General features: G+C 44.9%; 95 protein-coding genes and 1 other RNA gene (2 of these 96 running past the window's edge). 11 read left to right on the plus strand and 85 right to left on the minus strand.

All coding sequences use genetic code 11. The annotated features are described in order from the left end of the window. From ACFWMP_RS19880 to ACFWMP_RS19900, 5 genes are all read right to left on the minus strand, one after another. Positions 1–834 carry the 5' portion of an LCP family protein gene (locus ACFWMP_RS19880; protein ID WP_042190896.1) on the minus strand. 264 nt of this gene lie to the left of the window's left edge, so only the first 834 of its 1,098 coding nucleotides appear in the window; the start codon lies at positions 832–834; its stop codon lies beyond the left edge, outside the window. A gap of 83 nt (positions 835–917) precedes the next feature. After that, positions 918–1,214 (minus strand): YlaH-like family protein, encoded by a 297-nt coding sequence (locus ACFWMP_RS19885; protein ID WP_042190898.1) that lies wholly within the window; start codon positions 1,212–1,214, stop codon positions 918–920. A 125-nt stretch (positions 1,215–1,339) separates the two neighbouring features. Continuing rightward, entirely contained in the window at positions 1,340–3,181 is a 1,842-nt protein-coding gene (gene typA / locus ACFWMP_RS19890) for a translational GTPase TypA (RefSeq protein ID WP_042190900.1), read from the minus strand. Positions 3,182–3,387: 206 nt separating this feature from the next. Then, positions 3,388–3,897 carry a hypothetical protein gene (locus tag ACFWMP_RS19895; protein WP_042190902.1) on the minus strand — a complete coding sequence of 170 codons (510 nt, stop codon included), beginning with the start codon at positions 3,895–3,897 and terminating at the stop codon, positions 3,388–3,390. 268 nt (positions 3,898–4,165) lie between these two features. Beyond that, positions 4,166–4,825, minus strand: coding sequence for a TerC family protein (locus ACFWMP_RS19900; RefSeq protein ID WP_042190904.1), 660 nt, complete (start codon positions 4,823–4,825; stop codon positions 4,166–4,168). A 173-nt stretch (positions 4,826–4,998) separates the two neighbouring features. On the opposite strand from ACFWMP_RS19900, the gene ACFWMP_RS19905 reads away from it, so the two are divergent. After that, a complete protein-coding gene (locus ACFWMP_RS19905) occupies positions 4,999–5,691 on the plus strand; it encodes a TerC family protein (RefSeq protein ID WP_042190906.1) in 693 nt (230 codons plus the stop codon). Between the two features lie 37 nt (positions 5,692–5,728). Here ACFWMP_RS19905 and thiI read toward each other — a convergent pair whose 3' ends face one another. The 6 genes from thiI to ACFWMP_RS19935 all read right to left on the minus strand — a co-directional run bounded on the left by thiI (position 5,729) and on the right by ACFWMP_RS19935 (position 10,567). Continuing rightward, positions 5,729–7,015: a tRNA uracil 4-sulfurtransferase ThiI gene (thiI, locus tag ACFWMP_RS19910; RefSeq protein WP_231573334.1), complete on the minus strand. Its 1,287-nt coding sequence runs from the start codon at positions 7,013–7,015 to the stop codon at positions 5,729–5,731. A gap of 3 nt (positions 7,016–7,018) precedes the next feature. Next, complete coding sequence (locus ACFWMP_RS19915) at positions 7,019–8,170, minus strand: cysteine desulfurase family protein (protein ID WP_042190908.1); 1,152 nt, start codon at positions 8,168–8,170, stop codon at positions 7,019–7,021. A 127-nt stretch (positions 8,171–8,297) separates the two neighbouring features. Next, positions 8,298–9,005: a lytic transglycosylase domain-containing protein gene (locus ACFWMP_RS19920; RefSeq protein ID WP_042190910.1), complete on the minus strand. Its 708-nt coding sequence runs from the start codon at positions 9,003–9,005 to the stop codon at positions 8,298–8,300. Between the two features lie 182 nt (positions 9,006–9,187). Then, a complete protein-coding gene (locus tag ACFWMP_RS19925) occupies positions 9,188–9,601 on the minus strand; it encodes a DUF5353 domain-containing protein (RefSeq protein ID WP_231573335.1) in 414 nt (137 codons plus the stop codon). A 12-nt stretch (positions 9,602–9,613) separates the two neighbouring features. Continuing rightward, entirely contained in the window at positions 9,614–9,835 is a 222-nt protein-coding gene (locus ACFWMP_RS19930) for a DUF1540 domain-containing protein (protein ID WP_042190912.1), read from the minus strand. Positions 9,836–10,069: 234 nt separating this feature from the next. Beyond that, entirely contained in the window at positions 10,070–10,567 is a 498-nt protein-coding gene (locus tag ACFWMP_RS19935) for a YpuI family protein (RefSeq protein WP_042190914.1), read from the minus strand. A gap of 309 nt (positions 10,568–10,876) precedes the next feature. On the opposite strand from ACFWMP_RS19935, the gene ACFWMP_RS19940 reads away from it, so the two are divergent. Continuing rightward, positions 10,877–12,817: a S8 family peptidase gene (locus ACFWMP_RS19940; protein WP_379424548.1), complete on the plus strand. Its 1,941-nt coding sequence runs from the start codon at positions 10,877–10,879 to the stop codon at positions 12,815–12,817. A gap of 5 nt (positions 12,818–12,822) precedes the next feature. Here the strand turns inward: ACFWMP_RS19940 and pdxR are convergent, their stop codons facing one another. Continuing rightward, positions 12,823–14,262 (minus strand): MocR-like pyridoxine biosynthesis transcription factor PdxR, encoded by a 1,440-nt coding sequence (gene pdxR / locus ACFWMP_RS19945; protein ID WP_339243155.1) that lies wholly within the window; start codon positions 14,260–14,262, stop codon positions 12,823–12,825. A 93-nt stretch (positions 14,263–14,355) separates the two neighbouring features. On the opposite strand from pdxR, the gene ACFWMP_RS19950 reads away from it, so the two are divergent. After that, entirely contained in the window at positions 14,356–15,576 is a 1,221-nt protein-coding gene (locus tag ACFWMP_RS19950) for an aminotransferase-like domain-containing protein (protein WP_042190920.1), read from the plus strand. A gap of 529 nt (positions 15,577–16,105) precedes the next feature. Here the strand turns inward: ACFWMP_RS19950 and rnpB are convergent. The 30 genes from rnpB to ACFWMP_RS20100 form a co-directional block, all read right to left on the minus strand. Next, positions 16,106–16,521, minus strand: an RNA gene (rnpB, locus tag ACFWMP_RS19955) — RNase P RNA component class A. Positions 16,522–16,585: 64 nt separating this feature from the next. Further along, the gene (locus ACFWMP_RS19960) at positions 16,586–17,701 is read right to left on the minus strand and encodes a Nif3-like dinuclear metal center hexameric protein (RefSeq protein ID WP_042190922.1); all 1,116 of its coding nucleotides are present in this window, start codon (positions 17,699–17,701) and stop codon (positions 16,586–16,588) included. Then, positions 17,677–18,477: a tRNA (adenine(22)-N(1))-methyltransferase gene (locus ACFWMP_RS19965; RefSeq protein WP_379424549.1), complete on the minus strand. Its 801-nt coding sequence runs from the start codon at positions 18,475–18,477 to the stop codon at positions 17,677–17,679. Before ACFWMP_RS19965 ends, ACFWMP_RS19960 begins: the two co-directional genes overlap by 25 nt. Continuing rightward, positions 18,453–19,277 (minus strand): hypothetical protein, encoded by an 825-nt coding sequence (locus tag ACFWMP_RS19970; protein ID WP_339243162.1) that lies wholly within the window; start codon positions 19,275–19,277, stop codon positions 18,453–18,455. Before ACFWMP_RS19970 ends, ACFWMP_RS19965 begins: the two co-directional genes overlap by 25 nt. 106 nt (positions 19,278–19,383) lie before the next feature. After that, the gene (gene rpoD, locus ACFWMP_RS19975; protein WP_042130309.1) at positions 19,384–20,517 is read right to left on the minus strand and encodes an RNA polymerase sigma factor RpoD; all 1,134 of its coding nucleotides are present in this window, start codon (positions 20,515–20,517) and stop codon (positions 19,384–19,386) included. Positions 20,518–20,557: 40 nt separating this feature from the next. Further along, the gene (gene dnaG / locus ACFWMP_RS19980; protein WP_379424550.1) at positions 20,558–22,378 is read right to left on the minus strand and encodes a DNA primase; all 1,821 of its coding nucleotides are present in this window, start codon (positions 22,376–22,378) and stop codon (positions 20,558–20,560) included. Positions 22,379–22,417: 39 nt separating this feature from the next. Next, positions 22,418–22,894, minus strand: a complete 477-nt coding sequence (locus ACFWMP_RS19985) for a YaiI/YqxD family protein (RefSeq protein WP_042194373.1) — start codon at positions 22,892–22,894, stop codon at positions 22,418–22,420. A 239-nt stretch (positions 22,895–23,133) separates the two neighbouring features. Beyond that, positions 23,134–25,209, minus strand: coding sequence for a glycine--tRNA ligase subunit beta (gene glyS / locus ACFWMP_RS19990; protein WP_379424551.1), 2,076 nt, complete (start codon positions 25,207–25,209; stop codon positions 23,134–23,136). Next, positions 25,202–26,089, minus strand: a complete 888-nt coding sequence (glyQ, locus tag ACFWMP_RS19995) for a glycine--tRNA ligase subunit alpha (protein ID WP_042130314.1) — start codon at positions 26,087–26,089, stop codon at positions 25,202–25,204. Before glyQ ends, glyS begins: the two co-directional genes overlap by 8 nt. Before the next feature lie 425 nt (positions 26,090–26,514). Beyond that, the gene (recO, locus tag ACFWMP_RS20000; protein WP_379424552.1) at positions 26,515–27,270 is read right to left on the minus strand and encodes a DNA repair protein RecO; all 756 of its coding nucleotides are present in this window, start codon (positions 27,268–27,270) and stop codon (positions 26,515–26,517) included. A 36-nt stretch (positions 27,271–27,306) separates the two neighbouring features. Continuing rightward, a complete protein-coding gene (locus ACFWMP_RS20005) occupies positions 27,307–27,450 on the minus strand; it encodes a YqzL family protein (protein ID WP_076117313.1) in 144 nt (47 codons plus the stop codon). 112 nt (positions 27,451–27,562) lie between these two features. Beyond that, positions 27,563–28,456, minus strand: a complete 894-nt coding sequence (gene era / locus ACFWMP_RS20010) for a GTPase Era (protein WP_042190933.1) — start codon at positions 28,454–28,456, stop codon at positions 27,563–27,565. Positions 28,457–29,117: 661 nt separating this feature from the next. Further along, positions 29,118–29,537 carry a cytidine deaminase gene (locus ACFWMP_RS20015; RefSeq protein ID WP_042190934.1) on the minus strand — a complete coding sequence of 140 codons (420 nt, stop codon included), beginning with the start codon at positions 29,535–29,537 and terminating at the stop codon, positions 29,118–29,120. A gap of 205 nt (positions 29,538–29,742) precedes the next feature. Next, positions 29,743–30,138, minus strand: coding sequence for a diacylglycerol kinase family protein (locus tag ACFWMP_RS20020; RefSeq protein WP_339243177.1), 396 nt, complete (start codon positions 30,136–30,138; stop codon positions 29,743–29,745). Beyond that, entirely contained in the window at positions 30,138–30,635 is a 498-nt protein-coding gene (gene ybeY, locus ACFWMP_RS20025; protein ID WP_379424553.1) for an rRNA maturation RNase YbeY, read from the minus strand. The genes ACFWMP_RS20020 and ybeY overlap by 1 nt, the downstream gene beginning before the upstream one ends. Next, positions 30,632–32,887 carry an HD family phosphohydrolase gene (locus tag ACFWMP_RS20030; RefSeq protein ID WP_339243181.1) on the minus strand — a complete coding sequence of 752 codons (2,256 nt, stop codon included), beginning with the start codon at positions 32,885–32,887 and terminating at the stop codon, positions 30,632–30,634. The genes ybeY and ACFWMP_RS20030 overlap by 4 nt, the downstream gene beginning before the upstream one ends. Positions 32,888–32,901: 14 nt before the next feature. Further along, positions 32,902–33,873 carry a PhoH family protein gene (locus ACFWMP_RS20035; protein WP_042190944.1) on the minus strand — a complete coding sequence of 324 codons (972 nt, stop codon included), beginning with the start codon at positions 33,871–33,873 and terminating at the stop codon, positions 32,902–32,904. A 15-nt stretch (positions 33,874–33,888) separates the two neighbouring features. Continuing rightward, positions 33,889–35,070 (minus strand): sporulation protein YqfD, encoded by a 1,182-nt coding sequence (gene yqfD / locus ACFWMP_RS20040; protein WP_379424554.1) that lies wholly within the window; start codon positions 35,068–35,070, stop codon positions 33,889–33,891. Next, on the minus strand, positions 35,067–35,360 hold the full coding sequence (gene yqfC, locus ACFWMP_RS20045) for a sporulation protein YqfC (protein ID WP_060621997.1): 294 nt from the start codon (positions 35,358–35,360) through the stop codon (positions 35,067–35,069). Before yqfC ends, yqfD begins: the two co-directional genes overlap by 4 nt. Positions 35,361–35,529: 169 nt before the next feature. Next, a complete protein-coding gene (locus tag ACFWMP_RS20050) occupies positions 35,530–36,081 on the minus strand; it encodes a hypothetical protein (protein ID WP_379424555.1) in 552 nt (183 codons plus the stop codon). A gap of 18 nt (positions 36,082–36,099) precedes the next feature. Then, positions 36,100–37,101, minus strand: coding sequence for a flotillin-like protein FloA (gene floA / locus ACFWMP_RS20055; RefSeq protein ID WP_042190951.1), 1,002 nt, complete (start codon positions 37,099–37,101; stop codon positions 36,100–36,102). 63 nt (positions 37,102–37,164) lie between these two features. Continuing rightward, positions 37,165–38,529: an NfeD family protein gene (locus ACFWMP_RS20060; RefSeq protein WP_042194375.1), complete on the minus strand. Its 1,365-nt coding sequence runs from the start codon at positions 38,527–38,529 to the stop codon at positions 37,165–37,167. Positions 38,530–38,668: 139 nt separating this feature from the next. Further along, positions 38,669–39,112, minus strand: coding sequence for a GatB/YqeY domain-containing protein (locus ACFWMP_RS20065; protein ID WP_042190953.1), 444 nt, complete (start codon positions 39,110–39,112; stop codon positions 38,669–38,671). 15 nt (positions 39,113–39,127) lie between these two features. Further along, entirely contained in the window at positions 39,128–39,301 is a 174-nt protein-coding gene (gene rpsU / locus ACFWMP_RS20070; RefSeq protein WP_036657994.1) for a 30S ribosomal protein S21, read from the minus strand. Positions 39,302–39,440: 139 nt separating this feature from the next. Further along, positions 39,441–39,800: a histidine triad nucleotide-binding protein gene (locus tag ACFWMP_RS20075; RefSeq protein ID WP_379424556.1), complete on the minus strand. Its 360-nt coding sequence runs from the start codon at positions 39,798–39,800 to the stop codon at positions 39,441–39,443. A 366-nt stretch (positions 39,801–40,166) separates the two neighbouring features. Then, the gene (locus ACFWMP_RS20080) at positions 40,167–43,580 is read right to left on the minus strand and encodes an AAA family ATPase (RefSeq protein WP_379424557.1); all 3,414 of its coding nucleotides are present in this window, start codon (positions 43,578–43,580) and stop codon (positions 40,167–40,169) included. A 1-nt stretch (position 43,581) separates the two neighbouring features. Next, a complete protein-coding gene (locus ACFWMP_RS20085; protein ID WP_379424558.1) occupies positions 43,582–44,763 on the minus strand; it encodes an exonuclease SbcCD subunit D in 1,182 nt (393 codons plus the stop codon). Positions 44,764–44,804: 41 nt separating this feature from the next. Then, a complete protein-coding gene (gene addA, locus ACFWMP_RS20090) occupies positions 44,805–48,923 on the minus strand; it encodes a helicase-exonuclease AddAB subunit AddA (protein WP_379424606.1) in 4,119 nt (1,372 codons plus the stop codon). Positions 48,924–48,925: 2 nt separating this feature from the next. Next, entirely contained in the window at positions 48,926–52,438 is a 3,513-nt protein-coding gene (gene addB, locus ACFWMP_RS20095; RefSeq protein ID WP_379424559.1) for a helicase-exonuclease AddAB subunit AddB, read from the minus strand. 504 nt (positions 52,439–52,942) lie between these two features. Beyond that, on the minus strand, positions 52,943–53,737 hold the full coding sequence (locus ACFWMP_RS20100; protein WP_042190961.1) for a MerR family transcriptional regulator: 795 nt from the start codon (positions 53,735–53,737) through the stop codon (positions 52,943–52,945). 248 nt (positions 53,738–53,985) lie between these two features. Between ACFWMP_RS20100 and ACFWMP_RS20105 the strand changes: the two genes are divergently transcribed. Further along, on the plus strand, positions 53,986–54,660 hold the full coding sequence (locus ACFWMP_RS20105) for a DUF4097 family beta strand repeat-containing protein (RefSeq protein WP_379424560.1): 675 nt from the start codon (positions 53,986–53,988) through the stop codon (positions 54,658–54,660). 358 nt (positions 54,661–55,018) lie between these two features. Here the strand turns inward: ACFWMP_RS20105 and ACFWMP_RS20110 are convergent, their stop codons facing one another. Continuing rightward, the gene (locus ACFWMP_RS20110) at positions 55,019–56,443 is read right to left on the minus strand and encodes a class I SAM-dependent rRNA methyltransferase (RefSeq protein WP_379424561.1); all 1,425 of its coding nucleotides are present in this window, start codon (positions 56,441–56,443) and stop codon (positions 55,019–55,021) included. A gap of 99 nt (positions 56,444–56,542) precedes the next feature. Between ACFWMP_RS20110 and ACFWMP_RS20115 the strand changes: the two genes are divergently transcribed. After that, positions 56,543–57,529: a Na/Pi cotransporter family protein gene (locus tag ACFWMP_RS20115; protein ID WP_339243204.1), complete on the plus strand. Its 987-nt coding sequence runs from the start codon at positions 56,543–56,545 to the stop codon at positions 57,527–57,529. A 52-nt stretch (positions 57,530–57,581) separates the two neighbouring features. Here ACFWMP_RS20115 and ACFWMP_RS20120 read toward each other — a convergent pair whose 3' ends face one another. The 4 genes from ACFWMP_RS20120 to ACFWMP_RS20135 all read right to left on the minus strand — a co-directional run bounded on the left by ACFWMP_RS20120 (position 57,582) and on the right by ACFWMP_RS20135 (position 63,173). Then, entirely contained in the window at positions 57,582–58,412 is an 831-nt protein-coding gene (locus ACFWMP_RS20120) for an energy-coupling factor transporter transmembrane component T family protein (protein WP_339243205.1), read from the minus strand. Further along, positions 58,409–60,115, minus strand: coding sequence for an ABC transporter ATP-binding protein (locus ACFWMP_RS20125; protein ID WP_339243207.1), 1,707 nt, complete (start codon positions 60,113–60,115; stop codon positions 58,409–58,411). The genes ACFWMP_RS20120 and ACFWMP_RS20125 overlap by 4 nt, the downstream gene beginning before the upstream one ends. A 110-nt stretch (positions 60,116–60,225) precedes the next feature. Continuing rightward, entirely contained in the window at positions 60,226–60,786 is a 561-nt protein-coding gene (locus ACFWMP_RS20130) for an ECF-type riboflavin transporter substrate-binding protein (RefSeq protein ID WP_042190972.1), read from the minus strand. 158 nt (positions 60,787–60,944) lie between these two features. Beyond that, entirely contained in the window at positions 60,945–63,173 is a 2,229-nt protein-coding gene (locus ACFWMP_RS20135) for a hypothetical protein (protein WP_339243210.1), read from the minus strand. A gap of 211 nt (positions 63,174–63,384) precedes the next feature. Between ACFWMP_RS20135 and ACFWMP_RS20140 the strand changes: the two genes are divergently transcribed. Continuing rightward, positions 63,385–64,119, plus strand: a complete 735-nt coding sequence (locus ACFWMP_RS20140; protein ID WP_076284796.1) for an AzlC family ABC transporter permease — start codon at positions 63,385–63,387, stop codon at positions 64,117–64,119. Then, positions 64,110–64,436, plus strand: a complete 327-nt coding sequence (locus ACFWMP_RS20145; protein ID WP_379424562.1) for an AzlD domain-containing protein — start codon at positions 64,110–64,112, stop codon at positions 64,434–64,436. The genes ACFWMP_RS20140 and ACFWMP_RS20145 overlap by 10 nt, the downstream gene beginning before the upstream one ends. Positions 64,437–65,154: 718 nt before the next feature. Here ACFWMP_RS20145 and mtaB read toward each other — a convergent pair. From mtaB to ACFWMP_RS20200, 11 genes are all read right to left on the minus strand, one after another. Next, complete coding sequence (gene mtaB / locus ACFWMP_RS20150; RefSeq protein ID WP_379424563.1) at positions 65,155–66,498, minus strand: tRNA (N(6)-L-threonylcarbamoyladenosine(37)-C(2))-methylthiotransferase MtaB; 1,344 nt, start codon at positions 66,496–66,498, stop codon at positions 65,155–65,157. 3 nt (positions 66,499–66,501) lie between these two features. Beyond that, positions 66,502–67,266: an RsmE family RNA methyltransferase gene (locus ACFWMP_RS20155; protein WP_042190982.1), complete on the minus strand. Its 765-nt coding sequence runs from the start codon at positions 67,264–67,266 to the stop codon at positions 66,502–66,504. Between the two features lie 278 nt (positions 67,267–67,544). Continuing rightward, positions 67,545–68,228 carry a site-2 protease family protein gene (locus tag ACFWMP_RS20160; RefSeq protein ID WP_379424564.1) on the minus strand — a complete coding sequence of 228 codons (684 nt, stop codon included), beginning with the start codon at positions 68,226–68,228 and terminating at the stop codon, positions 67,545–67,547. A gap of 2 nt (positions 68,229–68,230) precedes the next feature. After that, complete coding sequence (gene prmA / locus ACFWMP_RS20165; RefSeq protein ID WP_341052238.1) at positions 68,231–69,286, minus strand: 50S ribosomal protein L11 methyltransferase; 1,056 nt, start codon at positions 69,284–69,286, stop codon at positions 68,231–68,233. 190 nt (positions 69,287–69,476) lie between these two features. Then, positions 69,477–70,055, minus strand: coding sequence for a DNA-3-methyladenine glycosylase I (locus ACFWMP_RS20170; protein WP_042190988.1), 579 nt, complete (start codon positions 70,053–70,055; stop codon positions 69,477–69,479). Between the two features lie 136 nt (positions 70,056–70,191). Continuing rightward, positions 70,192–71,868, minus strand: coding sequence for a DUF4179 domain-containing protein (locus ACFWMP_RS20175; RefSeq protein ID WP_379424565.1), 1,677 nt, complete (start codon positions 71,866–71,868; stop codon positions 70,192–70,194). Beyond that, positions 71,828–72,388: an RNA polymerase sigma factor gene (locus ACFWMP_RS20180; protein ID WP_379424566.1), complete on the minus strand. Its 561-nt coding sequence runs from the start codon at positions 72,386–72,388 to the stop codon at positions 71,828–71,830. The genes ACFWMP_RS20175 and ACFWMP_RS20180 overlap by 41 nt, the downstream gene beginning before the upstream one ends. A 197-nt stretch (positions 72,389–72,585) precedes the next feature. Continuing rightward, positions 72,586–73,497, minus strand: coding sequence for a methyl-accepting chemotaxis protein (locus ACFWMP_RS20185; protein WP_042190993.1), 912 nt, complete (start codon positions 73,495–73,497; stop codon positions 72,586–72,588). A 520-nt stretch (positions 73,498–74,017) separates the two neighbouring features. Further along, on the minus strand, positions 74,018–74,392 hold the full coding sequence (locus ACFWMP_RS20190) for a hypothetical protein (RefSeq protein WP_076299679.1): 375 nt from the start codon (positions 74,390–74,392) through the stop codon (positions 74,018–74,020). A gap of 93 nt (positions 74,393–74,485) precedes the next feature. Next, a complete protein-coding gene (locus tag ACFWMP_RS20195; protein ID WP_042130382.1) occupies positions 74,486–74,665 on the minus strand; it encodes a YfhD family protein in 180 nt (59 codons plus the stop codon). Positions 74,666–74,704: 39 nt separating this feature from the next. Continuing rightward, positions 74,705–75,064, minus strand: coding sequence for a hypothetical protein (locus tag ACFWMP_RS20200; RefSeq protein WP_042190997.1), 360 nt, complete (start codon positions 75,062–75,064; stop codon positions 74,705–74,707). Between the two features lie 284 nt (positions 75,065–75,348). On the opposite strand from ACFWMP_RS20200, the gene ACFWMP_RS20205 reads away from it, so the two are divergent. Next, positions 75,349–79,824: a S8 family serine peptidase gene (locus ACFWMP_RS20205; protein ID WP_379424567.1), complete on the plus strand. Its 4,476-nt coding sequence runs from the start codon at positions 75,349–75,351 to the stop codon at positions 79,822–79,824. 316 nt (positions 79,825–80,140) lie between these two features. Here the strand turns inward: ACFWMP_RS20205 and dnaJ are convergent, their stop codons facing one another. From dnaJ to gpr, 16 genes are all read right to left on the minus strand, one after another. After that, positions 80,141–81,262, minus strand: a complete 1,122-nt coding sequence (gene dnaJ, locus ACFWMP_RS20210; RefSeq protein WP_042130386.1) for a molecular chaperone DnaJ — start codon at positions 81,260–81,262, stop codon at positions 80,141–80,143. A gap of 257 nt (positions 81,263–81,519) precedes the next feature. After that, complete coding sequence (dnaK, locus tag ACFWMP_RS20215) at positions 81,520–83,367, minus strand: molecular chaperone DnaK (RefSeq protein WP_042190999.1); 1,848 nt, start codon at positions 83,365–83,367, stop codon at positions 81,520–81,522. Between the two features lie 114 nt (positions 83,368–83,481). Beyond that, positions 83,482–84,063, minus strand: a complete 582-nt coding sequence (gene grpE, locus ACFWMP_RS20220; protein ID WP_042191002.1) for a nucleotide exchange factor GrpE — start codon at positions 84,061–84,063, stop codon at positions 83,482–83,484. Between the two features lie 62 nt (positions 84,064–84,125). Then, the gene (gene hrcA / locus ACFWMP_RS20225; RefSeq protein WP_042191003.1) at positions 84,126–85,157 is read right to left on the minus strand and encodes a heat-inducible transcriptional repressor HrcA; all 1,032 of its coding nucleotides are present in this window, start codon (positions 85,155–85,157) and stop codon (positions 84,126–84,128) included. Between the two features lie 104 nt (positions 85,158–85,261). After that, the gene (locus ACFWMP_RS20230; RefSeq protein WP_379424607.1) at positions 85,262–85,753 is read right to left on the minus strand and encodes an N-acetyltransferase; all 492 of its coding nucleotides are present in this window, start codon (positions 85,751–85,753) and stop codon (positions 85,262–85,264) included. Between the two features lie 93 nt (positions 85,754–85,846). Then, positions 85,847–87,019: a radical SAM family heme chaperone HemW gene (gene hemW / locus ACFWMP_RS20235; protein ID WP_042191005.1), complete on the minus strand. Its 1,173-nt coding sequence runs from the start codon at positions 87,017–87,019 to the stop codon at positions 85,847–85,849. 212 nt (positions 87,020–87,231) lie between these two features. Beyond that, the gene (locus ACFWMP_RS20240; protein WP_042191008.1) at positions 87,232–89,481 is read right to left on the minus strand and encodes an FAD-dependent oxidoreductase; all 2,250 of its coding nucleotides are present in this window, start codon (positions 89,479–89,481) and stop codon (positions 87,232–87,234) included. 19 nt (positions 89,482–89,500) lie between these two features. Continuing rightward, on the minus strand, positions 89,501–90,328 hold the full coding sequence (locus tag ACFWMP_RS20245) for a carbohydrate ABC transporter permease (RefSeq protein ID WP_379424568.1): 828 nt from the start codon (positions 90,326–90,328) through the stop codon (positions 89,501–89,503). 63 nt (positions 90,329–90,391) lie between these two features. Continuing rightward, the gene (locus ACFWMP_RS20250) at positions 90,392–91,276 is read right to left on the minus strand and encodes a carbohydrate ABC transporter permease (RefSeq protein WP_231573337.1); all 885 of its coding nucleotides are present in this window, start codon (positions 91,274–91,276) and stop codon (positions 90,392–90,394) included. A 91-nt stretch (positions 91,277–91,367) separates the two neighbouring features. Beyond that, positions 91,368–92,672 (minus strand): ABC transporter substrate-binding protein, encoded by a 1,305-nt coding sequence (locus tag ACFWMP_RS20255; protein ID WP_042191012.1) that lies wholly within the window; start codon positions 92,670–92,672, stop codon positions 91,368–91,370. 95 nt (positions 92,673–92,767) lie between these two features. Continuing rightward, on the minus strand, positions 92,768–93,535 hold the full coding sequence (locus tag ACFWMP_RS20260) for a response regulator transcription factor (RefSeq protein WP_076299684.1): 768 nt from the start codon (positions 93,533–93,535) through the stop codon (positions 92,768–92,770). Continuing rightward, on the minus strand, positions 93,520–95,325 hold the full coding sequence (locus tag ACFWMP_RS20265; protein WP_379424569.1) for a cache domain-containing sensor histidine kinase: 1,806 nt from the start codon (positions 95,323–95,325) through the stop codon (positions 93,520–93,522). Before ACFWMP_RS20265 ends, ACFWMP_RS20260 begins: the two co-directional genes overlap by 16 nt. Before the next feature lie 105 nt (positions 95,326–95,430). Continuing rightward, on the minus strand, positions 95,431–97,245 hold the full coding sequence (lepA, locus tag ACFWMP_RS20270; RefSeq protein WP_036677511.1) for a translation elongation factor 4: 1,815 nt from the start codon (positions 97,243–97,245) through the stop codon (positions 95,431–95,433). 134 nt (positions 97,246–97,379) lie between these two features. Beyond that, entirely contained in the window at positions 97,380–97,865 is a 486-nt protein-coding gene (locus tag ACFWMP_RS20275) for a hypothetical protein (RefSeq protein WP_076299687.1), read from the minus strand. Between the two features lie 64 nt (positions 97,866–97,929). Then, entirely contained in the window at positions 97,930–99,303 is a 1,374-nt protein-coding gene (locus ACFWMP_RS20280) for a stage II sporulation protein P (RefSeq protein WP_339243238.1), read from the minus strand. Positions 99,304–99,459: 156 nt separating this feature from the next. Beyond that, entirely contained in the window at positions 99,460–100,461 is a 1,002-nt protein-coding gene (gene gpr / locus ACFWMP_RS20285) for a GPR endopeptidase (protein ID WP_042191024.1), read from the minus strand. Between the two features lie 310 nt (positions 100,462–100,771). On the opposite strand from gpr, the gene rpsT reads away from it, so the two are divergent. Beyond that, positions 100,772–101,044, plus strand: a complete 273-nt coding sequence (gene rpsT, locus ACFWMP_RS20290; protein WP_042130412.1) for a 30S ribosomal protein S20 — start codon at positions 100,772–100,774, stop codon at positions 101,042–101,044. 249 nt (positions 101,045–101,293) lie between these two features. Here the strand turns inward: rpsT and holA are convergent, their stop codons facing one another. From holA to ACFWMP_RS20315, 5 genes are all read right to left on the minus strand, one after another. Continuing rightward, a complete protein-coding gene (holA, locus tag ACFWMP_RS20295) occupies positions 101,294–102,313 on the minus strand; it encodes a DNA polymerase III subunit delta (RefSeq protein ID WP_339243241.1) in 1,020 nt (339 codons plus the stop codon). 278 nt (positions 102,314–102,591) lie between these two features. Next, positions 102,592–103,842 carry an anti-sigma factor family protein gene (locus ACFWMP_RS20300; protein WP_339243242.1) on the minus strand — a complete coding sequence of 417 codons (1,251 nt, stop codon included), beginning with the start codon at positions 103,840–103,842 and terminating at the stop codon, positions 102,592–102,594. Further along, the gene (locus tag ACFWMP_RS20305) at positions 103,839–104,387 is read right to left on the minus strand and encodes an RNA polymerase sigma factor (RefSeq protein WP_036677530.1); all 549 of its coding nucleotides are present in this window, start codon (positions 104,385–104,387) and stop codon (positions 103,839–103,841) included. Before ACFWMP_RS20305 ends, ACFWMP_RS20300 begins: the two co-directional genes overlap by 4 nt. 384 nt (positions 104,388–104,771) lie before the next feature. Next, positions 104,772–105,008: a hypothetical protein gene (locus tag ACFWMP_RS20310; RefSeq protein ID WP_042191032.1), complete on the minus strand. Its 237-nt coding sequence runs from the start codon at positions 105,006–105,008 to the stop codon at positions 104,772–104,774. Positions 105,009–105,243: 235 nt separating this feature from the next. After that, positions 105,244–105,885 carry a bifunctional 2-keto-4-hydroxyglutarate aldolase/2-keto-3-deoxy-6-phosphogluconate aldolase gene (locus tag ACFWMP_RS20315; RefSeq protein WP_042130419.1) on the minus strand — a complete coding sequence of 214 codons (642 nt, stop codon included), beginning with the start codon at positions 105,883–105,885 and terminating at the stop codon, positions 105,244–105,246. 345 nt (positions 105,886–106,230) lie between these two features. Here ACFWMP_RS20315 and ACFWMP_RS20320 point away from each other — a divergent pair, with 345 nt between their 5' ends. Then, positions 106,231–107,181: a sugar kinase gene (locus ACFWMP_RS20320; RefSeq protein WP_339243245.1), complete on the plus strand. Its 951-nt coding sequence runs from the start codon at positions 106,231–106,233 to the stop codon at positions 107,179–107,181. A 400-nt stretch (positions 107,182–107,581) separates the two neighbouring features. On the opposite strand, the gene ACFWMP_RS20325 is transcribed toward ACFWMP_RS20320, so the two are convergent. The 6 genes from ACFWMP_RS20325 to ACFWMP_RS20350 form a co-directional block, all read right to left on the minus strand. Beyond that, on the minus strand, positions 107,582–108,598 hold the full coding sequence (locus ACFWMP_RS20325; protein ID WP_339243247.1) for a LacI family DNA-binding transcriptional regulator: 1,017 nt from the start codon (positions 108,596–108,598) through the stop codon (positions 107,582–107,584). A 73-nt stretch (positions 108,599–108,671) separates the two neighbouring features. Continuing rightward, on the minus strand, positions 108,672–109,790 hold the full coding sequence (locus ACFWMP_RS20330; RefSeq protein WP_339243249.1) for a hypothetical protein: 1,119 nt from the start codon (positions 109,788–109,790) through the stop codon (positions 108,672–108,674). Beyond that, entirely contained in the window at positions 109,787–110,326 is a 540-nt protein-coding gene (locus ACFWMP_RS20335) for an RNA polymerase sigma factor (protein ID WP_042191039.1), read from the minus strand. The genes ACFWMP_RS20330 and ACFWMP_RS20335 overlap by 4 nt, the downstream gene beginning before the upstream one ends. A gap of 262 nt (positions 110,327–110,588) precedes the next feature. Beyond that, entirely contained in the window at positions 110,589–113,267 is a 2,679-nt protein-coding gene (locus tag ACFWMP_RS20340; RefSeq protein WP_379424570.1) for a ComEC/Rec2 family competence protein, read from the minus strand. A gap of 117 nt (positions 113,268–113,384) precedes the next feature. Further along, positions 113,385–113,903 (minus strand): deoxycytidylate deaminase, encoded by a 519-nt coding sequence (locus ACFWMP_RS20345; protein WP_042191041.1) that lies wholly within the window; start codon positions 113,901–113,903, stop codon positions 113,385–113,387. A gap of 115 nt (positions 113,904–114,018) precedes the next feature. Then, complete coding sequence (locus ACFWMP_RS20350) at positions 114,019–114,657, minus strand: ComEA family DNA-binding protein (protein ID WP_379424571.1); 639 nt, start codon at positions 114,655–114,657, stop codon at positions 114,019–114,021. A gap of 186 nt (positions 114,658–114,843) precedes the next feature. Here ACFWMP_RS20350 and comER point away from each other — a divergent pair, with 186 nt between their 5' ends. Next, positions 114,844–115,343 carry the 5' portion of a late competence protein ComER gene (comER, locus tag ACFWMP_RS20355; RefSeq protein ID WP_379424572.1) on the plus strand. It continues 352 nt past the right edge of the window, so the window shows 500 of its 852 coding nt (coding positions 1–500); its start codon is at positions 114,844–114,846; its stop codon lies beyond the right edge, outside the window.

Here is a 115,343-nt window from a genome sequence, read left to right on the forward strand (position 1 = left end):
ACCAAGCGATTGCATCTGATCCACCAGTGAATGAAGGACCTCATTCTGACGTTTGTTCCGATCAAAATCGTCTGAACCCTTAGTCTTAGGCTTGCAATTAGATTTACGGTATCGCACATAATCTAGCGCTTTATCTCCATCAAGCTCCGCCGGACCTTTTTTCAAATTGATATTCGTACCGTCAACGCTGTCTGTATAACACATATTATCACTAATGTTGACTTTGACTCCACCAAGCTCGTCCACCACATCGCGGAAGCCTTGAAAATCCAGAATCGTTGTATAATCTACGTCAATATCTAGATATTTCCCCATCATTGTCTTCATCTCATCTTCTGCCAAAATACCAGAAGAATCTTCTTTCCCCTTAAAGCGAGCATAGAATTCGTTAATCTTCGTTTGCTTGTATCCATTGAGCTCAACTAAGGTATCGCGTGGAAGAGAGACAATGGTTGCTGATTTTGTCTTAGGATTAAGCGCTGCAACCATAATAACATCTGTCAATCTAGATTGATGTTTTGGTCTATTATCCGTACCCAGGATAAGCATCGTCAGTGGTTTTTCTGTAGCCGAATGTCCTGGGGCAACCGTTCCTTTACTACCTGCATTAAAGACCCCATTTTCAAGCTTCCAATACAGATAGCCCCCGTAGCCCAATACGCCAAGAATCGCAATAATGAGTAAGGTTAACAGGATTCTAACTAATCTGCCAAAAAAGCCTCTCTTTTGCGGTTTCTTCTTTTTTTTCTTAGGAGCACCCTTCACAGGCTGTTTTCTATTATTCGGTTGTTGACCACTTGCTCGTGGAGGTAAACTGCTGTTTCGTGTACTCATAGTAGAATAAAGTCCTCTTCATTTCATTTGGAATTAAAATTGCTACACTTAAATAGACGTTGCATAAGCAGTAAAAGTTTCGATTACTGTCTTTTTGCTGCAGCTGCAGCCTTTCTCTTCTGTCGAGCTTCTACGATATAACGTATCCGTACCATCAGCATTAATCCGACGGCGACCAGCAGACACTGAATGATCGGTAGCTTATCATGTTGAAAAATGAGGAGCATGCCGGAGCCGATTGCCATCATTATGTACAGCATAATCTCTTTGCCAATCGATAACTTTTGATTCACACGAAATACCTGATTATACACAAATGTAAGCAATATAAAAATAACAATATAAGCGACGATTGGATGCTCAGCAAACCAGACTTGCATAGATACCGCACTCCTCCCAAATTTAAGATACGTTTACATTATATCATCAGTAAGGGAAGTTTTTGTTATAAAAAAAACCGCCGAAAGTTAAACCTCCGACGGCTCTTTACTATAATAAGCTGATCTTACGCGTTTGCTTGTGCCATTTTACGTTGCTTCTCTACACGTTCGCGTTCGCCTTTGTTCAGAATCTTTTTGCGCAAGCGAATGGATTTAGGTGTGATTTCACAATATTCATCATCATTCAAATATTCAAGTGCGCCTTCCAAAGAGAAGGTACGTGGTGTCTTCATTTTTACAGTATCGTCCTTACCTGAGGTACGCATGTTGGTAAGTGCTTTTTCTCTACAGATGTTAACGATAATATCGTTATCACGGGTATGCTCGCCTACGATCATACCTTCATAAATTTCTGTACCTGCATCCAAGAAGAGAATACCACGATCCTCAACGCCCACTATTCCATATTGTGTTGTTGATCCAGTCTCACTGGCTACAAGCACACCTTGATGACGTCCGCCAACTTGACCAGCAACCAGTGGAGCGTAGCTGTCAAAAGCATGGTTCATAACGCCGTAACCACGTGTCAAAGTCAAGAAGTAAGTGTTGTAACCAATCAAACCACGTGCAGGAATCAGGAACTCCAGACGTACTTGACCCGTACCGTTGTTAATCATGTTGACCATTTCGGCTTTGCGAGTGCCCAGACTTTCCATAACAGAGCCCATGCTTTCTTCAGGAATGTCAATCATAAGACGCTCAAGTGGCTCCGATTTAACACCATCGATTTCTTTAATGATTACTTGTGGTTTAGAAACTTGCATTTCATAACCTTCACGACGCATATTCTCGATCAGAATACCAAGGTGAAGCTCACCGCGTCCAGAAACGATAAATGCATCAGGACTATCCGTTTCATCCACACGCAAACTCACATCTGTCTCAAGTTCTTTAAAGAGACGCTCACGCAGTTTACGAGAAGTTACCCATTTACCTTCTTTACCAGCAAAAGGACTGTTATTCACAAGGAAAGTCATTTGCATCGTAGGCTCGTCGATCTTAAGAACAGGCAGTGCTTCTGGATTCGCTGGATCAGCAATGGTCTCACCAATGTTAATGTCCTTGATCCCTGCGATAGCAACGATATCCCCTGCGCCCGCTTCTTCTGTTTCAATACGTTTTAAACCTTGGAACCCGAACAATTTCTCAATACGTGCGGTTTTACTCTTACCGTCACGCATAATTACAGTTACAGATTGACCTTGTTTGATCACACCGCGGTTTACACGGCCAATAGCAATACGACCCAAGTATTCGTTATAATCCATCAACGTTACGAGGAATTGAAGCGGGTCTTCTACACTTTCAGTTGGAGCTGGGATATGCTCAACGATTGTTTCGTAAAGTGAAAGCATTGTCTCATCTTGCTTCTCAGGAACCATGCTTGATGTACCATTAAGAGCAGATGCATAGACAACCGGGAATTCCAATTGTTCGTCATTTGCTTCAAGTTCGATGAACAAATCGAGCACTTCATCAATAACTTCCTTAGGACGAGCAGCTGGACGGTCAATCTTGTTCACGACAACGATCGGTGTAAGTTTTTGTTCCAATGCTTTACGCAGAACGAATTTCGTTTGCGGCATGCAGCCTTCATAAGCATCAACAACCAGCAATACACCGTCAACCATTTTCATAATCCGTTCTACTTCGCCACCGAAGTCAGCGTGTCCAGGTGTATCCACAATATTGATCAAAAACTCTTTATAAGTAATTGCTGTATTTTTAGCTAGGATTGTAATTCCGCGTTCCCGCTCGATATCGTTAGAGTCCATAGCGCGTTCTTGTACGTGTTCGTGTGCGCTGAAGATCCCCGATTGCTGAAGAAGCTGATCGACGAGTGTTGTTTTGCCATGGTCAACGTGGGCAATGATCGCAATGTTGCGAATATCTTTTCTTGAATGCATGATTTGTATCCAAATCCTCTCATTTATCAAATTAAAACTGTTAAAATTCTTAGCATGTCACGGCAGTCTCACAAAAGAAGCGCCAGGCAGAAAGCCGACGCTTCAACATAACATTAATATTATAGTGAAAGCACTATGAAAAGCAAGTCTTTTTATGAAAAAAACAGTTGGCAAATTCCGTTTTTTTTCACAAGATCCAACATTAATTAACTTCGATACCATCTATTTCGGCCACGAGTTCTACCCCGACCTGTAATCAGCCAAATTCCTGCCACGATGAATACAATACCAATTAGATAGATCACACCCGTACCCATAAGACTGAAAATACAAAGCGCTATGCTTAGAACGCCTAATATTACAGCAATTGCAGATAGTCCCCCTGACCGTCTTGGAGAATTTATGGAATATTCATACAGACCTACGGCAATGCCGAGCAGAAGCACAGGCCATAAATATTTCATAAGCCCCCATCCCCATATATTGCAAAGACCAAACAATAAACCATATACCGTTAATATTCCCGCGGGAATCAATACTGTTGCCGAAGCGCGGCGGCTAAAAAATAACATATGTAGAACCAATCCTGGAAGTAAAATCACTAGCGGCCAAAGGGCTCGTCCCAAAAATCCGAAGACCCCCAGCTTACCGAATAAAATCAAGACGCCCGCAGCTACAATGAATATACCTAGTCTCATGTCATTCTTGGAAGACATCCTTCACCCATCCCTTCAAATTCACGTCTACCTCATTACCTTGCCGTCTCATACCCAGAAAACGACAGGATTCTTATTCATATATTATCTGAAACATACACAAAATGCCATCACTGACCATGCAAAATATCCCCACAAAGTGGCGCTTTGCTTCGATGCGTACTCAGGTACTTTGCGGGGCCCCAAATATATACTTTCTGATACGCAAAAAAAGGACGATTCCAATTTATGGAGATGTCCTTGTAGTATTGCCTTTTATTGCAATTTATTAACCTACTGATGTTGTTCTTCGTTTAATTGCTCCAGTAACAACTACTAATATTCCTAAAGCGATCGGCAGTATGGAATGCGTGGATGGGAGCAAAAAGGAGAGCATTGTCCCTAATTTTGCATCCTGAAGCATCATATCACCTGCTGTAAAGGCTAAAATATAAGCGCCTATAAATACGAGTATCGGAAATCTATGCAGCCACCCCACAATGAGACCACTTCCCCATACTACAATCGGAATGCTGAGCGCAATCCCGATGACAATTAAAGCCAAATCCCCTTTGGCTAGACCGGCAATTGCCAGGACATTATCAAGACTCATAATAAAATCAGCCACGAGAATCGTTCGGATGGATTTCCATACGGAGGATGTTTCCGCGACTCTAAGGTCCTCCTCTTCTTCCAGCAGCAGCTTGAACGCAATCCATAGCAGCAGAATTCCTCCTCCAGCCTGGATATAAGGGATTTTCAACAGTAATACTGCGACAAAAGTAAGCAAGCAGCGCAGAATAACAGCTCCCGCAGCTCCCCACCATACCGCAATCTTCCGGTGCTTCTCCGGAAGGTCCTTACTGGCCATCGCGATGACCATAGCATTATCTCCACTCAGCACAAGATTGATCATCAATATTTCACCAAGGAGCAATAATGATTCCATTCGCTTTTACCTCCCCGAATCACATGTAACTACATGTATGTTCGGAAGTGACAAGCTATGCTTCCTGTCCAACTTTTTTTTGAGGATGAAAGCATGTATGCCCCTTTTTTTGCGTATACAAAACTAAGCATATCTTCGTGCTCATCTTAACTAACTTTAGGGGTGACTATGCCTTGAATACATCCATATGGGAGTTTGTATTATCACTGCTCAATATTATTTTTCTAGATCTCATTCTGGCGGGAGACAATGCCATAGTCATCGGACTTGCAGCGCGTAATTTGCCGAACAGCACTCAAAAAAAAGCAATTGTGCTTGGAACAGCAGGTGCCGTCGTATTACGGATTTTCGCAACGGTTCTGGTTGTATGGTTATTAAAAATCCCTTGGTTACTGCTGGCAGGCGGGATTTTACTTATTCTAATTGCCTATAAGCTGTTAACAGATGAGAACAATTCAACGAATATCAAGGCTGGTCAAAGCTTAGGGGCCGCTGTGGGTACAATCATTCTAGCCGATGCTGCGATGGGGCTGGATAATGTCATCGCCATTGCGGGAGTCGCTAAGCACAATATCTCTCTAGTTGTTATAGGACTGTTAATCAGCGTTCCAATTGTGGTCTGGGGAAGCACTCTCTTTATTAAATTAATCAACAAATATCCATGGATTATTTATATTGGCTCAGCAGTCCTAGGGTTTACAGCCTCAAGCATGATTACAGATGAGCAGCAGCTATCCCCATTTTTTGAGCAGCATCCACTATTGAGAGCTCTATTTATATTTGTGATCATTGTTGGCATCTTAATTGGAGGACACTGGAGACGCCAATCAAGCCATAATAATTCAAAAAAGCTGCCTCAACCGTAGATGTTGCTACGAATGAGACAGCCTTTTGTTCATAATATTAGAACCATTCTTCCTGTAATCCAGCTTGAGCACTTACTACATCTTTAGGCTTCTCATCTCCATACGGAGTGATCAGCACAGTCTCCGTGGCTTCAATCGCTGCGTCCAGCAATGCAGAATATCCAGGTAGCGTAGCTTCAATCTTATCTACAATCCGTAAATTCGGATTCGTTGTAGGTGATTTAGGTACAAATAATGTACAGCAATCCTCATAAGGAAGAATTGACAGGTCATAGGTGCCGATATTCTTAGACAGCTCTACAATATCACTTTTGTCCATCATTACCAGCGGACGTAAAAGAGGAAGTTCTGTCGCACGACCGATCACATTCATACTTGGTAACGTCTGGCTAGCAACCTGTCCAAGACTTTCACCGGTTACAATCGCGAGGGCACCCTCACGTTCAGCAAGCTGTGTAGTAATTCTCAGCATAGCTCGTCGCATCAACGTAATAATCAGATTATCCTGACCTATTCCGGTAAAAGATGTCTGCACCTCTGTAAAAGGTACTAAGTGTAGCTTGATGACTCCCGCATATCGTGACAATACCCGTGTAAGATCAACCACCTTTTGCCGGGCAAGCTCACTCGTATAAGGATAACTATAGAAATGTACGCACTCCACTTCGAGTCCACGACGCATGGATGACCAACCGGCTACAGGACTATCAATGCCTCCGGACAGCAATAACATCGCTTTTCCATTCGTACCAAGCGGAAATCCACCAACACCAGCAATATTTTCACAAAATATAAAAGTATGACCTTGACGAATTTCGACTTTCAGCTCCAATTGAGGTGACTTTACATCCACAGTAAGTCCGGAATAGCCTTGCAGCAGTGGTGTCGAGACTAGCTTATTCATCTCCATGGAGCCATATGGGAACTCTTTCCACACCCGGCGTGCATTAACTTTAAATGTAGTTCCCGGTGCAGGAGCGATGATCTCCAAAAAATGACGACTGACAGCCACAATATCCTCGAGATCTGACTTGGCCACCTTTACCGGACTGACAGAAGCGATTCCGAATACATTCTTCAATGCTTCTACCAATGGGGCAGCAGTTTCTCCATTCAGTTCCACGTAAATTCTTCCAAATTCTTTGGTTAGAACCACCTTTGGATATGGCTTAATCATTTCTTTCACATGACGTAGTACCGTTTTCTCAAATCTGGCACGGTTTTTGCCCTTTAATGTAAACTCCCCGAAACGCAAAAGCAGCATATCGGCATAATCAATACTATTGGCACTGCCTTTAGCAGATTCTTGATTCATCACACTCATTAGTTACTTCATACCTCCTTCAGCAATCTTTAAAGCTCGTACCGCAGTAATTAGTGCATTCTCAAGCGCCGCGACATCATCTTCAGTGTGACTATCACCGAAACTGATGCGAATGCCACCTGAAGCTACAGAGATATCTTTCCCCATAGACAATAGAACACGACTAGGTTCTGCCAGCCGGGAGGAGCAAGCTGATCGAGTAGAAACAGCCATCCCTAGTTCCTCCAGCTTACGGGCGAACACTTCCCCTTTCATGCCAGGGTATGAGAAATGCACAATATGAGGGGCTCCATCCTCTCTGCTGTTTATAACAAATTCAGGAACGCTGTGCAAGAAGCGTAACAGCCGATCCCGAAGTGGGAGCAATCGGGCATAGAAGGTTTCGCGCTGCTCAACACCCATCCGCACGGCTTTGGAAGAAGCAACAATTGCAGGTACATTCTCAGTTCCAGCACGTAGTCCCTCTTCATGAGAACCACCTGAAAGTAAAGGGAACAGTTGAATTCCTTCTTTAATATAGAGAAGCCCCGCTCCGCGAGGACCTCGAATTTTGTGAGGAGACAAGCTGTAAAGATCCGCTTTCCATCCTTTGAGGTCAACAGCAAGCTTACCATATCCCTGAACGCCATCCACATGAAATAAGGTTCGTGGATTTACGGATTTAATCAGCCTGCCAATCTCCATCAGCGGCTGTACTGTTCCAATTTCATTATTTACATGCATCACACTTACGAGTACGGTATCACGCCGTACTGCAGCAGCCACTCGCTCTGGATCAATCATTCCAGTGCTGTCAGGCGCTACAAAAGTAATCTCCCAGCCATTTTGCTGCAGCTGCAGACAACTTTCATACACAGAGGGATGCTCTATTTCTGTAGTTATCAGATGACGTCCTCTTGATTGATATTGCAAAGCAGCACCTTTAATGGCTAAATTGTTACTCTCCGTAGCCCCAGATGTAAATAGGATCTCCTTTGGTTGTACAGATAACGCAGCTGCACATACTTCTCGTGAACGCCTGATCAGCTTTGCCGCTTCACTACCGGCACGGTGTAAGGAGGACGGGTTAGCATAATGCAGCTTCATAATTTGTTCCATCGTCTTCACCACGTCTTCATAGGGTGGTGTGGCGGCGGCATAATCCCAGTAAAGCATATATCGATTATCTCCTTTACTTCTTTAAAGTACAGAATCATTCTTTTTTAAATTTCGAAAAAGGATCAAACGGTGATCCCAAATACCAACATGTGGTTTAAGGGAAATACCTGTTTGATCCTTTTTATTATACAGCGTATTCCGCGCGAGCGCGTTCTATTTTAGTGAGATAAGACTGCGTCTCTTTAGGGAGCAGTTTAAGTTTCTCCAATAATTCTTGATCATTGCTTACTCCAAGGTTAATTACCCTTGCAGGCCCTGCATTGTAAGCCGCTAATGCCATCTTTTCCTGTCCGTCAAAGCGTTTCAATTGATAAGACAGATAGCGTACACCACCATCAATATTTTGAGCAGGATTGAATGAATCAGAAACCCCTAAACCACGCGCTGTTCCATCCATTAATTGCATTAATCCTTTAGCACCAGCCGAAGAGACAACGTTTGGATTAAAGGAAGATTCTGTATCAATCACAGCTTTTATCAAATCGACTGGCACCCCGTACTTAGCACTCGCCGTTTGAATCAGATCATCATAGCTTGTTGGTTTAGTATCCGTTATTTCCCCGGAAATTACACTATCGATGCTTTCAGCTGTTCCGATCTGTTGCCATAACAAGCTACTAACTGATGAAGCATCCGGAAGTGACGTCAAGAAGCTTGTATCCCCGCCATTAGACGAGTTAGAAGATAAAGCTTGAAGCATTGCTGCAAATTGAGAGGCTGACGCGCCCGATCTTTTAGTTTCATTTGCTGAGCTACTCTTGTCGGTTGCACTCTTTAAGCTTACCCATTTAAGCTGCCCTAACCCATTGGTTACAGCGGGATTAATCTCCATACCGGCGCACTCCTTTGATCCTGTTGAATCATATCTATTGGTCTAACCTTAGATTTCGATGAATTACGGCTTAATATTACATTTTATCCGAGATTATTGCTATATGCTGGAATGAAAAACAGACTTCAGACCCTGATATTTAGGTCTAAAGCCTGTTATAATTCAAACTTACCAGTTCATTTTTAGCGAGCAAAGGGTATCATCACAAAGTAACTAAGTGTGGATACAATCCCTAACCCCATCGCCCATGCCCCAAGCGTTTTTTGCTCCTTGGCATATGCATAATAACCAATCACAACTGAAATGGGCCCAAGTATGATGGACCAGAGAAACAAGGAGGCAATACCCATAGCTAGCCCAGTATAACCTATCGCTTTGCTTCCACTATATTCCTCTTCATGCTCCTTAGCTTCACTCGCCACGCGTGGTGTTGTATCCCGGATCGGCATCGAAACCGGATTCACCTCTGCGGCATATTCCTCTTGATGTTCTCTGTCCCGGCGTGGATAGTCTACTCTGCGCGGACGCAAAATAACTTTTCTCGGACCGGATTGTTCATTTGATGAACCTGATTCATGTTCCTTTTCTCTGTCCATTAGGGCGGCCTCCTAGGAGTTCGGCTTAAATGTTAAACAGCATGTTGCAGACGATGTTGCGACTTGATCGTGGTGACCTTCATTCGTCATTTCTTCAGCATATTCTTCTTTAAATCCACTGCCAGCGTGCTTGTCGATCTCAATAATAATTTCTTCTGCCCGGCATAAATTATGCTCGCCCCAATAATGACAATTGCTTACACTGCATTTGACTAATGGCTTTACACTCGACATATTTATCACCTCGGCTTCATTATGTCCGCACGATTTACCCCCTATTCGACAGGATGGTTTCCAGTTGATGTAACGATGCCCACGCAAAATATCCCCACAAAGTGGGGGGGGTGCTTCGATACGTACTCAGGTACTTTGTGCGGGCTCCAAATATATAAATTCTAATACGTCAAAAAAGGATCAGCCCTCGTCATTATGACGAAGTGCTGATCCTTTACACGAACTAGTGAACTGTTAAACCTGATTTTGCATACGTTTCTCAGTCAAATAGTCGTTCTCATAATAAGTAAGGTCATCGCGTAGCTCTTCATAGGTCTTGGTAATTTCTAGAATGATATCACGCGCCGGACGAACTGGCTTTTTACGGAAACGGATAGCATCCTGTCCAGTATAAGCATAACGTCCATCTTCAGAATAGCTTTCGTTCTTTGGATAGAAGAAGTTATTCACGCCATAGTGATATACATTATAAAGCGCTTTCTGCGCAAAAGATTCATCGAATGTAGCACGACGCAGCGCAACTCCCAGCTTCTCATAAGACATTTCCGAGAACACTAACAGATGACGGACATCGGACAGAAATCCTTGATAAAATTGTACAGTTTCTTCATCATCTTCTGTTACAAGCTGAGGCAATGCATGCTCGTTCAGAAAAATTTCCATTTTATCAATCACATCTTTAAGTTTGTCTCTCGTCGATTCACATAATTTCTGCACATTGGCTGCTGACATGGCGGTTGCTCCCCCTTATTATTCCCTGCTCTTGTAGTCAATAAAGTTAATCTTATGAAGAAATAGTCTTTAGACATATCTCTTTATTCTTGCAATATCAGGATGCAAACACAGAGAAGTCTAACCTTCTGAAAATTAAAAGAACATCTATGGACGTATCTCCTGCAATATCAGGATGCGAACTCAAGATGCTTATTCTCTCTGATATTATCATAAAAAACGTTAGGAAGGTATCCTTTTCTAAGATGCATAAAACATACGCTCTCTTCTAAACCTATAGGCATTACAATGCGTAGAGGAGCGGAAATCATGTCACGTAAAAATCTAACGGTTGCAGGTTTGGTAACAGCTGCGTTCACAGTTGTATTACTTACCTTTGCGCTACGTCCTGCCACTAATGGGACGACGACCAGAGAAGTCGCTAATGTTGCTGTACCAAATCCTGCTCCAACTTCAGCCCTACATTCAGCACCAAACCCTTCACAGGAAAAATCATTGAAGAAAAGCTCCTTATCTCAAGATGTTGATGCGACGGATCATCTGAATAGAGTGGATGTCAGCAGACATTTGACTAAGCTCCTCTCTGAAACGGATGGAATGACTTCGCTTCATGATAAATCAGTGTATGCAAAACGTTTGCAGCAGAACCACGGATTTATCACTATGCTTATGTGGATTGATTTTCGCAAGCATAAAACGGAAACCTTTAAGTCCTCTTCATTTCCTCAAGGAACCGAACAGGAGAATCAGCAGCTGCAAAAATATCTTAAGACGGCGAAATCAGCGATCCATGGTCATCAATCCTATGAATCTCCAACGTTTACAATCGGTAAAGAGAAATATTACTTTATCGCTCAGCGGAACAAAGAAAAAAATGTAGGCATCATTGCACTTATTAACCAAAAGGTGCTTGGTCGTGTGGCAGACCATCAGCTGAAGAACCTGCGTCTCATACCTTATCCGAAGGAAGGTAAGTACCGTGTAGAATCCGTTCATACCGATAATTTAAAAGATATCACCGTTAAGACCGGTCATGATAACGAAAACGCCAGCCATTTTTATGAGAATGAAATTGTCGTACGTTTCCGCAACAACTCACCTACTCCGGGGCAGCTTCAAACGATAACCGCTGATATCAACGGCAAGAAGCCACGTAAGCTTGGGTATGCCTATATTTTCCGTTCGGAGAAGATGACTTATTATGAGCTCAATGACTATTTCACCAATAAATGGCACCCCGAATATACGGAGCCTCACTATATGTATTTAACCAATGATACGATATCTAAAAACGCAGAGGGAACAGTTACTCCAAATGACATGTTATTCTCCACCTATCAATGGAATCTGCCAGCGATCGAAACGGAGCTGGGCTGGAATCTTTCTAAGGGAAGTAAAGAAGTGATCGTAGCCGTAGTGGATACCGGAGTCCAGATCAATCATCCGGATTTGAAGAGTAAGCTTTTGACAGGGTATAACGCGATCACCAATGGCTCCACTCCAGAAGATGATGTTGGACATGGCACACATGTATCTGGAATTATAGGCGCCCTGGTCAATAATGGAGAGGGAGTAGCTGGAATCAGCTGGTACAACAAGATCCTTCCGGTAAAAGCACTCGATAATTCAGGAGCAGGTACCACTTATTCTGTTGCAGAAGGAATCATTTGGGCAGCGGACAACGGTGCGAAAGTCATAAACTTGAGTTTAGGTAACTATGCGGATTCCCAGTTTCTTCATGACGCGATCAAATATGCCTACGACCGAGATATCGTCCTCGTATCTGCTGCAGGCAATGATAATACAGAACGACCAGGTTTTCCTGCTGCGTATCCCGAAGTGATTGCAGTAGCTGCAACAAATGCTTCAGGGGAAAAAGCTTCCTTCTCCAACTACGGCGATTATATTGATGTCGCAGCACCCGGAGAAAGCATAGCAAGCACTTACCCAGACAGCCAGTATGCCGCGTTATCCGGTACATCGATGGCCAGTCCTCATGTCGCTGCGCTGGCGGGTCTGGTGCGTTCACTAAATCCGAATCTAACGAATACGGAAGTTATGGATCTTATGACCAAAAATGCTGTTGATTTAGGCACTCCCGGGCATGACAAATATTTTGGCTGGGGTCAGGTCGATATCTATAAAACATTGCAAGCCGCTAGCGGCAATCAGGTTCCACTACAGCTATGGCCACAGCATGTACAAAAACAAATGAATCAATTGAAACAAAGATTAAGTAACTCTAAGTAACAACCTTAACCACCCATCTTCAAAAATCTACCAAGTAAACGGAGAAATAATCGTAAGCCTTCCTCCATATCCTTTTCATTCATTTGTGAATAACACAAACGGATATGCCGGGAAGGGGTCTCCGCAGAGTAACAAACATCACCCGGTAAAAAAGAAATGCTCTCCTGTTCGGCCAGCTCATGTAGCCTTCCGATATCAGGTGAAGCCGGCAACTCCAGCCAGAGATTAAGACCACCCTCTGGGAGAATATATTTTACTCCAGGCGGCGCGTAAAGCTTCAGAAGCTTCGCCGCCTTTTCCATGCGACCACGGAGTGTAACTCGTAACTGAGCAGCATAGGTTTCATACTTGCCCGCTATGAATGGCAGTACCGCCCTTTGTGTAAGCAGCGGACTCCCTAAATCACTTGCGGACTTGGCAGCGATAAGTCGTGACAGAATATTCCCACTAGCGGCTACACAGGCAATTCTGCAGCCGGGTGCAATAACTTTACTGAAACTCTTCATATATACTACATGCCCTTCGGAATCCATCGATTTGATCGTAGGCGGCGGAGGCGCATGGAAATATAAATCACTAAATGGATCATCCTCAACAATAAGGCAACGGTAACTGCGGGCTAATTCCAGCAGACGTTGTCTTCTTGCTATGCTCATGGTTACTCCACTTGGATTCTGAAAAGTAGGGATTGTATAAATTAGCTTAGGCGGTCTTTGATCACACATTCTTGTGAGAATATCCACCCGCATCCCTTCACCGTCCGTAGGTACAAAAATCATCTCTGCACCTCGTCCTGCAAAAACATCTATAGCTCCTGTATAACTAGGAGCCTCAAGATACACTGTGTCCCCAGGTCCGACAAACGTACGAGCAACCAGATCAATGCCTTGCTGAGTTCCGCTTGTGATCATTACATCAGAGGAAGTAAGTGCAATTCCACGTGTTTTTAAATGATCTCTCATAATTCCTCGCAGCTCCAGATCACCTTGGAAGTTCCCATAGGTTGCCATAAGCTCCGGCTGCTGCGTAACTAATGATGCGAAGGAGTCCCCAATATTTTTTAGAGGAAGTAACTCACTATGAATTGCAGCTATATGAAAGGGATACTTAACTTCAGAGTAATCAAAATTGCGCCAAAGCTGAGCTCGCGGCAAATAATCATCATATACATCCTGCCAGCGACCATCTTCCTGACATCTGGTGTGTTCAGGGTCGGCTACAAAGCAGCCTTTTCCTTGTCTGCAATAAATAAGTCCCCGCTTCTCAAGCACATCGTATGCCTTGCTTACTGTAACCTGGCTTACTCTCAAAGCTGTAGCCAAACTTCTTACGGAGGGCAGCCGGACACCTTGCTGGAGCAATCCTGATGAGATCCGCTGACTTAGGGTTTCACTGATTTGATGAGGCAGAGATTTACTGCTGGTGCGAATCAAATCGATATGCATGAACCCTTCACCTCCACTGTTATATTCAACGCTTTACTGTTATACAGTACTCCTATTATGATAGCACCAAATTGAAAGGTGGAGAACTCATTTATGGATATCAAATACTCGGCCGCAGCCAATCATCTAGGATCGTCAGCCGTTCGTGAGATTCTAAAGGTTACACAGGGCAATGACATTATTTCACTTGCGGGCGGGCTGCCTGGGGAGGATTTGTTTCCCTTAGAGGCAGTACGAGACGCTTATAACCGTGTACTCTCCAGCGATACCTCAGCGCTTCAATACGGACTAACCGAGGGCTTTACTCCACTACGTGACAAAATCGCTGAAAGACTTACTCGGCAAGGAATCCCTGTAACAGCGTCTGAGATGATTCTGACCACAGGTTCCCAGCAAGCCATAGATCTACTATGTAAAATACTACTTGATCCCGGTGATGCTGTACTTGTTGAAGCCCCCACTTATCTAGCAGCTTTACAGGTACTCGGCTCTTACCGAGCTGATATTCATACGATAAATAATGACGAGCAAGGCATTCTGCCAGATCACCTGGAAGATCAAATACAAAAATTACGGCCCAAACTCCTATATGCAGTTCCGACCTTCAACAATCCTTCAGGAGCAACCTGGAGTAAGGAACGCCGTGAAAAAGTGGTGGAAATTTGCCGCCGCTACAATGTTCTTATCTTGGAGGATAATCCCTACGGTGAAATAACCTTTGAGGAGAATAAAGATCTTTATCCACCCTCACTAGCGTCCATCGACAGAAGTTATGGTGGCGATTATTGTGTCGCTTACACTGGAACTTTTTCCAAAATCGTAGCCCCTGCCCTGCGTACCGGCTGGATTATCGGCAATTCCAATCTAATCAAGACCATCGCCAAAGCAAAGCAAGCAGCTGATCTGCATTCTAGCACCATTGACCAGCGCGCTTTAGATGAACTGCTGCTGCATTTCGATATTGAGCAGCATATCCGTGTCATCTCACGAGAATATTATTCTCGAATGAAGCTCTTATCGGCGGAACTCCGATCACAGAACTGGGAAAGAGCTCATTTTCTGGAGCCACGAGGCGGTATGTTCCTATGGCTAACGCTTTCCCAAGAGATCAACACGAAGGAATTACTTCCTCTTGCAGTAGAGAATGGTGTTGCTTTTGTTCCAGGTGAAGTGTTCTATTCATCACAGCCCCTTAAGAATAAGATGCGTCTGAATTTCACACATACGCCACCTGAGCTTGTACCCGTTGCTGTTCAGCGTCTGGAGAAGGCATTGGTACAATGGCGGGAGAGTCAACCCTCCGTTCAATCGTAATCATGCTAAAAAACCCGGCTTCTTCATCCTTTGTGGGATGAGTAAGCCGGGTTTTTTTATTTCTCAGCCATGCTTAAATTTATTTCTTAGATACTTCTATGCTATCTTTATTGAGCCTAAAATATCCATTTTCAACGAAAGACATGATTCGACTGACACTTACCCCTGTTTGAAGGGATATATTTAATACCATCGTGTCGGGTGAAGTCTCTACGATACGCCTGATTCTCTGATACATCTCATCACAACTATTGCACATCCTCTTATTGTTTCGTTCATATAAATGTCCGCAGAACCCGCAAATCTGATAATTACCCATGCTACACGTTTCCCACTTTCTACATATCTTCTTGCCACGAGCATAAACACCTTCGGCGTCTTTATAAGGATGGTAAGCGTTGCGAGAAATATAAGGATAATGTATAAAGTGAAACTTATACTTTCTTATATTTTAAAAAAGCGACGTGATCCGGTTTCCCGAGATACGCCGCCGCTTGTATGGTTGTTGTTGTTATCATAACGTTGCAGTTAGGAAAGTTTGCCGTAAGCCGGGTTCTGTGCTCGTCGTGGTTCAATCGGGAACTACCCTCCCACCATAAGCGACAATCATCTATCTAGGCCGTACATTACTGCACAGCTCCAGCGACCAACCTAGACGCGCCTCAGGCTAAGGCTGCCTATTCCAATAAAGGAATCTGCTGCGTCTCATTAGGTCTTGCTCCAGATGGGGTTTACCAGGAACGAAGTCACCAGCGTTCCTCGGGGTCTCTTACACCTCGGTTCCATCCTTGCCTGTGCCGCCCTAAGGCGGCCATCGGCGGTCCATTTCTGTGGCACTATCCTTCGACTCGCGCCGACTGGACGTTATCCAGCATCCTGCCTTATGGAGCCCGGACTTTCCTCCCGTGACGTCTTCACGTCACCGGCGATTGTCTGTCAAACTTTCCGAACAACATTATATATTATACAGACATCACATGTCTGGCACAAGCATTATTAAATGGCAATTTTATAGGAACTTAAATGGCTCCGTATTCACCTGCGAAGCATGTACAGCTGTATCGTACTTATGCTCCACCAGTTTCCCAGTCATCCACTCTGCTACTTTCTCTTTCATGATCTTCTCTGCATTATGTCCTGGATCAATCAGAGTGATCCCAGCGAGCACGGCATCCTGTGCTGTATGGTAATCAAGATCTCCCGTAACCAACACATCCGCACCGCGGAAAATAGCACTGTTATAATACTTTCCACCCGAACCGCCGAGAACAGCCGCTTTACGAATTGGACGATCCAAATCACCCACAACACGTACATGGTCAACTTTCAGACCTTTTTTTACCGTCTCAACGAATTGCCCAAGTGTGGTAGGCTCTTTGAGCTTTCCAACCCGCCCAAGCCCTAAACTGCGGCCTTTAAGATCCATCGTGTACAAATCATAGGCAACCTCTTCATAAGGATGAGCCTTGAGCATAGCCTGTACCACTTTATTGCGGATACTGTGTGGCACGATTGTCTCAATACGGATCTCCTCAGCACGCTCCAGCTTCCCTTTTTCCCCGATATAAGGATCTGTGCCTTCTCCCGGAATAAAAGTCCCGTATCCCTCGATATTGAAGCTACAATGACTATAGTTTCCGATTGCCCCTGCTCCTGCATTCAAAATGGCATCCAGTACCTTCTGATGATGATCCTTCGGCACAAACACAACCAGCTTTGACAATTGCTCGGAATGAATGTCTTTAATAGGCACTCCGTTCTCTATACCAAGAGCTTCCGCCATCCAATCGTTCATTCCACCTTCGGTAACATCCAGATTAGTATGACTGATGTATACCGCGATGTCATTTTTAATCAATTTTTCATACATTCGGCCCATTGGAGTGTCTGTTTGAATCCCTTGCAGCGGACGAAAAATAATCGCATGGTGGGCAATGATTAGATTACAGCCGAGACGAATTGCCTCTTCGACGACTTCATCATTAACATCCAGTGCAACCAGCACATTGGTTATTTCTTTCTGTAAGGAACCTAGTTGCAGACCGACTTTGTCCCAATCTTCAGCTAAATGCTTTGGAGCCAGCTGCTCCATATATTGAATTACTGTTTGTCCTTTGGCAAGCATTGCAGCACCTCCGTAATCTCCTTGATCTGTTCTCGAATTAATTTCCGTTTATTCTCCGCAGATTCGAGTTCTGAACGTGACAATGATGTCAGGATGCCTTCCAATTTCTGAATCTCTCCCTGCCACTTGGCAAAAAACACTTCATTCGGTGCTTGGATCAGAAAAGGCCCCATCTGCAGCAAGGTATCCTGACCACGAACCATAGCAGAATTACCTAGCGTTACCTCACGATATACATTGGCATTCGTAATTCCAGCATTAGTATCCTCTGGAACAGCTGTTAATACTTCATATAACTTGCCGTCTTCTTCCAGAATACTTTCAGAGGTAAGAACCCATTCATTATTTAACAGCCAGCGGCGCAAAATATCCTCGCCCACATTCGGTTGAAGTACCAGTGTTGTAACATCCTTTAGCTTGCCTTGACTCTGACCACGGTCTAAAATCGAAGCAATTAAAGCCCCTCCCATGCCAGCGATCGTGATACAATTAACTTCACCAGGTTCCAGTACCTCAAGGCCATCTCCTCGACGCACCGAGATTACCTTCCCTAGTCCGGCCTCTGCAACGCCCTTACAAGCAGCATCAAAGGGACCCGGGTTTACCTCACCTGCTACTGCGAATACAGCCTTACCGCTTTCTACAGCAGCCACAGGAAGCAGAGCATGATCAGAGCCGATGTCTGCCAACCTGCTTCCTTGCGGAATTTGTTCCAGCAATTGCTGAAGTCGATCTGATAATTTCACATTGTTCATATTGCCACCCACGTTATCCATTTTTTTCGAAACAAGAACAGCAGGGCCAAGCCTACCGCAATTTTTAGAATTAGCATAAACGAAATCCACTGTGGATAATCCTGCCTCAATAAAAGAGCATCGAGTTCCGGCATCATCCATAGTGATACTCCCACTGCAAAAAAAACACTGGCAACGCCTTTAACTTTGTGATGTAATAGCCAGCTCAGCCACACCATCATTACACAGAGTGGAAGCCATAAGAGCTCAAGCTCTAGCATCGAAGCCTCAGGGCGTTTTCCACCGAAGAATCCCGCATATAATAAGGCCCAAAAAGCATAACCGCAATACTGCAGCAAGCCTATACGGAGCACAAATCCCAGAATACACCATAACAAGCCGCAAGCCCCAATCAGAATCGGTCTCCAGAGCTGAGGATCAAGATCATGCAAAGCAATCAGCCATAGCCCAAAACCAAGCGATAACACACTGCCCAGCCCCGCCAGGATAAGACTAATAACATGATTTCGGGTCCTGTAAACCGCTGAGTATCCATAACAAATAATTAATACGGATAGTGCTGTTGCAAGTTGCAAAGGCCAGGGAAAAACGCTAAAATAAAGACTAATCAAGAAAATCAAGGAAATAATTCCAAAACCAAACAGCCAAATTTTGATGTTTCCCTGCTGTAGATTCTTCAGCGAAATCGGATTTCTATCCTTTGCCGCAGCTTCATCATCATACAGGTTGGTTAAGAAGTCGCAATATTGCTCTGGTAGCAATCTGTTGTTTCTCCAATATTGAATCTCTTTTATAATAATTTCGCGTTTTTCCAAATTCACTGGCTCATCCTTCTTTCCAGATACACAGGGTCAGCACTTTTAGGGTCGTAATTCAAATAAAAGAACCTCCTGCTACTGAGCAGCAGAAGGTCCAGTTCATGAAATACTATTCAAGGAAATCCTTAAGCCGTTTACTGCGGCTAGGGTGACGAAGCTTACGCAATGCTTTAGCTTCAATCTGGCGAATCCGTTCGCGGGTAACACCGAACACTTTGCCCACTTCTTCAAGTGTTCTCGTCCGGCCATCATCTAGGCCAAAACGCAGACGAAGTACATTCTCTTCACGCTCCGTGAGCGTGTCCAGTACATCCTCCAGCTGTTCCTTCAGCAGTTCATAAGCTGCTGCATCCGCAGGAGCCAAGGCTTCCTGATCCTCAATGAAATCTCCCAGATGAGAATCGTCTTCTTCACCGATCGGTGTTTCGAGCGATACTGGCTCTTGGGCAATCTTCATGATTTCTCTAACTTTCTCAACCGTCAGCTCCATCTCAGCCGCAATTTCCTCTGGCGAAGGTTCACGTCCCAGTTCTTGTAGCAATTGACGAGAGACACGAATCAGCTTGTTGATCGTCTCGACCATGTGTACAGGAATACGAATCGTACGTGCCTGATCCGCAATCGCGCGGGTAATGGCCTGACGAATCCACCAAGTTGCATACGTACTAAATTTGAACCCTTTGTTATGGTCAAATTTCTCTACCGCTTTGATCAGACCCATGTTACCTTCCTGAATCAGATCAAGGAACAGCATACCGCGTCCAACATAACGTTTAGCAATACTTACAACGAGACGAAGATTCGCTTCCGCAAGACGACGTTTAGCTTCCTCGTCACCATTCTTAATCCGCATAGCAAGCTCTACTTCATCGTCAGCCGACAACAGCGGAACGCGTCCAATTTCTTTTAGATACATACGGACAGGGTCATTAATCTTAATCCCTGGCGGCAGTGACAAATCATCATCAAAGCTGAACTCATCGCCCTCTTTGTCTTCATTGTCCTCATTTGGCCGGAGGCTGTTAACCTCCTCATCGTTCTCGTTTACAACTTCAATCCCCAAATCACTGAGTTGTTCATAGAACTCCTCCATTTGCTCGGGGTCTTGATCAAACGGCGATAATTTCTCCATAATATCTTTGTATAGCAATGATGATCTTTTCTTGCCTTGCTCAATAAGCTGATCCTTAACCTGATCCAAAGTAAATTCTGCTTCCAATTCAGTATGCTGATCGTTCGCCATAATTCGACTCCCTCCTCCCTAGGTACATCCTGTCAACATTTCATTGTCTCTCTAGGGCTATAATCTCACTTGCTATTTGTGCCGCACGCAAAAAGTCACCTGACTTTTCCGCCTGAATCATCTCTTCACGCTTCTGATCCATCTTGCGCTGCAGTGGGTATTTCCGTACTTCACGGATACAATCATCCAGCACCTGCATATTCCAGTCTGGAGGTGTATCCATCATGGAAATTGATGTAGCAGTTTTCTCTAGACGATCATCCTGAAGCGATGATAGAAACCGACTAATGCCGGGTGGTTTGCCTTGCGCGTAATAGGCATATAGATAAGCGGCAATTGCCGCATGATCATCGATGTTGAAATCTTCTCCGAGGCGTTCGCCCACATACGTGGCGGCTTCCGGGTCCTGAATCATAAAGGACAGTAGACGCCGTTCCGCAACATGATAAGCGGGCAGCAAAGTTGGTGTCTGCACTTGCCCTTTTTTATGCCTACCATTATTCCACCTTTTGTCGTTATTATCCCCTTCAGGGATGTTTTTTTGCATCGATGCCCTAAGTAAATTACAATCCTGCTTCAAACTATCATATGAAAGTTCCAGCTCAGAAGCGATTTCCCTTAGGTAAACCTCTCTCTCAGTCGAGGAATGTAACGAAGCAATGACCTCCAAAGCTTCTTTGACGTAGGCAATTTTGCCATCTTCCTCTAGGAGTATATGGTTTTTTTTCAGATATATAAGCTTAAATTTTATGGATGAAACCGCTGAATCAATAACCTGATCCATAAACCTTTCTCCACCATGCATTGAGATGAATTCATCTGGATCGAGTCCGCTTGGCAGTAAGGCGATCTTTACACGCAAGCCACTGCCTTCAAGCATTGGAATGGACTTCATAGCAGCTGCTTGTCCTGCCCGGTCACCGTCATAAGACAGTACAATTTCATCGGCCAGACTCTTCATCAGTGCTACATGACTTTCAGTTAAAGATGTTCCCATTGTTGCTACACCGTTATGCACACCTGCTTCCCAAGCCGAAATGACATCTCCGTATCCTTCAAAGAGGACGATTTGCCGCGTTTTGCGGATGGATGCTTTGGACTGGTGCAAATTGTATAAAATCCGGCTTTTGTTAAACAATCTACTCTCTGGAGAATTAAGATACTTGGGTTGTCCTTCACCAAAAATTCTTCCGGCAAACGCAATCACCTTGCCTGTGCGGTTCGCAATCGGAAAAATAATCCGACCACGGAAACGGTCTATATAGCCTTTACCCTCACCTCGGGCAGACAAGAGTCCACCTTTCTCCATCTCAGCAAGGTCAAAATTCCGTTTCTCCAAAAATTGTACCAAAGTATCCCAGCGGTCCGGAGCATATCCGATCTGAAACTGGTCAATCATTTTATCGCTGAAGTTCCGGGCTCTTAAATACTCCATTGCGGCTTTGCCGTGTTCCGTATTCTTCAGCAAGTAATGATAAAACTTTGCAGACCATTCATAAGCTTGAATCAACCGATCGCGTTCCGGATCAGGAGGAGACATTAGGCCTCCCTTACCTTCAGGAACGGGAATATCACTTTCTTCAGCCATTATTTTGACGGCTTCGGGGAAGGTTAATCCTTCGATTTCCATCCTAAATTTGATGGCATTTCCACCCATGCCGCAGCCAAAGCAATGAAATACTCCCCGGTCGGGGGTAACTGTAAAGGAAGGGGTTTTCTCCGAATGGAACGGGCAGAGGCCCCATAAATATTTCCCCTGCTTGGACAAATGGACTACCTTACCGACTGTATCGACAATATCATGACGTGCAAGCACGCTTTCGATAACTTCTTCCGGAATATTCCCGTGTCCGCTAGCCACTTCAACCACCTTCAATTCTTAACAAATAAATATAATTCGCTATTGCTCCACATTCTCCTGCAAAAGTATTAAAAGTTTTGTCATTTTATGTTGAAAATATATTTTTTCTTCTGCCGTTATAGGTTTTGGACCCTTAGAATAATGTCCCCGTCTTCGTTCCACGGCCCTGGCATGCCTGCCTTCCAACATAAAATCCATTTTGGAATCGTCATATTCCTGGCCACGAAAAGAAAGAACACTGCAACGTTTCCCTAGTGCAAGTGCTGCGAGACCATAGTCCCCAGTCAATACCACATCTCCAGCAGAAATATGATTGGCAATATATAGATCGGCGCTCTGATCTCCCCGGTCCACCTGCACAACCGTTACACCCTCTTCAGCTTTCAGTGCATGGTCATAAGAAGATACCATCAGTACCGGCACACCAAAGGCGCGGCCAACTTCAGCAATCTCTTTTTTGACCGGACAAGCATCCCCATCCACGACTATAGTTCTAGACCGGGACTTCTTCTCCATGATCATCACCAATTTCCCGTGTAATATATATACGCCCTTACCGCAAGAAATCCTTCTTTCTATGCATAAATACGGAACGGATGTCAAATGACGCATTGGCACCGTTCCGTATATTTATACCCCAAACCAACATTCTATACCATAAGACACAAACTTTTCTTATAGATGTTGTTCAAAAAGCTGTCCTTTAATCAAATGTCGAATCTTGAATTCAGCCGGGAACTTCGGTGCTCAGTCGTTTACCAAACGAGCTTGCCAAAATCAGCAAACGCCTTGGAGTCAGCATCAATACCAGCTAGCAAAGCTAAACGGTTAGCACGTACCTGCTCATCCTCTGCCATAACCATAACTGAATCGAAAAATGCTGTAACAGCATCTTTTAGACCCGAGAGAATACGGAGTGCCTCTTCGGCATTATTCGCGGACATCGCTTCAAGATACGGTGTGTGTAATTCCTGCCATGTATTGTACAGCTTCAGCTCAGCATCTTCTTTAAGTAAAGAAGGATCAATCACTTCACTGGTTGCTTTAGCTGCCAAATTACTGACACGAGTGAGTGAATCTACTGTAATTTTAAAGTCTGCTTGGTCTAACACAGCACCCATAAGCGCACGGCTTCTGCCCACAACATCTACCACGTTGTCAAAGCCAGCTGCTGTAACAGCGTCCACAACATCATAGCGTACATTGTCGGATAAAAGTCGTTTAACACGCAGACCGAAGAACTCGTACAGGTTTATACGTAGTTCATCGTCAGAATGTTTCGAATTCCCTGAATTATTATGAATTTCAATCGCTGCTTCAAAAATCTCGCGCAGCGTAATCGGCAATTTATGCTCCAGCACGATTTGAACAATCCCTGCAGCCTGGCGACGCAGTGCGTAAGGATCCTGAGAGCCTGTTGGGATAATACCGATAGAGAAGCAACCTACAATCGTATCGATCTTGTCCGCAATGCTGACAACTGAACCGGCATCCGTCGATGGTACTGCATCACCCGCGAACCTTGGCTGATAATGCTCGAAGATTGCTTTTGCCACAGTTTCAGGTTCTCCTGCTTTGCGTGCATAATCTTCACCCATGGTGCCTTGAAGTTCTGGGAATTCATAAACCATTTGAGTCACAAGGTCGAATTTGCAAATATCAGCAGTCCGACTTACTTCAGAAAGGGTTATATCAGACAATCCCAACTTTACAGCAAGACGATCGGAGATTTGGCGAATACGACGCACTTTATCTCCAACACTGCCAAGCTCTTCATGGTAGACGATATTCTCCAATTTGGCTAGTGCATCATCAATCTTCATCTTTTGATCTTCTTGATAGAAGAATTTAGCATCTGATAGACGAGCACGGAGTACCTTCTCATTACCTTTAGCAATAACATCCAAAGATACTGCATTCCCGTTACGCACCGTTACGAAGAAAGGCAGAAGTTTGCCCGCTGCATCAAATACCGGGAAATACCGCTGATGCTCACGCATCGAAGTAATCAGCACATCCTGTGGAATGTTCAAGAAAGATGGGTCGAAGGTTCCGAACAACACGGTTGGTGTTTCAACTAGGAACAGTACTTCCTCCAAAAGATCCTCTTTGATCGCAATCGTCCAGCTTTTTTCTTCAGCCAATTGATTGATTTGTTTCAGGATCAATTCTTCCCGTTCCTTCACGTCTACAAGGACATGCTGCGCACGCATGCTCTCAACATATTGTGCAGGCTCCGAAATTACAGTCTCTGTGCCCAGAAAACGATGTCCACGGCTCACATTACCCGCTTTTACATCCGTAATTTCCAAATCAATAATATCTTTCCCGAAAAGAGCAACTAACCAGCGGATCGGACGCACGAATTTAAAATCGTAAGCTCCCCAACGCATGTTTTTCGGAAAAGTCATCGCATTCACAATCCCTAAAAGCCCTTCTGAAAGAAGCGAAGCTGTCTCTACCCCAGCACTATTTCTAGTAGCATATATATACTCTACTCCAGCTAGCTCTTTGAACGTAAATTGCTCCGGAGATACACCCTGACTGCGGGCAAATCCTAAAGCAGCTTTGCTCCAGTCCCCGTTTGCATCCAGTGCGATTTTGCGTGATGGTCCTTTGACTTCTTCGCTGATATCCTCTTGCTTCTCAGCCGCATCCTTAACAAAAACAGCGAGACGACGTGGCGTTGCATAAGCAGTAACTCCAGCATGGGTAATCCGTGCAGAATCCAACCACTTGGATGTTCTATCTTGCAGCTGTTCCATCGCAGCGCGGATAAAACGTGCAGGAATTTCCTCCAGACCGATCTCAAACAGGATATCTTTAGACACGGTCAGCACCTTCTTTCTTCAGCAGCGGAAAGCCAAGCTTCTCGCGTTCCTCAAGATATGTTGCCGCTACAGAGCGGGCAAGATTACGCACTCGGGTAATAAATCCAGTCCGTTCAGTAACGCTGATGGCTCCACGTGCATCCAGCAGATTAAAGCTATGTGAGCATTTCAACACGTAATCATAGGCAGGGAACACAAGATGCTGCTCCATCGCTCTACGCGCTTCTTCTTCGTACATGTTGAACAGTGAAAAAAGCATTTTTACATCAGATACTTCAAAGGTGTAAGTAGAATGTTCAAACTCCGGTTGATGAAAAACATCACCATAAGTCATGCCGCTAACCCATTCAAGATCAAATACATTTTCTTTATCTTGAATGTAGGATGCTAGCCGCTCCATTCCGTAAGTAATTTCTACGGCAACTGGATTGGCCTCAATTCCACCGACCTGTTGGAAGTACGTAAACTGAGTGATTTCCATACCATCTAGCCATACTTCCCATCCTAGACCTGCACAACCCAGTGAAGGGTTCTCCCAGTTATCCTCAACAAAACGGATATCATGCAAGAGCGGATCAATGCCGAGTGCTTTCAAACTATCCAAGTAAATCTCTTGAATGTTATCAGGCGATGGTTTGATAATGACTTGAAATTGATGATGCTGATACAGACGGTTCGGATTCTCCCCATAACGTCCATCGGATGGGCGACGTGAAGGCTCTACGTACGCAACTCTCCATGGTTCAGGACCTAGTGAGCGTAAAAATGTCATAGGGTTCATCGTGCCGGCGCCTTTTTCAGTGTCATAAGGCTGTACGATAATACAGTTCTGTTCAGCCCAGAACTGCTGCAGCGTCAAAATCATCTGCTGAAAGTTCATAATACCGTCTCCTTCGCTTTACAAGTTTTTTAGTTCATCTTGCTTAAAACTTCTTACCATGGAGGCGGCATTTTTCGCTCCTGACAGCAACAAAAAACCCCCGCCCCCATGCCTGATTAACAGACATAGGGACGAGAGCTTAACTTATTCTCCCGCGGTTCCACCCTACTTGATTCCATTCCTTGATTCAGCAATATCACTTGCTAAAGACAAGAACGAAATCCACTTTCATTCGCCATATCCGTACTCCCGGGTGCCATGTTCATGAACATTGTCCCGCCAGGCTCTCACTACCCCCAGCTCGCTGAATCGCGACAATATCGCTCATTACTTTCCCGATCAATGCACGTTCTCCCGAAGTGGAGCAAAACGGCGATAATCTTATAATTAAACTGTTCCTATAGTAACGGAAAAATCAGATTTCGTCAAATCTTGTACTTGTCGAGCTGATCCAGGAAATTCTGTGATTTTAGCTTTAATCCAAGCTGCACATCCATAAAGGCACGCATAATTTTTTTTAGCTCATCACGGCTGCTTTCTTTGACATCCACATTCCCTAATCTAGTTAGATCAAGTCTGGCGAATAAGCGTAGTAATTTCAACGCACGAGCAGAGACCTCCATTGCTGGAGGATCATTATGTTTACAGCTGCGGCAGAGTGCTCCACCAAGGCGAGGGCTTATCAGCAGTTGTTCATCAGGCTTTTCTGCTCCACATATCACACAGGTGTCGAACTCTGGACCATAACCGGCTGCTTGCAAAATCTTCATTTCATAAACATTTATGATAACTCCAGGTTCCTTATCTTCTTCAAGTGCGTTCAAGCAGGCCGTAAGCTGGCGAAACCAGAAGTTCCCCGTCTCCTCATCATGCAGGACTTTATCAAGCAGTTCACAAGCGTATGATGCATATGCTGCTTTAATCAAATCCTCACGCAGAGGGTGGTGAGACTTCGTGATCTCGCCGGAATTCAGCGTTCCAAGACCTCCGTTATTTCTAAAAAAAACAAATTCCCCGACGGTGAACAACTGGATCAGGGCAGCATGGCGGCTCTTAACCTTCTTAGCACCTCGTACCAGAACTCCTACTTTCCCGGCGTTCTCGGTGCAAAGCGTAATAATTGCGTTCCCCTCGCCGTAGTCCATGCTGCGGATGACGATCCCTTCCACCCTGTGTAGCATGCCTCTTCCCCCAACCATTCGGCAAGCAACCAGTCCTTATTGCGCTTCTTCATCACAGACCTTCTCTTCTTCCACTAGCTGTAATCCACTGTCTTCAAGTGGATAGCCAGCTTCCTTGTATAGCAGGTAAGCATCGACGTCTCCTGTCATTGCAAAATACTTCCACGAAAAGTTTCGCATTCGTATTCATCCTTTCTTGGGAAAGACGATGTCTCTTCAAGAATTAGGATGTGCGATGAGCCAGGTTCTATCCTTGCAATTCCTGCCAAACGAGGAATGACAGATAAAGATCTTAAAGGTCTTTATGGAAGCCCAAATCCCGCAGAACGCGGTCCTGATTACGCCAGTCTTTTTTCACTTTTACCCATAGCTCCAGAAAAATCTTCGAACCCAAAAGGTTCTCAATGTCAGTCCGAGCACGTCTGCCAACCTCTTTCAGCAGCGCACCTTGCTTACCGATAATGATCCCCTTCTGAGAATCACGTTCAACAAAAATAACGGCAGACACATGCACAACACCATTCGGCTCAACCCTCATATCTTCGATAGCCACAGCAATGGAATGCGGTACTTCTTCGCGCGTCAAATGCAGAATCTTCTCACGAATTAGTTCTGCGCACACAAATTGCTCAGGGTGATCCGTAATTTGATCTTCTGGGTAGTATTGCGGACCTTCTGGTAAATACTTAGCGACTTGCTCTAATAGCGTGTTAACATTGCTACCCATCTTGGCAGAAATTGGAATGATTTCAGCAAAGTTATGCAGCTTGTTATACTGAGCCATAAGTGGGAGCAATGCTTCCGGCTCTATTTTATCGATCTTGTTCAGTACAAGAATAACTGGCGTCTTAAGTCCGTTTAATTGCTCAGCAATGTATCGGTCTCCACCACCCAAACCATCTGCAGCATCCACAAGGAACAGCACAGCCTCAACTTCACCCAGCGTGCTCATTGCAGTTTGGTTCATGTAGTCGCCTAGCTTGGACTGTCTTTTATGAATACCTGGTGTGTCCAGGAACACGATTTGCGAATTATTCGTTGTATAGACCCCATGGATTTTGTTTCTAGTGGTCTGTGGCTTATCCGACATGATTGCAATCTTCTGTCCAATAACCTGGTTCATGAGTGTCGATTTGCCTACGTTCGGTCTGCCGATAATTGCGACAAAGCCTGATTTGAATTTCATATTATCTTCCTTCCATACTTTCCTTCTAGTTCAATCTTTTTCAATCATTCAATCTTTTTCAAAGCTTTTTCGATCCCCCTAAATCCCCCTTAGCCAAGGGGGACCCCAAGGGCCCCGGCCCTCTGGACACCCGGAAATAGGCGTACCTGCAACGTTCGGCGGGATTAGAAACGGTCGTGCATGAGCGCTTTCGTCCCCTATCGGGGACACGCTTCACTGTCGCTTATTCACACGGTTCGCATTAAGCTCACCATGGATAAAGATTACTGAGATGCAGCTTACAGGCAGGGTTTCAAGTTACGATGTGCAAAGAATCGCTAGCGGCTTCGCCGCGGCGCTCACCTCGTAATGTTACTCTAACAACACATAATTTACATCATTCTAGCTTAATTGATGATGACTGCACAATTTTAATTGTACTTTGTACAACTAATTTGAGTTTGAATTTATGTTTTGGTGTTTTAGTTGTATTCTGTGCAATTAAATCCTGTCTTAAGAGCCAAATATAGACTATATCATAAATTTAGTTGCACTATCTGCAACTAAATTCATTTTTGTGCGAAAGAGTAGCATTTAACTGTACATTGTGCAATTAAAGTAGCAACCTTCGTCTAACTATACCTGATTCGCCTTTAAACAGGCATTAAATCAAACCCTCATTTTATTCTGGAGCTTGTCCTTGCTTCAGATCTACGGGACCAAAAGCGCCGGGAAGTAATTCTCCCACCGTGGTCTCAACAATATCGCCCTTCATGTTTCCAAGGATAACCTTCATGTCTGGTGAACACAACTCAATCAGAACTTGGCGGCATACACCACAAGGAGATACGGGGCCATCGGAATCGGCAACAACGGCAATTGCCTTGAAAGAACCGATAGCATGACCGTCGGCAACGGCACGGAATAACGCAGTCCGCTCTGCACAATTGGTTGGGCCAAAAGCAGCATTTTCTACATTACATCCGTGATGAATATGACCATCCTGATCAAGGAGGGCGGCTCCGACTCCAAATCGGGAGTAGGGAATATATGCCTTAGCACGTGCTTTAATCGCTTCTTGCATAAGAAGAGCGGAATCCATATTTGGGTCCTCCTAAAGTTTTGTTAGCATTACTTCACTGATTTGCTTCGTACAAAACTTGCTTCGAAAGCATCCACTTAGTTTTGTTAGCATTACTTCATTGAATTTTCTTCGTACAAAACTCGCATCCTAAACATCCAGTAACCAAAGAGGCGGAATCGCAAAACGCGGGTCCGCCTCTCCCCTGAATTGAATTGTAACCTGATTATGACATAAGTCCGGTAATCCAGTCCATCACCGGGTGGTAAAAAACATAGACCCCGACTAAGACAGCAAACACCGCCGTAAGAAGCACAGCTCCTGCGGCGGTATCTTTTGCCCTCTTAGCCAGTGGGTGAATCTCCGGCGAGATCAGGTCTACCGTCGCTTCAATTGCTGTATTGAGCAACTCGGCGGTTAAGACAAGCGTGATGGAGAAGAGCAGCAACATCCAACTGACCAGCGGAAGTCTGAACACGGCAGCGGCAACAAGTACAACCACAGCCAAACAGCAATGCACCTTCATGTTAAGCTCGGATTTGAATGCCGACACGATGCCTTGCGATGCAAACCGAAAAGAGTGCCAGAACTTCTTATGTCCTACCGCCGTGTTCTTCACCATTAGCGAGTCAACCCAACCTGAGCTAGTACTTCCTCTTGCTTAGACATCATTTCAGCCTCTGAAGCTTCATCCTGATGATCATATCCTAACAAATGCAGAAATCCGTGCACAAAGAGGAAACCAAGCTCACGCTCCAGCGAATGACCATATTCCTGCGCTTGCTCCTGAGCACGAGTTACGGAAATGATGATATCTCCCAGTACATCCGGAACATCTTCCAGCGCTTTGCCTTCTTCTACTTCGTATATAATGTCCAGCTCGTCCTCTCCGCTTTCATTCATCGCAAAAGAAAGTACGTCCGTCGGACGGTCAATTCCCCGATATTCTAAATTCAACTCATGTATACGAACATTATCGACAAAAGTAAGAGCTACCTCGCCCCGATCGATCCCTTCCGCTTCACCTGCTTTTTGCAAAATATTCTCCAGCAGCGTAATGAGATCGTCCTTTATCTCGTATTCTTCCTGCTCGTTATCCCAAACGATCTCCAAACTCATGGGTTAGCTGCCCCTTCCTCTTTTTTCGGCTTACGCACATCTTCTGGGTATTCGATCCGTGAATGGAAAATCCCCATGACCGTTTCTTTCAGCGTCCGTGCAATAATGTCCAATTCTTTAATCGTTAAATCACATTCATCAAACTGATGATCATCCAGTCGACTTTTAATAATCTTCTCAATCATCGTTTCCACCTGCAGAACAGTTGGCTTACGCAAGGATCGCACCGCAGCTTCAACACTGTCGGCAATTCCTACAACAGCCGATTCCTTCGACTGGGCTTTAGGGCCAGGATAACGGAAATCTTCCTCGGTAAAATCAGGCTCTACACCTTTTTCTTCCGCTAGCTTCAGGGCTTTATGGTAAAAATAATGCAGGAACGTCGTCCCATGATGCTGCTCAGCTATATCACGAATCGGTTTGGGCAGCTTATATTCTCGTTGCATTTCCACCCCATCGCGGGCGTGAGCTACAATGATAGATTTACTAAGCTTCGGTTCAATAGAGTCATGTGGGTTTTCCATATTATTCTGATTTTCAATAAAATAAAACGGACGTTTTGTTTTACCAATATCATGATAATACGATCCTACCCGGCACAATAAGCCATCTGCTCCAATCGCTTCTGCGGCCGCTTCTGACAGGTTACCTACCATTACGCTATGGTGGTAGGTTCCTGGTGTTTCCGTAAGAAGCTTGCGCAATAAGGGATGGTTCGGATTAGACAACTCTACCAGCTTCAGGGCAGATAGAATGCCAAAGGTAGCTTCAAAGAAAGGCATCAGACCAATCACAAGCACTGCAGTCAAAAGCCCACTCGCAAAAGCAAAACCAACAGCATATAGCGTGCTTACATCTTTCCACTCACCACCAGCTAAGAGGGTCAGCATAAAGACGGTCACACAGCCAAAAAGGGATACCATAATCCCGCCTTTTAATAATGTGGAACGCTGGCCTGCACGATGAGTGGCAAAAATAGCTACATAACAAACAACAATTGAAAAGAAGCCAAAGGTAAAATCAAACACCGAATTCTGCTGAACATTCAAAATGATACTGGCGAGTATACTGATCAGAATTGAACAGAAATACGCTAATGTCATATCCAGAAGCATCGTGATCAGCATAGCGCCGATAGCTACCGGTGCCAGATACCCGAGATAGGAATGGACATCCGTCTGCAAAATTGCGGTCAATCGCATGGAGATGATCGTAATAACAAACACAAGCACCAGCATTAATAACTGGGAATTATTATACTTGAAGCCCGCAGTTCCGCCAGAGTAACGGATAAACACCATCAGACCTGCAGATAGCATGGTAGCAAGTAATAACAATCCAACTTGAGGCCAATAGTTGACCTCATTGCTTAGCAAGCCATTCTCATCCAAAAGGGCGTACAGCTCAGGGGTGATTTTTTGCCCTTTAGCGACAAGAACGTCCCCTTGTTCAATAAACACATCAGGTGTGTTCTCACGAGCCTGTACCTTCGCTTCCTTCGTTGCATCTTCGTCATAGAACTTATTGCTTGTAATAACGAGCCGGACTAACTCTTGCACAACCTCACGCGCCGTACGCTGACTCAGAGAGCTGATACTGACCTGCTCCGCCACTTTGGCGCGCGCAGTCTGGGCGTCCGTGATTTGATCGTTCATCAGCCTAGTCACAATATCACGAGCGACAGGCTTCATTTCGATAATGTCCTGAGAGGTCAGTCGCGGAATCTTAATGTAAGTTTCATCTGGAATGACATAGGTCTGCTCTTTTATGACAGATTGCATTTCTTCCAAAAGATGATCGGAATAAGTGCCTCCGCCCCGATTTGAGGCTATGAAATTCAAAATAAAATCACTGGCTCTCTGCGGGATTTCATCACGATAAATTTCAGTTTTATCACTTTGCGAAATCAGGTCATCCTGATTCAGGCGATCAATCCGGTCCAGCAGTGATGTCACAAGATTATCGGCCCGCATCGGGATAATTTTATACTTAGGAGATACACCTTCGGCTGCTTCTTCCGCTGCCTTTAGTGTTGCCTTCTTGTCCAAAATTTGCTTGGGCGCTGTTATCTCCTTCGCGCTGAGCGTATTCTCTTTAATATCGTACCGCTTAGGCAGTAGATCGGGCGACAGACTGAAGTAGAACACAAGTCCGAGTAACAGGAAAAGAGCATAGCGTGTCGCCGCGCTATACTTCCATCCGTTGTTCGTATATACAAATCCGCTTAATTTAGATGGTTGCTTTGAAGCCATGAAGACAATCCCCTTTATTGGAGGTTTTCGGCAGAGCGGTCATAGGCAACGATAATTTTCTGCACCAGGGAATGCCGTACTACATCCTGCTCCGCAAAATAAACAAAACCGAGTTCTTCTATGCCGGATAAAATCGCTTTAGCCTCAATCAAACCGGATTTCTTGCCGCGAGGCAGGTCAATCTGGGTAACGTCACCCGTAATCACCATTTTGGACCCGAAGCCGAGTCGAGTCAAAAACATTTTCATTTGCTCAGGCGTTGTATTCTGGGCTTCATCCAAAATAATAAATGAATCATCCAGCGTACGACCACGCATATAAGCGAGCGGAGCAATTTCAATCAACCCCCGTTCAAGTGCCTTAGCCACCTGATCGGGCCCCATAACGTCGTATAAGGCATCATATAACGGACGGAGGTATGGATCTACCTTTTCTTGCAAATCCCCTGGGAGGAACCCTAGACTCTCTCCTGCTTCTACTGCTGGGCGCGTAAGAATGATACGCTTAACAGAACCTTCTTTAAGTGCCGTAACTGCAAGCACTACCGCCAAGTAGGTCTTACCCGTTCCTGCAGGACCGATTCCGAATACAATATCACGCTTCTTGATCGTTGTCACATAATGCTTCTGGCCAATCGTTTTGACACGGATAGGCTTTCCACGAAAAGTTGTTGTAATTTCTCCCTTGAACAAATCGAGCAATTGATCGACTCGAAAGTCTTTCGCCAGCTCCACAGCGTACTGCACATCACGTTCAGTAAGTATGTAACCGCTCCGAATGAGGGACAGCAACACATTAAACAATTGTCCCAGCATGTCTACTTCCCGCTCCGCACCACGTATCGTTAACTCTGCTTCACGGGAATCAATAATAGCAGGAATTTCACTCTCGATGATTTTTAGGAATCCATCTTGCGGGCCGAACAGCGATTGCGCTTCTCCCGCATTTTGCAAAGTAATACGAATGCTTGCAGTCTGTTCTGACAAGTAGCCTCATTCTCCTCAATTGTTTACTATTGGCAGTTCTTCGGAAATTTTTTCTTCTACTTCAAAGATCACTTTCATATAAACTTTACCATTCTCTTTCTTCTCATGCAAAACTTTTTGACTTTTGATGACGCTATCAACGCCATAACGTGCCAAAATATCATTCTTCGCTCGCTCTATTCCCTTTTCAAATCCAACCTCTGGAGTTAATGTCTCACTTGTTTCACTAATCTCCATTTCTTTCTCAGTCATTAGGCCCAGCGGCAGCTTAATGGACCGCCAGGACAGCGGATCATGCTCAGTAAGTGTTCGTGATTTCTCAAAAGGAGAATCGCCATAACCCCATAGCTGGATAGCCCATTTACCAAGCACCAGATAGGTTCGGTCCTTACGCTCCCCTGTATATGAGCTATTTGTTGTTGTAAGAGGCACCTCTATATTGTATTCATGCCACACTAAACCCTTAACCTCACCTTTAGCCACCACGTACTGTACATTCTCTTCGTCGCCTAAAGCACCCGAGATCAGGATATCCCCTTTTTTAACCCGTGAGTTACGCGCTACAACCGGTCTGCCCTGCTCCGCATATATTTCAGTTACCACCGCATCTGTTCTGCTAATCAAATGCCGCTGACTAAGCAGAGGTTTGATATCCGGCTGTTTAGATTCTACCACCTGAATTTTAATGCTCGTCCCCGTCCGCTGCACCCCTATCCATGAAACGCCGGGTAATTGGGCCAGGAGCCCCTTAGAGAGCTTGTCCGGCTCATCCAGACGCCATATCCATTGAAAAGGATACACCCCCTCCTGGCGAGCAGCTGCCAATATATCCTCGGAGGCAATTTTTTCATTCCCCTCGACTCTAATGCTCCATACCATCGTAGATAACATAAAGAGCATAATCCCGAATATCAATATTCCCATGCCAAAAAATTTACGTTTCCAAAGCCGCGCCATCAAAAAAGGCAGTCCGCTTCTTCCTGTAACGTGCATCCGACAGCCTGTCTTCTTTAAAATCGGACGGAGGACATAAAAATCATTCAGAAGCAGCTTAAGGGAAGCGCCGCCCTCAGCGGGCCTCACATCCCAAATCACTATACCTGCTTCAGAAATGACATTAATGAATCTCTCCACCTGAGGCCCCGTCACATGCAGTGTAACGAATCCCCGCAGTGATGAAAGAGGTGGTTCCTTCATGATTTCCCCTCGCTTTCTTTATATCTGATCTCTCCGATAATGCCTTCTACCGCCAGCTCCTGACCAAGAATATTGCGAATGACAAGATCCTCGCCTGTGATTTCAAGCGATCCTTTAGCTAACGCGAGCTTAAGCTGGCCTGAGGAAAAATGCAGCACGCCGCGATGATTCTCGATATACAGTTCCTTATTGCCGATCAGGGTGATCCGGGGCATTTCCTGTAGTAAGTCCTGTGGTAAATCCAACACCCCGTTTGTCCATCCCCGCAGCCTGCGGCCAATACGGGTCATAAGTAGACGCTCCCCCTTCCTGCCTTCTGTACACCTTATGCGGCAACGCTTTTGTTTATGAGAAGAACTCATAAAGGAGCACCTTTCAGGTATAAAAAACATAAAAAAGCCTCAGCTTTCCTATCGTTAAGATAAGAAAGCTAAGGCTTAATTGTTACTTGACCGAAAATTACGATCTTCGGGAGGAATGCGGCTGGCGAGCACGCGGAGGTCCTAGAATCTCCGCCCAAACCACACCATTACGCAGCTCATCCCTATTCCCTGTTCTATTTGACTGAACATCTGTCTCAGGGGATGAACTCTTCGTCTTCTTCGATCTAGGATCTGCTCCCGCTATTCCATCAAAAGCAGATTGAAGACGCCGCACCTCTTCCTGCATTCTTTGTGTGCGTAACTCAACTCCGTCATCAGCATGCTCCAAAGACATACCTTCTCCAGTAGAATAATCTGGTGTCGGGATGTACGCAGGCTCTGGAAAGGCTGGTGATGCGTCATACTCACGGGAGGATGTAGTAACAGGAGCAGGAAACCCGCTACCAGACTGTTCTGGCTGATCTCTGTTCCCGTCTACATCCTTATTACGGTGGAGAGGATTCCCGTCTCCTCCACCGAAGGTCGGCATCCCTCCGCGTGTAGTACCTTTGGGTTTGTTCTTCGTAGCTTTGTTCACATTGGATACAATCGCGAAGATAATAACCGCAACAATATAGATCCAGCTCATGGAGATTCACATCCCCTTTTATTTATTATTGTTAGGACGGTTATTGTCGTCCTGATCATTCATTTTGCCGAGGGAACCGCGCATTTGGGTATCCGCCTCGATATTTTTGATGTTCATGTAGTCCATCACACCGATTTGACCATTTCTGAGTGCCTCAGCCATCGCCATAGGCACCTGAGATTCAGCTTCCACAACAAGCGCCTTCATCTCAACTACACGCGCTTTCATCTCTTGCTCATGAGCGACAGCCATTGCTCTGCGTTCTTCTGCCTTAGCTTGTGCAATACGTTTATCCGCTTCTGCTTGTTCGGTTTGAAGATACGCACCGATGTTCTTGCCTACATCGATATCCGCAATATCAATAGAGAGTATCTCAAAAGCAGTACCTGAATCCAGACCTTTCGACAATACCGTCCGAGAAATCAAATCCGGGTTTTCCAAGACATCTTTATGTGAATCACTTGAACCTACTGTCGTTACAATCCCTTCACCAACACGGGCAATGATTGTTTCTTCACCCGCACCACCCACGAGACGGTCGATATTAGCACGTACAGTTACACGTGCTTTTACCTTAACTTCAATCCCGTTTTTAGCGACAGCCGCAACAACTGGTGTTTCAATTACACGAGGGTTAACGCTCATTTGTACCGCCTGAAGCACATCGCGTCCTGCAAGATCAATAGCCGCTGCGCGTGTAAATTCCAAAGGAATATCTGCACGTTGTGCTGCAATAAGCGCATTAACCACCCGGTCTACGTTACCACCTGCGAGATAGTGGCTCTCCAGTTGATTAATATTCAGTCCAAGACCTGCCTTAGTCGCTTTAATCATTGGATTAACGATTCGACTTGGCGTTACACGACGCAGTCTCATCGCTACTAGGGTAATAATACTAATCCTAACCCCTGACGCCAATGCAGAAATCCAGAGCATGACCGGGAAGAAGCTTAAAAAGACACTCAACAAAATGACTACGACTACCGCAATCAACAAAAAAGTAATTAAAGATGCTTCCATAACTTTACAACCTCCAGTAAATTATTGTGGAGCTACTATTCGCCATACCTTTTATCTTTTACCTTATTCCTTAATTTCCTTCACTACAATCCGTCCGCCCTCAACTTTTACAACAGAGATCGGTGCATTAACGCTAATAAAGCTGCCTTCAGTAACGACATCTACTCGCTCGCCGCCAATCATAGCCGTTCCGGATGGACGAAGTGGAGTAACACTGTTTCCTATAGCTCCAACTAAGCTTAACTTCTCTTCAACAGGTACAAATCCCTGATCTTTAGAGAGCGTATCCTTTAAAATAAACCTATTCCAAATTCCACGTTCTTTAAATGCGACAGCCACAATCACAATGACTACTGTTGCAGCCGCGAATGCGATACCGAGACTAAACAATGCATGTGTGAAGCTGTATGCTGCGCGTACGACACCTGCCACAAGGCTCACGGAACCAAGTATCCCCAATATCCCAAAGCTCGGCACGAATAGCTCCAGCACAAGCATGACAAGTCCGATTATGAACAAAAGCCAAGTCTCTGATCCGGCAAACCCTGCTACAGAATTTCCGAAAAAATATAAAACAAAGGCTAATGTCCCAATAATCCCAGGTGCACCGAAGCCTGGAACGATCAACTCAATCACAATGCCTGTGATCCCGATGAATAGCAAAATCGTCATAATAATCGGATTCGTCAGAAATTGCGACATTTTCTCGGCACCCGTATGCTCCACACGAAAAATGTCATCTGTAGTATAACCTAACCAAGTAATCGCCTCTTCTGGAGTGGTTGTAATTTGATCAGCATAACCAGCTTTTAAAGCTTCGTCACTAGACAAGGCAATAATTTCACCCTGCGCTTTAGATACGCCAAGATCTGGCTTATCCACAACCAAATTACTATCGACCATTCCCGCAGCAATATCAGGATCACGCTCATTTAGAGCAGCGGCTCCAATCATTTTTGATTTCCAGTAGGAGACCATCTTCGCGTCATCTACTTTCTGGCCGCTACTATCTACTAGAGATGCAGAACCGATCATGCTGCCCGGCTTCATGATGATTGCACCTGCGTTAAGTGCTATGTAACTGCCTGCGGAAGCGGCATCACCTTTAATAAAAGCAGCCGTAGGTATGTCACTATCTCTTACCATCGTCCCAATCTGTTCTGCTGAACTCACCAGTCCACCCGGTGTATCCACCTCCAGTACAATTAGAACCGCTCCATAATTAGCAGCTTCGGCAAAGCCTCTTTCCAAAAAACTTTGCAGACCTCTTTCAATTTTCTGATCAACCGGAATAATAAACACAGGGCCTTTCTTCATCTCACCATTCGCAGCCTTTGGTGCTTTTGGTACCGTTACATCAGCGCTGACATTCGGGATAAACGGCGTTAAGAGCAATAGCAGTAAAACAACTGGAATGCTGGCTAACATAATTTTCCGTAATCTTTTCAATGTTTTTACCTCCTTTCTTCAACTTGACCCGGGACACATAAACTTTATTACGTTGTAAGCGTAATTACGTTTCAAAACAAAGAAAAGCACCCCTTTTACAAGGGGTGCTGGCGCTATATTATTGCAGAAATTGCTGAACCGCTTGGTTCACGAGTTTACCATCGGCGCGACCTTTGACCTTAGGCATCAGTGCGCTCATGACCTTACCCATTTCGCTTTTCGAAGAAGCACCGGTTTCCTGGATGGTCTGCTGTACAATTGCTTTAATTTCTTCTTCGGAAAGTTGCTCGGGAAGATACTTAATAATAATCTCGATTTCTGCCTTCGTACTCGCGGCAAGCTCGTCGCGACCCGCTGATTCAAATTCTTGGAGGGCATCTTTGCGCTGTTTGATTTCACGACTAAGGATATCAAGCACTTCGTTGTCGTCCAATGTTCTCTTCAAATCTATTTCAAGATACTTTATTGTAGAACGAACCATTCGAATCGTGGAGAGCGTGAACTTGTCCTTACTCTTCATCGCTTGCTTCATATCTTCGTTCAATCTCTCGCTAAGATTCATGCGTGGGTAATCCTCCTAAAACTTTCTCTTACGAGCAGCCTCAGACTTCAGCTTTTTCTTAACGCTTGGCTTTTCGTAATGTTTGCGTTTCTTCACCTCAGCCAAGACACCATCTTTTGCGATGGAACGTTTAAAGCGACGAAGTGCAGCATCAATTGTCTCGTTTTTGCGAACTTTCGTTTCAGACACAGTTTCCCCTCCCTCCGACCATACCGTCCAAGAGCATAACACGGTTTATCAAATTCCATTATAGGTCAAACGGAAATAGGGTGTCAACCTTCGTGTTATTCTTTTTTTCTGGCAAGTTCTTCAACATTTAATGATTGTACTATGCGTGAGAAGCTGAGTTTCCTGTGAGAGCTCCCAGCTTGGCCCCACCAAGCAAGTGATAATGAAGATGAGGCACAGCTTGTCCACTATCTGGACCACAATTATTGATCAAACGATAACCAGATTCGGCAATCCCAAGGTCGATAGCGATCTGTTGCGCTACACTGTGAATTTCTGCAATTAGCGAAAGATCCTCAGGTGTGACATCATTCATGGAAGCAATGAACTTCTTTGGAATGATCAACACATGTACCGGTGCAGCCGGCTCGATGTCGTAGAATGCAAGAATACGTTCGTTCTCAAATACTTTTTTGGAAGGAATAGTACCCTCAATAATTTTGCTAAACACGGTCTCCATAGAGTGCTTGCCTCCTAAAAATTGGTGAAATTTCACTTCATCATAAGATAATCATACAGGATAATCACCAATTACGAAAGACGCTAGAAGATTCAACATCCACACTCTAAAACTGTATCTATTACAGAATGAAATCCGTTTACAAATGAAGTTGAGCTATATATACACCCGTAGGGCCTAAAAAGGCAAAAAAAAGAGAAACACCCTTCACAGCTTATAAAGCTGATTCGGCGGCGGACGTATGAAAAGGAGTACATTCCCGGTCATACGTCCGCCGAGGTGTTTCTAAAGTAATGTCGGCTTAGCTGTATTATAACAGCGCGTTGATGCTGTATCTGTGATATCGATCACACAGTTTAGAATGCTTCACATTTTTTCCAAAAGGATACGAGATCCCCCTCCACCTTGTTCAGCAGGAACTACCACCAGCTTGCGCGGCAACCTTGCACGAAGCTCTGGAACGTGGCTGATAATACCGACAGACAGCTGGTCATTATGCAACCTTTCAAGTGAAGTAATCACTGTATCCAGCAGCTCTGGGTCGAGAGTACCAAACCCTTCATCCAGGAAGAAAAATTGCAACGGATATTGCCCACGCAGCTGGATCTGAGCTGAAAGAGCAAGTGCCAGCGAAAGGGATGTTAGGAAGGTCTCTCCGCCAGACAGGGTTGAGACAGGTCTTCTCACCCCGCCGTTCCCGTCATCACGGATCACAAAGCCGCCACCCGAATCAACCTCCAATGCATAACGCTGTTTACTCAGGAATCGAAGCCGCTGGGAAGCGGACTGACACACCTGCATCAATTGTTCCTCAGCAATGTACTCAACAAAGGCGTTCCCACGTAAGACCGTCTGTAGTTTGGAGAGTTGATCTTGCATAGATGCGTGCTCAATCCGCTTAGCTTCAAGCTCCATCCAGCGAATATGTCGATGCCACAGGTCCTCCAGATCACGCTCTGCACGTGCTCTTGCCTGAAGAGATACTTCATCCTCAGCCTTGCTTTCTCTTAAGATCCCCTGACTTTCTTGCCATTCTTCTTCACTTAAGCTGGCTCCGTCAAGCTTCTCTTCAATATTACGCAGTTGCAACGAGACCTCAGCTTCTTCGGCACGATGAGCACGTACTCGGGAATAAGCCATTTCCCTTGCTTCGGATGTGAGCGCTGCTCCTTCAACCTCGGTGGCTGAACTAAACGGTGAAGAAGCCAAGCTTTGTTCCCAATGACTGGTAGCTGCTACGTAATGTTCACGCGCAGATTCCGCAGCCTGGCGAGTAATCGCTGCTTCCTTAACCTCATGCTGAGCCTTCTCCGCCGCTGCGAGATGTGACTGCTTGCTTGTCTCCATAGCAGTTAACAATTCCTGCAGACGTCCTTCACATTCCGCTAGAAGAGGAGCAGCAGCACGACCATTCGTCCACTCCAGTAGACGCTGTTCTTTTTCACGCTGCAATTCTTCCTTGCCTTCGATCTGTGTGATCCACTGAGCCAGCTCTTTATCCAGCCCCGTTATGGTTTCTTGAAGGTTCTGCACTGAAGCACTTTTCTCCTCCAGAAACTTGACACTGATATCAAGTCGAGATCTAATTTCTTCAGCTTGTGCATCCTTAGCTAACAGATCACGGTAAGCTTGTTCCACTTCTCCAGGTGCCATATCCGGGAACTGCTGTGTCCAGTTCTGCCGTAGAGCCGTTAGCTGGGCGCTGAGTTCCTCAGCTTTGGCAGCAATTCCTTCTACCCAGCTCCGTTCACCTGCGACAGCTGCCGCTTCTTTGAGGCACAGCTGCTGAACCTCCTGCATCGATTGCTGCCACTCTACCGCAGTTCGGCGTACTTCACCTGACTGTCCTTTTAATCCCAAATGTGCAGCTTCAAGTTCTGCCAAGGCTTTTTCATCTGGAATGATTAAATCGGTGGAAGTAACTGCACTACTTACTTCTGAACCTGCAGCTGCAGGGTGATTTGCCGCTTCGATGACTTCATTTCCAAATACCTGCTCCAGCCATACTTGATCCTGTTCGCGAAGACCACGGAACAGATGACGAGCTTCCAAAGCCCGTCTAGACAATGTTCGAACTTGCTGAAGCTTCATTTCCAGTTCTTGCTGCTCTAAGCTATCCTGCAATAATGCAGGTGCAGGATGATGCTCGCTGCCGCATACAGGGCAGGGTTGTCCTTCTTCCAGCTCCTTAGCTAGTGCTAACGACAATCTGTGAAGCTCTTGATCCTTCATAGCCGCTTCCAAAGAGCTGACATGTTGCTCCAGACGCTCCGCTGTGGTACGCGCAGCTTCTTCTGTCGCCAGCAGCTTCTCTTGATGCAGCGCCGCCTCGCGGATCAGTTGCCCGCGAGCAGCTTCCTGCAGCTCGCGACGGCCCTCGTCCTCCGCGAGTCTCGCCTGCGCAGCCGCGAGTGCAGCGTCACGCTCGCGGCGCTCCTTCTCCGCCTTATCCCACTGGGATTCGGCGGAGTGTAGCCCTTGCAGTCTCTGCATCGCTTCTTGCAGAGACTGCCGCTCCTGGGAGCGGACACCGAGCGGCTGCAAGCTCTGCTGCAGCTCTTGCTGGCGCTTTTGGCCCTTGGCCAAAAGCTCACGCTCCCGGGCCATGCCCTCCCGCAGCTCCGCTAGCTTGCGGGAGGCCTCTTCGCGGCGCTCGCCCAGAGCCGCGAGTTCGCGCCGTAGGCCGCCGAGCTCGGACTCGAGCTCGAGCGCGCGGCGGTAGGTGCCAACCCCCTCCCGGAGGGCCGGCTCTTCCGCCGCAAGTGCGGCCTGCGCAGCAGCCGCGACGGCAGCGGCACGCGCCGCCTCCTGCTCGGCGGCGGCGGCCATCACCTCTTGGCCCTCCGCGCGGGCCAATCGGCTCTTAAAGGCTTCTTCCGCGCTGCGCCATGCTTTCAGCGCGGGAAGCCTTGCCTCGGCCTCGTCAGCTTGGCCGAGCTTCTGTTCAAGGAGGAGAATCTCCTCCTCCTTGGCGAGCAGCCCCTGCCGCTGCAACTCGCGGCGGGTCCGTTCCTCTTGGAGCTCGCGTATACGCGCGAAACGCTCCGAGACCTGCAGCGCCGCTTCCAGCTTGCGGCGGCATTCCGCAGCATAAAGGGTGGCCTGCTCGAGGCGCTCAGCTGCTGCCTCTACATCTCCTTTGCCTGCGCTGCCAAGACCCTGCTGCTCAGCGATAAGCGCGCGGAGCGCAGCCTCATTCTCCTTCACCCGGCGACTAAGCTTAATTGCCAGCTGATCGCCATACTGTTCCAGATGGAACAGGCGTTGCAGCATTTGCCGACGATCTACGCCACGAAGTGATAAGAATTCGGCAAATTTCCCCTGCGGCAATACAACCGCTCGCGTGAAGTCATCCATTTTTAGACCGATATGCTCCTCCACACAGCGCGTAACATCTGCGAGCTTATCCGCCATAACATTATCACCGTCAGGTGTGATTTCAATGAAACGGCTAATCGTGTTGCTGACAGTTTGTTCACCAGTCCGCTTGAACTTCCTTTCAACACGATAACGATGTGCCCCCGCGGAAGAAGTGAGCTCAAAGGTAAACGCCACGCTGAGTGAATCTTCAGAGTGGTTCATAATCCCCTGTGTTCCATTAACGGCACGTTCCACTTTCCCGTACATCGCCAAAGTAATAGCATCCAGCAAGCTAGACTTGCCGCTGCCCGTAGGTCCAAAAATCCCAAACAGACCCGTCTCACACAGACTTTCAAAATCTATTTCTTGCATTTCTCTATAACTCTGTAATCCTGCTACTTTTAATAGAATAGGTTTCACCTTAGTTCTCCTCTCCTTCCTCTGGCTGACGCCGTTCTTCTTCGGTTAGCTGTAAGAACAGCTCTATCAAGCTATCCTCCGGTTCTGCTCCACCTGTCTGACGCTGATAGAATTTACGGAACAATTCTTGCACCGGCATTCGTGAACGGGCAGTTTGTTCGAGCTCCATCTCCATTTGCGGGTAGATGGGACGAATATGAATGATCCCCTCGCGTGATTTGCGCAGGCGCTGAATATCATTCATCGACATGGCTTCACTAAGCCGAATCTCCAAATCTATAAAAGCAGAAGCATCTCTACCTTCATCCAGCCAGTTATATACCTCCTGCAATCCACCTGTGGAGCTCCATCTTACAAGCGGACGCCCACAGCGAAGATAGATTTCTTCAAAGGTTGGCTCACCACCCGGCGCAACATCAATCAGCGTCACCGATTTAGCCTGTCCTGCTTCAGAAAAACTGTATGCCAGCGGAGATCCGCTGTAACGGATCATTCCTTCCCCTTTGACACGTTGTGCGCGATGAAGATGACCTAGTGCAGTATATTGCGCTCCACAAGCCAAAGCAGAAGGATCAACGGTATACGCTCCGCCCACTTGAATTGGACGTTCCGAATCACTTTCCACACCACCAAGCACATAAATATGGCTCATCGCCAAATTTACAGTCTGCGGCGTGAATTCCCGTCCCAACAGCTGCATGAGCTTGCCAACCCGTGCACTATAAGCTAGTCGAAGCTCCTCTTCTCCGCTATCTCCTGCAAGCAGTTCACCGAGACGCGCCTCGGAGGGATAAGGAAGAGCTGCGATTTTGGCGATCTCACCCGTGCGTACAGCATGAACAGTCACTGGCTCTGAGGTAGGAAGCCCCACTAATGTAATCCCCTGCCTTAATACAAGCGGTGAGACTGAAGATACGCGCTCCGGTTGATCATGATTTCCGGCGATTACAACAAGGGGCCTGCCCCCTGAAGTCAGCCTTGCAGCAGCCTCATAGAATAGTTGTTCTGAAGCCGCTGGTGGATTAACGGAATCGTACACATCTCCCGCCATCATTATCAAATCCACTTTATGAAAATCGGCGATCTCCACCAGTTCATCTATGAACTGCTCTTGCTCCTTCTGCCGGCTTCTTCCTTCCAGCGTTCGGCCGAGGTGCCAATCTCCCGTATGCAATATCCGCATCTTCGTCCTCTTTCCCCGCTCCTACGCGGTAATGAATAGATTTATAATTTCACAGCATGTCCGCCGTCAAAAAAGTACAGCCAAATCTCGCTGATCGGTTCTCCCAAAATATCATGTAATGCCTTGCTGTATAACTCTAGCTGAAAACGATATTTTTCCTTAAGCGCTACTAACCCACCCTGATGTTCTAAAACAGAGTCCGTCTTATAGTCTAACAGAATAATCCGGTCCTCTTCGCGGAACAGGCAGTCAATGACCCCTTGGATCAGCACTCCTTCACTAAAGCCTTCATTATTATTTCCATGGCTTAGCTCTGTGACGGCTTTATTCATATAATCGAGCCCTCCATAAGCCTCGCCTGCGGGAAGCATATAACTGAACGGCATTTCTCTAAGCTTCCAAGAAGAATCTATTAATCTACGACCAAGCTCATTCGTATAAAAAGTCTCTATCTGATCGGGGGATACCGCCTCCACCTGCTCAGCAGTTAGAATAGCTAATCTCTGCAAACGGGCTAATGTTTCTTCCACAACTTTAGGATCAACAGAACCCTCCAGCGGAATATGCTGCATAACCGTATGGTAGGCTGTCCCGCGCTCCGCTGGGGTTAGACTGCGCTTTTCCATAAATTTCGGACGCCGCAAATGCAGACTGTCTGCTCCTGCCACATCTGTACGTTTATTGTTTTCTGTTGAGGTGACAGGATAGCCACCTTCCTCTAGAAGATCATAAGAAGGCTGGTCCTGCATCGACAACAAAGATTTCAACTCTGTAACAGAGGTTTTGGCCGGAATACCAGAGGCAGCCGCAAACGGATAGGGCCATTCTAGTCTTCTAGCAATTTCATCGCTATTCACTGATCCATAGACACTTACAGATTCACCTTTTTGCAGCGCCTTGAGTACAGATTGACGTTCTTCTGCTTTGTCCTCTGAGTCATCCGAAGGAAGGAACGCCCCGGAATTCAGTTCGGAAGCATTCTGCACACTGATGCTCCAGTTCGAGACATCGCTGTGCAGCACTGTCGAGACTGTGCCTTCAGAGCCGCCTAGCTTCCGAAGAATAGCCGCCGCCGGATGCCGGATCAATGCCGGTCCAACCCAGTCCAGATAGCTGCGACCCCGGGCTAGTAAATGATCAGCAAGCAGTAGCTCATCCCGATTCTGCACACTGCTCCAGCTAGCAATTTTCCGTGGTAAATCTCTTACGGTACCGACTAGAATCATCTTATCTCTCGGACGAGTTAAAGCTACATATAATACCCGCATTTCCTCAGCCAATAATTCAAGTCGTGTACGACGATTAATAGCCAAATAAGGAAGCGTAGGGTAGCTGACCCGTGTTTCCCGCTCCACAAAACGTGGCCCAAAGCCAAGCTCCTTGTGCATCAGGAAAGGAGAATGCAAATCCTGCCGATTAAACTGCTTGGCCATACCCGCTATAAAAACAACAGGAAACTCTAAGCCTTTGGATTTATGGATAGTCATAATTCTGACCCCATTGCCCTCTTCGCCGCCACCACCAGCTACACCAAGATCTCCGCCATTCTCACGAAGCCGTGAAATGAACACCAGAAAACGGAACAACCCACGCGCCGCAGTATCATTCTCAAATTGAACAGCCCGATCATACAGAGCTTTAAGATTGTTCTGTCGCTGTGAGCCTCCAGGCAAGCCTCCAACCCATTCCAGATAGCCGCTCTCACCATAAATACGCCAGATCAGCTCACTGAGACTGCCTTGTCTAGCTGCATCTCTCCAGCTTTCAAGCCGTTCTAGAAAATTCTTAAGCTTTTGCTTCAGCTTTAGGCTGATTTGCGGTAAAGCTCCACTTCCAGATTCCACCTCATTAATGATTTCATCATTATTATCTGAGGTAACTTTCTCTTCCGCTGCACTTGCTGTTTCTATCACATGAGCCGAGAAAAGATCGTATTCTTCCTCAGCTTCGTTTGCATCTTGCATGTTCGCTGCCATTTGTACAGCACGATAGAAAGAACCATGGCTGTACATCCGAACTTTAGCCAGTTCCTCTTCAGTTAAACCAACAACAGGTGAACGAAGCACACCAGCGAGTGGAATATCCTGCTGAGGATTATCGACTATTTTTAAGAGTGAGAGTGCAATTTCTACTTCTGTAGCTTCAAAATAGCCTTTATTCAGATCTCCGTAAGCAGGGATTCCCTCCATCCGAAGCTCTTCAATAATTAAAGGGGTCCATATTCTCGCCGAACGAAGCAAAATCACGATATCACCATAAATCACTGGGCGCATAATCTTAAGCCCTTTATCATAAATCAGCAGCGGAGATCCGCCATTCAGGCCAGTCATCTGTGAAATGCGGCGAGCAATCGCCCGTGCTTCCAGTTGCGCAGTCTCACTTTCAATAGCTTCGCTTTCCTGAAGTGGAGTCTCACCGTCCTCAGTCTCTTCTACTTTACCTGCTGCCGCTCCGCGATCGATCAATAATAGCTCTGGTGCAAAAAAAGTATCTGGCCCCTTCTCTGCTGCACCCGGGAAATTCGCTCCATACACAAGCTCAGCACGTTCGTCATAATTAATCTCCGCCACTGTCTCGTTCATAATCTGCCGAAAAATCATATTTACGGCATTTACAACCTCCATACGACTACGGAAATTACGGGCTAGATCGATAACCGAACCGCCGGACGATTCATTAGGCTTCTCAGATAACTCGCTTAACTCGGATTCGCCAACTGTATTACTGCCACCTCCGGCATTCTTAGAGCCAAAGCTACGGTATTTATCCAGGAACAGCCCCGGCTCTGCCAGACGGAACCGATAAATACTTTGCTTCATATCTCCGACCATAAATCGGTTACCAGGTGTTTCGCGGGAGATAAGCCGCACAATCTCTTCTTGCACACTATTCGTATCCTGATATTCATCTAACAGAACCTCATCGAATTGGGCACGGTACTCCATCGCTGCATCAGAAGGCAGGGAATGGCCTGGTAGAGAATCTGGATGGCGCAAAATTTGCAGACAATAATGCTCCAAATCACTAAAGTCGACGAGACCCCGTCCTGCTTTTTCGATTCGATAACGTTCACCGAACGCTATCACCGTCTCAGCAAGCTCTGCCATAAGAGGAGCCGCCTCGTTCAGTTCTCTCAAAAAAACTTCTGCAGGACGGCCAAACAATGCCTTCTGAAGATCTAAAATACTCTTCTTCACACTATCGCGCAGTTCTTTAACCATTTCCTGCAGTCCAGGATCTGTCGAATCCTTCTTACAAGCTTTCAATTTTCCAAAGTATACTTCCATGAAAATATCATATAATTCTGCCCATGGCCGTTCATTCACAGCCTCCTGCAATGCATTTACCATCTCAAGGTCAGTCGTCAAATTCTCGGCATAAGGCGCCGGACCACCCGGCTGTAACGCGATCTCCCGACCTTGGATAAGCTGACTGGCTGCACCCGCAAGGGTCAGCTTCGCTTCTTCAAGAATACTTAGCACCCAAGGAGTTCGACCTAAGCTATCTGTGTCTGGTAATGAGAAATCAGCTGCGGTATCACGAAGCCACTGCTCTGGCCAAGGATGGCTGCGGGCATAATCATGCAGTCGCTGTATGAGCGCATGTACCGCATCATCGCTGCGTTCACCACTGAACCAGTCAGCAAGCTGTACAAATACACTATCCGCGCCATCTTCACCTACTTCACCGTATTTTTCCTCCAGCAGCTCTTGAAGCAGCTCCTGCCGCATCATCTCTGCTTCATGTTCGTTCAGGATACGGAAACCAGGATCTATAGGAATAATCTGATAATAACGCCGGATCACTTCCAGACAGAAGGAGTGTAATGTTGTAATCGAGGCTTTCCCGAGCAACGACAGCTGACGGCGTAAATGGTCATTCTCTCCATTCTCCTCAAGCTCCCGATCTAGTGCTTCCCTAATCCGCTGGCGCATCTCGGCAGCAGCAGCTTTGGTAAACGTAGCTACCAGCAATCTATCTACGCTAAAGCCATTCTCTTCCTTGCTGATTTTGCGAATAATCCGTTCTACAAGTACCGCTGTCTTACCGGAACCTGCCGCCGCGGCAACGAGGATATCATCACCGCTCTCAGCGATGGCGCGCCACTGGTCATCACTCCATATGCTTCCTTCCGGTTTCGCTTCTATTTCAGACTTCATACTCACGGTGTAGTTCCTCCTTTGCGGGACAGCAGATCCCAAATAACGTCCTTCCCTGGCTTACCCAGATTGTTGTAGCCATTGCCTTCCACGGCTTCATCGAACTGGCAGACGGGTCTAAAGGAACAGAATGTGCAGGCTGTCTCTTGCCCAATCCGGTATGGCTCAATCGCCACATCACCTTCCGTAATGCGTGTCCCGATATCCGAGATCGTTCCCCGAACGGATGATAATAAGTGTCCCCATTGCTCTGGTGTAGCTACAGAAGCACTACTATAAAAACTGCCATCAGCTTTTACTGCTACAGGCACGATAGAAGAATACCCTTTGTCTAAAGTCGTATCCATCAGGGATACTACCTCGCGGTCTGCTGTAAGCAGTCCTTTCATCTTGAAGCGTTTCAGCAATTCTTGTTCTGCCTGTTCCTTGTTCATCCCGTTAGATGAGGTTAACAGTGGGTCATGTACGTGGAAATACAGTGTCCCTGCTGGAAGCGCCGGTTGCCCGAGCCATTGCTCCGAGTACGTAAGCAGCACATCCAGATAGGTCAGCATCTGTAGCGATAATCCATAGTACACTTCATGCAGCTTGAGGTCTTTTTGACTCGATTTATAATCAATCACCCGCAGAAGAATTCCATTCTCTCCACGGGCCATGTCTACACGGTCAATCCGTCCAACAACCTCCATCACACAGCCATTCGGCAGCGTAATTCTTAAAGGAGGCAACTCCTTATCCGGTCCAAAATCCAGCTCCAGCCCTACCGGCTCAAAGCTGCCTCGGCGGGCATGCTCGCCCAGAATTACAGAAGCACGTCCAACAATATTTTTTAGCTTGCGTGAGATGTATCCGTAACGTTTAGAGCTCATCAGAATTTCACCCTGCAGCATCGGCGATAAACGTTCTACCGTCTCACTTGCCTCACGCTGACATTCTTCAGGAGACAAGCTTCCCCAGCCGCGGCCCTCTTCTTTCAGTCTTACCGCCATGTCACTTAACGCAGCATGGAACAGTTGTCCAATATCAGGTGCTTGCAGCTTATATAGCTGGCGTTCCTTCAGTCTAAGTCCGTAAGATGCAAAATGGGAGAAGGAGCAAGCAACAAACTTCTCCATCCGGGACACACTGCCTCGCAGTGTCGATCCACCGTACAATCTAAGGCTTGTTCCACGTTTTAGCTTCGTTCCCACGTTACGGTAGAACAATGAACTGAGCAGACGTTTCAATTCGAGACTACGAATATCATCAGCAGCGAACCAGTTATACACATCCCACCATAATTCAGGTATCTCCGTCCCCTGGCGCCACTGGCGTAGCTGCATAATCAATGCACGAAGACTCTGTTCTGGATGACCAATGTAACCGAGGTGAATGGAATCTCTGACTTCTTCTGGTAGTCCTGCAGGGGGAAGTGCTGCCAAGCTGTGCTCATGAACCCTTGGGAACATTCTATGCAAATGACGGATTACCTCAGAGGGAAGGAGCGCCTTACCCTCATCATCAGCAGTGGCGTAGCTAATCCAGAGCTTTCGACTTCCTGTCGTTAGCGCATTATAGATCAAAAACCGCTCGTCCAGCAGTTTACGAGAAGCACCAGGAGCAAGCTCCATACCGGCGTTCTCAAGTACAGAGCGTTCGCCTTCCGAGAGAATTCCATCCTCCTTAAACTGCGCAGGCACAACACCTTCATTAAATCCAAGCAAAAAAGCGTATTTAACTCCCGTTGGTCGAGTCCGATCCATGTTACCAACCAGTACTTGATCGAGCGCGGGAGGAACAAGTCCCATCTTAAGCTCAGCAAGTCCTGTCTCTAGGACTCCGGTGAACACATCAAATCCAAGTCTCTCGTTGCCCATCATCTCGACGATCTGATCTAGAAGATCAAGCACTGCACCCCACAGCTGACTATGTTCTCTAGCCTTCTCGGGTTGCCCCTTCTCCATAGCACCGACACTAAGTTTCTCCAGCTTTCGAGCAACATCCGTCTCATCAAGCAGCTTGTACACTGCGGTACATAGTTCAAGGCCGCTTCTACTCTTCTGTATCCGTTGCTCAAAAGCAAATAGAGGACCCGTTATACTAGCACGGCATCGCTCCATTGTAGCAAGCAGTTCTTCATCCATCTGTCTGCCGCCTTCCAGCGACAAGCTAGGAATCCCTTTCCATGAACGGCCATCCGTCCAGCGATACCCTTGAATCCCACAAGCCAGCACATAATTCTCTAAGGCGTCCATATCCTCACGCGTAATACTACCGTCCAGCGGTAGCAAAAGCTCTGTCTTTACACAGCGGAATACATCCTCGAAGCGCCAGCGTCGACGCACCACATCCAATGCGGAGCGTACAAACTCTACCAATGGATGGTGCAGCTCATTTACCTTCTGGTCCAGAAAAAAAGGTACTCCGTAATCTTGGAACAACGGTTTAATCAGTTGCTCGTAATCTCCAATATTACGCATCAATACGGCCATTTCACCATATTTTGCACCTTCATCTCGCGCCAGTCTGATCATTTCACGCAGTGCTCCCTCAACCTCTGCTCTATGAGAAACTGCTGCGCCTATAGATATCGCTTCATTTGCCAGTTCATCTGCACCCATCCAGACCTTTCGGCGGTCATATCCCCTTTCGAGATGAGCAAGAACAGGACTTTCTTCAAAACGCGGAAGAACCGCTGGCTTCAGAAGCTCGTCCCACACATCAATGCCTAGCTCTTCAGCTATTCCACGCAGTTTAATGTAAGTAACCGCAGTTGGGTGAAACAATTCAAGCTCATTCAACTGATCTCCATAGGGATACGAACGATCAAGTGTAAGGGACACGGTCAGCTTCGATGCTTGCTGCATCAATTCTCGAAGCACTTCGAATTCCTGCGGGGTAAAGCCGTGGAACCCATCTACCCAAATCTCCGCCCCGCGAATGTAAGAGGAATCAGGAATATGCTCAGCTAGTTCCGCTAAACGATCCTCTTCGTCGATATAGAGGCGTGACATTTCCTTCTCTAAATCGCTGAATACCAGCTGTAAATCATCCAGCTTGCCTTCAAGAATAGGACTTCTTGCAATAGCGCCTCGCATTGCGGATAACTGCTCCTCTAAATCAGAGGAAGCCAAGCAGCAACGCTTCATCTCCGTATGCAGTTGATTCAACCGTTCCACAAAACCCGGTCTGTCGGCAGAGGCACCGAACAATTTCAGTTCCTCTTTACGGCGACTTATGATTTTGTAAATCAACATCTTTTTACCTTCTTCACTGATCGGCAGACTAGCGCTGCCTCCAGTTTCCTGTTTCACTCGATAGGCAAGCCGAGAAAAGCTCAGTGTCTGCGCCCGAATGCTTCCCTTCACATTCCCTACGGTCAAAAGCCCCCGTTCTGCTCCAAAGGAACCTTGTTCCGGTACAAGAATAATGATCGGCGCGCCAAGAGGCTCCTTCTCTAATGAAGAAGAAATAGACTCCCATATTTTTGTTGTCTTGCCACTACCAGAGCGGCCTAGTAAAAAGGTTACCGACATAAATGATAGACTCCTTCCGTAGCGGAGAAAATGTATATGAAACAAGGTGAAATACTCACCGTTTGATAATGTTCAAATGAAAAAGTTCAGTCGTTCCTCGTCCCCTCAGTATAACATAGCTGCACAAATCAGAACATGCGTTTGCTAGTATTTTCTAATGATTTACAATAAAAAAGCTACGAAGTAAACAGCAACTAACGTATTGTGGTGACTTGCTGTTTAGTATTTCTAGTTTGTTAATACCCGGTGCTCAACGTTCGATGCTTTCTGTTTGGAGCGTAGAGTTAGGGTTCGAGATTCGGGTTCGCTTATAGCGTTAATCTACCAGTTAGCTTAATAGATAACATTGAACTATAGTTAAATATTTATCTAATCGGCGAAGTATAACGTTCTTGTCCTCAGTCAGGGGCAAGAAACATGATTCCTTAATCAAAAAAAGCCGCTAAATTAGCGGCTTTCAATCAAACATTTTTCTTTTCCTAAACCTTTTCCTTTGTATTTAATCTAACATGAGTGTTTCTTAATGAACAGTTGTATCTGATAATCCCACTGCAATATTCCAGTCACAATAATGTTATGAAGAACAAAATCTGGACACACATTGTATTCCGTCTTTGCCCTTTCAAGTAAACTTTGTAATACAGCATTCTTATTCTCTTCGGTACAAATTGCACACAGATAGTCCCCTTCTGGTAGCACAGTCAGCCCCTCTAAAGACGGATATTTCAAGCAAACAGCAAATAATCGTGTTATTCCTTCAGTCGTGAACATTCCTGCCATATCTTCAAACAGAAATTGTGAATGCAGAGACGTTTCAATTTGTTGATAGAAATGTCTGTGATAGTCCCATAAATTCTTAAGTGTGGGGCTTTCCATTTTATTCGAAAGCATAATTACCCTTTCCTCTATGTGTCTGACAAAGTAATTTTCACTTTGACTATAACCGTCGTGGAACTTATTTTCATAATGTAGATAGGCACGTTTAATTTTCGATTTTGCATACTGCAGACGAGCAATTTTATCGTCTGCTCTTTTTTCTGCTTGTTTTAGAAATGCAATTACTTTAGAGAGATCATTCTGCTGCAAAATATCTTTAATATCCATTAAAGTAAGATCCATTGCTTTGAGCAGTTCAATGGTTTGCAGCTTTACGAGCTCCTGCTCGGAATAGTATCGATATCCCGACAGTTCATCTTTATGGCATGGCTTGACTAATCCAATACGATCATAGTGCCGCAAGGTCTCAGTGGTCATCTCAACGATCTCTGCTGCTTGCTTAATTGTAAAATAGTTGTTCATATCTACCCTCTTGACCTTTTTGTAACACAAAAGTTTATGATGATTAAAACATATGCGACTTATAAACGCAACGAAATACAAAATGAATTTATTACCAGAGAGGAATGCAAATATGAAGAACTAAATCATGTATCAAAGGATTATCCTTTGTTGTATATCTGAATTTGTCTGCATAGCAGCTTAATATTGGCATTCGTAGGACTGGCTATATTTAAAAGAAAAATGAGTTAACGAAGGAGCGTTTTATAATGAAAAGTACTGCAAAAAAATTACTAACTACTATAGGCATATTGGTGACACTATTGATATCATTAGCAGGATGTTCCTCCGACTCCACTTCCATGGAGGAAAAAAATCACACCATACCTGCCCAAAATATTGATACCTTAACAATTGATGTAAAGGACAAAAAAATAAATATCCTCCAATCTAAAGATGAACAAATTCATATTGTTTACTATGAAAGTGAGAAAGATTTTCACAAGATTGATCTATCTGACGATAAAGAACTGTCAATGGTAAGTGACAGTAATAAGGAATGGAACGACTATATCGGAGGAAAAGGCTCGCAAGTAACCAGAACTATTCAGGTATCGATACCTGATGCAACTTTAAAAAATTTGACTTTAAAAACATCAAATGAAAGTATTGTATTACCAACAATCGTGTTTTTAGGGACAGTGGAAGTAAATATAAATAACGGAAATATCCAACTGGACAAATTGAATGTAGGGACGGCTATAACCCTTGAAACAAAAAACGGAAATATTAGCGGTTCAATTCTAGGGTCATATGATGATTTCGCGATCTTAAGCAAGGTAAAAAAAGGAGAAAGCAATTTGCCTGCCAATAAAGAGAATGGTTCGAAAAAATTATCTGCTTATACAAATAACGGCGATATTACCTTACAATTTTCTGAGTAGCCAGTAGTTAAATATTGGATCGTATGAAGTCAGATACAATATTGAAAGGGATAACCCCTGTGTTCACTTTTGAAACTTCTGGTCCTACCTCTTCGACTATTCTACCGGCCTATAACCGATAAAATATCCGTCTTGTAATGGAAAACAGCGGCTTATACTTTCTGGATTACATTCGGACTCAGGAGTCGCTATTCATGAATTTCGTGCTGTTTTGGCAACTTATCGGACTAAGCGGACATACCTTGTTAATCCCGAATCCTACTCTTCTTAGAACACAGCAAAAAATCCGTAAAAAGAGGCCTCGATCGAAGACTCCTTTTACGGATTAAAATCCATTGCCTATATATGAACAGCCAGCTTATTTCTTACTCCGCACTTCAAAAATCGCAAACTTCAGATAGTGTCCTTCGTTAACGCCTAGAATCTGCGGATGGTCTTTGCCTGCGGCACGCCATTCCACAAGTCTCAATACTTTACCTGCATCTTTAGCTGCGTCGGCAATCGTCTCAAGGAATAGATCCGGCTGCATGTGGTAAGAACAACTTGCAGTAACCAAATATCCGCCTTCGTTCACCAGCTTCATGCCGTGTAGATTGATATCCTTGTAACCACGGCAAGCACCTGCTACTGCACTTTTAGTTTTCGCAAACGCTGGAGGGTCTAGGATAACTACATCCCAAGTTTTACCTCCACCTGCTGTCATCGGCTTGGAGGTATCTGTTTTGGTTGTTTTGCCTCCGGATTTAGCATTTGTAGACGCTACTGTTGATTCCATTCCGCTTGCAATCGTCGCCCGCTCCGAACGTTCCTCCAGACCTTTTACCTGATTGCGCAGGTATGCAAAAGCATCATCCACTACAAAGTCCACTCGATCACTAAAGCCATTCAGCTCCACATTGACCTTGGCACTCTCTATGGCATGAGCTGAAACGTCAAGGCAGGTTACTTTTTTCGCACCATACTTGCAAGCATGCAGAGTGAAGCTACCTGTGTGCGAGAAACATTCCAGCACTGTAGCACCATCCCAATAAGGGAAGGTTACGTGTTTACCACTCTTGTTTACCGGCAAAGTTTGTAACGAGCCATCTTCTGTTTCGATTTCTTGCAGCGTAATGCCACTTCGTCCACCCCAGCCCTTCATGAGTGGGGCAATGGATGCTCTATTCTCACGCTGATCAAAGAAGTAGCCTGTCTTTTGGCCCTCTTCGATATCTACTACCAGCTTAAGGCCATTCTCACTTACGGTAACATGACGTGGGCATTCCCCGTACAGCACACCTGTAGTCTGCTCCATCCCTTCCAGTTCGCGCACGCTAACATCACTGCGTTCATAAATACCACGCGGTGCCATAACCTGTACAAGTGCTTCAACAATCTCTGTACGGCGCTTGTCCATTCCAAGTGTAAGGAGTTGTACAACTAGAATATCCCCGAACCGATCCACAATAAGCCCTGGCAAAAAGTCCGCCTCACCATAAACCAAACGATATGCATCTGCCCCAGGGAGGAAACGTTCTCTATGTTGCAGACAATTCGTAAACCGTTCTACGAAAAAAGCTGTATCCATGATCGCCAGTGGTCCCTGCGATACAATTCTCACCCGGATTTGCGATGCTGGATTGTAATAGCCCACGGCCAAAAACCGGCCTTGATGATTTAGGACATCTACTAATCCCCCTGCTTCTGGGTTTCCTTCAACTGATGCAACTTCACCTGCGTAGACCCATGGATGGCCCTGTTCTAATCTTTTTTTGCGATTGCGTTCTAAAATAACCGATGCCAATGACTTCAACTCCCTGTTTCTCTAAAAATGATTTTATACATGTCCTACACGTTACTTTCATATATTGGTGTACAACCCTCGTCCAAAGGAGTATGCCCAATGTTCCGTGATCTGCTTTTCCCTATTATATATGGTCTTGTCATTTTTCTGGCTGGCATGAAGCTAATGGAAACAGCATTGTCCAAGCTTGCAGGGCCACTGTTAACTACAAGCCTGAATAAGGCAACCTCTACACCTATCAAAGGCTTGATCGCAAGCAGTGTACTGTCAGCCCTGCTTCAGAGCAGCACGGCTGTAACTGTGCTAACGATCGGTATGGTGAATGCCGGCCTGCTCACCTATGCTCGTACACTTGGCATTATCCTAGGCAGCAACATCGGCACCACTTTGACCACAGAGTTAATCGGACTTCAGATCAATTCCATGGCATCGCCACTGCTGGCTGCCTCACTGAGTCTGTGGGCCGCAGCGGTTATAGCTGGCGAGTTACCGCATACATCACGGGCAGCAGCACTATGCCGGAAAATATCAGAGCCGCTGCAATTCATCAGCCTGGCTGTATCAGGATTCGCCCTAGTCCTATGGGGAATTGCAGTCATGCAGTCCATTGGCGGGACGCTTCAGGAGAGTGGCCTATTCCTTTGGTTCCTGAATCATGCAACCACAAGTGCCCTATGGGGACTCGCCGCTGGTGCCTGCTTAACTGCCCTGTTACATAGCAGCGCAGCAGTTATCGCCATGGCCATGGGCATTGCTGCCTCTGGTGCCATGCCACCAGAGCTCGGCATAGCCATCGTGCTCGGTGCCAACGTCGGTACCTGCGTCACGGCAGTCATCGCTTCCATCGGTGGCTCGTCTTCTGGTGTCTTTGTCGCTTGGTCGCATGTTGTCCTCAATGTAAGCGGTGCGCTACTGTTCCTACCTCTTATTGGGCCCCTACAAGCAACTGCTGCATGGATTGGCGGAGGAGCCGCCTCACAAATCGCCCATGCACAGACTATTTTTAACGTAGTATGCTCGCTAATCGCACTGCCATTATGTTACCTGCCTGTATGGTCAAGACTGGAGAAACGTCTTCAATCGTAACAATATACTGTAACGCCTGATCCCAAACTTTCCACAACTGTACTATTATACTTCAATCGAAAATATTATAAAACCGCGATCCATCGTAAAAAGTGATTACCGTCGAAGATGTTGCGATCAGAGCGAATAAGATTAAAGCAATATAGTCATTTCTTGAGAACGGACGACTGCTGTACCAAGTCCGTTTTCTATTAGTTCCGAAGCCACGTAACTCCATAGCCGTACTAATATTCTCAATTCGCTCAATGCTAGTCAGAATCAAGGGCATTAGAATCGAAATGATATTTTTAAGCCGCTTAGGCAGCTTTTCTTTTCGAGAGATGTCTATTCCCCGTGCCTGAGCAGAGAATGATATATTCTCATAATCTCTTTGGATATCCGGAATGTACCGCAGCGCAAGCGATACAGAATATGCAATTTTATAATTCACACCAATCCGGTTTAAAGACGCTGCGAATTCACTAGGATTTGTCGTTAGAAGGAACAACAGTGCCATGGGAATGACTACTGCATACTTAAGGGCAATATTTAATTGGTAGAATAGCTGCTCATATGTAACGGTATACCGACCTACAAGATGAACAATATCATGACGTGAACCGTAAACCTTTACACCTTCCAAAGGAGAAAAAATAAAGATAGCTATATGATTAAGCACAAAGAAGATCAGGATAAAATATAATACGAAAGCATAATCCTGAAATTGAACTTTAGAGACTCTAAAGGCAATCAAACTAAATAATAACATCACTATTAGACATCTTGTATCATATGTAATCATCCCTGTCACAGACCACACTATAAATAAAATCAGCTTAGTAGCGCCTGTAAGACGGTGAATAGGTGAATCTTGCTTCGTAAAAGTTAACATTGTGGCCTTCATCCGCCCCGGCTCCTCCTGTCGTATGCAATAAATCTTCTTACGAACTCTTCTGGCTGATCCAATTGGACCCTCATAGCCAATGTAAATAGTGAGGTCTCTTTCAAATTAGCATTCCTCACTACTTCTATATTGGTTAATACTCGCTCAGGGCTATCATCAGCAAGCTTAACACCATCAGACAACACTACAGCTCTATCGGCATACTCCAGCATAAGATGCATATCATGCGTAATCATAATGACTGTCATTCCCTGTTCCCGAAGCGTCAAAAGAAATTCCATCATTTCGTTGTAGTGCCTATAATCCTGTGCTGCAGTCGGCTCATCTAATATGATCACTTCCGGCTCCAGGATCATAATAGAAGCAATAGTCACACGTTTCTTCTGACCGTAGCTGAGCGCAGAGATGGGCCAGCTACGAAAAGCGTATAGACCGCATATTTTCAAAACATGATGCACTCGCTCACGAATAATCTCCTCGGACACCCCTCGTAATTTAAGGCCTAGCGCAACCTCATCATATAAAAGCGTCTTAGAAATCATATGATTAGGATTCTGCATCACGAAACCGATCCGCTCTGCCCGCTCCTTAATCGTATCCTTGGCAATATCCCTTCCGTTCATCAATATCGAACCGGAAGTGGGCTTATAAAAGCCACAGATAAGCTTAGATACCGTGGATTTCCCAGCACCATTTCTCCCAGCTATACAGACCATTTCTCCTTTATGAATAAGAAGGTTAAGTTTATGAAGTACTGGTCTGCTCTTCTCATAACCGAATGAAACATCATGTAACTCAAGGATAGGTAGACTCTCACGTTTATCCTGCTGCGAATTATTATTATCATACCAGTACTCAAGCTTGCTGGAGCAAGAGTCCAGCCGAATTTCATCTATATGCTGTGGATTCATATCTGATGCAATCGTACATCCTGCATACTTTAAAGCCGTTAAATAGAGAGGTTCCCGAATGCCTACTTCTGAAAGTAAGCGAGTGCTTAATAGCTCAGTTGCTGGCATATCCGCCGCAATGCGTCCGTCATGGATCACAATAATGCGGTCCACCGCACGGTGAAGTACTTCCTCGAGCCTGTGCTCGATAATAATAACCGTTTTACCGGTCTCTTTTTGCACTCGGTCAATAAGCTCAATCGCTTTTGTGCCGGTATATGGATCTAAGTTTGCCAAAGGCTCATCAAACAACAGGATGTCCACATTACCAACCAGAACACCAGCTAAGGTTGTTTTCTGCTTCTGACCACCTGACAATTCCTGAGGTGACGCTCCTAAATATTCGTGGATATCCACGGCTGTTGCCGCAGCCACTACCTTTTCTATCATTTCGGCCTGTTGAACCGCGTGATTCTCCAGACTGAAGGCGATATCCTCTCCAACCGTTAATCCAACAAATTGTCCATCCGGGTCTTGTAGTACAGTCCCGACCTGATCCGACAATGCTGCAATACTAAGTTCTTTCTGCTCCAGACCCATAATTCGCAATGACCCAGACATTTCACCTTTATAGGCAAAAGGAATGAGTCCGTTTATACAATGAGCCAGTGTACTTTTTCCAGAACCAGAGGGTCCCACAATAAGTACCTTCTCCCCTTCGGCAATCGTTAAGTTGATATCTATGAGTGTAGGCTCCTGCTGTGCTCGATATTGAAAACTAAAATCCTTAAATTCAATCACTGCTTTTTTCATCCTTGACCTTCCTCTTAGCTTCGTTTGAAGAATTTCACTTCCATTATATGTTTTACAGCCATAAAAAAGCCGGTGATCTCCACCGGCTTTTGGTTTGGATTATATGCTACTCAGGCTTCTCTGGTCAAGCTGCCTTGCTTCGTTCTTGTCTTTGCATATGCAATTGCGAGTAGTGAGCCAATCACTGCTACAGTGACTATATTGGATGCTCCGGCGATAAGTCCTTGTGTGAATACTTTATTCGCTGGTTCTGCATAGATTAGAATATCCAGTACAGGTGCTACTAAGAACCAGGCGATTGCGTTTGCTACAATCTGGGCCAGATTAAAACGAATCAGTTCCTTTCGTCCGAACTCCCCGTCATGAATTCCAATTCTAGCCACAAGCAGACCAACAACGAGCCCAACAATTCCAGAAGCGATCACCCAACTGAACCAAGGGGAACCATAAAAAATCGCATCCTTCAGTGTATGTCCGATCAGGCCAATGAGTAATCCGGCAAACGGACCGTACAACAGTGCAAACAATGCCAGTAAAGCGTATGTAGTCTCAATGTTAGTGTTTGGAATTCCGGATGGAATCGAACCGAACCTGCCCAAAATAACGAATAAAGCAGAACCGATACCAATCGCAACAATCGTCTTAATCGATAACACCTTTTGTTTTGCCATATTTTCATCTCCCCCAACGCTTCTCTTTTATTTTATGTAATTATACATCGGAATAGTCGGAATTAATATAGATTAAAATAAAAAAATCTGCAAAGCAACATTAATGTTGGCTTTGCAGACCCAGACCACTTATAGAGTTATTATGTGATTTGCTTTATCTATTTCACAGTAACGGTTACCGTCACTGTCTTGGTGCCAATCTTTCCTTTAATGGATGCCGTTCCTTTGCTCACAGCTACAATCTGGCCGCTAGCAGATACTCTAGCTACAGAAGGCTTAGAGCTAGTCCACGCCGCACTTCCCGTAACAATAGCGGTCTTCCCCGTATCATACTGCGCAATCACAACTGCATTCTGAACAGCTCCCGGAGCCATCTTCAGTCTATTCTCGTTGACAGTCAACTTCATTAGCTTAGGAACTACATTAATTTTGACACTAGCAGCGAGCCCTTGGTAAGAACCTGATAACGTCGCAGTTCCTTCTGTTATGGCTTTAACAGATGTACTTTTAACCGTGGCAACTGCTTCATTCGAGGACTCCCAATTCATGCTGCTGGAGATATTCCCCGTCTTACCATTAGAGTAGTAAGCCGTTACCTTTATGGATTTAGAACCTTTAATATTCAATTCAATCGCATTCGGTTCTACAACAATTTTAGTAACCTTTTGTTCAATAGTAACCGGGATACTAATAGTCTTATTAGCGTAGGTTCCCTTTAAAGTGGCAGAACCCTTCACCAGTCCTTTGATTACCTTGCCGGATGAGGTTGTCTTGATAATTGCATTCGTACCGGTAATCTCCCATTCCATAGTACTTGTAGCATCGAGTTCATTCCCATTTTCCATCACAGCTTTGACTTCAGGAACAGCCTTCTCTTCACCAGTAACAATCACAACGTTTTCCTCTGGTCCGAGCAAAATATGAACCTTATCTTTAACTGTAACACTCACTACAACACTTTTTTCCCGGATAGCCGCTTTGGAGGAGGTAGGATTCTCTGATTTTATTTTGCCGACAATATTAACAGTACCAGCCTTTTCAGCAACGAGCTTGCCATCTTTGATGGTGGCGATCTCATCGTTGGCAGAAGTCCACTCGATTTCTTGACTAAGATCCAGCTTCGTTCCATCTAGCTTGGTTCCGTTGACCTTTGGCAAACTAACGGAATCCTCTGTGTACATGTCCAGTTCCTTTTTATCAGCTTCCAACTCAGTAATCGTAGGGTATACCGTCAACTTAAAGCTTTTACTAATCCCTCTGTACTCTGCTTTAATAACCGATGTTCCCACTGCTTTTGCGGTGATCGCTGCAGCATCAGTACCCGCAGTAACCGTCGCCGCGAGCTGGTTGTCCGAACTCCATACTGCACTACTGGATACATTCGGAGTGGAATTCGCAGCATCTCTAACTTCTGCTTTAACGTTCAAGCTCTCACCCATAAACAAGAATTGATCGCCTGATGGAGTAAGCAATAATGCCTCGTAAGGAGCACGTACATATACATCCACAGTTTGTGTAATCCCCAGATAAGATACTGTAATTACAGCTTTTCCTGCGGACAGTACTTTGATTTCTCCCTTGTCTACAGTAGCGACAGTTGTATTAGAAGAAGACCATTCCGCTTTCTCTGAAATATCATTTGCGGTCGTCTTTGTAGTCTCTTTGGTAAACGCAGCTACTTTCACCGGATTATCGCCAACGAGCATTTCAATTTCCTTAATTACGATGCCCTTATCATTTTTAAGCTCAATTTCAGAATAAGGCAATTTGACTACAGCTTTAAAGGTTGCTGTTAGATCCTTGTATTTGGCAGTAATGGTTGAGGTACCTTCACCCGCCAGTGTGATTTTACCTTCTGCAATCGTCAATACGCTTGTATTGGAGCTGCTCCAAGTGGTATCAGCCGTTACATCCTTGGCAGAAGTTGCTGTTTCGCCACCAATCGCATTGGCTTTGACCAACAGTTTATCCTCTTCGTCACCCAATTTATAGTTCCCTTCAGAGCTATATTCGAGCTTCAATTCTTTGATCGGATGTGAAACCTCTACTTCTATAGTAGCGAGTGCATGATTATAAGTAGCTGTAATAATAGCCTTTCCGCTATCTATTGGAGTCAATAAGCCATTTACTACTTTTACAGCGTTAGTGTTAGAAGAATTCCATACCACTGCACCGGTCACATCTCTTTTGGAGGAGGACCCTTCCACATTCGCATATACCTTCAGTTGCTTTGGCGTTTGTCCAACCGTAAGCTGTACTTTGGCTGAGCTTTCAAACTCAATCGAGTTGATATCGCCGGCAGCTGCAAAGACACTTACCGGAAAAACCGCAGTAGCTAACAATATCATGATGAGGAGCATTTTCGTCATTTTCCTGTACACAGTCATTTGTTCTCTCCCTTAGGTTATAATGTCGTTTGGTGGTTTATCCCCACACTCTTTTACTTATATCGACAATTGTACACCAAGTGTTTACCCTATAACTCCATAAAGCCAAATTCAGGACTTTCAGACTAGATAATCAGGTGATAGGTTGATCAATATATTAGGAAGTAATATGCTAGCTACTACATTCTTTTTTTGAACCAAGGGGGCTATGATGAGTATAGAGAACTTTCAACTAGAGACAATCCCTACTCCAAAAGAGGAGGATAGCTTCCTTAAAGGGGTAAAAGATTGCATTCCAACACTACTAGGTTATTTGAGCATTGGACTTGCAGCAGGTGTTGTTCAAAAGACAGCCGGGCTAAGCATTGCTGAGATTGCCTTGATCAGTCTGATGCTTTATGCCGGTTCAGCACAGTTTATAGCTGCTGGAATGATAGCTGTAAGCAGCTCACCTGTTGCTATTATCGTTACGATATTTATCGTGAATCTTCGTCATATTTTGCTTAGTGCAGCTCTGTCACCTTATTTCCGGCATCTTACCCCACTGAGAAACATGCTGGTTGGAACCCTGCTGACAGATGAGACCTTTGGAGTTGCTATTAATCAAACAGTGAATAAGCAACAAATCAGTGAAAAATGGATGCATGGCCTTAATCTCACTGCCTATTTAAATTGGTTTATTGCGAATATAGCAGGAGCTTTTTTGGCACAGTGGATTTCTGATCCAGATCAATTCGGTCTACAGTTTGCTTTACCTGCCATGTTCATTGGCATCCTTGTTATTTCCATGATTGATCGTAATAAAATAAAACTTGATTTAGTTGTCGCAATCCTAGCAGTAATCATCGCTGTAGCTAGCTCCTTCGTATTCTCCGGTAGTGTGGGTGTCATTATTGCAACGGTCATTGCGTCAACAGTAGGGATGGTGCTTGAAAAATGGAAGTGAGATGGGATGTATTTTTGATTATTCTAGGGGCGGCTTTGGTAACCTTCATTCCAAGGGTGGCTCCATTAATGATTCTAAGCCGATTCGAATTGCCTGAATGGGGAATGCGCTGGTTAAATTATGTTCCTATCTCTGTTATGGCGGCACTAATAGGTCAGGAGATCCTCTTAAATGATGGAAAATTCCCACCTATAGCTAATAACGTTGAGCTTTTTGCGGCAATCCCTACTTTTTGGATCGCTATAAAGACCCGGAGTTTGCTAGGAACTGTACTGGTTGGGATTGTTTCGATCATGATCCTGCGGATGTTTTTTTGATCATGCAGGGGACCCCAAAAGCAATGAGTTACCGTGGCTGCTGCTCCCCCCCGTCTCTTATCTGACCACTTCTTGGCGCTATTCGTAAGAATTCGTTATCAGGAATAGCTGCATTATTTCTGCGTAACGATCAGGATTCATCATGCCAGTTTCGTCCATAAAAGAGTTAAAAAGATGACTTAGTACAAGTCATTTATAGTGATTGTAAGCGAGAGCTTCTCTTTCAGGCGCTCCGCACCACCTTCTCAGCGATATCGGGGGATTTATACCCCTCTTTCTCACGTTTCGCGCCTTTCGGGCGATATCTGGGGGATTTATACCCCTCTTTCTCACGTTTCACACCTTTCGGACGATATCTGGGGGATTTTTCCCCCTCTTTTTCACCTTTCGCGCCTTTCGGGCGATATCTGGGGGATTTATACCCCTCTTTCTCACGTTTCGCGCCTTCTGGGCGATATGGGCGTTGTTTTGGGCTTCTTTACAAAATCACTGCTAATATATGTACCACTTTTCCAAGAATATTGTCCCTGGAGTCCGAAAGTATGCTGGTATCTCCATAGAAAACCGCAAGATTAGGAGAGAGCTATACCTCTCCCATGTAGCAGCTATTCCTCTGCTATGCGGTTGCATTTCTCAGCTAACGCCAAACACACAAAGGAGCAATTCTCCATTAACGGGAGATTTGCTCCTTTGCTGTCTTTTAACTAACGTCTATTCCTTAACGAACAGCCAGCTTAAGACCGCTCTGACTAACCCCGACCAATTCGCCTCGGCATTCGTTCACACCAGCTTCGGTGATCTTCACCTCACAAAGTTCTCCTTGAAGTGAATCCTCTCCATCAAAGAAGACCTGCAAATAGTTGTCGCTGAATCCATGCTGGATATTGCGGCCCGGAGCTCCTTTAGCGGATCTTTCCGGAATCACACTAAGCGTCTGTCCTACAAACTTACGGGCATATGCTAATTGCATTTCTTCGGATAGATCAATCAGCTCCTGCACGCGTACATTTTTGATCTCCTCATCGATCTGATTCTCCATCCGCGCTGCAGGAGTACCTGTCCGCTTGGAATACGGGAATACATGCATCTCCGAGTAATTTACAGCCTTCATGAAATCGTATCCGGAACGGAACATCTCATCGGTCTCACCCGGGAATCCAACGATAACGTCAGTGGTAATCCCGACATCTGGCATCGCCTGGCGGATCAATTGCATTTTGGCGTAATACTCTTCTGTCGTATATTTACGGCGCATCGCTTTCAGCACATCATTATGACCGGCTTGTAACGGAATATGCAGATGACGGCACATTTTGGAGGAACGATTCAGCACCTCAAGCAGCTTCTCATCAATCTGACTAGCTTCAATAGAACTGATACGCACCCGTTCCAGACCATCTACCTTATCTAGATCCCACAGTAAATCGGAAAGACGGTAATTATCAAGATCATCACCGTAACCTCCGGTATGAATACCCGTTAGTACAAACTCCTTATACCCTGCTCCTACCAATTGATGCGCTTGAGCTACGATGCTTTTGGGATCACGACTGCGAGAAAGTCCACGCGACCATGGAATGATGCAGAAGGTGCAGAAGTTGTTACAACCATCCTGAATCTTCATAAAAGCACGCGTCCGATCCGCAAAGCCTGGCACATCCATCTCTTCGAACTCACGTGTCTTCATAATATTACGCACAGCATTGACCGGCTGACGTGAGGCTTCAATATTCTTCACATGTGTCATGATCTGATCGCGGTCCTGGTTACCGATGACAAGGTCAACTCCAGGAATATCTAGAATCTCCCCAGGAGAGGTCTGTGCATAGCAGCCTGTTACGGCTACGATGGCCTCTGGATTACGGCGCACGGCGCGTCGGATCATTTGACGGCTTTTTTTGTCACCTGTGTTAGTTACTGTACAAGTATTAATCAGATATACATCGGCGGGACCCTCGAAATCAACCTGCTCGTAACCTTCATTTTTAAATAGCTGCCAAATGGCTTCGGTATCATAGAAATTCACTTTACAACCTAAAGTATAAAACGCTACGGATGGCATCTCTTAAGCTCCTCCCATTTCTCCAGATTCATATAATATACAAGCAGCGGCAACCATGCCCGCTGTCTCACAGCGCAGAATTCGCCGTCCTAGTCCTACGGATACTGCCCCGGCTTCTTCTGCCTTGAGGCATTCCTCCGGAGTAAAACCTCCTTCAGGACCTACCACAACCATAACTTTCCCGCCAGACTGCGGCGAAAGCGATGCTAACCATGGAGCGACGCTGCTTCGAAGCTGTAAGCCTTCCTCTTTTTCATAACAGAAATAAACAGCATCATACTCACTAAAAGTCTGCAAAAGCTGCTTCCAGGACAACGGTGACCCTACAGACGGAACGATGTTCCGATGAGCCTGTTCGGCAGCTTCCTTACAAATTTTACGCCAGCGATCCAGTCGTTTGCTTTCTTTACGCTCGTCGTATTGCACTATTGTGCGTTCTGACAGAAAAGGAACAAAGCCTACAGCACCAATCTCTGTACACTTCTGAATGACAGTTTCCATCTTATCGGCTTTAGGCAAGCTCTGAGCGACTGTAATTTTAATTCGAGGTTCATGCGTCATCTCCAGGGACTCCAAAATGTTCACAGTGACTTCCCCAATTTCAATCTGCGCAATCTCTACTAATGCCTCACGGGAAACACCATCGCTAACAATAAGCTTGTCCCCTGCCTTACCACGCATCACTTTAGCGATATGACGGGCGTCTTCCCCATCAATTCTCACGGTATCCGCACCAAACTGCTCCGGTGTAACGAAATATCGCTGCATCTCATCATCATCCTGTTCATAAATTCAGTAACAAATATAAACGCCTTCAGCGTCCTTATAAGGACGGTAAGCGTTTAATCGAAAAATATAAGTCATAAAGTATAGAGTGGTACTTATACTTTCTTATATTTGAAGAAACGGCTTAGTCGCCCTTATAAGGACATCACCCGTTTCTTCAAGAAATATAAGGTTCGGTCAGACGAAAATTAACGATCAAATTTTGATCAAATTACATAATACAATGTTTGACAAAGGTTGAACAGACTTCATCCCTTGCCTTAGCTGCCAAAAATTCTTAGAGACAACTGTACAAATGTTCTCGACATTTCACTAGCCCAGCCTGCGAGCGGATCAATCGTATACGTCCGTAGCCCAGGAATAAACAGAATCAATAAAAAGAGAAATACAGCCCATTGTTCAAATTGCTGTAATTTGCCGCGGATCGAACGTGGGGCGATATCTTCCACAATCCGATAGCCATCCAGTGGCGGCAGCGGAATAAGATTGAACAGAAACAGAAAGAAGTTCCATTGAATGAAGGTGCCAAAGAATAAGTATACAGCCTCGAGCATGCGATCATTCGAGATATTATCTAGAACTCCAGCTGCCGCAAGTGCACCGTAGATTATAGCACCAATAATTCCTAAGAGCAGGTTACTGATTGGTCCTGCAGCCGACACGATGACTCCCATGAGACGAGGACGACTAAAGTTATCGCGGTTTACCGGAACCGGACGTGCCCAACCGAAGCCAGCAACTAGCAGCAGCAAAATACCAAAGAAATCGAAATGAACAGCAGGATTAAGCGTCATGCGGCCAAGTAATCTTGCTGTTGGGTCACCGAACTTATTCGCGAAATATGCATGACTGAATTCATGTACTGTAAAAGCAATTAAAATTGTAATGAGCAGGAAAGGAAGCTGATCTAAATCTACTCGAATTATATTTTGTAATATATCCATCTTTACCTCTTTCCGGCTGTAAACGCCACCCAATCTTCCTCACGGGATATTTCAATAATCTCAAAACCAGACGCTTTCAGCGCGTTCGCTACAAGTCCTTCTTTATCTTTATATATACCTGAGGTAATGTAGAGGCCTCCGGGCTGAAGCGCGCGGTACACATCATCCGTAAACAATACGATGATTTCCGCCAAAATATTCGCAACTACAATTTGTACAGGCAATGTCACGCCAAGGTTGCCTTCTTGCTCTTGCTTAGCAGGAACGGCTCCTTCTAGTGAGTGACCAGGTCTAGCGGATGGCCACATCTCTCCAGCCGCTGTATCCGCTACGCCTTCCCCGCCCAGCAGCGATAGAAGATCGCTCTCTTTTACCGTTATGGATGATTCAAGCTTGTTAAGAGCTACATTCTCCCGTGCACTTTCCACAGCCACCGGATCTAAATCTAAGGCCAATACGGATTTTGCACCTAGCAGCATCGCACCTACAGCCAGAATTCCTGAACCGGTGCCGACATCGATAACTTCTTCACCGCCGCTAATATTCTTTTCAAGTGCACGGAGGCACAAAGCTGTTGTAGGGTGAGTCCCAGTACCAAATGCCATGCCAGGGTCGATCTCAATGATGGCTTCATCTGGACTCTCAGGCGTATATTCCTCCCAGGTTGGTTTAATGGTAAGACGTTTGGATACGCGTAGCGGTTTGAAATATTGCTTCCAAGCATGCGCCCATTCGTCTTCATCCACAGTCTTCCAAGAAATCAACGCTTTGCCTGGATCAATCCCGTACTCATGCAATTCGGCTACCCGTGGAGTCAATTCTTCTATAACAGCATCCATATCTGTGGAATCGGCATAATACCCTTTTATGACCGCTTCTCCTTCAGGAATATCATTCAAAGGTTGGTCGTACAATTCACCGTAACGTGTATCCCGTTCTTTATTCAGTGTGCCGGATTCCTCGATAGAAACCCCACCCGCACCAGCTTCATATAAAAAATTCGAAATCATTTCCTGTGCTTCTTCTGTTGTATGTATCGTCACTTCATGCCATAACATCTTTATGTAATCCTCCTAAAAGTTTTGTGAGCATTTGCTTCATTGGTTTACTTCGTGCAAAACTCGCTTCGAAAGCATAGGCTTAGTTTTGTGAGCATTTGCTTCATTGATTTACTTCGTGCAAAACTCACTTCGAAAGCATTCGCTTCATAGTATAACATTTCTTATTGGTGTAACGCCAAACTACAGCTCAACGACCTGCGACGTCCTCTTTACGCCTACAAAAGCAGTTGAGCGAATGATCATCCACCATCCCCGATGCCTGCATAAAAGCATAGCATATTGTAGTACCCACAAACTTCATGCCTTTCTTCTTTAATGCCTTACTCATCTCATCAGACTGAGCCGTCGAAGCAGGTACATCTGCACGAGTCTTCCAATGATTAATAGTTGGCACACCTCCGACAAAGCTCCAGAGATACTCTGCAAAGCTGCCATATTCCTCGCAAATTTGCAAATACACACCCGCATTACGAATGATAGCATCAATTTTCAATCGATTTCTAATAATCCCTGGATCACTCATTAGCTCTGCCATTTTGGCTTCATCATAATGGACAATCTTATTCGGATCAAATCCGTCAAATACCTCTCTGAAACGCGCCCGTTTTTTTAGTACCGTGTACCAGCTCAGCCCTGCCTGCATCCCTTCCAGCATAAGCAATTCAAACAGCTTTTGGTCACCATACAGAGGCTTTCCCCACTCTTCATCATGATAGGCAATATATAGAGGATCATCATTGACCCAAGCACAGCGAGTTACTTCCATCATTTCCTCCCCCTTTAATTATTCATAGCTAAACCTTTACAACGTCTACTCACTGTAAACGAAAAAAAGGGAAGAACACAAGGTTCATCCCCTAAAAAAGTTATTCTATTTCCTTTAATTATGCTTCTTCTAACTCTTATAACCGGATCTGCACTCTCGTTTCTTTATCCGGATCATCAGTTGTATAGTAGAACATATAGATAGTAGCTTCTGTACCTTTAAAATCCTTATACACATCAATGGCCTTGTTGTTTCCATCCCCCGCGAAATTGACGGTTAGCGGTTTACCTAGGATGCGCTCCTTCCCCAACCCGATATGTGTCTGGTTAATTCCACCGAAGCGAGCATCTTCACTTCCAGTTTCTACATAAAGATCGGATCCTTGCATATAGTATGTCCACTTCACCGGATACCCGTTGAGTTGCTGGATAATCGTCTGTTTCTTTTGAGAGATGTTCGTTAAAAGAAGCGGTATTTTGTCATCATTATTTTTGGTAATTTTATAGCTGCCATGCTGAGTCACCTTATATTTAGCTACAAAGGTAATCGGAGTCTCTTTCGTAATTTCAAGATCGACTGGCCGTTCGAAACGAAGCACTGTCAGCTCCGGCTCACCCTCTGGAGATCTCCATAAATTCCCCTCAAGCGTCTTGCCTGCTACTTCAAGAGCATACTTTTTATAAGGGAAGCCATTGTCTATATCCTTACTTCTAACTGTGACTCGAATTTGAGTAGGCGACACAACCATATTCTCCAGCGTGTAATCAGTCTCACCTGCCTCGAGCGGCAGATTTAGACTGGTTTTTATCGTCCCGCTCTCCATCTGCTTTTTACTTAATTGAAGATCGAATGAAAGTGGTCCATTAACATCTTTTTCTTTCTTCATATATTGCAGCTGATAAGTCGTTTGACCACCGGAAACATCCTCCGCCTTAAAGTATTGCTGCGCTGTATACTCCCCTTTTTCTCCTGGTGTACCGAAAGTACCTCCAGGCAGCGAATTTATGAGCGTTCCATTTTTGTACCCGACAATATTTGGATAGGCCCATTCTTTTGCTTCTGGCTGATCAAAAATGATCGCTGAAGAGAATAACATTTTCTCTTGACCTTGGGTAAACGGCTTCACCTCTATGCTGCGCATCCCCTCCTGTCCAATAGGGAAGCTCTGTGTCTCCGTCGAGTGAATATCCAACGGCAAATCTAACGACTGTTCACTAAAAGCCTGAATATCATTTGTAACTAGCTGAACATTCACGGTGTCCTTCTCTGGTGTCCATTCACTTTCGAAATAACCGTTATAAATTCGGTTCTTTTCGTCCCAGTTCAGATAATTGTACTCTCCAGAACTATTTCTCCCCTCAGTACCTTTCAGGGTCATCTCAGTCACACGCCAAGTTTCACTGTCCTGTCGTTGTCCAACATCCAATGTGAATAAGATGACCGTTCGATTCTCATCCACGATGGCGGTATGTAGCTTTAGCGTCACTCCGTCCTTTGTCACCGATTGATCCAGCTTTTGACCGAGGTTTTGTGCCAGTGCCGCCTGAATACCACCTTTTTCACGGAGCATTGTATCCCAATTATAATGAACTGCCGCATATACTGGCGCCGCCGCTAGAAGTACTGAAAACGATGAAACAAGTGCTATTTTGCTCCAGTTTCTCCCCTGTTTCTGGCTACCACTGCTCATCCGAGCGTGAAAAGATGTTGTATTTTTATGTTCAATTCTCTCCCACATGCTTTCAAAATCAGGATATGTTACACTTTGACCCTCATTTAACTGATGCTCCAGCATATTCTCCAACTTTTTCATAAGATTCGCCCTCTTTCCGTTCAATTTGAACCCCAGCCTCCAGCAAAATTCTCCGCAATACCTTTAGCCCTTTATGCAGCCTTGATTTGGTCGTCCCGAGCGGGATGGATAGCAGGTCTGATACTTCAGCCAAGCTGAAATCATGCATGTACCTAAGCGTAATCACCATCCGAAGTTTGACTGGCAACTGGCTCAAATATTTCGCCCATTCCATTGATGTCTCCCTCTGTTCAATCAATCGCTCTACAGGGATTTCTGGAGACTTCTTAAATAAATAAAGATTGTCTGATATTTTTTGCTGTAAAGTACGCTTCCGTTTCAAATGATTCAGGCAATGGTTGACCGTTATTTTCATAATCCAAGCCTTCAAATGCTCTACGTTCTCACGATTCGTGTGAAATACGGTAATGAACACATCCTGCGTCAAGTCCTCCGCATCCGCCGCGTCATGCACCATATAGTAGCAGGTCCGATATACATCCTTGTTGTAGGCTTCGAATAATTCCCGGTTAGTCTCCAAATCTTTCTCCCTCCTTTCTTATCCGTGATATCTATATGACAACCAATCTCTGGAAAAGGTTCGTTTTTCTGAGCATAAACTATAGATGCTAGTAATAACAGATGAAAGATAACAATTAAACTCGCAACACAAAAAGCCACTCCCCATAAATCTGAGAACTGGCTTTCCTTTATATTCACGCTAACAGCATACAGAAATTAAATGATATTCATAACCTCTCGTGCTTGTGTATCTAAATCCTGGGCTGAGGAAGAAATATTATTGAAATCATCTACGGCTATTTGAATCTGCTGTTGACTAGCTTCTATATTTTCTTGCACCTGGTTTGTTCCTTTGGAGATCTTATTGATTTCCAGCGTAATGGCATCCACACTATCTTTCACTTGAATGATCGAATCCTGCACCATGGAAGATAGCTTCCTAACTTCTTTTGCAACCACGTCAAAACCACGCCCAAACTCCCCGGCATGTGCCGCTTCAATTGCTGCGTTAAGCGCTAACAGTTGCGTTTGCGAAGCAATGTTACGAATAGTTTGTACAATTCCCTGAATCGATACCGCTTGTGTCTCCAGATTAGCTAGAGTCTGTGTATTTTCAATGGATACTTCGGCTATTTTATCGATACTCAGCAATAGTTCTTGACTACGTTCAATGCCTTTCTCGGCTCTATGATTTAAGCTGTCCGACATCTCTTTCATCCGCTGTACCACAACACTCATGTTATTTTGTCGATCCGTGATATTAGTCGCTATCTTAGATACGCCAATGACCTGTTCATTATTTTCATCAAAGACAGGCATATATGTAGCTTCCAGCCATACCGCATTTCCTTTTGCATCCATTCGTTCGATCTTATCCTGAACACTTTTTCCTGAAAAAAGATCCTGCCAGAACAGCTCATAGCCCGGGCTATTTACAAAGTGAGGAAAGCAAAACTCTTTATGATGCATACCATACATCTCTTCTTTGTTATACCCCATCGAACTAGCAAAAACGTCATTCACATAAGCCACTCGTCGCTCAAGATCAAACCTTATAATCGCTAAATTTTTTTCTAAAGATCGGACAACAAGCTCATCGGTAACTCCCTGAGAGTGTACCATTCCCATATAATAATTCCTCCTGGATATCTATAAGTTACTCGTCGCGTCATCATGAAGTATATCTGAACAATTATACGCTCTTATTGCGCAGAGAGAAATACATGATTCTTATTAAATTTATTAAAATTCGTTGTTAAAAAAGGCCGATGGCGAGCGAGTATTGCTCATTTCTAATAGATTGATCCCTGAAATACTTTTAAGTGATGATAATTAGGGAAAACCTCCCTATAAATACACGAATATCAAAGATTTATCTCTTTTTTAGGGAAATGCTCCCTATAATCTTATAAAATCAAGCCTTTTTCTAGTTTTAAGAGTTATTTGTGGGAGATTCTCCCTAAAAGCTCACATTTTTAGGCGTCTGGAGAAAAATACAGGGAGTTTTTCCGTAATTATTTTTAACCACAAAAACCCCAGCCGTAATTCCAGCCAGGGTTCGAAGCAAGTTCCTATTAATACTAATTTGTCTCTTGAAAATGCACATACCAAACGGTCCAGCAAACATAGCCCTTATATGTACAGTTCCTTATTTCTTGGATCCGTAATCTCCCATCTTGATTCCCCATACTGAATCCTTCTGATGGGCAGCAGCCTCCTTTAAACTTGGAAGTCTTGCATCCAGAGGACTATGTCTTTCCAAATACATCACAAACGCCTGGCGAACCCCAATCTCAGCATCCAGTTTATTAAGTTCGTTCGGGTGTTTCTCCATCTCGGCTAACTCTACTTCCCAACGGTATAAATCGCTTGCCTCAGATCGTTCCAGCCGAACTTTTTCAGTCAGCTCCCGCAGCTCACGGTAGGCCTGTTTTACTTTTGAAGAGTACAGTTGCTTCTGATTCATAAAAGTTAAGAATGCGATAAGCAGTGCTAAACCTATCCATAAAATAACGTTGTCCATATTCTCCCCCCTGCATGGGCTATTCTCCTAATTATACACACCAGAACGCAAAAATACCCCACAATGTGAGGTATCTGCCTTAGCTTTTAGCATCTATTCTTTTTTCATAATTTCATGCAGCTGACGTTTGTCTGCTTCTAACGCCCGGGCCTGGGCTTCGATATCCTCCAGATCTGCCTCCGCTGCTGAAAACTCTACGTCCTCTGCCTTCGCCTCGTACAGCATTTTCATCTTCTCGGTCTTTGAGAATATTTGCGAGTTCTCTCTATCCATAGTATCGATCGTCTCCCTTCTTATTAAGAAAATTATTATTCAAATCATCCCGCCTGCTTCTTCAATTAAGCGTAATGCTTGATCATGGGACTCCGAATTCAAGATCACCGTAAGTAAAATATCTCTACCCGTCGGTCCTCCATCTCCGCCATGACTCATCCCACTGGCGCTGGTATCAGCAGCAGCTAGTATACCTGTGTGTGCACGCTCAGCAGTCATGGAGTCCATTCTGGCAACATTGCCTGTCACTGGGTTTACCCCTGAGCTAAAGCTCGTGCCTCCATATCTACTGAAGCGATCAACGGAAATTTCAATGGCCCGAAGTGCACGGAGCTTACGAGCAACACCCTCCGCTTCCTCAGGGCTTTTAAAATAAGCCAAAATAGATCTTTCCGACATCTTATCCCCGCTCTCGCTTGAAATTCAGATATCTGTTGCATTCCTTTATATTGTCTTCATTTCACTTCTTTTATGCCCTTTTTTTCTCATACTCCACTTATTTACTGGGAATTCGACATTTTCCTCGACGCTTCCCTGCAATATAGTGCTAAAGTTGTATATTCGATTTGAAGTTATAGCTGTAGAATAAATTTAATTTTCATAATTTTTTACATTTTACGCTGAGGAGGAGAACTACAGATACACACTGCAGTATAAAAATTCATTTGGGAGGATGAACTTATTTGAAACGTACCTTTAAACACTCTATTCAAAAATTTGGTATTGGGGCGGCGAGCTTCGGACTGGCTGTTTCTGTCCTTTTTCCATCCGCTGCATTTGCGAACTCATCCCTTGAAACATCAACTAACCTAGCTAATAATGTACATTCTCAAAGTGTGACCCCTCATAACTACGCGGGTGTGCTCAAAGGTTCAGCACCAGTATCCGTAATTGTGGAATTAACTAATAAACCAGTCAGTGTGTATGAAAATGAGGCTAAAACTTCTTCTTTACGATCCTCAGTCTCCTTACAACGCAGTAAAATTATCTCAGAGCATAAAAGCTTTATTTCCTCAGCGCAGAAAATCGATGCCGACATCGGTTTTGAATACAGTGAAATTTTTAACGGGTATTCCATTACGTTGCCAGCCAATCAAGTAAACAAGCTGCTAGAGCTTCCGGGCGTCGCGGCTGTTTATCCAAATGATGAAGTGCATGCGTTAGCAGACAGTCTAGAGGTAGCGACTTTGCCTGTTACACGTTCTTATTCGGACAGTGGCAATCTTATAGGTGCGAATACACTACATGCATTAGGTTACACAGGAGAAGGGGTACAGGTAGCGGTTGTAGATACCGGCATCGATAAAAACCACCCTTTATTAAAGGATAATTATAAGGGCGGTTACGATGCCTATGATCAGGATAATGATCCGTCAGAAACACCTCCTGATGCCAACTTCCCTCCAAAAAATGGTAGCCCATATGAAACCTCGCATGGCACTCATGTAGCAGGTACAATATTGGATGTTGCACCTGAGGTAGATTTGTACGCGTATCGCGTACTTGGCCCTTACGGTTCCGGTCCAACAGCGGTTGTAATCGCGGGTATTGAGAAAGCGGTCGCTGATGGAGCCGATATAATTAACCTCTCCCTGGGCTCTGATGTTAACCAAAGCTATTCCGCAAGTTCAATCGCGATAGACAACGCCATAAAGTCGGGCGTGAATGTTGTAGTTGCCGCCGGTAACGCTGGACCGGATGTAGGAACATTGGGCGAACCTGCTGGATCTCAACTCGCACTTAGTGTAGGTGCTTCTACTACCCCAGTGAATACCCCATTCTTTGATATTGGCGATGTTAAAAAAATTCCAGGGACCTTAGCAACTTACTCCCCAGACTTAGTTGATAATATAGCTGGCAGTAAGATCGTTTACGCTGGTCTTGGAGGTACTTCCGATTACACAAATTTGGACGTCAAAGATAAGGTAGTCCTTGTCGATCGAGGTGTGCTGAGTTTCGGAGATAAATCTCTAAATGCCAAAGCAGCTGGAGCCAAACTTGTCCTAATTGCTAATAATACTACTGGTGAAATCTCTCCCACCCTTGGTGCGCCTGGGAATTACGTTCCTACCTACGGAATTACTCAAGCAGATGGCAAAAAGATAAAAGCTCAATTGGATGCTGCTAAAGATATCATCAGTTACTATATAGGGCTTGAAGTCAATCAGTTAGCAAACTTCAGCTCAATGGGTCCGGGGATGCCGGATTATCTAATCAAACCTGATGTTGTTGCGCCAGGGGTCAGTATCAACTCCACAATTCCTAGCTGGAATGGTGATTACGAACACGCTTATGGCTTAAAAAACGGCACCAGCATGGCAACCCCACATGTTGTAGGAGCTGTAGCTTTGCTACTGAGTGAAAACTCTGATCTTAAGCCAAATGAAATTAAAGCACTGCTAATGAACAATGCTGATCCTATCTTTAACCGTGATGGGAATCCTTACTCACTATATCAACAAGGTGCCGGATTAATTAATTTGGAGAAATCAGCTAAAGCTGAATCTATTGCTAAAGTCGGGGAGAGCTTAATTAGTGGTCTTCCAGGTACTGTAGAAATCCCTTATTACACAGGTTCCTTATCCTTTGGCTTGCTCTCAAAGGGAGCTAGTGTAACGAAATCAGTCTATGTAGAGGACTTTAAAGGGATTGGATCAACCTACACGCTGTCCACCGAATGGCTTACAGAAGCGCCTGGTGACATTAGTATTAATATTGCACCAAAAAGTATTACCTCAGGTGTAGATCATTATGCACAATTTACACTGAAGGTTTCTGACACTGCAAAAGAGGGAGCATATGAAGGCATCCTGTTCCTAACCTCTGATACAGAAACTCTTCGTCTTCCCTTTAATGCACTTGTTGGCGATAAATTCAATTTAGAGCCTGTTAATCAACTTTCTTTTGAAGATCCACAGATTTCTCCTAATGGGGATGGACGCTCAGACGATACCACCTTTACCTTCTCTGTCAATGAAGAGCTGGATGGCATAAGTTTTGTAGCCTCTTCAATAGATGCTCCTGCGACAGTTTTAGGTGCAGTTTATTCTATCGATGAAAAGGTCTATCGTGGCGTGTACGAAATTACAAATTGGGATGGAACGTTAACAGACCTGGAGACCTCCGCCAAGTCCACTTTACCAGATGGTCACTACTACATCACTCCTGTGCTTCCCAATGGACAACTGCTCGAGACACAAAAGATCAAGTTCACAATTGATACCGAGAAGCCATTAGTTTCCGGCATCACACTTGAGGAGTATGAACGTGAAGCGCCAACCGATCCTGGTGCGGCTCAAATCAGCGGTTTTATTGATGATGACCTAATGGCCTATTATATTTCTAATACACAACCTATTGGAAATTGGTTTACCGTGTACGCCGAAGGTAAACATTATGATGGGAATACTTATAAATTCGGTGGAGTAATTGCAAGTAATGGTGCTTTTTCCATTGACGTTCCTGTTAACGGGGGGCTTAATGAGTACAAAATCTATGTGGTTGATAAAGTAGGTAATGGCGCGGACGACGATGATTATGCTCAGCGACTGCTTTATAGCACAGGGGATGGTATTTTCAATGTAAATCCGTCTCTATCTGCAGCCACTATTGATTTGGGACAGCCGGTAACCGTTGATCTAGGGTATTCCGTGACAGATGAGGTTTATGGCATCTATGGGGCTTCATTCGCTGTCATCTACGATGGTTCTCTCGAAACACCAGCGATCCAGCCAAGCGTACAACTGGCTACGTATCAAGAGGAGAATTTCTCTGGTGTTGCACTTACAGAATTCTCAGAAACCTATGATCTCGGAGACGGCCGCAAACTGACACAGTATAGCGTCAATCTATCAGGTGGTGCTTATCACGGCTCTGGCTCACTAGGCAAAATAACCTTCAAACCATCTAAAGCGGGAAAATACGACTTGGAGCTATACGATGTACAGGTCTGGAATGATGCTACAACATCAACGATCCCATCTGGTTTGAGAACGGTAAGCGTAACTGTTAACACACCTGAAACACCGAAGCCAACACCTACACCTGAATCGAATGTACCTACGGCAACCAGTGCTCCCGCTTCTGGAATCGCATTGAAATCTGGGAAGCTAGTAGAGACTGCAGATTCAGCAGGTGGCAAGCCTTCAGCGGTGTTCAACATCTTAGACACTGCATTAGCCAATTCGATCCAGAATGCAAAAGATAAAACTTCTGTTCTTGATCTTAGCGATGTAAGCTTCAATAAATATAGCCAAGTTGTTGTTACTCTTACCCCGGCCCAAGCCGAGCAGTTAAAGAAATCGGAGAATGCGCTCCGCCTAAATGGTAATGGGTTCAATGTACTTATTCCAGCGGCGACACTTCCGGATTTCATCAACAGCAACGGCTTAACCCTTACGATTAGTCTGACCGATGCGGGCAACACAGCAGTTTTAGCAGGTAGCTCAGCAGCATTAAATATCGGTTCTTCCATTCTCACTATCAAAAATGGTTGGACAACCGGAAAGCCGATCATCCTTCAGCTTAATCTAAAAGCCAGCAGTCTTCATGATGCACGAAAGACTGCCGCTTATGTAGAATCAAAGGATCATAAATGGTCCTATCTACTACCTGGTTCTATCTCTAAAGAAGGGATTCTACAGTTTAACGTTACTGGTGACGGTTCTTACAGTGCAGCATCCCGAAAAATAAGCTTTAAAGATATTGGCACACACTGGGCTCAAACCGATATCGAAATCCTTGCTTCACATGGTATCATTGCCGGCAAAGGAGCCGATGGCAGCTTTAAACCTGCTGACACTTTAAATCAGGCAGAGCTTCTAACGCTCTTCGACCGTCTACTTGGAAAAGGTGACACTTGGAGTACTCGCATCAAAGAAAGTGGATCTCGTGATGTGCTGACTCGCGAGGAAGCAGCTCTTATCATCGCTAAGGCTCTTGGTGCTGATCTTACAGTAGCCAAGACACCTTTAAGCTTTAAGGATGCGGATAACATCGCTGCGGAGGCACGCAACGCTGTAGCCTATGCTGTAACCAAAGGTTATCTCAAAGGTGTTACTGCGGACAGCTTCAATCCACAAGGTACATTGACTCGTGCACAAGCAGCAACAATTCTGAGCCGTGTGCTTGAGGACCTACGTTCTTCGAACAACATCTAGTTGCACTTTAAAAGAAAGCCCCAGCAGCCAATGACTGCTGGGGCTTTTTCGTCTATAAGTCACATTTGCGTTTCCGAGGCAGTCATCGGACTCAGATGACCTTAAACGCTGGATTATGCGATATTTGGCATGCTAACGGACCCCATAGTCGCTATTGGCATGAAAAGCACCGTATGAGATTGGCTAGCTTGTCCCTACTAACAGTCGACATGAGCAAACTGCCTTAATCAAAAAAGCAGAGCAGCGATCCCCAAATAACGGGAGGATCGCTGCTCTGCTGTATTATTTATTTACTCAATTAATGAAGTTAGAAATATCAGTCCCCGCGGAACGCACGCTTCACACGATCAAAGAAAGATTGCTCATGCTCATGTGTGTTTTCTCCATTTAGAGAGGCGAACTGTCGCAACAAATCTTTTTGCTCATCATTCAGCTTGCTAGGTGTCACAACAATGACTCTAACATGCTGGTCACCTTGGCCAGATCCACGTAGACGTGGAACACCTTTACCTTTAAGGCGGAAGAAAGTACCGGTCTGCGTTCCCGCAGGAATCTTCAGCTTCACTTTTTCCGTTAAGGTAGGAATCTCAATCTCATCGCCAAGTGCAGCCTGTGCAAATGTAAGTGGAACCTCGCACATAATATCATCGTTCTCACGTACGAAGAAATCATGCGATTTGACACGGATGACAATATACAAGTCTCCAGCAGGACCACCGCGTAAGCCGCCCTCGCCTTCGCCAGTCATGCGCAGCTGCGCACCGTCATCGACACCGGCAGGGATGCGTACATGAATCTTACGCTGCTTCTTAACTTTACCCTGTCCGCTACAAGTCGTACATTTTTCCTTAATAATCTTACCTGTACCACTGCAATGCGAACATGGACGACGATTACGCATCTGTCCAAGTGGTGTATTCTGTACGAATTCCTGTTGCCCACTACCATGACAAGTGGAACAAGTCTCTGGTTTAGTACCCGGTTTAGCCCCGGAGCCGTAGCAGGTATCGCAAGTTTCCGTACGTGGAATAGTGATATCAGTTTCTTTACCGAATACCGCTTCCTTGAATTCAATGGTCATCGTATACTGCAAATCCCCACCACGCTGTGGTGCGTTAGGATCACGACGTCCGCCGCCGCCAAAGAACATATCAAAGATATCGCCTAATCCTCCGAAGTCGCCACCGCCGCCTCCGAAGCCGCCCATACCTTGGTTAGGATCAATATGGCCATATTGGTCATATCTAGCTCGCTGTTGTCCGTCGCTAAGAACATCGTAAGCTTCTTTTACTTCTTTAAACTTAGCTTCAGCATCATCTGCTTTATTCACGTCTGGGTGATATTGGCGCGCCAATTTCCGGTACGCTTTCTTCACCTCGTCGTCTGAAGCATCTCTACTGAGGCCAAGCACTTCATAATAATCGCGTTTATCTGCCACTGCTTTCACCTCCGTACATTACATACTCAAATTCCTAATTACCTGCCAAAGAAACCATTATACGATAAAACCCCAGGATCTGACCATCCAGTTCCAGCAGATGTTTATTCTTACAATATCAGAAGGCGCATTCGCGAAGAGTGTGCAAACTGATATTACAAAAGGAAAGTCAAAACACGGGATGACCCGGTTTTGACCTTCCCTTCTTAACTATATAAGAATTTATCAGTTACGCCCTATACACTTATCGTTTAAGGTTACCCTTGATTCTTATCTTCGTCAACAACCTCGTAATCAGCGTCAACTACATTGTCTTTCTTAGGAGCGCCTTCAGCAGCTCCAGCGCCACCTTCAGCACCTTGCTCTGCTTGAGCAGCTTGTTCGTACAGCTTCATGGACAACTGTTGTACAATCTCAGTCAATGCTTCTGTAGCTGCATTGATTTCTTCAAGATTGTCAGTTTCAAGTGCTGCTTTCACTTTATCTTTAGCTTCGTTTGCTTTTTCAACTTCGGAAGCATCAGCTTTATCACCAAGATCTTTGATCACTTTCTCAGTGGAATACACGAGTTGGTCAGCGCTGTTCTTCGCTTCTACCAATTCTTTACGCTTACGGTCTTCCTCAGCGTGAAGCTCGGCATCCTTCATCATTTGTTCTACTTCTGCGTCGCTCAGACCGCTGGAAGAAGTGATAGTGATCTTTTGGCTCTTGTTAGTGCCTTTATCAGTTGCAGACACATTCACGATACCGTTGGCATCAATATCGAAAGAAACTTCGATTTGTGGTACGCCACGTGGTGCTGGTGGAATCTCGTTCAGCATGAAGCGTCCCAATGTTTTGTTGCCATTCGCCATTTGGCGCTCACCTTGTAGCACGTGAATCTCAACGCTAGGTTGGTTGTCAGCAAAGGTCGAGAATACTTGGGATTTACTTGTAGGAATTGTAGTGTTACGCTCGATCATCTTCGTGAACACGCCGCCTGCAGTTTCGATACCGAGGGAAAGCGGAGTTACGTCGAGCAATACAACGTCCTTAACATCACCAGTCAATACACCCGCTTGAACAGCAGCACCAAGAGCTACAACTTCATCCGGATTCACACCTTTGTGTGGATCTTTACCTGTAAGCTTCTTAATTGCATCTTGTACAGCAGGGATACGTGTAGAACCACCAACCAGAACGATTCTGGTAAGGTCTGCAGGCGTCATGCCAGCATCAGACAATGCTTGACGAGTTGGTCCCAAAGTACGTTCTACTAGACCAGCAGTAAGCTCATCAAACTTCGCACGAGTCAAGTTGATCTCCAAATGCTGAGGTACTCCGTCAACTACAGTGATGAACGGAAGAGAAATAGTAGTTGTCAGTACGCCCGACAATTCTTTCTTCGCTTTTTCAGCTGCATCTTTCAAACGTTGTACAGCAGATTTATCTTTGCTCAGATCAATGCCTTGCTCTTTCTTAAATTCGGATACCAGATGATCCATAACCACTTGGTCAAAGTCATCGCCACCAAGTTTGTTGTCGCCGCTTGTAGCTTTTACTTCAAAGAATCCATCGCCCAGTTCAAGGATAGATACGTCGAACGTACCGCCACCAAGGTCATAAACAAGGATAGTTTGATCTTCGGATTTCTCCAGACCATATGCCAAAGCTGCAGCTGTTGGCTCATTCACAATACGCAAAACTTCCAAGCCTGCAATTTTACCTGCATCTTTAGTAGCTTGACGTTGGCTGTCATTGAAATAAGCAGGAACTGTGATAACTGCTTGAGTAACAGTTTGGCCAAGATATGCTTCTGCATCGGATTTCAGCTTTTGAAGAATCATTGCTGAAATTTCTTGTGGGGAATAGTCTTTACCATCGATGCTTTCTTTATGGTTAGTACCCATGTGACGTTTAACAGAGCTGATCGTACGATCAGGGTTAGTAATTGCTTGGCGTTTAGCTGTTTCACCGACGATACGCTCGCCGTCTTTCTTAAAACCTACCACCGAAGGGGTTGTACGTGCGCCCTCTGGGTTTGGAATTACAACGGCTTCGCCGCCTTCCATTACGGCAACGCAAGAGTTCGTGGTTCCTAAGTCAATACCGATAACTTTACTCACAATAATTTGCCTCCTCTAAAGGTATATGGAGCATTCGCTCATTAAAATAATAAAATATTTAAAAAATTCGAATGGTACATGGTGGACAGATACTGCCCGTCCTATATATACAGATTACATGCTGACTTTGACCATAGCAGGACGAAGGACTTTATCTTTCAGGAGGTATCCCTTTTGGACCTCTTCCGTTACGATACCCTCTTCGTACTCCTCGCTCTCCACCTGCATAATAGCCTGATGGTATTCAGGATTAAAAGGCTGTCCTACTGTTTCCATAGCCGTAAGTCCCTCGGACTTCAATACCCCATCTAGCTGACGGAAAATCATATTAACACCCTTCACGAAAGCTTCGGATTCTGGGCTGCTAGGAGTAGTCACTAAAGCACGCTCAAAATTGTCCAGTACTGAAAGCAATTCAGTCACGAGCTTGGAGGTGGCATATTGAGCCAACTCTTCTTTCTCCTTCTGAGTACGACGACGGAAGTTATCGAAATCAGCCTGCGCACGCAACGCACGTCCTTGATATTCATCAGCGAGATCCTGCAGACGTTTTACCTCCGAACCTGTGTCTGAAGCACCTTCACTAATTTCTTCTGCCGTAAATGAGTCGGTTTCCGAAGCTACATCAGCCTCAGGTTCCTCATTTATCAAATCTTCTTTGAATTCATTAGCATCTTGAACTTGTTCCTTTTTCAAGTTGTCTTCACCTCCTTAAAATCATTCATTAAAATCATTCACGTAATCAATGTTGACTCTGTTCACTTATACCAGTGTGCCAGCATCGCTGTCAAATCTCGGGATAAAATGCCCAAGATCCCCATCACTCTTGCATATTCCATTCGTGTCGGACCAAGGATACCAATGCTCCCCAGTGCCTGCCCATCAAGAGAATAAGTGGCGGTGATCAGACTGCAGTTAGCGAACGCTTCATGATTGTTCTCCGTCCCTATTCGGACCTGGATACCTGTGCCGCCTGTTGTAGGGGCCAGCATTTTGAGCAATGTAGGCGTCTCTTCCAGCAGATCAAGAATGCTTTTCACCTTGTCAACATCCTTGAACTCAGGCTGTGTAAGCATATTCGTCGCTCCACTAAGATAGATACGCTGCTCTTGATCACTTTCCAGCGCAATGTCTAGCACTTGCATTAATTCTTCATAATGTGAGATGTGACGCTGCATTTCCTCGCCAAGCTCGGAATACAGCCGAGTCTTCAGCTTATAGAGTGGTACATTGACCAGCTTACTATTCAGTAGGTTAACCACTTTCTCCATCTCGGAAACGGATATCTCCGGTGGAATGTTCACCGTACGGTTCTCAACTTGACCCGTACTTGTAACAATAATCGCTACAGCGGTTTTATCATCTAGTGGTAACAACTGAAAATGACGCAATGATGTATGAAAAACCTCCGGTCCCAGAAGGATGGAAGTGTAATTCGTCATATTGGAAAGAATCATCGCCGCATGTTGGATTACCTGCTCCATCGCATTCAGCTTCTCGGCAAAAAAAGCGCGGATCGTGCCCATCTCTGCCGTTTCGGCGGAATTCCACGGTACCAAATGATCCACATAATATCGGTATCCTTTATGGGAAGGTATTCTCCCCGCCGATGTATGAGGCTGCTCGAGATAACCCAAATCCTCTAGGTCAGCCATTTCATTTCGAATAGTTGCAGGGCTGTACCCTACATCACCCCGTTTAGAAATGCTGCGAGATCCTACTGGTTCTGCCGATGAAATATAATCATCTACAATTGCATTTAGTATCATTCTCTGGCGATCAGTTAACATGTTATCCCCTCCTATCGGCTGTTGGCTCCGATTCGTTAGCACTCGACTCAGATGAGTGCTAACCACTAATACAAAAATACCAAACTGACATTGACATTGTCAAGTCAGTTCAGCATCTTAAGTACTGCTATTTCATCGCAGGCATGCTGCTTTTTACAATTCACGCAATCTGTCCATACCTTTTCGGGAAAAATCTCTTTCTCGACGACTTCGAATCCGTTTCTAAGAAAGAAATCTACGGCGTAGGTTAGTGCCATGACCTTAGGGATTTTCTGGTTTCTGGCTTCCTCAACCAACTTCTCTAAAATCATTGAGCCTACACCTTTGCCCTTACCTTCGTCATTCAGACCGATCGAGCGAATCTCTACAAGATCATTCCCGAGTCTGAAGAGTGACCCACAGCCAACGAATCTGCCGCCAATTTCTGCAACAACGAATTGATTGATCTGGCGTGTCAGCGCCTGCCTGGAACGGGGCAACATGATCCCGCGCTGTGCGTATTCTTCTATCATCAGATACAACGGTTCAACATCTTCTATCACAGCATTTCTGCAAATCACCTGTGCGTCTCCTGCTGGAGACGAATGGCGGATCATTTCCGTCTTGGCAAGCACTTTAATTCACCCCTCTGTTGATAATATGAATAAATATACAACAGAGTGAATTACAATTCAAGGGGTATTTTAAAATTAAACTTCTGTCAGTGCGCCTACAAATTCCGCGAAAACATCGTTCCCGAAAAGGATCCCTTGCTTGCTGAGTCGGTAAGTCCCCTCTTCGTGCTCAAGTAGACCTGCATGCAGCATCTTATGCAAGGATTTCGCAAATACATCCTCTATCGAACGCCCAAATTGCGCTTGAAAAGCCTCATTAGAGACGCCTTCATGCATACGTAAGCCAACCATCATAAAGTCCTCCATCGCTTCTGCTTCAGTAATTGGGTATGCGTCTAATCGAGGCAACCCTTTACGTGTAGCTTCAACATAAGGATTTACACCCTTAACATTAATATGACGCTGGCGACCCACATATCCATGTGCACCTGCTCCAAGACCATAATAATCTTCATTACGCCAGTAAGTGATATTGTGACGACTCTCCATACCTGGTTTTGCGAAGTTACTGATTTCGTATTGGTTATAGCCCGCTTCCTTCATAGATGACATCAACAAGAGGTACATTTGCAGTTCATCTTCTTCATTAGGAAGAGGAAGTTTGTTCTTATTAAATAGGGTGTGAAAAAGAGTGTTCTCCTCCACCTTCAAGCTGTAAATAGAATAGTGGGGTAAATCAAGCTCCAAGGCCTTACGAATACTTTCGCCCAGCATCTCTACAGTTTGGTTCGGCAAACCAAACATAAGGTCAACCGACAGGTTGTTAAGACCAACTGCACGAGCATTCTCCAAGCTGCGGTATACATCGTCAACATTATGAATCCGGCCAATACCCGTAAGGAGTTCGTTCTGAAACGCCTGAACACCAAAGCTCACCCGATTCACGCCGCCTTCTTTCATAACCGCCAACTTATCTATATCCGTAGTTCCCGGATTTGCTTCCATAGAGAACTCGATATCTTTATCCCAGTTTGGGAAATGTGTCCGAACTGATTTTAGAAAATAAGCCATCTCATCCGGCTTCAGTACTGTTGGGGTACCACCGCCGACAAAGATCGTTTTGATAACACCCGGTGGAGTGTTCTTGACGGTCAGCTCCATTTCTCGATCCAAGGCTTGGAGATAATCCATAACCGGCTGATCCTTGAGAACGTAGGAATTAAAATCACAATAAAAGCACTTATTGGTACAAAAAGGAATATGAATGTATACGGCCTCAGGGGGACGGCCATTAGTATTCGTGGTCATTAGCTGTCTCCTTTATATAAAAATATCGTTTGACTAGTGTAATCTAAAAAACAAGAAAAGGGAAGCCTGACGGCTTCCCTCCAAGGGCGATCATTTATAAATGATCTCTATTTTAAAATACAAAAAAATATAAGTTTTACGTTATCCTATATATTTTGTATTTCTCGCAGAAACGGATACCGTCCCTATAAGGACGGCTAAGCCGTTTCTTCTTAATATATCCGCATTTCCACGAGTTCTGCACGTTCTCCTCCGTTGGTTTCATGAACAACGATCCGAACAGCATCCGTAAGGACAGGCTTCTCTAAACGATGTACGTTCTTCCGGCGATGATTGTCTTTGACGCGGAACATGACTTGCCACACGCCATCAATGAGTAACTCTACATCGTAAGCCTTTACTAGTTCAGGAATCACTAGAAATGGCGTTTCATGGTGATGTAAGTTGATAAGATCCTCATTAACATCATCGTTAAAGGTAAAATGAATTTCAGAGACTGAAGCAGCATCCGGGAGACGCGCCTCTACCCACTCCGTTCTACCAGCAGTCATCGGCTCAGAAACCCAGCTATGTGGCCCTGCAAAAGGTCGAACATACCCGTCAGTGACTTTGGATGCAGCATATGCGGATGTTTCTACCGCAAAGCAGAAATGCCTGCGTACAAGCTGTTTCATGCTCCACTCCATCACCGGCTGATCTGGCTGATGATCCTCCAGCGCTGAATCGACTACAGGTTTCACGCCTCGCTCAAATGTAATAACACCTGTGATTGGGGTTTCTGAAATATGCAATTGAATATGCTCATTAGCTCGAATAATAGCGAAGATATTACATTCGCCGATTGAACTCCACTGCTCCTCTTGTACCGGAACATCAATCCATTGCTGCTCTCCAGCTTGTACTATTACAACATCAACCTGTCTACACTCTGCTGGAACGTAATTTTCCGCACGCCCAGTCGTCCATAGCTCAACGGTCAACTCTGACTGAGTACTTGCTGACACAAGCAGCTTCAACCCAAGGATATTTCCTTCAACCGGAAACAAAATTCCTACGTCATGAGAAAGCTCATAAGCTTCAGCTGGTCGATCCAGTACTATGCCTTTCATCGTACTGGACGCATGAATCTCACTATTTCTCGCGAGATCTAGCGGATCTTCGTTGCGCAATCCAATAATCGAAGCATCTTGCTTTAACATCACCTGTTGCAATTCATGCATATGCTGATTGCGAATTTCACGAGGGGTTACACCTTTGATGACGGATAATGCTGCACCTGCTCCAGCCGCTTCACCCATGATCGCACAGGTCGCCATGACGCGTGTTGTTCCAAAAGCCACATGAGATGCGCTGATATTCCGACCCGCGAAGAGTAGATTTCGCACATTCTTCGAATAGAGCGAACTAAATGGAATATGATAAATCCCATCCGCATGCAGATGCTTCGAGCCGCTCTCTTCTGCGTACATCCCTTGCGGTGGATGCAGATCAATCGACCATCCTCCGAATCCAATCCGGTCTTCAAATTCACGCTGCGCAAGAATATCATTTTGCGTTAATATCGTATCGCCAACAAACCGTCTGTATTCACGTTTACCCGGAATTGAGCCAACCCACTCCAGCGTCATATTTTCGGCATCAAAATGACCTGAGTTTTTAATGTAATCCCAAATCCCATAAATAACAGAGGATAGCTCATCACGTATACGTTCATTCTCATCCACCGTATCAAGCTCACCGCCCCACTCAATCCACCAGTAGTGACAGCCTGAATCTCCACTCCGAATGACCCGACGGATCGGAATCGACGTTGTTGTAATATCCTTCGCGAACGATGGAGCAACATAACGTACCGGTTTTCCTGTATCCTGTGTATAAAACAATAATGTACTGCCTAATGTAATGTTATCTGGCACTTCAGGTGCCCATTCCTCATTAAATTCATGGCGGGCTTCACGTCCTAATCGGAAGTCAGCTCCTGCTAGGAAGCCAACCAAACCATCGCCCGTGCAATCGATGAACGCCTCACTCTTGAACGTAATCAACCGCTCAGATCCCATCATCCAACCAATCACACTGCGAATCGTCCGATCCTCTGCCTCACCTTCCGCTTCCACTTCGCGTACATCGGTATTTAGGAATAGGCTGATATTCGACTCTGCCTTCACGGCTTCGAGTAAGGTTAGATCCCATAAGTATGGATTTCCCTCCGGGTTCCGGTATTGATTCTCGATGAATAACTCACCCATAATGCCTGTCTCACGTGCATATCGATTTACACCATGTCCTGTTGCACCACATACCCATACCCGAACCTCTGAACTCGAGTTACCACCAAGTACAGGACGGTTCTGCACTAGTGCTACCTTTAACCCTAGGCGCGCTGCAGCGATCGCCGCGTTCATTCCTGCAAGTCCACCACCGACCACTGTTACATCGGATTTCACCGTTTCTGTTCTCATGTTAGTACTCCTCCTATAGTTAGCCTTTCACAGCCGAGCTGGAAATCCCTTGAATAATGTATTTCTGACCCACAAAGAAGATAATAATCATTGGAATAATCGCAGCCGATGAAGCAGCCATCATCCCGTTGTAGTCCACATTGTTCTCAAGAATAAAATTCTGCAATCCAAGCGGAATGGTATATAGTTTAGGGCTTTGCAAGAATACAAGCGCATTCTCATAATCATTCCATTGCCAGGAGAAATCGAGAATAGCAAACGTTGCTATTGCTGGCTTCGCTAATGGCAGAATTAAGCGGAAAAATATCTTATAATGCCCCGCCCCATCCAAAAAAGCGGATTCCGTAATTTCCTTAGGAATACTCATAAAGAACTGCCGAAGCATAAATACACCGAAGATTGAGAACATGGCTGGTAAGATCAGCGCCCAATGCGTATTGTAAATCCCAACCCAGTTAAACATGATAAACTTTGGAACAAAAAGCACCTGAGGTGGAACCATCATCATGGATAAATATATGACAAATAGTCCATCTCGACCTTTGAACGAAGTACGTGAAAATCCGTAAGCGGCAAGGGCAGATAGAAACACAGCCCCCACAGTTCCAATAATTGAAATCTTAAGTGAATTTAAATAATACGGAACAAAATCATGACTTCCTGTCCATACCCGAATATGATTGCTCCAGTTGAGAGATGAAGGCAGCCATTTGTTAAACACCTCGGCAGGTGTCTGAAAGGATGTGATGAGCATCCATAGGAAAGGCACAATCATAAATAGTCCTAGAACAAACATGATGACCGTTACTGGCAGTTTCACCTTCATGTTTCCTGCGTTTTCATTCATACCGCCTGCTCCTTTAAATTATGGTTTCGGGGCCCCCCGCAAAGCTTCACTTTGTGGGATCATTTAGTAATGAACCCAGCGCTTTTGGCCGATCCACTGAATGACTGTAATGACGAGAATGACGGCGAACAAGAACCATGAAATGGCTGAAGCGTATCCCATATCGTAATAACTGAACGCTGTTTTATAAACGAATAGTGATAAGACCGTCGTACTTCCGCTAGGACCTCCAGCCGTAATGGCTTGAATAATCGAGAACGATTTCATCGTCATAATTAATCCGGTAATCATTAATAAGAAAGTTGTGGGACTAACAAGAGGCCATACAATTTTCCATGTTGTTTTGAATGTGCTTGCACCATCGATCCGGGCAGCCTCCAGCTGTTCTGTCGAAATTTCCTGTAATGCAGCTAAATATATGATCATATTGTAGCCAAGCATCAGCCAGATTTGTACGATATCAATGGCATACATTGCGGTTTCCGTATCCGCAAACCATCCTGGCGGCGATGTTATGCCAATCCAGCGAAGCATTTCATTGATGGGTCCCTGTGAAGGCTGAAATAGCAGCATCCAGACAAATGCAACGGCTACTCCACTGGAGATATACGGTAGGAAGAACATTCCACGTAATACGCCTTTAAGATACACACTGCGGTTTAGAAATAACGCTACAATAAATGCGAGCACCATCGATACTGGAACCGATATCAGGAATATCACCGTATATTTGATCGAGGCATAGAAATTATCGTCATGGAACAATCGTTTGAGATTATCCAGCCCAGTAAATTGCCAATTCGGATTTGAAAATTGATAATTCGTAAACATGAGGACAAAGGAATAGATTGCAGGAATAATAAAGAATAAGAGAATACCAATCATATTCGGAAGAATAAAGGTCATGCCGATCCAGCCTTGTCTGTCCATCCAGCTTCTCCGCTTCACGGTATCGCCGCCTTTCGTATGCTGAAAAATGGGTACACGAAAGAGAAGAACGAAGAAATCTTCCTCCTTCTCTTTTGTGCTAACTATTTCATTATTTCAATAACTCTTGCGAACGGGTTTGCATATTCTTCATCGTGGTTTCAATATCTTGCTTATTTAAGAAGTATTTTTCATACTCTTCTTTACGTGCATCAATGGCTTGTTGAGTTACATTTAGCTGGAAGGACGGGAATTTGCCGAATACAATTTTATTCATTGAATCTGTATCATATTTGTCTTCCACACCCTTCATGAGAAGGCTCATTGCTTCCTTACTATCTACACTCTTAGAGGCTGGAATACGACCCCCGCTTGCCATTGGCAGCATACCGCCATCCGCATACCATTTTGCGAACTCCCAAGCTGCATCCAGGTTCTTGGATTTCGCATTAAGAGCAAGCATGTCACCCACACCGCCCGAATATTTATAATCCTTTTGATCTTTATTCACTTTTGGAATAGCGGCGAACGCGGTTTTGAAATCATGCGGATAGTCTTTCAAGTTGTTCGCATTTCGGAAAATAAACTCACCTGCTGCCAGCATTGCCGCTTTGCCTTGCAAGAACATGGTGTCAACCGGCATTTTACTGGTCAGTTGCTCGCCATATTCCGGTGTGGATTTGTCCACGAACATCATGTTATGCAATATTTCCAGGTGTTCTTTCCATAGATCATTCCCAAAGTTTGAAGTACCATCCGCCTGTTTCACACCCATTCCAGCAAGCGTACCGTCCATCGTTGTTGAGAAGGAGGAATCTGCCTGCAATAATCCGTACACACCAGGCTTCGTTAGCTTCTTCGCATACTCCTCAAGATCTGACCAGGTCCAGTCCACCGCAGGAATCGGTAATCCTGCTGCATCCAGCATATCTTTGTTCAACCACACAAACGCCATGTTTTTCTTTGTAGGAATCCCATAGTACTTATCATTGATTTTCCACATTGCTGCGTCCTCGCCGATCTGGCTGTCGATATCATAATCTGTCTTCGTGCTTAGATCCAAGGCAACGCCTGCATCCATACGTTTCTGTAAATGAGCAAGATCGTAGTTCATGAAAAGGTCTATGTTTTGATTGGTCATCAAGGCAGTATCCAGCTTTAAGTTTCCAGCATCGTCATTTACATTACGGATATACTCGACTTGAATGTCCGGATTATCTTTATTCCAGTTATCAATTACAGCTTGAGGCCCGGCTTCTGCAGGAACTGCCCCCCACATCGTAAGCTTTATTTTCTCCTTTGCTGTTTGTCCATTTGCACTGCCCTGCGCATCATTACTTCCACTAGTACCACAACCAGCCAGCATCGTACCTGCTAATAAGACAGAAAGCACTGCAGGATACCACTTTTTCTTCATCGATATCTTCCCCCTTGGAAGGATTATGTGTTGTGCTCTACGTCTATAACTTTATCATCAGAGCGGATTCTGGGGGATGAACTACATTTGGGAAACTATAGAACGTTTTTTGGTTCTTTGCGAAATTCATTTGGCGTGACGCCACACCACTTTTTGAAAATTTTAATAAAATAATTATCGTTCTCAAAGCCCACCTGCTGCCCAATCTCACTAATTGTTAGCTTCGTCTCTGCAAGCAGCATTTTTCCAGCCTGAATACGCCGCTCTTGAATATAATTCGTCAAGGTTTTCCCTGTCTTTTTCTTGAATAAGTCACTTATATAGCTGGCATCCATTCGTATCAACTCTGACATGGATTTGAGCGAGATGTCCTCAGAATAATGCTCTTCAATATAAGCAATTATTTTGTTCATCTCCACATGATCTGTCGGTCCCGTTTGTTGCTTCTCAGGAAACCATTTATCGGCCTTTTTCATCTTCACCATTCGCTCCAGCTCGGCATGAACCTTACCCATGGTCTGCTTCAAACCTTGGAGATCTAAAGATAGCTTCAGAATGTAGTCCGAAGCTCCAAATACGAGCGCTTGCCGAGCGTATTCAAATTCACTCAATGCGGTCAACATTACAAATCGGCAGTCGAAGCCTTCCTCTCGCGCAACTTGAAGGAGCTTCACCCCATCCATCACTGGCATATTGATATCCGTCACTACCACATCAGGTCGAAGCTCACGAATCATTTGCAAGCCTACTTCTCCATTCTCCGCCTCACCTATAATTTCAAACGGGATTCCAGCCTTTAAGAATAACTTCCGTATACTTTTAACCGCGGGTTGTTCATCATCCACAATTAACGTTCTCCACATGTGAGCTTACCTCCATCGTAAGGTTTTGAAATAAGAAGTGGAAAATGGATACTCACTTCAGTTCCTGTGTCTGATGATACAATGTCCATGCCTGTCCGTTGATTCTTGAACAACAGCTCTAAGCTCTCCCTAATATTCTGAACACCGATTCCTTTTCGTTTCCGTGCAGCCTTATTCAGCTGTGCTCTATCTATCCCCATGCCGTTATCTTTAACCTGCAGATATAGTTGCTGTCCAGTCACCTTAGCGGAAATATCAATTCTCCCTTGTTTCACAGACTGACCGAAGCCGTGAATCAAGCTATTTTCAATTAAGGGCTGAAGACAGAATTTAGGGATTAATGCGTACTGTAGTTCCTCGTTGATATCATATTGAATTTCAATCCCATGTCCGAAGCGTTGCCGCTGAATCTCCATGTAAGATTCTATGAGTACAATCTCATCCTTTAACAGAATCAAATCCACTTCAGTATTTAATGTTGTTTCCAATATTTTGCCTAGCGCAACACAAATTTCATAAATTTCATCATCATCTTTATCTAAGGCGATGCTCTTTATCGTATTCAATGTATTTAGTAGGAAATGTGGATTCATCTGCGAAAGTAACACCTGAAATCGAACGAATTGCTTCTGTTTTTCTTCAAGCTGAAGACGCTGCAACAGCTCATTTAAATCATGGATCATTATATTGAAACTCTGAGTCAGTGCAAGAATCTCTCCCCGCCCTTGCTCGGGTAATTTCATTTTGAGATTCGTTTTAGCGGTCATCTCCATCTTCTTCTGCAGCTTCTTTAGCGGCACTGTAATCGTCGATGATATAAAATAAGTTAATAGAACAAATAGCAGTAGTATGACTCCAAATACAGCAAAAAATCGTTGCTTCTGCTTATACACCTCAAGAAATAGCTGTGCTAGCTGTACCTTTTTAACGACATAACCATTCAACTCTTCGATGTAGCTGTATGTGTATAAGCTCTTCTCCTTCGGATCGATGATAGATGCAGCACGCTCTGTCTGCCGCTGGTGGTCACTCTTCACAATACTCTGCGCAATATCTGGAGAAAAGGTCTCATCCTTATCCGGATTAAGCATCATTCTCCCTGAGGCATCGAGCAGAAAAAAAGAACCTTCCTGTTTACTCCCTAACGTTGATCTAGTAAACCACTCCTCATAATCGATACTTAGCCTTGCATAGGCATAAATGTTAAAACCATTATCACGCATAACCTCATAGAGGCTAAGCATTTTCTTACTTGTTGTACTTTCCCGGACCACATTATTCTTGTCATTCGGATTCCATATATATCGATTCGCTCCTTCTCGCTTCAATGCTTGAACCCAATCCTCCGATTGGATTTCATCGTAGCTCAAGGTTTCCCTCGGCATAAAGGAAGTGTATGCGTTTCCATGAAGGTCGATTAAAGTATAATACACCGTCGCTCCACTCATGAAGAATGTATTTTCAATCGATCCAAACTTGTTTTCAACGAGCTTTTTTCTCGTGATTTCATCCGATTGCTCGGGATTCTTCATTATCGATAAAATCGTTGTATCTTGTTCAAGTAATGACCCTGTTTTCATAACGAGACTCATGAGATCAACAAAACCATTCTTAATCCCAATAAGCTGCTCTATGTTCTTCGTTTCCGCATTATCCTGAAGCATTTGTTCTGTCTCTTTGAAGTTATACAGAACGAGCATGGCAATGGGTGTTAGTACCAACAGTAAGAAAGCTAACAAAATCCGATTCTTAAAGGTACTTGGCGTAAGTTTCAAATATAATCGCTTCACGAGGACTCCCCTCACTTTGTATGTGCTTACAATCCTTCCCCCTATTGTAATCTGCTCCTGCTTAAAAAAATAGAGCCGGGATATTCTCCCGGCTCTACCTATTTTCTACTCATCGATCTTCAGTACTGCCATGAATGCTTCTTGTGGCACCTCTACGCTACCTACTTGCTTCATGCGTTTCTTACCTTCTTTTTGTTTCTCTAGCAGCTTACGCTTACGCGAAATATCACCGCCGTAACATTTTGCAAGTACGTTTTTGCGCATCGCCTTAACGGTTTCACGCGCAACCACCTTCGTACCCACAGAGGCTTGAATCGGCACTTCGAACATTTGACGAGGGATAATCCCACGTAGTTTCTCACAAATGATACGACCGCGGTTGTATGCACGATCACGGTGAACGATAAAGGACAAGGCATCGACCTGCTCATTGTTAAGCAAGATATCCATCTTGACCAGATTCGAACGACGGTATCCGCAAATTTCATAGTCGTAAGAAGCATATCCTTTCGTACCGGATTTCAACTGATCAAAGAAATCATAAACGATCTCTGACAGCGGAATCTCGTACGTAATCGTTACACGATTAGTATCTAGATATTCCATATTTACGAACTCGCCGCGTTTGTTCTGGCACAGCTCCATTACAGTACCTACGAAGTCGTTAGGCACAATGATCGCTGCTTTAACATATGGCTCTTCAATGTAGTCAATCGTTCCGATTTCCGGATAATGTGACGGGTTGTCGATTTGAATCATTTCGCCATTGGTCAGCATAATTCGATAAATAACACTCGGTGCTGTTGTAATTAGCGGCAAATTGAACTCGCGCTCAATCCGCTCTTGAATGATCTCCATATGCAAGAGTCCAAGGAATCCGCAACGGAAACCAAATCCAAGCGCGCTCGAGCTTTCCGGCTCAAAGCTTAGCGAAGCATCATTAAGCTGGAGCTTCTCCAATGCCTCACGAAGATCGTTATAATCTGAGGTTTCAATCGGATACAACCCGCAATATACCATCGGGTTGATCTTACGGTAACCTGGAAGCGGCTCAGCAGTAGGATTCTTTGCGTCAGTGACAGTATCACCGACACGGGTATCTCCAACATGCTTGATCCCAGCTACGATAAATCCAACATCCCCGATGTTCAATTCATCGACAATGGTCATACGCGGCATAAATGCGCCAACTTCAATGACCTCGAAAGTCTTCTCAGTTGCCATCATCTTAATCTTCGATCCCGCACGGATTTTACCGTCCATTACGCGCACATAGACGATAACGCCTTTGTAAGGATCGTAATGAGAGTCAAAAATCAACGCTTTAAGCGGCTCTTCTGAATTACCGGATGGCGCAGGAACCTGCTTCACCACCTGCTCCAGAATTTCCTTGATCCCAATACCGGCTTTGGCAGATGCCATAACCGCTTCACTGGTATCCAGCCCGATAACATCCTCAATCTCCTGCTTTACCCGGTCAGGGTCAGCGTTTGGCAAATCAATTTTGTTAAGCACAGGTAGGATTTCAAGGTTATTATCCAGTGCTAAATACACATTGGCCAGTGTCTGCGCTTCAATTCCTTGAGCCGCATCCACAACCAGCAGTGCGCCTTCACATGCTGCAAGACTGCGGGAAACTTCATAGGTGAAATCGACGTGTCCCGGTGTATCAATCAAATTGAGATAATACTCTACACCATCGTCTGCACGATAGGTTAAACGCACGGCTTGCAGCTTTATTGTGATACCACGTTCGCGCTCCAGATCCATCTGATCGAGTACCTGTTCCTGCATTTCACGCGTGGTTAGTGCCCCCGTGTATTCCAAAATGCGGTCAGCTAGTGTCGATTTACCATGGTCTATATGTGCAATAATCGAGAAATTGCGAATTTGTTGTTGTCTTTTCTGAACGTCAGTCATTCCTTACCCCCACAGACAGCCTGATATTAATCCACTTATTATAACAGTACAAGCTTACTCCATCAATCCCGCCCTTACGTAAAACAGAAGAAACAGCTATTCACGTACCCGTGAAATAACTGTTTCTCCTGAAATCATTGTGATTCTTCCGCCGAATCGAACAATGAGACTACCCAGCGTATGCCCTTTTGAGAAGCCTGCTGCAGAAGGCCTGCCGTTTTATCCGCTATCACATCGACTGTCGGCTTTTGTTCCTCAGGAATCAAAATCTGCTCTGGAGTTTTCGTATTATACCCATCTACCACCTTCTGAGGAAGATCTGTAGTTGGCGCAGGATTGCTATTCTGAGGCAATGGAGAAACAGGCGTATATGCACCTGTGATAGGGTCGATCACCATCGGAACATACACATAAGTCTGCCCACCTTGTGTAACCCCATTCTTAATCGGCTGTGATTGCATGCCCGTCACTTGACTGGTTGGCGTAGTCGATAGGTCGGTCCAGCCTGGCAACAGCTTAGAGACGGTTGCCCCTCCGCTGCCACTAAACTGCATACCTAAGAGTATGCCGACCCCTGCCCAAATACCGACCATAACCAGTTTTTTACCGAAACGAGACATGTAAGCCACTCCTTTTTAAATACTTGGTAATAAAGCTGTTTATTCTAAATTAAATGTCTGTAGCTTAAGAAGCTCCGTTCGACTTTTGAGGTGCTGTAGCATTGGTTTGTCCCTTGCTCTCTTGGGTTGTGGGATTCGTCGCCTTGCCAGCAGCGTTTACCTTCTCCGAGTCATGACTGCTCCAGTACACATCCGCAATAGCGTCTGCCAAAATATCAGCCGTACGCTTTAATTCCTCTGCTGTATTATCAATACCGCCCACTTCAATCAAGACACTGTTAGGTGAGAGGGTTTGGTTGTACTCCCCGTTGTTTCCTTTACCCGCAGCTTTTCCCCATATTCCGCGAGATATTCCTGGGTAACTCTTTTCAATCGTTTGATGAATCTTGTTCGCAAACTCTTCGTTCTTCTTCCAATCTTTATTCGCATGTCCAATAATAAAATACACCTGAGCGTAACTTTTCCCATCAATCACTGCAGTTGTTTTGCCATGACGCTGCGAGTCGCGGTGAATGTCGATAAGTTCACTCATTTCTTGATTTGAGCTCATCGCAGATTTAACCAGCATTCGAGAGTATTTGTAGGAAAAATTCCAGTTATAGTCGGCAATTTTTGTTAGAAAATCTTCTTTGGCATGAACTGTACCAATCCCGCGTTGTTCCAATCTTTTCGTAATATATGTTCCTACCAGCATTACATTTTTAGAAGAAACCGCAGAGCTTGGATTTTCGTTCGCTACTCCTAGTAGAGGGTTATAGGCCTCCCGAGGATGTGAATGATAGATAAGAATCCGTTTAACTGACGTATCCTTGGTATTATCTGTCTCGCTTTGCGGTTCACTCTTATCCGTACCTCCCGCAGCTCCTGATGGCTCAGGAGACGGAGCTATTGTCGCTTCAGGCTGCTGTGCTGGAGTATCTTCGGGCTTGTCCACTTCGTTTGGAACCGATGGATCACCCCCTTCCCCTCCACCCTCAGCCAGTTCATCCGTTCCCGGATGATAATCAACAGGAGCTCCTGTAGAGCCACCCGAGCCTTTTCGCAAAAGAAATGGATCATCCGCTGCCAAGCCTGGCACTTCACGAGAAACAAGACTCTTCGGATCACTTGGGTTCACACTGGTCAGCAATTGAAATACAAAGGAAGTTACTTTTTCACCTGAAAAAGCGGAAGGCTCTTTCCCTTGCGGTAAATGGGGGACCTCCATCCCCAACAGCTCCATGAAAAATCCACTCGATAGGGAGGCCGCAAGCCCCTTCATAGATGGAATGGGTGAAGAGTTCAACTTCTGTCCGGCCAATCCACCAGCGCCAAGCAGCATGAAAAATACTAGCGAACCTCCGGCCAACAGCAGCATCGTTCTTCCCAGCGATAAAGCATCCAGCACTCTTCCACGTAAACGGCCGATGTTCCAAAGCTGAAACCATTTTTTATTCATTATATTTATGTCCTCCTCCAGCCCTCTGTAATCTCTTATACTCCAAATCTATGAGCGAAAGAGAAATAGTAGAACCCTAAATGAGAGAATAGACATAGAGTCCGGCGAGATACTGTACATCAGCATCCCGCCGGACTTGTGCTAGCTATGATTCAATTAGTGGGTATAAGCGCCGACATTCTCAGGATCGACCGCATCATGCAGGGCCGCGTTCAGACCACTGGCTACAATATTGGCGATGCCTTCAATAAATTCATCGATTTCCTTAGGTGTAACGATCAAATCATGTCCTAGTGGCTCAAGTACTTCCTTCACTAATGACAATCGTTCCTGCTCAGAAATATCGTCTAGCATCCCCATAATTTCCTTGGTGTGACCAGCTCCTTGCCCGAAATGATTCTTCATCATCTCCAGTACATTATTTACAATGGTCGAAGCATAGCAAACTGTAGGAACACCGATAGCAATACAAGGAACACCCAGAATTTCCTGCGTCAATCCGCGCCGTTTATTGCCAATCCCCGAACCGGGGTGGATACCGATGTCGGCAATTTGAATCGTCGTATTGATCCGTTCAAGCGAACGAGATGCCAGCGCATCAATGGCAATAATAAGATCCGGCTTTGTACGATCCACGATCCCCTGTACAACCTCACTCGACTCGATACCGGTCAACCCTAACACCCCGGGAGCAATAGCACTTACCTTACGGTAGCCTGGAGAGACCTGATCCGGCACGAGCTCATAAAATTGCCGAGTAATGAGCGCATTCTCCACCACCAGCGGCCCCAATGAATCTGGAGTCACATTCCAGTTCCCCAATCCAACAATTAGTACAGATGCATCCTTACCAATCCCAATCCTAGTCAGGAAGTCCTCGAATTCGCGAGCAAAGACTTCAGCTACTTTTTGCTGCAAGCCAGTATCTCCATTGCGCAATGCTGGTACCTCAAGCGTGACATAATTTCCAATCGCGCGACCTATCGCCTGTGATCCGGCAGCGTTAGCCACACCAAGCCGGGTAACTTTTATCCCATCAGACTCTTCCACTTCTTCGTTTACACCAGGGATTGGCGTCCTTTGTGGCCCTTGAGCCATTTCCTTTGCCTCTAACGCCAAGTCCGTGCGTACCGAATATAGCTGCAGATCCGGTTCCATTGTTCCAGCCTCCTAAAAGTTTTGTTAGTATCGCTCCATTGAATTACTTCGGACAAAACTCACATCGGAAGCGATCCTTAGTTTTGTGAGTAGACACTTCTTTGAGTTACTTCTAACAAAAACTCAAATTGCAAGCTTCTGCCTATGCTCTTTTGTCGATAGTGTGCGAGAGAAAGCCCTTGTTTATGCAGGTTAAAATGGTTTAATTTGAAAGCTTTAAGTATTGCTTTTTACTACCGGTCATGCTAAACTATTTTAAGTTGTGAATCATTTGATAATGATTTCGAATGTCTTACAGGAGGTGAATGCAATGCCAAATATTAAATCCGCGGTTAAACGCGTAAACACGAACGAAAAACGCCGTGCACTGAACGCTTCCCAAAAATCCGCGCTTCGTACAGCTGTGAAAACTGCTGATGTAGCACTGACAGGTACGGAAGTTGAAACTGCTCAAGCTGCTTTCCAAGCTGCTTCCAAAAAGCTGGACAAGGCCGTAACTAAAGGTCTGGTTCATAAAAATGCGGCTGCCCGCAAAAAATCCCGCTTGGCGAAGAAATTGAACGCTCTTAAGGCTCAAGCCTAAGACGACATTCATAATGAGCAATTGAAGAACCTGACCGCTATGTTTCATACGGTTGGGTTTTTTTGTGCCTACTATTCTATAAATATAAGTAATAGTTTCCTTTAGACGTTAGTTGAATGAAAAAAAAACCACCTTAGAAAGGTAGTTTTCTTAAACGATCAACTTTTCTCTTTTGAATAAGTTACTTTCATTCCGATTAGGCATTTTTCATAGATGGATCATCTCCATATACTTTTTCCACTGCTTAGTTCAAGTACCTAGCCGCAACATAAACAACTCCAGACCAAGCACTTTATCTATAGCTCCTGTCTTCATCTTATAATCCAGATCAGCTAGTGCACTTAAAATTTGCCGCAGACGTTCACTTGAGAACTTGTGGGCCTGCTCCCCTGCAAGCTTTACTGCATAAGGATGAAGTCCAATCTGAGAGGCAATCTGACCTTGCGAATAACTATGTGCTGATAAATCCTTCACCTGTAAAATAATTCGGAACTGCCGCGCAACCAGCGCAGCAATCTTAATGGGTTCTTCTCGCTGCTTCAACAGCTCATACAGCGTATCAAGCGCCTTATCTAGACGCAGATTAGCGATATCCTCTACAAGCGTAAACACATTTTGTTCCGTTCCGCGATGCACCAGACTCTCTACTGCTTCTGCGTCTACGGTTCCGCCCTTACCAGCGAACAAACATAGCTTGTCCATTTCCGCGGATAAGCCCTGCAAACCTGTCCCAGCATTAGTGATAAGAATCTCTGCGGTGCCAGGTGCCATCGTACAACCCCGCTCACGAATCCCTTTCTCTACCCAGCGCAGCAGTTCTTCTGCCCCTAGCGGGTTGAAAGCTAATACCGTACCCGCCGTTTTAACAGTCTTCACAATTTTCTTACGCTCGTCCAGCTTGTCACTATTCACCATAAAGACGATCACACTGAAATCTACAGGATGCTGCAAATAATCACTTAAAATATCTATACGATGCTCAATTTTGGCATTTTCTTTTCCCGCTGTAAATAACGATGCGTCCCGCACCAGCAATAATTTACGTTCTACCATAAAAGGTACAGTCTCAGCTTCTTCTACCACAGCCTGCACCGGCGTCTCAGAGAGATCAAAGGGAATAACCGCAAAATCGCGATCCTCTTTGGCAATCAGCTGGTCTTCCAGCATTGCCGCGAATTCATTCATTCGAAATTTTTCACTGCCGTACAAAAGGTACAGCGGTGAGATTTTCCCTTGTTTGATTTCTTTTATCGCCGTTTTGGCATCCATTCCGCCACTTCCTTTTCCATTCATCTAGCCCAATTTACCCAGATTCCTATTGTAGCAAAAAAAACGACATAAATGCACATGCAAAAACGGAGAAACTCTGGCAGCCATGGCCAAAGCCCCTCCGTTTAAGCGGCGCATCTATATAAACGCCGGAGTGAGAAGCCCTAGAAACTTCCCATCCGACGGTCATACCGATGTTCTTCAAATCCTATACTTTCTAGTTCCTGTCCGGTTGCTATAGTATATTCTGAAACTTCGAAAAATGTTCCAGCCTCAATTTAATTTGTTGACGTTGAAGATGGAGTCTTCGATGGTGTCGCCCCAGGTGATGTAACCGGCGTTGAAGAAGCTGTTGCTTCCTGTACAGTGTACACCTTAGTGGTATTCACACCATCCTTCTCCGTCACATACGTGAACTGCGAGCTATCCGCCGACCATTCTCCAGAAATCCAATTTCCTTCTAATGGATAAGAAGTCACTGCTATCCTATCTTCCACTGAACCTTCGGGTGAATTCTTATAAATAACAAGCTGTAATCCAGCAAACTCAACGGCATAATGCCCATCAGGGGAAGTCCAAGTCTGTACATTAGAATCATTAGAATCATTAGAAATGTTAAAACCCATAACGCCCATTCCGAAGTCATCAGAAGTCTTTAATGATTCCTCCGTAGGTGGCGCTGAATCAGCTGCGATCCCTTTATCTATAGAAGCAGGTTGATCCTTCTTATCAGCTTTGGACTGATTATTACCGCCAGCACTAGTATCCGGAGTTTGAACTTTCGTTACAGTATCCGGCTTCGGCGTCATAATCTTCTCCGTAGGATTGGGCTTCACATTATTTGTTGGTTCTGGTATCGACCGTCCTCCAGATCCAGCATTAGTTTCTGTTGGAGAAGTCGGCATCGACGCAGGGTCTACCGGCCCCATCGCTCTATCTAATGCAGCGTTATCCTCATTCACATCAGGAGCAGCTGGTAGAGCCCCCGAATCCGTTCCGCTATTAGCAGGCGCAGCCTCATATGATTCAGCAGAAGTAGAGGTTTGCGAATCAATAGCCATATTATTAGCACTATCGCTGGTCGCTTTACTACTATCCTGCATCATTTGTTCTACCTCTGCCCCAGGCATTTTATCCGGCATATTAAAAATAGCGATCCCTAATATTACGGCAGCTGCGATAGCTCCAATGCCTGTCCGTGCTGCTATAGAGGTTCCCTTGGAAGGTTTACCGCGGGAGCTTTCACGTGAAAATGGAACTACAACTGGTTCCTCGGTTCTCACAGCGCTTTGTTCACGGCTGCTTCGATCCAATTCTGCAAGCTGAGGTAAAATAGAGTCAACCAGACTAAACGGGGGTTTCACGTCTGGCAACTGCTCCAATTCTTTGGAGAGAAGTGTCAGCCGCTCAAAGACTTCCGCGCAGGAAGGACAATTATCGATATGACGGAACATCTCAACAATCTCATCTTGGCTCAAGTCTTGGTCTATATAGCGGTGCATCCATTCCATCACCTCCGCGCATTTCATCCCGATACACCACCTTTCTGGTACTCCTGAAGTCTATTCTGCAGCTGCTGTCTGGCCCTAAACAGATATGATTTCACTGTATTCAAAGGCAAATCCAGGCAGTCTGCAATCTCGTTGTAAGAAAAATCTTGTAAATAGCGCAGGACGATGACCGTCCGATGATGCTCGGGCAATTGATCAATCGCTTCACGTATATCCTCAGCTAAATAAGAGGATAGAACCTCACGTTCCACATTGTGTTTATCCTGAAACACCATTTCATGCTCATCAATAGAAACTGTAGGTTTAGTTCTTCTGAATTTATCAATGCAAATATTGGTAACGATTCGCTGAACCCACGTTTTGAACTGGGCCTTTTCCTCATATGAACCGATTTTGGTATAAACCCGGATCAAGGCCTCCTGAGATGCATCCAGCGCATCTTGTTCATTATGCAAAATGTAGAAGGCGGTTTTATATACATGCCCTTCAATTTCTCGCAATAGGGTGATTAGAGCGTCGCGATCGCCCGCTTGAGCGGCTCTGATGAGTCCCTGCTCCACCACGAAGGTTCCCCCTCTCTATGCAATCTTACTGACGCGCAAGACTGCGAATTTGTTGCAACCCTGTAATTAATATTTTTAGAATACCAAACTTTTCTTAGAACGTCATGTTAAGCCATCTTTTATAAAGCGCTATCGCACATTTCATAGCATTTCGCAGCCAATAATTCCTACTAAGCATACAGGGGAAACTTCAATCATTCAAATACTCTTTTGAATAACTTTATAACAAAAATGACACAAGTATAAACGCCTTCGGCATCCCAATAAGGCCGGCAAGCGTTTAGGTAAGAAATATCCTCCATTTCCAAAAGAAACGGCTTATCCTCCTGTCGGAAAAGAAGCCGTCAGTAAACAAGAAATAACCTTAGTATCGAGCACATAATTCTATTTATATAACACAATCTTGCAGAGCATGAACACTGCGTAGTTGTCCCTAGTTTCATCATCCACAACATACGCCTCTCCATTCTCAAAAATATGAGGGTTATTGTAATTCCTCTCTAATCTATAGATCTGGCCTTCCGTCACCTTACAACCATGGAATGCCGACGCAATTTCTACGTATTCCGCATCCTCTTCATCAGCTGCAAGATACAGCTTTTTATCATGATAAGCAGGCATATACTCACTCCCGGTCCGATAATAAACCATTCCAATTCGTAGACGTCAGTCAATCATCATAACTCTTCTACTTTATAGTTTATTGCCTTTGTCCTCATTCTATACTTTATGAATACATATAATGTAAGAAAATCTGAATGTCTGAAAATATGTATATAAAAAAGGTTGTACGGCTGACATGCGTCAGCTATACAACCTTCAATAAATCTATCTATTCGAATTAAGAAAAACAGAATTATATACCTTTTACCTCTTTAAATTTTGCCACATACTGAGCTGCAAGATCGGTAATCTGATCGTATCGACCATCCTTCGCAGGTGCAGTCAAATTACCCCCGATACCTACTGCTATACAGCCGTTGGCAATCCATTTTTCCATATTATTCAGATCCACGCCACCTGTTGGCATAATGTTCACATGCGGCATAGGGCCTTTAACCGCTTTCACATAATCCGGACCAAACGCACTGCCAGGGAACAGCTTCAGCACATCCACACCAAACTTCAATGCTTCCTTCATTTCATTTAATGTCATGCAGCCAGGCATGTACGGAATACCATAAAGATTACACATTTTAGCTGTCTCTGCTTCAAAAGAGGGACTGACCACAAATTCCGAGCCTGCAAGAATGGCTATTCTCGCCGTTAATGGATCAAGTACAGTTCCTGCTCCAATCACTGCGCGATCTCCGTACTCCGCTACCAATCGTTTAATCGCCACATCCGCATCCGGAGTAGTAAAAGTTACCTCAATATTATTCAAACCGCCTTCGATACAAGCAACGGACATTTTAAAAGCTTCCTCAGCACTATCAGCACGAATAACGGCTACAACTCCAACGGACGCCACATTCTGCAATACTTTCATTTTCTTCATCAGTAGACTCCCTTTCTATTGGTACGATCATAGATGAATATGAAATACTAATTTAGATAAACTTTTTTATTAAATTTACTAATTAAAACGATATAATCTATAATCAGATAGTAATAACAATACGGTTAACAGTCAATACATTTTTATGGTTATAGAGATATTAATTTATCAAAATGACCAACAAACTCTTGTTTTATAAGGAATTATTAGTCATTTATTTTCTTTTATCCAAAATACATTTTGGATTAAAAATCATTATTTTATTGTACAAAACCGATTTATGTGATAATTTCAAATTATACATCATTATACTGGGATAAATTCATTACCCTAGGAGGAACTCAAATGAGTAAACAGTTGGATGCCGTCACTTTCGGGGAGCCGATGGCGATGTTTTATGCGAATGAAACGGGTCCCCTGCATGAAGTATTTTCGTTCTCCAAAGCGTTGGCAGGTGCCGAGAGCAATGTTGCTACAGGCTTATCGCGCTTAAATCATCCTACAGGTTATGTTACGAAGCTTGGCGAAGATAACTTTGGTCATTTCATTGCTCAAGCAATGAAGAAAGAGAACATTGATACCACCAACATTACTTTTACTAAAGAAAATTCAACAGGTATGTTAATCAAATCAAAGGTTGTTACAGGCGATCCTAAAGTCGAATACTTCCGCAAAAATTCCGCGGCCTCCAAGCTTAGTCTGGTTGATTTTGACGAGGCATACTTTAATGCTGCAGGACATTTACACGTAACAAGTATCTCCGCCGCCTTATCCAAGAGCTGTCATGAATTCTCTGTTCATGCTATGGAGTTTATGAAGCGACAAGGAAAGACGGTCTCTCTCGATCCAAATCTGCGCCCTAGCTTATGGCCGGATACAGAAACAATGGTGAAGACGATCAATGATCTGGCTACACGCTGTGATTGGTTCCTTCCAGGACTCGGTGAAGGCAAGATTCTTACAGGTCTAAGTACGCCAGAAGAGATTGCGGACTATTATCTGGCGCGTGGCGTCAGCTTAGTCGTCATCAAGCTCGGGCCTGAAGGCGCTTACTATAAATCCGCTGAAGGAGAAGATTATGTAGACGGGTTTAAGGTAGAGCAGGTCGTTGATACCGTAGGTGCAGGTGATGGGTTTGCCGTTGGTGTAATCAGTGCGATGCTGGAAAAGCTTCCGATTGTTGAGGCCGTCAAACGTGGCAATGCGATCGGTGCGTTAGCCGTTATGTCGCCTGGCGATATGGATGGACTTCCGACCCGTGAGGAGCTTGCGAAGTTTATGCAGCAGGAGGTTTAAGCACATAGATTTGAGTCAGCTTTCGCAACATAATCTCAGTAAACTTCTGTAATTCTCATAAATAGCTGAATACAACTAAATCTACACAACATAGCTGTACTCTATACAACTATATCGAGTCAAAATCGTTTTTTCTCGGCTTTAATTGCACTTTATACATTTAAAAACCAGGTGAACATCGCTGTCAGCAATTTCCCGCAGAAATAACTGCACAAAATACAATTAAACTCTCAATCCAGGAAGCACAAACTAAAATAGTTGCAGAAAGTACAATTAACCACAAGATGAAACAACAACGTTACAGCCTTATAGTCTAGCAGCTCTGGAGTTTTATTATTAAAAAATGCCGTCTCACAGTTGATCTGTGGAACGGCATTTTTTATGCTTCTATAGCTTGTAGTCAGTTATATAACTTCACAGACTGTCCTTGTTGCAAGGTCGGCGGAAAACGATAAGTGATAGGAACAGAAGCACCTTTATCCTCGATACAAGAGAGTATAATCTTAGCGGCTTGCATGCCCATTTCGTAAGCAGGCTGACGAATTGTTGTAATGACCGGATTATAAATTTGCGCGAACTCCGCATCATCTATACCGATGACAGACAATTGTTCCGGAATAGCGATGGCATTTCGATTCGCATATTTCAGGATCTCCGCTAGCGTGATATCGTTCGTAGCCAATAACGCTGTCGGAGGTTCCGGCAACGCTAAAAGGCGCTTCAGTCCTGCAGCTAATTCTTCTTTTGGCACACTACAAATATACTCCTCACGAAGCGTTAGGTCCGCTTCTTCCATTGCTTTTTTATAACCACTGATCCGCTCTTTACGAGGGGTAATCGCATGCTCCCCTAGCGGCAGGGTGACCAGAGCAATTCGCGCATGGCCTTGCTGTGTAAGCTGTCCCACACCTATCTTGGCCGCCATTTCATTGTCGAGCAGCAAACTCTGCGTAGTGATTCCATCTACCAGACGATCCATAAACACTAACGGAAAATCCGCCTCTATTAGTCGGCTGTATGCAGATGGATTGTTCCCCGTCGGAAAAATAATCAAACCGTCCACCTGGCGGGCAACTAAGGTTTCGACGTACTTGCTTTCTTTATCCGCATTCTCATCGGCATTGCATATGATTACTTGGATTCCGTGTTGCTGCAGCTCGTTCTCGATCGCCCGGATACATTGAATAGACAGCGAATAATCGATATTAGCAACGATGATTCCGACCATATGCGTCCGATTCTGTTTCAGACTGCGCGCAAGTCCATTCGGTTGATAATTGAGCTCCTCAATCACAGCCTCGATCCGGTTTTTCGTCGCTTCACTCATATATTTAAAACGTTTGTTCAAAAATTGGGAAACCGTACTCTTCGACACTCCCGCTTTTTGAGCCACATCATCAATCGTTAACTTCTTCATCACTTCGGCTCCACTCTTCTCAAAAGAAAATTACTTTATCAAAAAGTATAGCTTTTATTGGGTGAATTATCTACTAAGGAGTATTGTTCATAAAATCCATATAAAGCTTATTTTGTTGCTCTTCCGATAAAAAAGCCCAATTCTCATCCAGCCACCCCAATCCAGCTTTCATAAGAATATCCGCTTTACGTTGTTCCCCGCCCACTTTATAATCCATGATTAGTGTTTCTCCCTTAATCTCTTTAAACCCAATTGCTATAGCAGATGTTGGAATGCTCATGGTCTCCATATCATAAAGTACGGTTTTCTCTTTGTACTTTTTATCCCCTGCATATTCTAAGTAACTAAGTACGAGCTGCTCATGCTCCTTATCAACAGCAATGATTGACTTGTAATCTAATAGTGTATCATCAAAGGATTTAAGCGTGATCGGTACCACAGTTTCCCCTGCCGCTGCTTTTTTAACATTAAGCATTGAAAATTCACCATCCTCATACATACCTACACCAAGAGTCTTTTTGTAAGAAGTTAACAGGACATATTCTCCCGCTTCAAAAACCCCACTCAAATATTGATAAGTACTTGCCCCTCCCGCATAAAGAGGAAAAGTATATATCCTAGTAGCCGAAGAAGCCGATAGCTCCGTCTGGTCCTTCGAGCTCAGGTAAAGGGTGAACGGCTCTGTAGGATGTGTGTACTTTGGCTTCTTGTAGTCAACCATCGGGGGTGGCGGCGACCAAAGGATTCCCGCTGTTGTCTCCACGGCATATGCTTTAGTCTTATCTCTGCTCATTGGCAAAGGCATGTAGTATTTCTTACCGCTAATCTCAAACTCTGCTGGGCTTGTCGGAGGCTCTGACGCTTTGTCATTAGTAACAGGAGTAGAAGAAGGCAGTATCGCTGCGGCTTGTGACTGCACCGATGAAGATTGGACTGGACCCTGACTCTTCCATGCACCTATAGGCAAGTTAAGTGCACCTATCAACAAAATCATAGCCACACTGGTCAGTAGCAAACTTTTGTTTATTCGATAACGTCTGTGATTTTTATTTTTAAGCGTAGCAGCCTGTTCGATCTGAATCATCAGCTCAGGTGTAAAGCCATCTTCAATAAAAGGTTTTTTGCCTGCTTGCGCATACCAATCATTCTGTCCGATCATCACCGGGTTACTGTCATCAGCTTTGCCTCTCATTCTCTCTCCTCCTTCTGGATGGCTTGCTTAACCTTCTCCCTCGCTCGCGCGAGTCGAGATTTCACAGTCCCCTGAGCTATATTCAGCAAATCAGACATTTCGGCAATCGATAGTCCATGCTGAATATCCAGTACAAGCACCTCTCTGTTCTTATCTGGTAGGTTCATAATCATTTCCCAGATTCGGTTCGCATACTGATTTCCGAGCGCTTCTCTTTCCGCAGACGGAGCATTTACAGTAACAGGTTGATCTCCAAATGGTATGAATCTGCGCCAAAAGCTATTTTTACTCCAACTAAAGGCTGTATTTCTAGTAATCGTGAGTAGCCAAGTTTTCATCGACGATTGTCCCCGGTACTTCCCCACATTTTTATATGCCTTCAAAAACACTTCTTGGCTAATATCATTCGCTTGCTCACGGCTTCTAGTTAAGAAAAAAGCATAATTCCACACATCCGATCCATACTCCTCCATCATTTCCCGCAAGGTCATTTCGGACGCATACGCTTCTGCATATGGCATATCTTCGCTTAGCATGTTTCGTCTCACCCCTTGCCAATAAGACTTTCCAAACTTGAAAAAGTTCCCTTTAAAATAAATAATTAGGTCATATATTACTTAACAGCATAATCTCTATATCTGTCTATTAAAAAGCACCACCGATGAACGCTTAAACGTCATCAGTGGTGCTCGCAAGTCGGATTGGAGAGCTGAATATATCTAGAGATATAGGCGTTTCCCCTCATTTTGAGTGTACAAAGTACAGTAGAATGAAGATCCAGCTATCTTGGATTTCGTTCTATTGCACAAAATGCAATGCCTCCACCAACTTATATCGCACTTCAACCCCCTCCGCCCGCACCCGCATCTGTATCTCCCCCTGCTGATCCGTCCGGAATATAGATGCTTGGTTATCTTGCAATCGCTCCAACACCTCAGCTTTCGGGTGACCATACAGATTATTGACACCCGCAGAAATCACCGCTGCTGCAGGCTGCCAGAATTTTAACCAAGCTTCGCCAGAGGATGTCTTGCTCCCATGGTGAGCCACCTTCAGCACATCAATGACAGGTCCTGCGCTGATCCCCTTTTGCTTAGCCTGCTCTACAATCTCCTCCTCGGCATCCAGATCCATATCTCCGGTGAATAGAAAGTTCCTACCATTCATCTCTAAGCGAAAAGCTACCGAATCGTGGTTCTGCTCTTCCAGTAGAGGAATGCCATTCTGATAAGGAGTACCTGACGCTTCTCCATCCCTACCCTCCGGCCATAAAAAGGACAGCTCCGTCTGATCATCCGGGGAAAGGGTCATTCCTTGATGCACAGCATACAACTGAACATCCCTCTCTATTGCAGTCCTCATCACTCCCAAATAAAACCCGCGATCAACAAACGTTCCATTAAAAAGCAACGCCGAAACTGGAATTTCTTCCAACACGGCTTGGAGTCCTCCGGCATGATCCTGATCTCCATGTGTCAAAATAATCGCATCTAAACGGTGGATACCACGTTTTTTCAGCAGAGGCACCAGCACTTTAGCGCCAACCTCGAACGGACTTCGGCGAACGCGCCACTCTTCTTTTTGACCAAAGTTTATGGTTCCACCACCGTCCACTAGAATATGTGCTCCGCTCGGTGTAGTGATGAGAATGCTGTCGCCTTGTCCAATATCCAGATAACTAATTGTACCTCTACCAGCTTGACCATCCGACTGATAACCCCTATACAGCAACATCCCCAGTCCAACCGCCAATAGTAGAACAATCGCTCCGCTCCAGCGTCCAACCTTAGAAGCACCAACAGCAAGCTGTGCATTCCCCACTCTCCCAAACCCACCGTGACTGTTCACAGATAAACCAGCCTCCGCTAAAGGTCTCGTCTCATCCTCCATATATTGAGGTGCAGAACGAGCTTCCTTTCCTAGCTTGGCAACATACAGCAGACCATACAACAAAACATAGTACACCCCGATCCACAGCAGTGAAGGCGAGCCCCAAATCAGTACTCCACCAGTAAATTCATTGATCCACTCCACAGCGTAAAAAGTAAAGTTATTCAACAGCTCCGTAACATGTGCCAGTACTTTTGCAGCATCTTCCCACAGGCGTCCAAGCAGTAGCGCAAACGTCCCTAGCGGCAATACTACAAAGGTAATAAAAGGTACAAAGACCAAATTGGCGACAAAGGACAGTAGCGAAAACTGATTAAAATAATAAATCGTGAGCGGGAAAGAAACTAATTGGGCCACTAACGTCACCGAGACCGCACCTTTAAGCCAGCGTGGCAGTATGCTCAAAAGAGGATTCATAAGCGGAACGTAGACCATCAAACCCAGGGTCACCAGAAAAGACAACTGGAAGCTGACACTGAGCAGCATATAAGGATTCCAGATCAACATAACCAGTGCCGATGCCGCCAAAATATTCAGTCCATCCTTCAACATTCCAACTCTTGCAGCGAGCAAGGCAATCATACTCATCAGCCCCGCACGCACAATGGACGGACCCGCACCAGACAAGAGGACGTATACCGGAACGAGTAAGAAAGTGAGCGTTAGTGCGGTCTCTTTTGTCAGGCGTAAGCGTCTGAACAGAAATAAAAGAACGCCTACATACACCGCTACATGCATACCTGAAATAGCGAGAATATGCGTCAAACCGAGCTGGGAGAACTGCTTAAAGGTATCCGGATCGAGATCATCCTGCATCCCAATGATTAAGCCCTTCATGTACCCAGAGTGGCGTCCTTGAAAAAGATGGTCCAGCTCCGCCCCAAGGGCCGTTCGCGCGCTGTCATTTAAGCGAAGAATCGTTAACGGACTCCATGAATCTGGCACGGTTACCCTTACATTTTCCGCTCCCTGCCCCTTCAATAGCCAATGAATCTTCTTCGTATGTAAATAGGTACGATAATCGAAGCCTCCAAAATTACGCGCTACTACCGGCTCTTCCAGCACGCCATTAAGCAGCACCTCATCCCCTCTTCGCCACTCCGCAGCGACAGCAATTTCTTGCTCGGCCAGAAGCTTGATCTGCACCAAGATTAACTCACCCTCCACTTTTCCACCCTGCTCTTCCACAGGATCAGATGCTTTTTCATCCCCCTCTTTAAGCAGCTTCATATGTGAGAGCTTCATTATAAAATCAACCCGATCCCCATCCCGTTCCACGACGGAAACGATCGTGCCTCTAGCTTCCACGGGACTCCCATTCAGCTCTGCAATCGTACTACCCAGCGCCTCAGGTATTCCGCTAATATTGCGAGCTTCGCTCCACTCCCAATATCCAGCTGCTAAAGAAATAGAAAAACATAACACCGCTATGTATTTCCAGCCCATCGTTCCCCACACCCTCAGACTCACCAGTAAAAGTATTAATCCAGCACATGCTAACAGCAGTCCGTTCCCTGAGCTTAAGCAAGCCGCTGCGCTTCCAGCCACCCAACATACTGTAAAGCTTAACAAGGGTCTTTCCTTCACGCGCCCATCCCCCTTTCACAATACTGGATACAAAAAAAGAACCTCTACATACGCCATAAAAGCGCACGAGAGGTTCTTCCTCAAGTCATCTTATTAAATTAGTGTTGTACAGATCAGCTACTCTGACACTTTGATCATCGTTTCACTTGGCGGCTCATAGTTCTCCAATTGACGAAATATGATACCCTTGGCAGCCATCATCGCTTCAACCTTTTCCATATCCTTACGGTAAGGTCGGTAATACACGATTTCCACGATACCACTGTTCGCCAGCATATTGGCGCAGGTCCAGCAAGGCTCATCTGTCACATAGACGGTACTGCCTTCCCGATCGATTCGGTCTGTAAATAGCAAAAGATTCTGTTCCGCATGAATCGTGCGAATACAGCGCTGTTTCTTCACCATTGTCTCTACGCCATCCACGATTTCCATTTCATATTGCTCCGAGAGCATACAGCCTGCCTCTGAACAATCAGGTACGCCCATTGGCGCCCCGTTGTACGCTGTTCCTAGCAACTTCTTGCCTTGTACCAGCACAGCACCCACATGTCGGCGATTACAGCGTGAACGAGTTGAGACCATGCAGGCAATGTCCATGAAGTAAGTATCCCAGTCTTTACGATAAGCAGCAGTCATAATCAATCTCCATATCCTTCTAAATAGTTGTTAACTATTGTAGCACATCCCCGCAAGTATTCACTAGGACAACGGTTGTAGCACATTCAACAGTACCTTCAATACCCTTTTATCTTCAAAATATTACTAAAGGCTTTAGCTTTTCCAGCATTTTGGGCCCGATCCCCTTCACCTTCCCCAAATCTGACAGACTACGAAAAGCCCCTTCACGGTTGCGATACTCGATTATAGTCTGGGCCTTCTTCTCTCCGATGCCCGGGAGATCCATCAGCTCCTTAGCACCCGCAGTGTTCACATTTATTTTACCTTCCTGTGAAGCGACTGACGTGGTAACCTCAAGCGCCTCCAAAGCATTCTCTCCAGTAACTGTTGTCCCTTTTTCATCTACTGGAGTCGGGACAGTATGATCTACTTGTGCAGTATCCTTCACCTTCTGAGCAGGATCAGACTTATCACTAACTCCAGCCTTTCCAGCACTATCTGTTTTCCCAGAAGCATCAGTCTTCCCAATAGCTTCGGCTCCCACTGTAACTTTCCCAGCACTTTGCTTATCTACCTTCGTCTGCTGGCCTCCCACTTTGCCCTCTGTAGCCGAAGCTTCGTCTGGCTCAGCGACTCCAATCGCTTGTTCCATGCTTGCATTCAAGGTTTCCCATCCGGAAATGCCGGAATCCCCCTTACTCCCAGCAGCCCATAACAATCCACTACCCAGTAAAGCTACAGCCACTCCGAGCACTACACTCCCTTTATTCAAAATGCGCTCCCCCTCACGAAAATTCGTCCTATACTTTTTTGTGAATCTTCATACATTCCTTTAATTGGAATTCCCTTTAATAATTCATACAAAACCTGTCATTTGTCCAAGGCTATCCTGCATACATATAACGAAGAGAATTCATGTCAGTTAGTAAAAAGCAATGCTAGAAAGGAGGAACCACAGGTGAAAGTAGGATTTATCGGAACAGGCAGCATGGGCAGCCTGCTGATCGACGCCTTTCTTTCTTCCGGAGCGCTAGAACCGTGTGATGTGCTTGCCAGCAACCGCAGCCTGAACAAGCTGCTGGAGCTTGAGAAGCGTCACCCCGGCATTTCCATTTGCGGAAGCAATAAGGAGACAGCGTTAGGAAGTGATATCGTTTTTTTATGCGTAAAGCCACTTGAATTTAAAACATTAACAGATGAGATCGGCTCATGTCTCCGGAGTGAGCAAATTGTCGTATCCATTACTAGTCCAGTTCAATTGCATCATCTGGAATCCGCTTTGCCGTCCAAAATTGCCAAGATCATCCCAAGCATTACGCACTGCGTCAAGAGTGGGACTTCACTGTGCATATTTGGCAGCAGGCTTAATAAAGAAGACAGGCTTGTACTGCTACAGCTATTGTCTTTCATAGGTGTTCCCTTAGAAATCCAAGAAGCACATACCCGAATCGCTTCTGA

It is taken from the genome of Paenibacillus sp. NPDC058367 (assembly GCF_042723305.1).
Lineage (GTDB): Bacteria > Bacillota > Bacilli > Paenibacillales > Paenibacillaceae > Paenibacillus_AQ.

Bases quoted from the DNA above. Each gene is read 5' to 3' on its own strand.
- rpsT (WP_042130412.1), top strand. From the start codon at position 100,772: ATGCCAAATATTAAATCCGCGGTTAAACGCGTAAACACGAACGAAAAA.
- ACFWMP_RS20255 (WP_042191012.1), bottom strand. From the start codon at position 92,672: ATGAAGAAAAAGTGGTATCCTGCAGTGCTTTCTGTCTTATTAGCAGGT.
- ACFWMP_RS19930 (WP_042190912.1), bottom strand. From the start codon at position 9,835: ATGTCGAGTGTAAAGCCATTAGTCAAATGCAGTGTAAGCAATTGTCAT.
- glyQ (WP_042130314.1), bottom strand. From the start codon at position 26,089: ATGAACTTTCAGCAGATGATTTTGACGCTGCAGCAGTTCTGGGCTGAA.
- ACFWMP_RS20335 (WP_042191039.1), bottom strand. From the start codon at position 110,326: ATGCTAAGCGAAGATATGCCATATGCAGAAGCGTATGCGTCCGAAATG.
- ACFWMP_RS20240 (WP_042191008.1), bottom strand. From the start codon at position 89,481: ATGAGAACAGAAACGGTGAAATCCGATGTAACAGTGGTCGGTGGTGGA.
- ACFWMP_RS20300 (WP_339243242.1), bottom strand. From the start codon at position 103,842: ATGAAATGCGCGGAGGTGATGGAATGGATGCACCGCTATATAGACCAA.
- mtaB (WP_379424563.1), bottom strand. From the start codon at position 66,498: ATGCCATCCGTAGCGTTTTATACTTTAGGTTGTAAAGTGAATTTCTAT.
- ACFWMP_RS20230 (WP_379424607.1), bottom strand. From the start codon at position 85,753: ATGATCCGCCATTCGTCTCCAGCAGGAGACGCACAGGTGATTTGCAGA.
- ACFWMP_RS19940 (WP_379424548.1), top strand. From the start codon at position 10,877: ATGTCACGTAAAAATCTAACGGTTGCAGGTTTGGTAACAGCTGCGTTC.
- ACFWMP_RS20155 (WP_042190982.1), bottom strand. From the start codon at position 67,266: ATGCAGCGATATTTCGTTACACCGGAGCAGTTTGGTGCGGATACCGTG.
- ACFWMP_RS20185 (WP_042190993.1), bottom strand. From the start codon at position 73,497: ATGGGAATGGTACACTCTCAGGGAGTTACCGATGAGCTTGTTGTCCGA.
- lepA (WP_036677511.1), bottom strand. From the start codon at position 97,245: ATGACTGACGTTCAGAAAAGACAACAACAAATTCGCAATTTCTCGATT.
- ACFWMP_RS20190 (WP_076299679.1), bottom strand. From the start codon at position 74,392: ATGGACAACGTTATTTTATGGATAGGTTTAGCACTGCTTATCGCATTC.
- hemW (WP_042191005.1), bottom strand. From the start codon at position 87,019: ATGACCACGAATACTAATGGCCGTCCCCCTGAGGCCGTATACATTCAT.
- thiI (WP_231573334.1), bottom strand. From the start codon at position 7,015: ATGAGTGTGATGAATCAAGAATCTGCTAAAGGCAGTGCCAATAGTATT.
- ACFWMP_RS20145 (WP_379424562.1), top strand. From the start codon at position 64,110: ATGGAAGTGAGATGGGATGTATTTTTGATTATTCTAGGGGCGGCTTTG.
- ACFWMP_RS20115 (WP_339243204.1), top strand. From the start codon at position 56,543: ATGTTCCGTGATCTGCTTTTCCCTATTATATATGGTCTTGTCATTTTT.
- ACFWMP_RS20050 (WP_379424555.1), bottom strand. From the start codon at position 36,081: ATGAGCTGGATCTATATTGTTGCGGTTATTATCTTCGCGATTGTATCC.
- ACFWMP_RS20260 (WP_076299684.1), bottom strand. From the start codon at position 93,535: ATGTGGAGAACGTTAATTGTGGATGATGAACAACCCGCGGTTAAAAGT.
- ACFWMP_RS20125 (WP_339243207.1), bottom strand. From the start codon at position 60,115: ATGAAAAAAGCAGTGATTGAATTTAAGGATTTTAGTTTTCAATATCGA.
- ACFWMP_RS20325 (WP_339243247.1), bottom strand. From the start codon at position 108,598: ATGAAGAAGTTAACGATTGATGATGTGGCTCAAAAAGCGGGAGTGTCG.
- ACFWMP_RS20320 (WP_339243245.1), top strand. From the start codon at position 106,231: ATGAGTAAACAGTTGGATGCCGTCACTTTCGGGGAGCCGATGGCGATG.
- ACFWMP_RS20140 (WP_076284796.1), top strand. From the start codon at position 63,385: ATGAGTATAGAGAACTTTCAACTAGAGACAATCCCTACTCCAAAAGAG.
- ACFWMP_RS19915 (WP_042190908.1), bottom strand. From the start codon at position 8,170: ATGCTTTACTGGGATTATGCCGCCGCCACACCACCCTATGAAGACGTG.
- ACFWMP_RS20160 (WP_379424564.1), bottom strand. From the start codon at position 68,228: ATGGATATATTACAAAATATAATTCGAGTAGATTTAGATCAGCTTCCT.
- ACFWMP_RS20030 (WP_339243181.1), bottom strand. From the start codon at position 32,887: ATGGCTTCAAAGCAACCATCTAAATTAAGCGGATTTGTATATACGAAC.
- hrcA (WP_042191003.1), bottom strand. From the start codon at position 85,157: ATGTTAACTGATCGCCAGAGAATGATACTAAATGCAATTGTAGATGAT.
- ACFWMP_RS19985 (WP_042194373.1), bottom strand. From the start codon at position 22,894: ATGGAGAAGAAGTCCCGGTCTAGAACTATAGTCGTGGATGGGGATGCT.
- ACFWMP_RS20330 (WP_339243249.1), bottom strand. From the start codon at position 109,790: ATGAGAGGCAAAGCTGATGACAGTAACCCGGTGATGATCGGACAGAAT.
- ACFWMP_RS20170 (WP_042190988.1), bottom strand. From the start codon at position 70,055: ATGGAAGTAACTCGCTGTGCTTGGGTCAATGATGATCCTCTATATATT.
- ACFWMP_RS20100 (WP_042190961.1), bottom strand. From the start codon at position 53,737: ATGAACAACTATTTTACAATTAAGCAAGCAGCAGAGATCGTTGAGATG.
- ACFWMP_RS20005 (WP_076117313.1), bottom strand. From the start codon at position 27,450: ATGCGAAACTTTTCGTGGAAGTATTTTGCAATGACAGGAGACGTCGAT.
- ybeY (WP_379424553.1), bottom strand. From the start codon at position 30,635: ATGAGTTTGGAGATCGTTTGGGATAACGAGCAGGAAGAATACGAGATA.
- ACFWMP_RS20015 (WP_042190934.1), bottom strand. From the start codon at position 29,537: ATGGATTCCGCTCTTCTTATGCAAGAAGCGATTAAAGCACGTGCTAAG.
- ACFWMP_RS20085 (WP_379424558.1), bottom strand. From the start codon at position 44,763: ATGCGGATATTGCATACGGGAGATTGGCACCTCGGCCGAACGCTGGAA.
- ACFWMP_RS19950 (WP_042190920.1), top strand. From the start codon at position 14,356: ATGGATATCAAATACTCGGCCGCAGCCAATCATCTAGGATCGTCAGCC.
- typA (WP_042190900.1), bottom strand. From the start codon at position 3,181: ATGCATTCAAGAAAAGATATTCGCAACATTGCGATCATTGCCCACGTT.
- rpoD (WP_042130309.1), bottom strand. From the start codon at position 20,517: ATGGCGAACGATCAGCATACTGAATTGGAAGCAGAATTTACTTTGGAT.
- ACFWMP_RS19895 (WP_042190902.1), bottom strand. From the start codon at position 3,897: ATGTCTTCCAAGAATGACATGAGACTAGGTATATTCATTGTAGCTGCG.
- ACFWMP_RS20105 (WP_379424560.1), top strand. From the start codon at position 53,986: ATGAAAAGTACTGCAAAAAAATTACTAACTACTATAGGCATATTGGTG.
- ACFWMP_RS20345 (WP_042191041.1), bottom strand. From the start codon at position 113,903: ATGACTGCTGCTTATCGTAAAGACTGGGATACTTACTTCATGGACATT.
- era (WP_042190933.1), bottom strand. From the start codon at position 28,456: ATGAAATTCAAATCAGGCTTTGTCGCAATTATCGGCAGACCGAACGTA.
- recO (WP_379424552.1), bottom strand. From the start codon at position 27,270: ATGCTACACAGGGTGGAAGGGATCGTCATCCGCAGCATGGACTACGGC.
- ACFWMP_RS20060 (WP_042194375.1), bottom strand. From the start codon at position 38,529: ATGTTAGCCAGCATTCCAGTTGTTTTACTGCTATTGCTCTTAACGCCG.
- floA (WP_042190951.1), bottom strand. From the start codon at position 37,101: ATGGAAGCATCTTTAATTACTTTTTTGTTGATTGCGGTAGTCGTAGTC.
- ACFWMP_RS20130 (WP_042190972.1), bottom strand. From the start codon at position 60,786: ATGGCAAAACAAAAGGTGTTATCGATTAAGACGATTGTTGCGATTGGT.
- ACFWMP_RS20310 (WP_042191032.1), bottom strand. From the start codon at position 105,008: ATGCCTGCTTATCATGATAAAAAGCTGTATCTTGCAGCTGATGAAGAG.
- yqfD (WP_379424554.1), bottom strand. From the start codon at position 35,070: ATGAAGGAACCACCTCTTTCATCACTGCGGGGATTCGTTACACTGCAT.
- holA (WP_339243241.1), bottom strand. From the start codon at position 102,313: ATGGATGCCAAAACGGCGATAAAAGAAATCAAACAAGGGAAAATCTCA.
- prmA (WP_341052238.1), bottom strand. From the start codon at position 69,286: ATGTTATGGCATGAAGTGACGATACATACAACAGAAGAAGCACAGGAA.
- ACFWMP_RS20120 (WP_339243205.1), bottom strand. From the start codon at position 58,412: ATGAAGGCCACAATGTTAACTTTTACGAAGCAAGATTCACCTATTCAC.
- ACFWMP_RS20135 (WP_339243210.1), bottom strand. From the start codon at position 63,173: ATGACTGTGTACAGGAAAATGACGAAAATGCTCCTCATCATGATATTG.
- ACFWMP_RS19965 (WP_379424549.1), bottom strand. From the start codon at position 18,477: ATGGATAACGTGGGTGGCAATATGAACAATGTGAAATTATCAGATCGA.
- ACFWMP_RS19935 (WP_042190914.1), bottom strand. From the start codon at position 10,567: ATGTCAGCAGCCAATGTGCAGAAATTATGTGAATCGACGAGAGACAAA.
- ACFWMP_RS20275 (WP_076299687.1), bottom strand. From the start codon at position 97,865: ATGTCTCGTTTCGGTAAAAAACTGGTTATGGTCGGTATTTGGGCAGGG.
- yqfC (WP_060621997.1), bottom strand. From the start codon at position 35,360: ATGACCCGTATTGGCCGCAGGCTGCGGGGATGGACAAACGGGGTGTTG.
- ACFWMP_RS20075 (WP_379424556.1), bottom strand. From the start codon at position 39,800: ATGGAGACCGTGTTTAGCAAAATTATTGAGGGTACTATTCCTTCCAAA.
- addB (WP_379424559.1), bottom strand. From the start codon at position 52,438: ATGTCGGTAACCTTTTTACTAGGCCGCTCTGGTAGTGGCAAGACAACA.
- ACFWMP_RS20245 (WP_379424568.1), bottom strand. From the start codon at position 90,328: ATGAATGAAAACGCAGGAAACATGAAGGTGAAACTGCCAGTAACGGTC.
- ACFWMP_RS20195 (WP_042130382.1), bottom strand. From the start codon at position 74,665: ATGGATAGAGAGAACTCGCAAATATTCTCAAAGACCGAGAAGATGAAA.
- ACFWMP_RS20065 (WP_042190953.1), bottom strand. From the start codon at position 39,112: ATGAATCTTAGCGAGAGATTGAACGAAGATATGAAGCAAGCGATGAAG.
- ACFWMP_RS20280 (WP_339243238.1), bottom strand. From the start codon at position 99,303: ATGAATAAAAAATGGTTTCAGCTTTGGAACATCGGCCGTTTACGTGGA.
- ACFWMP_RS19920 (WP_042190910.1), bottom strand. From the start codon at position 9,005: ATGGAGATTAATCCCGCTGTAACCAATGGGTTAGGGCAGCTTAAATGG.
- ACFWMP_RS20175 (WP_379424565.1), bottom strand. From the start codon at position 71,868: ATGAAAAAGTTGGAGAATATGCTGGAGCATCAGTTAAATGAGGGTCAA.
- ACFWMP_RS20020 (WP_339243177.1), bottom strand. From the start codon at position 30,138: ATGGTGAAGAACACGGCGGTAGGACATAAGAAGTTCTGGCACTCTTTT.
- gpr (WP_042191024.1), bottom strand. From the start codon at position 100,461: ATGGAACCGGATCTGCAGCTATATTCGGTACGCACGGACTTGGCGTTA.
- ACFWMP_RS20315 (WP_042130419.1), bottom strand. From the start codon at position 105,885: ATGAAGAAAATGAAAGTATTGCAGAATGTGGCGTCCGTTGGAGTTGTA.
- addA (WP_379424606.1), bottom strand. From the start codon at position 48,923: ATGAAGTCTGAAATAGAAGCGAAACCGGAAGGAAGCATATGGAGTGAT.
- ACFWMP_RS19960 (WP_042190922.1), bottom strand. From the start codon at position 17,701: ATGCTTGCCAAAGGACAAACAGTAATTCAATATATGGAGCAGCTGGCT.
- ACFWMP_RS20200 (WP_042190997.1), bottom strand. From the start codon at position 75,064: ATGTCGGAAAGATCTATTTTGGCTTATTTTAAAAGCCCTGAGGAAGCG.
- pdxR (WP_339243155.1), bottom strand. From the start codon at position 14,262: ATGCATATCGATTTGATTCGCACCAGCAGTAAATCTCTGCCTCATCAA.
- ACFWMP_RS19885 (WP_042190898.1), bottom strand. From the start codon at position 1,214: ATGCAAGTCTGGTTTGCTGAGCATCCAATCGTCGCTTATATTGTTATT.
- ACFWMP_RS19925 (WP_231573335.1), bottom strand. From the start codon at position 9,601: ATGGACAGAGAAAAGGAACATGAATCAGGTTCATCAAATGAACAATCC.
- ACFWMP_RS19900 (WP_042190904.1), bottom strand. From the start codon at position 4,825: ATGGAATCATTATTGCTCCTTGGTGAAATATTGATGATCAATCTTGTG.